This is a genomic window from Microbispora bryophytorum (assembly GCF_006874465.1).
Taxonomy (GTDB): domain Bacteria; phylum Actinomycetota; class Actinomycetes; order Streptosporangiales; family Streptosporangiaceae; genus Microbispora; species Microbispora bryophytorum.
Window position 1 is genome coordinate 1 of sequence record NZ_VIRL01000007.1, and the last position, 113,993, is coordinate 113,993.

The 113,993-nt window shown below is 71.2% G+C and carries 104 protein-coding genes, 1 tRNA gene, 4 pseudogenes and 2 riboswitches (1 of these 111 running past the window's edge); of the genes and pseudogenes, 46 read left to right on the forward strand and 63 right to left on the reverse strand.

Going from position 1 to position 113,993, the window contains the following annotated elements:
* From FLX07_RS15220 to FLX07_RS15270, 11 genes are all read right to left on the reverse strand, one after another.
* On the reverse strand, positions 1-376 hold a 376-nt coding region (locus FLX07_RS15220; protein ID WP_396801406.1), incomplete at its 3' end, for a DUF742 domain-containing protein.
* A 118-nt stretch (positions 377-494) separates the two neighbouring features.
* The gene (locus FLX07_RS15225; protein ID WP_138462164.1) at positions 495-917 is read right to left on the reverse strand and encodes a roadblock/LC7 domain-containing protein; all 423 of its coding nucleotides are present in this window, start codon (positions 915-917) and stop codon (positions 495-497) included.
* Positions 917-4,174 carry a sensor histidine kinase gene (locus FLX07_RS15230; protein ID WP_142571449.1) on the reverse strand — a complete coding sequence of 1,086 codons (3,258 nt, stop codon included), beginning with the start codon at positions 4,172-4,174 and terminating at the stop codon, positions 917-919. Before FLX07_RS15230 ends, FLX07_RS15225 begins: the two co-directional genes overlap by 1 nt.
* A 367-nt stretch (positions 4,175-4,541) precedes the next feature.
* Positions 4,542-5,078 (reverse strand): GTP-binding protein, encoded by a 537-nt coding sequence (locus FLX07_RS15235; protein WP_229689775.1) that lies wholly within the window; start codon positions 5,076-5,078, stop codon positions 4,542-4,544.
* 28 nt (positions 5,079-5,106) lie between these two features.
* The gene (locus FLX07_RS15240; RefSeq protein ID WP_142571451.1) at positions 5,107-5,466 is read right to left on the reverse strand and encodes a DUF742 domain-containing protein; all 360 of its coding nucleotides are present in this window, start codon (positions 5,464-5,466) and stop codon (positions 5,107-5,109) included.
* 15 nt (positions 5,467-5,481) lie between these two features.
* Entirely contained in the window at positions 5,482-5,901 is a 420-nt protein-coding gene (locus FLX07_RS15245) for a roadblock/LC7 domain-containing protein (RefSeq protein ID WP_142571452.1), read from the reverse strand.
* Positions 5,898-9,203, reverse strand: coding sequence for a nitrate- and nitrite sensing domain-containing protein (locus FLX07_RS15250; protein ID WP_167748249.1), 3,306 nt, complete (start codon positions 9,201-9,203; stop codon positions 5,898-5,900). Before FLX07_RS15250 ends, FLX07_RS15245 begins: the two co-directional genes overlap by 4 nt.
* A 228-nt stretch (positions 9,204-9,431) precedes the next feature.
* A complete protein-coding gene (locus FLX07_RS15255) occupies positions 9,432-11,783 on the reverse strand; it encodes a [protein-PII] uridylyltransferase (RefSeq protein ID WP_223853430.1) in 2,352 nt (783 codons plus the stop codon).
* 4 nt (positions 11,784-11,787) lie between these two features.
* Complete coding sequence (locus FLX07_RS15260) at positions 11,788-12,126, reverse strand: P-II family nitrogen regulator (protein WP_030510869.1); 339 nt, start codon at positions 12,124-12,126, stop codon at positions 11,788-11,790.
* Positions 12,123-13,439, reverse strand: a complete 1,317-nt coding sequence (locus FLX07_RS15265; protein ID WP_142571454.1) for an ammonium transporter — start codon at positions 13,437-13,439, stop codon at positions 12,123-12,125. Before FLX07_RS15265 ends, FLX07_RS15260 begins: the two co-directional genes overlap by 4 nt.
* 386 nt (positions 13,440-13,825) lie before the next feature.
* The gene (locus tag FLX07_RS15270) at positions 13,826-14,245 is read right to left on the reverse strand and encodes a MarR family winged helix-turn-helix transcriptional regulator (RefSeq protein ID WP_142571657.1); all 420 of its coding nucleotides are present in this window, start codon (positions 14,243-14,245) and stop codon (positions 13,826-13,828) included.
* A 97-nt stretch (positions 14,246-14,342) separates the two neighbouring features.
* On the opposite strand from FLX07_RS15270, the gene FLX07_RS15275 reads away from it, so the two are divergent.
* Positions 14,343-15,209, forward strand: coding sequence for an SDR family oxidoreductase (locus tag FLX07_RS15275; RefSeq protein WP_142571455.1), 867 nt, complete (start codon positions 14,343-14,345; stop codon positions 15,207-15,209).
* Positions 15,210-15,303: 94 nt separating this feature from the next.
* On the opposite strand, the gene FLX07_RS15280 is transcribed toward FLX07_RS15275, so the two are convergent.
* From FLX07_RS15280 to FLX07_RS15300, 5 genes and pseudogenes are all read right to left on the reverse strand, one after another.
* Positions 15,304-16,236: a sigma-70 family RNA polymerase sigma factor gene (locus FLX07_RS15280; RefSeq protein ID WP_142571456.1), complete on the reverse strand. Its 933-nt coding sequence runs from the start codon at positions 16,234-16,236 to the stop codon at positions 15,304-15,306.
* A gap of 224 nt (positions 16,237-16,460) precedes the next feature.
* Positions 16,461-17,609, reverse strand: coding sequence for an imidazolonepropionase (hutI, locus tag FLX07_RS15285; protein WP_142571457.1), 1,149 nt, complete (start codon positions 17,607-17,609; stop codon positions 16,461-16,463).
* 53 nt (positions 17,610-17,662) lie between these two features.
* A complete protein-coding gene (locus FLX07_RS15290) occupies positions 17,663-19,006 on the reverse strand; it encodes a formimidoylglutamate deiminase (RefSeq protein ID WP_142571458.1) in 1,344 nt (447 codons plus the stop codon).
* Positions 19,007-19,080: 74 nt separating this feature from the next.
* Positions 19,081-19,767: an SDR family oxidoreductase gene (locus FLX07_RS15295; RefSeq protein WP_142571459.1), complete on the reverse strand. Its 687-nt coding sequence runs from the start codon at positions 19,765-19,767 to the stop codon at positions 19,081-19,083.
* A 77-nt stretch (positions 19,768-19,844) separates the two neighbouring features.
* Positions 19,845-20,995: pseudogene (locus FLX07_RS15300) on the reverse strand (RNA-guided endonuclease InsQ/TnpB family protein).
* 23 nt (positions 20,996-21,018) lie between these two features.
* On the opposite strand from FLX07_RS15300, the pseudogene tnpA reads away from it, so the two are divergent.
* Positions 21,019-21,446, forward strand: a pseudogene (tnpA, locus tag FLX07_RS15305) (IS200/IS605 family transposase).
* 290 nt (positions 21,447-21,736) lie between these two features.
* On the opposite strand, the gene FLX07_RS38410 reads toward tnpA, so the two are convergent.
* Both FLX07_RS38410 and FLX07_RS15315 read right to left on the reverse strand, forming a co-directional pair.
* Positions 21,737-23,893, reverse strand: coding sequence for a vWA domain-containing protein (locus tag FLX07_RS38410; RefSeq protein ID WP_263407638.1), 2,157 nt, complete (start codon positions 23,891-23,893; stop codon positions 21,737-21,739).
* A gap of 556 nt (positions 23,894-24,449) precedes the next feature.
* The gene (locus FLX07_RS15315; RefSeq protein WP_142571461.1) at positions 24,450-24,797 is read right to left on the reverse strand and encodes a hypothetical protein; all 348 of its coding nucleotides are present in this window, start codon (positions 24,795-24,797) and stop codon (positions 24,450-24,452) included.
* Positions 24,798-24,836: 39 nt separating this feature from the next.
* Between FLX07_RS15315 and FLX07_RS15320 the strand changes: the two genes are divergently transcribed.
* A complete protein-coding gene (locus FLX07_RS15320) occupies positions 24,837-25,379 on the forward strand; it encodes a PadR family transcriptional regulator (RefSeq protein WP_142571462.1) in 543 nt (180 codons plus the stop codon).
* A 311-nt stretch (positions 25,380-25,690) separates the two neighbouring features.
* On the opposite strand, the gene FLX07_RS15325 is transcribed toward FLX07_RS15320, so the two are convergent.
* The 5 genes from FLX07_RS15325 to FLX07_RS15345 all read right to left on the reverse strand — a co-directional run bounded on the left by FLX07_RS15325 (position 25,691) and on the right by FLX07_RS15345 (position 30,894).
* Entirely contained in the window at positions 25,691-26,509 is an 819-nt protein-coding gene (locus FLX07_RS15325; RefSeq protein ID WP_142571463.1) for an alpha/beta fold hydrolase, read from the reverse strand.
* Positions 26,510-26,804: 295 nt separating this feature from the next.
* On the reverse strand, positions 26,805-28,586 hold the full coding sequence (locus tag FLX07_RS15330) for an ABC transporter ATP-binding protein (RefSeq protein ID WP_142571658.1): 1,782 nt from the start codon (positions 28,584-28,586) through the stop codon (positions 26,805-26,807).
* A 299-nt stretch (positions 28,587-28,885) separates the two neighbouring features.
* Positions 28,886-29,080 carry a hypothetical protein gene (locus tag FLX07_RS15335; RefSeq protein WP_142571464.1) on the reverse strand — a complete coding sequence of 65 codons (195 nt, stop codon included), beginning with the start codon at positions 29,078-29,080 and terminating at the stop codon, positions 28,886-28,888.
* A gap of 106 nt (positions 29,081-29,186) precedes the next feature.
* A complete protein-coding gene (locus tag FLX07_RS15340) occupies positions 29,187-30,047 on the reverse strand; it encodes a hypothetical protein (RefSeq protein ID WP_223853431.1) in 861 nt (286 codons plus the stop codon).
* 43 nt (positions 30,048-30,090) lie between these two features.
* Positions 30,091-30,894 (reverse strand): FadR/GntR family transcriptional regulator, encoded by an 804-nt coding sequence (locus FLX07_RS15345; RefSeq protein ID WP_223853432.1) that lies wholly within the window; start codon positions 30,892-30,894, stop codon positions 30,091-30,093.
* A gap of 146 nt (positions 30,895-31,040) precedes the next feature.
* Here FLX07_RS15345 and FLX07_RS15350 point away from each other — a divergent pair, with 146 nt between their 5' ends.
* The 9 genes from FLX07_RS15350 to FLX07_RS15390 all read left to right on the forward strand — a co-directional run bounded on the left by FLX07_RS15350 (position 31,041) and on the right by FLX07_RS15390 (position 41,329).
* On the forward strand, positions 31,041-32,378 hold the full coding sequence (locus FLX07_RS15350; protein ID WP_280116555.1) for a glutamine synthetase family protein: 1,338 nt from the start codon (positions 31,041-31,043) through the stop codon (positions 32,376-32,378).
* Positions 32,345-33,730, forward strand: coding sequence for an aldehyde dehydrogenase family protein (locus FLX07_RS15355; protein ID WP_223853446.1), 1,386 nt, complete (start codon positions 32,345-32,347; stop codon positions 33,728-33,730). Before FLX07_RS15350 ends, FLX07_RS15355 begins: the two co-directional genes overlap by 34 nt.
* 4 nt (positions 33,731-33,734) lie before the next feature.
* A complete protein-coding gene (locus FLX07_RS15360; protein WP_142571466.1) occupies positions 33,735-34,499 on the forward strand; it encodes a 3-oxoacyl-ACP reductase in 765 nt (254 codons plus the stop codon).
* An 11-nt stretch (positions 34,500-34,510) separates the two neighbouring features.
* Positions 34,511-35,218: a gamma-glutamyl-gamma-aminobutyrate hydrolase family protein gene (locus FLX07_RS15365; RefSeq protein WP_142571467.1), complete on the forward strand. Its 708-nt coding sequence runs from the start codon at positions 34,511-34,513 to the stop codon at positions 35,216-35,218.
* Between the two features lie 353 nt (positions 35,219-35,571).
* The gene (locus FLX07_RS15370; RefSeq protein ID WP_167748250.1) at positions 35,572-36,444 is read left to right on the forward strand and encodes an AfsR/SARP family transcriptional regulator; all 873 of its coding nucleotides are present in this window, start codon (positions 35,572-35,574) and stop codon (positions 36,442-36,444) included.
* Positions 36,445-36,543: 99 nt separating this feature from the next.
* Positions 36,544-36,641, forward strand: a riboswitch (glycine riboswitch).
* Positions 36,642-36,737: riboswitch (glycine riboswitch) on the forward strand.
* Positions 36,738-36,778: 41 nt separating this feature from the next.
* Complete coding sequence (gene gcvT, locus FLX07_RS15375) at positions 36,779-37,870, forward strand: glycine cleavage system aminomethyltransferase GcvT (protein WP_142571469.1); 1,092 nt, start codon at positions 36,779-36,781, stop codon at positions 37,868-37,870.
* Positions 37,867-38,259 (forward strand): glycine cleavage system protein GcvH, encoded by a 393-nt coding sequence (gene gcvH / locus FLX07_RS15380; RefSeq protein WP_142571470.1) that lies wholly within the window; start codon positions 37,867-37,869, stop codon positions 38,257-38,259. The genes gcvT and gcvH overlap by 4 nt, the downstream gene beginning before the upstream one ends.
* A gap of 33 nt (positions 38,260-38,292) precedes the next feature.
* On the forward strand, positions 38,293-39,666 hold the full coding sequence (locus FLX07_RS15385; protein WP_142571471.1) for an L-serine ammonia-lyase: 1,374 nt from the start codon (positions 38,293-38,295) through the stop codon (positions 39,664-39,666).
* A 199-nt stretch (positions 39,667-39,865) separates the two neighbouring features.
* Positions 39,866-41,329: a hypothetical protein gene (locus tag FLX07_RS15390; RefSeq protein ID WP_189104998.1), complete on the forward strand. Its 1,464-nt coding sequence runs from the start codon at positions 39,866-39,868 to the stop codon at positions 41,327-41,329.
* Here the strand turns inward: FLX07_RS15390 and FLX07_RS15395 are convergent.
* Together FLX07_RS15395 and FLX07_RS15400 are read right to left on the reverse strand one after the other, a co-directional pair.
* Positions 41,258-41,749 carry a hypothetical protein gene (locus FLX07_RS15395; RefSeq protein WP_142571472.1) on the reverse strand — a complete coding sequence of 164 codons (492 nt, stop codon included), beginning with the start codon at positions 41,747-41,749 and terminating at the stop codon, positions 41,258-41,260. The genes FLX07_RS15390 and FLX07_RS15395 overlap by 72 nt on opposite strands.
* Position 41,750: 1 nt before the next feature.
* The gene (locus FLX07_RS15400) at positions 41,751-42,467 is read right to left on the reverse strand and encodes a DUF6286 domain-containing protein (protein WP_142571473.1); all 717 of its coding nucleotides are present in this window, start codon (positions 42,465-42,467) and stop codon (positions 41,751-41,753) included.
* A 201-nt stretch (positions 42,468-42,668) separates the two neighbouring features.
* Here FLX07_RS15400 and FLX07_RS15405 point away from each other — a divergent pair, with 201 nt between their 5' ends.
* The gene (locus tag FLX07_RS15405; protein WP_142571474.1) at positions 42,669-43,844 is read left to right on the forward strand and encodes an amino acid deaminase/aldolase; all 1,176 of its coding nucleotides are present in this window, start codon (positions 42,669-42,671) and stop codon (positions 43,842-43,844) included.
* Positions 43,845-43,928: 84 nt separating this feature from the next.
* Here the strand turns inward: FLX07_RS15405 and FLX07_RS15410 are convergent, their stop codons facing one another.
* On the reverse strand, positions 43,929-44,264 hold the full coding sequence (locus FLX07_RS15410; RefSeq protein ID WP_142571475.1) for a DUF3618 domain-containing protein: 336 nt from the start codon (positions 44,262-44,264) through the stop codon (positions 43,929-43,931).
* A 135-nt stretch (positions 44,265-44,399) separates the two neighbouring features.
* On the opposite strand from FLX07_RS15410, the gene bcp reads away from it, so the two are divergent.
* From bcp to FLX07_RS38415, 4 genes and pseudogenes are all read left to right on the forward strand, one after another.
* Positions 44,400-44,867, forward strand: coding sequence for a thioredoxin-dependent thiol peroxidase (gene bcp, locus FLX07_RS15415; RefSeq protein WP_142571476.1), 468 nt, complete (start codon positions 44,400-44,402; stop codon positions 44,865-44,867).
* 57 nt (positions 44,868-44,924) lie between these two features.
* Positions 44,925-45,356: pseudogene (locus tag FLX07_RS38855) on the forward strand (HNH endonuclease signature motif containing protein); the annotation flags it as partial.
* 39 nt (positions 45,357-45,395) lie between these two features.
* Positions 45,396-45,469: transfer RNA gene (locus FLX07_RS15425), tRNA-Leu, on the forward strand.
* Between the two features lie 81 nt (positions 45,470-45,550).
* The gene (locus FLX07_RS38415; RefSeq protein ID WP_263407636.1) at positions 45,551-45,682 is read left to right on the forward strand and encodes a hypothetical protein; all 132 of its coding nucleotides are present in this window, start codon (positions 45,551-45,553) and stop codon (positions 45,680-45,682) included.
* Positions 45,683-45,765: 83 nt separating this feature from the next.
* Here the strand turns inward: FLX07_RS38415 and FLX07_RS15430 are convergent, their stop codons facing one another.
* Positions 45,766-46,164, reverse strand: coding sequence for a hypothetical protein (locus tag FLX07_RS15430; protein WP_142571477.1), 399 nt, complete (start codon positions 46,162-46,164; stop codon positions 45,766-45,768).
* Positions 46,165-46,228: 64 nt separating this feature from the next.
* On the opposite strand from FLX07_RS15430, the gene FLX07_RS38420 reads away from it, so the two are divergent.
* The 5 genes from FLX07_RS38420 to FLX07_RS15455 all read left to right on the forward strand — a co-directional run bounded on the left by FLX07_RS38420 (position 46,229) and on the right by FLX07_RS15455 (position 52,086).
* Positions 46,229-46,576 carry a hypothetical protein gene (locus FLX07_RS38420; RefSeq protein ID WP_142571478.1) on the forward strand — a complete coding sequence of 116 codons (348 nt, stop codon included), beginning with the start codon at positions 46,229-46,231 and terminating at the stop codon, positions 46,574-46,576.
* A gap of 174 nt (positions 46,577-46,750) precedes the next feature.
* Complete coding sequence (locus FLX07_RS15440) at positions 46,751-47,932, forward strand: sensor histidine kinase (RefSeq protein WP_229689777.1); 1,182 nt, start codon at positions 46,751-46,753, stop codon at positions 47,930-47,932.
* Positions 47,933-48,070: 138 nt separating this feature from the next.
* On the forward strand, positions 48,071-48,736 hold the full coding sequence (locus FLX07_RS15445; RefSeq protein WP_208762227.1) for a response regulator transcription factor: 666 nt from the start codon (positions 48,071-48,073) through the stop codon (positions 48,734-48,736).
* Positions 48,737-48,849: 113 nt separating this feature from the next.
* On the forward strand, positions 48,850-49,593 hold the full coding sequence (locus FLX07_RS15450) for an ABC transporter ATP-binding protein (protein ID WP_142571479.1): 744 nt from the start codon (positions 48,850-48,852) through the stop codon (positions 49,591-49,593).
* A 3-nt stretch (positions 49,594-49,596) separates the two neighbouring features.
* The gene (locus tag FLX07_RS15455) at positions 49,597-52,086 is read left to right on the forward strand and encodes an ABC transporter permease (protein ID WP_142571480.1); all 2,490 of its coding nucleotides are present in this window, start codon (positions 49,597-49,599) and stop codon (positions 52,084-52,086) included.
* A gap of 6 nt (positions 52,087-52,092) precedes the next feature.
* Here FLX07_RS15455 and FLX07_RS15460 read toward each other — a convergent pair whose 3' ends face one another.
* Positions 52,093-52,716, reverse strand: coding sequence for a TetR/AcrR family transcriptional regulator (locus FLX07_RS15460; protein WP_167748251.1), 624 nt, complete (start codon positions 52,714-52,716; stop codon positions 52,093-52,095).
* 41 nt (positions 52,717-52,757) lie between these two features.
* Here FLX07_RS15460 and FLX07_RS15465 point away from each other — a divergent pair, with 41 nt between their 5' ends.
* Positions 52,758-53,759: an alpha/beta fold hydrolase gene (locus FLX07_RS15465; protein ID WP_142571481.1), complete on the forward strand. Its 1,002-nt coding sequence runs from the start codon at positions 52,758-52,760 to the stop codon at positions 53,757-53,759.
* Between the two features lie 39 nt (positions 53,760-53,798).
* On the opposite strand, the gene FLX07_RS37740 is transcribed toward FLX07_RS15465, so the two are convergent.
* The 7 genes from FLX07_RS37740 to FLX07_RS15500 all read right to left on the reverse strand — a co-directional run bounded on the left by FLX07_RS37740 (position 53,799) and on the right by FLX07_RS15500 (position 61,448).
* Entirely contained in the window at positions 53,799-55,637 is a 1,839-nt protein-coding gene (locus tag FLX07_RS37740) for a toxin glutamine deamidase domain-containing protein (RefSeq protein ID WP_229689779.1), read from the reverse strand.
* Between the two features lie 120 nt (positions 55,638-55,757).
* Complete coding sequence (locus tag FLX07_RS15475; protein ID WP_308424419.1) at positions 55,758-57,500, reverse strand: molybdopterin-dependent oxidoreductase; 1,743 nt, start codon at positions 57,498-57,500, stop codon at positions 55,758-55,760.
* 46 nt (positions 57,501-57,546) lie between these two features.
* The gene (rdgB, locus tag FLX07_RS15480) at positions 57,547-58,149 is read right to left on the reverse strand and encodes an RdgB/HAM1 family non-canonical purine NTP pyrophosphatase (RefSeq protein WP_142571482.1); all 603 of its coding nucleotides are present in this window, start codon (positions 58,147-58,149) and stop codon (positions 57,547-57,549) included.
* A 19-nt stretch (positions 58,150-58,168) separates the two neighbouring features.
* On the reverse strand, positions 58,169-58,885 hold the full coding sequence (gene rph / locus FLX07_RS15485) for a ribonuclease PH (RefSeq protein ID WP_142571483.1): 717 nt from the start codon (positions 58,883-58,885) through the stop codon (positions 58,169-58,171).
* A 5-nt stretch (positions 58,886-58,890) separates the two neighbouring features.
* Complete coding sequence (locus tag FLX07_RS15490) at positions 58,891-59,643, reverse strand: MBL fold metallo-hydrolase (RefSeq protein WP_142571484.1); 753 nt, start codon at positions 59,641-59,643, stop codon at positions 58,891-58,893.
* The gene (gene murI / locus FLX07_RS15495) at positions 59,640-60,476 is read right to left on the reverse strand and encodes a glutamate racemase (protein ID WP_373292570.1); all 837 of its coding nucleotides are present in this window, start codon (positions 60,474-60,476) and stop codon (positions 59,640-59,642) included. The genes FLX07_RS15490 and murI overlap by 4 nt, the downstream gene beginning before the upstream one ends.
* 177 nt (positions 60,477-60,653) lie before the next feature.
* On the reverse strand, positions 60,654-61,448 hold the full coding sequence (locus FLX07_RS15500) for a thioesterase family protein (protein ID WP_142571486.1): 795 nt from the start codon (positions 61,446-61,448) through the stop codon (positions 60,654-60,656).
* A 217-nt stretch (positions 61,449-61,665) separates the two neighbouring features.
* On the opposite strand from FLX07_RS15500, the gene FLX07_RS15505 reads away from it, so the two are divergent.
* The gene (locus tag FLX07_RS15505; RefSeq protein ID WP_142571487.1) at positions 61,666-63,288 is read left to right on the forward strand and encodes a DUF3352 domain-containing protein; all 1,623 of its coding nucleotides are present in this window, start codon (positions 61,666-61,668) and stop codon (positions 63,286-63,288) included.
* A 288-nt stretch (positions 63,289-63,576) separates the two neighbouring features.
* Here the strand turns inward: FLX07_RS15505 and FLX07_RS15510 are convergent, their stop codons facing one another.
* From FLX07_RS15510 to clpS, 5 genes are all read right to left on the reverse strand, one after another.
* Positions 63,577-64,524: a PLP-dependent cysteine synthase family protein gene (locus FLX07_RS15510; RefSeq protein WP_142571488.1), complete on the reverse strand. Its 948-nt coding sequence runs from the start codon at positions 64,522-64,524 to the stop codon at positions 63,577-63,579.
* Entirely contained in the window at positions 64,525-64,803 is a 279-nt protein-coding gene (locus FLX07_RS15515) for a MoaD/ThiS family protein (protein WP_142571489.1), read from the reverse strand. It abuts the gene before it with no gap.
* Positions 64,804-65,062: 259 nt separating this feature from the next.
* Entirely contained in the window at positions 65,063-65,479 is a 417-nt protein-coding gene (locus FLX07_RS15520; RefSeq protein WP_142571490.1) for a M67 family metallopeptidase, read from the reverse strand.
* A 10-nt stretch (positions 65,480-65,489) separates the two neighbouring features.
* A complete protein-coding gene (locus FLX07_RS15525; protein ID WP_142571491.1) occupies positions 65,490-66,014 on the reverse strand; it encodes a DUF2017 domain-containing protein in 525 nt (174 codons plus the stop codon).
* On the reverse strand, positions 66,014-66,301 hold the full coding sequence (gene clpS / locus FLX07_RS15530) for an ATP-dependent Clp protease adapter ClpS (protein WP_142571492.1): 288 nt from the start codon (positions 66,299-66,301) through the stop codon (positions 66,014-66,016). Before clpS ends, FLX07_RS15525 begins: the two co-directional genes overlap by 1 nt.
* A gap of 45 nt (positions 66,302-66,346) precedes the next feature.
* Between clpS and FLX07_RS15535 the strand changes: the two genes are divergently transcribed.
* The 6 genes and pseudogenes from FLX07_RS15535 to FLX07_RS37745 all read left to right on the forward strand — a co-directional run bounded on the left by FLX07_RS15535 (position 66,347) and on the right by FLX07_RS37745 (position 72,542).
* The gene (locus tag FLX07_RS15535) at positions 66,347-67,624 is read left to right on the forward strand and encodes a nicotinate phosphoribosyltransferase (RefSeq protein ID WP_223853453.1); all 1,278 of its coding nucleotides are present in this window, start codon (positions 66,347-66,349) and stop codon (positions 67,622-67,624) included.
* Between the two features lie 79 nt (positions 67,625-67,703).
* On the forward strand, positions 67,704-68,276 hold the full coding sequence (locus FLX07_RS15540) for a nicotinamidase (RefSeq protein ID WP_142571494.1): 573 nt from the start codon (positions 67,704-67,706) through the stop codon (positions 68,274-68,276).
* A gap of 418 nt (positions 68,277-68,694) precedes the next feature.
* A pseudogene (locus FLX07_RS15545) lies at positions 68,695-70,026 on the forward strand (KedN5 family methylcobalamin-dependent radical SAM C-methyltransferase); the annotation flags it as partial.
* A gap of 109 nt (positions 70,027-70,135) precedes the next feature.
* A complete protein-coding gene (locus FLX07_RS38860; protein ID WP_142571495.1) occupies positions 70,136-70,699 on the forward strand; it encodes an MFS transporter in 564 nt (187 codons plus the stop codon).
* Between the two features lie 109 nt (positions 70,700-70,808).
* Entirely contained in the window at positions 70,809-71,477 is a 669-nt protein-coding gene (locus FLX07_RS15555) for a hypothetical protein (RefSeq protein WP_142571496.1), read from the forward strand.
* Positions 71,478-71,720: 243 nt separating this feature from the next.
* A complete protein-coding gene (locus FLX07_RS37745; protein ID WP_229689780.1) occupies positions 71,721-72,542 on the forward strand; it encodes a coiled-coil domain-containing protein in 822 nt (273 codons plus the stop codon).
* 46 nt (positions 72,543-72,588) lie between these two features.
* On the opposite strand, the gene FLX07_RS15565 is transcribed toward FLX07_RS37745, so the two are convergent.
* The 6 genes from FLX07_RS15565 to FLX07_RS15595 form a co-directional block, all read right to left on the reverse strand.
* Complete coding sequence (locus FLX07_RS15565; protein WP_142571497.1) at positions 72,589-74,346, reverse strand: DEAD/DEAH box helicase; 1,758 nt, start codon at positions 74,344-74,346, stop codon at positions 72,589-72,591.
* A 244-nt stretch (positions 74,347-74,590) separates the two neighbouring features.
* Positions 74,591-75,202, reverse strand: a complete 612-nt coding sequence (locus FLX07_RS15570; RefSeq protein WP_142571498.1) for a hypothetical protein — start codon at positions 75,200-75,202, stop codon at positions 74,591-74,593.
* 456 nt (positions 75,203-75,658) lie between these two features.
* The gene (locus FLX07_RS36455) at positions 75,659-76,585 is read right to left on the reverse strand and encodes a hypothetical protein (RefSeq protein WP_167748253.1); all 927 of its coding nucleotides are present in this window, start codon (positions 76,583-76,585) and stop codon (positions 75,659-75,661) included.
* A gap of 150 nt (positions 76,586-76,735) precedes the next feature.
* On the reverse strand, positions 76,736-78,181 hold the full coding sequence (locus tag FLX07_RS15585) for a zinc metalloprotease (RefSeq protein WP_223853433.1): 1,446 nt from the start codon (positions 78,179-78,181) through the stop codon (positions 76,736-76,738).
* Between the two features lie 71 nt (positions 78,182-78,252).
* Complete coding sequence (locus FLX07_RS15590) at positions 78,253-78,513, reverse strand: DUF3039 domain-containing protein (RefSeq protein ID WP_142571501.1); 261 nt, start codon at positions 78,511-78,513, stop codon at positions 78,253-78,255.
* A gap of 85 nt (positions 78,514-78,598) precedes the next feature.
* Positions 78,599-80,164: a DHA2 family efflux MFS transporter permease subunit gene (locus FLX07_RS15595; protein ID WP_142571502.1), complete on the reverse strand. Its 1,566-nt coding sequence runs from the start codon at positions 80,162-80,164 to the stop codon at positions 78,599-78,601.
* A gap of 135 nt (positions 80,165-80,299) precedes the next feature.
* On the opposite strand from FLX07_RS15595, the gene FLX07_RS15600 reads away from it, so the two are divergent.
* On the forward strand, positions 80,300-80,941 hold the full coding sequence (locus FLX07_RS15600; RefSeq protein ID WP_167748254.1) for a TetR family transcriptional regulator: 642 nt from the start codon (positions 80,300-80,302) through the stop codon (positions 80,939-80,941).
* Positions 80,942-80,956: 15 nt separating this feature from the next.
* Here the strand turns inward: FLX07_RS15600 and FLX07_RS15605 are convergent, their stop codons facing one another.
* Positions 80,957-81,994 (reverse strand): leucine-rich repeat domain-containing protein, encoded by a 1,038-nt coding sequence (locus FLX07_RS15605; protein WP_142571504.1) that lies wholly within the window; start codon positions 81,992-81,994, stop codon positions 80,957-80,959.
* A gap of 261 nt (positions 81,995-82,255) precedes the next feature.
* Between FLX07_RS15605 and FLX07_RS15610 the strand changes: the two genes are divergently transcribed.
* Positions 82,256-83,671: a cellulase family glycosylhydrolase gene (locus FLX07_RS15610; protein WP_142571505.1), complete on the forward strand. Its 1,416-nt coding sequence runs from the start codon at positions 82,256-82,258 to the stop codon at positions 83,669-83,671.
* A 124-nt stretch (positions 83,672-83,795) separates the two neighbouring features.
* Here FLX07_RS15610 and FLX07_RS15615 read toward each other — a convergent pair whose 3' ends face one another.
* The 3 genes from FLX07_RS15615 to FLX07_RS15625 form a co-directional block, all read right to left on the reverse strand.
* Positions 83,796-84,371, reverse strand: coding sequence for a YqgE/AlgH family protein (locus FLX07_RS15615; protein ID WP_142571506.1), 576 nt, complete (start codon positions 84,369-84,371; stop codon positions 83,796-83,798).
* A 100-nt stretch (positions 84,372-84,471) separates the two neighbouring features.
* On the reverse strand, positions 84,472-85,881 hold the full coding sequence (locus tag FLX07_RS15620; RefSeq protein ID WP_142571507.1) for an NAD-dependent malic enzyme: 1,410 nt from the start codon (positions 85,879-85,881) through the stop codon (positions 84,472-84,474).
* Positions 85,882-86,121: 240 nt separating this feature from the next.
* Entirely contained in the window at positions 86,122-87,036 is a 915-nt protein-coding gene (locus FLX07_RS15625; RefSeq protein ID WP_142571508.1) for a tetratricopeptide repeat protein, read from the reverse strand.
* 134 nt (positions 87,037-87,170) lie between these two features.
* On the opposite strand from FLX07_RS15625, the gene FLX07_RS15630 reads away from it, so the two are divergent.
* Positions 87,171-87,671 (forward strand): DinB family protein, encoded by a 501-nt coding sequence (locus tag FLX07_RS15630; RefSeq protein WP_142571668.1) that lies wholly within the window; start codon positions 87,171-87,173, stop codon positions 87,669-87,671.
* Positions 87,672-87,706: 35 nt separating this feature from the next.
* Here the strand turns inward: FLX07_RS15630 and FLX07_RS15635 are convergent, their stop codons facing one another.
* Positions 87,707-88,174 (reverse strand): Lrp/AsnC family transcriptional regulator, encoded by a 468-nt coding sequence (locus FLX07_RS15635; protein ID WP_208762228.1) that lies wholly within the window; start codon positions 88,172-88,174, stop codon positions 87,707-87,709.
* Between the two features lie 66 nt (positions 88,175-88,240).
* Between FLX07_RS15635 and FLX07_RS15640 the strand changes: the two genes are divergently transcribed.
* Complete coding sequence (locus FLX07_RS15640) at positions 88,241-89,632, forward strand: pyridoxal phosphate-dependent decarboxylase family protein (protein ID WP_142571509.1); 1,392 nt, start codon at positions 88,241-88,243, stop codon at positions 89,630-89,632.
* Here the strand turns inward: FLX07_RS15640 and icmA are convergent.
* Positions 89,629-91,311, reverse strand: a complete 1,683-nt coding sequence (icmA, locus tag FLX07_RS15645) for a coenzyme B12-dependent isobutyryl-CoA mutase large subunit (protein WP_142571510.1) — start codon at positions 91,309-91,311, stop codon at positions 89,629-89,631. The genes FLX07_RS15640 and icmA overlap by 4 nt on opposite strands.
* Positions 91,312-91,507: 196 nt before the next feature.
* On the opposite strand from icmA, the gene FLX07_RS15650 reads away from it, so the two are divergent.
* Positions 91,508-93,238, forward strand: a complete 1,731-nt coding sequence (locus FLX07_RS15650; RefSeq protein WP_229689781.1) for a S8 family serine peptidase — start codon at positions 91,508-91,510, stop codon at positions 93,236-93,238.
* A 159-nt stretch (positions 93,239-93,397) separates the two neighbouring features.
* Here the strand turns inward: FLX07_RS15650 and FLX07_RS15655 are convergent, their stop codons facing one another.
* On the reverse strand, positions 93,398-93,943 hold the full coding sequence (locus tag FLX07_RS15655) for a MarR family winged helix-turn-helix transcriptional regulator (RefSeq protein WP_142571512.1): 546 nt from the start codon (positions 93,941-93,943) through the stop codon (positions 93,398-93,400).
* A 377-nt stretch (positions 93,944-94,320) separates the two neighbouring features.
* Between FLX07_RS15655 and FLX07_RS15660 the strand changes: the two genes are divergently transcribed.
* Together FLX07_RS15660 and FLX07_RS15665 are read left to right on the forward strand one after the other, a co-directional pair.
* On the forward strand, positions 94,321-96,432 hold the full coding sequence (locus tag FLX07_RS15660) for a hypothetical protein (protein WP_142571513.1): 2,112 nt from the start codon (positions 94,321-94,323) through the stop codon (positions 96,430-96,432).
* Positions 96,433-96,636: 204 nt separating this feature from the next.
* Positions 96,637-97,356, forward strand: a complete 720-nt coding sequence (locus tag FLX07_RS15665; RefSeq protein WP_244311155.1) for a DUF4230 domain-containing protein — start codon at positions 96,637-96,639, stop codon at positions 97,354-97,356.
* A 161-nt stretch (positions 97,357-97,517) separates the two neighbouring features.
* Here FLX07_RS15665 and meaB read toward each other — a convergent pair whose 3' ends face one another.
* Complete coding sequence (gene meaB, locus FLX07_RS15670) at positions 97,518-98,576, reverse strand: methylmalonyl Co-A mutase-associated GTPase MeaB (protein ID WP_229689782.1); 1,059 nt, start codon at positions 98,574-98,576, stop codon at positions 97,518-97,520.
* Between the two features lie 12 nt (positions 98,577-98,588).
* Complete coding sequence (locus FLX07_RS15675) at positions 98,589-99,818, reverse strand: acetyl-CoA C-acetyltransferase (protein WP_142571514.1); 1,230 nt, start codon at positions 99,816-99,818, stop codon at positions 98,589-98,591.
* Between the two features lie 105 nt (positions 99,819-99,923).
* On the opposite strand from FLX07_RS15675, the gene mce reads away from it, so the two are divergent.
* Positions 99,924-100,346, forward strand: a complete 423-nt coding sequence (mce, locus tag FLX07_RS15680; RefSeq protein WP_142571515.1) for a methylmalonyl-CoA epimerase — start codon at positions 99,924-99,926, stop codon at positions 100,344-100,346.
* A gap of 181 nt (positions 100,347-100,527) precedes the next feature.
* Positions 100,528-101,829: a DivIVA domain-containing protein gene (locus FLX07_RS15685; protein ID WP_142571516.1), complete on the forward strand. Its 1,302-nt coding sequence runs from the start codon at positions 100,528-100,530 to the stop codon at positions 101,827-101,829.
* Between the two features lie 219 nt (positions 101,830-102,048).
* On the opposite strand, the gene FLX07_RS15690 is transcribed toward FLX07_RS15685, so the two are convergent.
* From FLX07_RS15690 to FLX07_RS15700, 3 genes are all read right to left on the reverse strand, one after another.
* Positions 102,049-102,828 carry an alpha/beta fold hydrolase gene (locus tag FLX07_RS15690; protein WP_142571517.1) on the reverse strand — a complete coding sequence of 260 codons (780 nt, stop codon included), beginning with the start codon at positions 102,826-102,828 and terminating at the stop codon, positions 102,049-102,051.
* Positions 102,829-102,906: 78 nt separating this feature from the next.
* Entirely contained in the window at positions 102,907-103,611 is a 705-nt protein-coding gene (locus FLX07_RS15695) for an alpha/beta hydrolase (RefSeq protein ID WP_142571518.1), read from the reverse strand.
* Between the two features lie 20 nt (positions 103,612-103,631).
* Positions 103,632-103,958, reverse strand: a complete 327-nt coding sequence (locus FLX07_RS15700) for an ATP/GTP-binding protein (RefSeq protein ID WP_223867987.1) — start codon at positions 103,956-103,958, stop codon at positions 103,632-103,634.
* 208 nt (positions 103,959-104,166) lie between these two features.
* Here FLX07_RS15700 and nucS point away from each other — a divergent pair, with 208 nt between their 5' ends.
* The 7 genes from nucS to FLX07_RS15735 all read left to right on the forward strand — a co-directional run bounded on the left by nucS (position 104,167) and on the right by FLX07_RS15735 (position 110,183).
* Positions 104,167-104,841: an endonuclease NucS gene (nucS, locus tag FLX07_RS15705; RefSeq protein WP_142571519.1), complete on the forward strand. Its 675-nt coding sequence runs from the start codon at positions 104,167-104,169 to the stop codon at positions 104,839-104,841.
* A gap of 149 nt (positions 104,842-104,990) precedes the next feature.
* Positions 104,991-105,872 carry an ABC transporter ATP-binding protein gene (locus tag FLX07_RS15710; protein WP_142571520.1) on the forward strand — a complete coding sequence of 294 codons (882 nt, stop codon included), beginning with the start codon at positions 104,991-104,993 and terminating at the stop codon, positions 105,870-105,872.
* On the forward strand, positions 105,869-106,711 hold the full coding sequence (locus FLX07_RS15715) for an ABC transporter permease (protein WP_142571521.1): 843 nt from the start codon (positions 105,869-105,871) through the stop codon (positions 106,709-106,711). Before FLX07_RS15710 ends, FLX07_RS15715 begins: the two co-directional genes overlap by 4 nt.
* Positions 106,708-107,991 (forward strand): sensor histidine kinase, encoded by a 1,284-nt coding sequence (locus FLX07_RS15720; protein ID WP_142571522.1) that lies wholly within the window; start codon positions 106,708-106,710, stop codon positions 107,989-107,991. Before FLX07_RS15715 ends, FLX07_RS15720 begins: the two co-directional genes overlap by 4 nt.
* Positions 107,992-108,067: 76 nt before the next feature.
* Complete coding sequence (locus tag FLX07_RS15725) at positions 108,068-108,685, forward strand: response regulator (RefSeq protein ID WP_142571673.1); 618 nt, start codon at positions 108,068-108,070, stop codon at positions 108,683-108,685.
* A 213-nt stretch (positions 108,686-108,898) separates the two neighbouring features.
* Positions 108,899-109,510, forward strand: coding sequence for a TetR/AcrR family transcriptional regulator (locus FLX07_RS15730; protein WP_142571523.1), 612 nt, complete (start codon positions 108,899-108,901; stop codon positions 109,508-109,510).
* Positions 109,511-109,565: 55 nt separating this feature from the next.
* The gene (locus FLX07_RS15735; RefSeq protein ID WP_142571524.1) at positions 109,566-110,183 is read left to right on the forward strand and encodes a cob(I)yrinic acid a,c-diamide adenosyltransferase; all 618 of its coding nucleotides are present in this window, start codon (positions 109,566-109,568) and stop codon (positions 110,181-110,183) included.
* A 175-nt stretch (positions 110,184-110,358) separates the two neighbouring features.
* Here FLX07_RS15735 and FLX07_RS15740 read toward each other — a convergent pair whose 3' ends face one another.
* The 5 genes from FLX07_RS15740 to atpA all read right to left on the reverse strand — a co-directional run.
* Positions 110,359-110,757 (reverse strand): DUF2550 domain-containing protein, encoded by a 399-nt coding sequence (locus FLX07_RS15740; protein ID WP_142571525.1) that lies wholly within the window; start codon positions 110,755-110,757, stop codon positions 110,359-110,361.
* Positions 110,758-110,779: 22 nt separating this feature from the next.
* Positions 110,780-111,181, reverse strand: coding sequence for a F0F1 ATP synthase subunit epsilon (locus FLX07_RS15745; RefSeq protein WP_142571526.1), 402 nt, complete (start codon positions 111,179-111,181; stop codon positions 110,780-110,782).
* A 71-nt stretch (positions 111,182-111,252) separates the two neighbouring features.
* A complete protein-coding gene (gene atpD, locus FLX07_RS15750) occupies positions 111,253-112,680 on the reverse strand; it encodes a F0F1 ATP synthase subunit beta (RefSeq protein ID WP_142571527.1) in 1,428 nt (475 codons plus the stop codon).
* A gap of 1 nt (position 112,681) precedes the next feature.
* A complete protein-coding gene (locus FLX07_RS15755) occupies positions 112,682-113,581 on the reverse strand; it encodes a F0F1 ATP synthase subunit gamma (protein ID WP_142571528.1) in 900 nt (299 codons plus the stop codon).
* Between the two features lie 3 nt (positions 113,582-113,584).
* A protein-coding gene (gene atpA, locus FLX07_RS15760) for a F0F1 ATP synthase subunit alpha (protein ID WP_142571529.1) crosses the window boundary here: on the reverse strand, positions 113,585-113,993 show its 3' end. 1,241 nt of this gene lie beyond the right edge of the window; the window shows 409 of its 1,650 coding nt (coding positions 1,242-1,650); its start codon lies beyond the right edge, outside the window; it ends in the stop codon at positions 113,585-113,587.

The window sequence follows — 113,993 nt, forward strand, 5'->3', positions numbered from 1 at the left end:
CCAACTGCGGCTGATGCACATGCACCAGCCCCTCCGCCGCCATGTCCGCGATCACCACGCGAACCACACCCAGCGGAATCCGCAGCAACGCCGACACCTCGGCCACCGACCGCACCTGACGGCACAGCGTGCTGATCGCCTGGCGTTCCGGGGTGAGCATGGAAAGGTCCTGGTGCATCACCGTGGCGGAGGACACGAGTGCCTCCATGGCGAGCTGGAGCCGCGGTGCCGTACGCCCGCCGGTGACGGCGTACGGCCGCACCAGGGAGCTCTGCTCCGTGGGCGCCGGCGTCGGCGGGGGGTTCATGCCGCCGTACTGCCGGTGGGAGTCGTCCACCGGCGGATAGGCCTCGTTGTTCCAGCCGCCGCCTGCCACAGCGTCCTCCTGACCTTTCCGCTCGCGCACCGGAAGCCGGCGGCCGTCCCGGCCGCCCGCTCAGGGCGTCTTCCCCGATCTGTCCTCCACCGCGTGCCTCACTTCGCGGGGGCTTCCGTCACCGCGGATGAGACGACTGGAGCTCGGCGCGGACCGCGGGGGTCAGCACCTGGCCCGCCCGCTCCACCAGCAACGTCATCTGATAGGCCACCAGACCCAGATCGGAATCCGCCGCCGCCAGCACCGCCAGACAGGACCCGTCACTGATCGACATGATCAGCAACAACCCCCGCTGCATCTCCACGACCGTCTGCGTCACCGGGCCACCCTCGAACACCCGCGAGGCACCCTGCGTCAGACTGATCAACCCGGCCGCAACCGCCGCCAGCTGATCCGCCCGGTCCTTGGGAAACCCGTCCGAGAACGCCAGAGGCAACCCGTCCGCCGACACCACCACGGTGTGCGCCACACCCGGCACGTTGTTCACGAAGTCCGTGATCAACCAGTTGATGCCGCGCGCGGCCTGGCTCATTTCCCTCATCAGTCCTCCTTCTCACTGTCCTGGGCATCGGGCGTGCCCAGGGCCGCCGCCCCGGGATATCCCTGGTCCTCTCCGGCCTCCCCGCGGGCGACCGCCCGGCCCTGCCGGATGCCCTGCTGGAAGCTGGAGAGCCTGTTGCGCACCCGCTCGGGCGAGAGCACGGGCGGGGGCGGCGGCGGGGTGGCCGCCGCTGCCGCGGCGGGTTCCGCGGAAGGGGTGGAAGCCGTCGCCGAGCCGGGCACCAGGTTGGCCTTGGGCACCCGCTTGGGCAGGCCGGACGAGGTGACCCCGCCCAGGGCCGGCTCACTGGCCGCCTTGGCCGCCTGCCAGCCGACGTCCGCCGGGGACGACCAGGTCCTGGTGTCCGCATCGACCTCGTCGTCCGAGTCGCTCTTCTCCGCCGGAACGTCGACCTTCTTGAACCAGTCCGACTCGACCGCGGCGAAGATCGGCAGGAACTCCTCCTCCGACTCCAGCGGCGAGGTCCGCACCACCGGCAGCGGGCCGGTGTTGTCGTCGCCTTCGAAGGCGCCGTGTCCGGTGCGTCCGGGCCAGCCGGCGCCGGTGTCCTGCGGAGTGCCGGGCCAGGAGCCGCCTCCCGGCGGGGGCAGGTGGCCGGGCCAGGGCGTGTCCACGGGAGCCTCGCCGACGTGACCCCGGCTGAAGGGGTTGGTGTCGAAGGGGCTGGACTCGAACGGTCCTGAGTCGAAGTTCGTGGTCTCGAACGGGTCTCGCTCCGACGAGGTCTGCTCGGACGGCGCCTTGTCGAACGGCGTCTTGTCGAAGGCCGCCCGGTCGAACGGTCCGGACTCGAACGGGCTGCGGGAGAACGGGTCGGGCTGCCCGCCCTGACCGAAGCCGCCGGTGTCGAAGGGGTTGCGGGCGAAGGGATCGGACTCGCCCGGCCGCCCCGCACCGCCCGTCTCGAACGGGTTGCGCGCGAACGGGTCGCCGTCGGCGCCACGGTCCTGCGGCGGCTCGAAGGGGTTGCGGGCGAACGGGTCGGGGTCGAAGCCGACGGTCTCCCGCGGGAAGGACTCGAAGGGCCCGCGCTCGAAGGGGTCCGCGCCGGGGGCGCCGACACCGGGCGCGTCCGCGCCGAACACCGGGGTGCGCGGCGGGTTCTCGAACGGCGTCGGGCTGGCGAGGGCGGGCGCGTTGCCGAACATGGCGGCGCCGAACTGCGGCCCGGTTCCGACCGCCTGCATGGGGCTGGTCAGCTCGGGCTGCGGCATCCCCGGCACGCCGGGGAATGCCGGGCCGGCGTTGGCCAGCAGCGCCTCGGGCAGCAGCACCATGGCCGTCAGGCCACCGGTGTCCTGCTGGCGCAGCTGCACGCGGATGCCGTGACGCAGCGCCAGGCGGCCGACCACGAACAGGCCCATGCGGCGGGACACCGAGACGTCCACGACCGGCGGGTTGGCGAGCCGGTAGTTGGTCTGGGCCAGCTCCTCGGGGGTCATGCCGATGCCCTGGTCGCTGACGGAGATGATCAGGCCGCCGCCGTCGATGCGGTTGCTCGACACCGTGACCTTGGTGTCGCGGGGCGAGAAGGAGATGGCGTTCTCCACCAGCTCGGCCACGAGGTGGACGACGTCGTTGACCGACTGACCGACGACCGACGCTCCGCCCTGCACCTGGAGGTCGACGCGCTCGTAGTTCTCGACCTCCGACAGCGAGGCGCGCACGACGTCGACGATGGCCACCGGCTGGCCCCAGCGGCGTGCGGGCTCCTGCCCGGCGAGAACCAGGAGGTTCTCACTGTTGCGGCGCATGCGGGTCGCCAGGTGGTCGAGCTTGAACAGGTTCCCGAGCCGCTGCTCGTCCTGCTCGCCCTGCTCCAGTCCGTCGATGAGGGACAGCTGGCGTTCCACCAGCGTCTGCGTGCGCCGCGACAGGTTCACGAACATCGCGTTGACGTTGCTGCGCAGCCGGGCCTCGTCACCCGCCAGCCGGATGGCCTCACGGTGGACCTCGTCGAAGGCCCGCGCGACTTCGCCGATCTCGTCGCGGCCGACCACCCGCATCGGGGTGATGGGCGGGACCTCGGCGGCGTCGCCGGCCTCCCGCAGCTTCTGGACCGTGTCGGGGAGGCGGCTGCCGGCGATCTCCAGCGCCTCGCTGCGCAGCCGCCGCAGCGGGCGTACGAGCGAGCGGGCGACACCGGTGGTGACGAGCAGAACCGCGATCAGCAGGAGGGCGACGGCGACGGCCACGATGATGGCCCGCTGCTGCTCGTTGTCCTTGAGCGACTGGCTGCGCGCCACGATGGAGGAGGTCAGCTTGGCCTCGACGGTGCGCATCCGGTTGATGGGCTGCGACATCGCGTCGTACCAGAGGCGGGTGTCGTCGCGCACCGACTGGTCAAAGCCCTTGAGCGGGAAGCCCGCGTTGGCACGGTCGAGCACCAGCGTGCGGATGAACTCCGCCTGGTCGACCTTGCCGCCGGTGACGGTGTTGTCGTAGTCGGCGCGCTCGCCGGCGGTGGCGCTCCTGCGGAAGGCGCGCAGCTCGCTCTCCTCGGCGGACACGGCACCGAGGAAGTTCTGCAGCTGGGCCTGCTCGAAGCGGGCGTTGGGCAGCACCGTGGTCAGCAGGCCGCGCTGCAGGGAGTCGTTCTCCTTCGCGCGGGCGAGCGCAGCCAGCGTGACGGACGAGGCGGCGAGCCGGTCGTCCTGGGTGCTCTTGGCCAGCTCGTCCTGCACGGCCATCAGCGTCTCGATGACGAGGGTGTACTGGTCGAGCACCGCGCTGGGTTGCAGGTTCCCCTGCATGGCCTGGCTCCGCAGGACCTCCACGCCGTCGAGCTTGCCGAGGATGTGGTCGATCTCGTCGGAGGCGCGGCTGCTCACCTTCGTCCTGACCTCGTTCGCCAGGTCCCGGACGGCGGTGGCCGCCTTGTTGGTGAGAAGGGTCTGCGCCTTGACCGCGGCGGTCGCCTTCGCCGGGTGGCCGAGCGTCGCGTTCCAGGCGGCGCGGTCGCGTTCCGACTGCAGCTCGTGGGTGAGGCCCGCGACCTTGTCCACGAGCCGCGCCAGGTCGCTGATCTGCTGGTACTCGGACGCCGTGTTGACCGAGGTGACGACACGCAGGCCGCCCAGCAGCAGCGCCGCCAGCGTCGGGATGAGGATCAGCGCCACAAGCCGGGAGCGCACGCGCCAGTTGCGCAGGAGAAATCGACTCCCCTCGTCGGGCTCCTGCTCAGCCGGAACCCCGGTCCCGGGGCTCTCGTCGGTCCGGGGGTCTTGTGTCCTCACAGGCTTTGCAACCTCTCGCCGTATGTGCGCACAGGGGGGAATGTCTCAGCACGGATGTGGCTGGCGTGACGTGGGAGACGTCCTGCAGGCGAGGGTAATTGCAGCACACCGACACCAGGGAGGCCAACCGAACACCCGTGCACAAATAGCCTAGACAGGCATGTACATGACGTTATTTCGTTAAATATCGGGTCAGCATCAATACCGAATTGTGCCCCGCCGGGTAGGCGGGGATCTCGGTGATCGGACCTTCGGAGGCGCGGATCGCCGTCGGCCGGACGCCGCGAGGGCGGCACCCTCCGGGGTGCCGCCCTCGCCGTCCCCGTCTGCGGGGCGCGGCCTGTCGGGAACACGACGTTTCCCAAGCTCAGTACTGTCTGCCGTACGCGGCCCGCACGGTCAGCACGTACTCGACCAGGCTGATGAGCGTGGACTTGACGGCCTCCCGCGAGCGCGCGTCCGTACGGACGACCGGGACGTGCGGAGCCAGCGACAGCGCCTCACGAACCTCCTCCTCCGAGTGGAGGAACTGCCCCTCCCAGCCGTTCATCGCGACCAGGAAGGGAAGCTGCGCCTCCTCGAAGTAGTCGATGGCCGGGAAGCAGTCGGCGAGCCTGCGGCTGTCGACGAGCACGACCGCGCCGATGGCACCGCGGACGAGGTCGTCCCACATGAACCAGAAGCGGTGCTGACCCGGCGTGCCGAACAGGTAGAGGATGAGGTCCTGGTCGAGCGAGAGCCGGCCGAAGTCCATGGCGACCGTCGTGGTCGTCTTGTTCGGTGTGAGCCCGAGGTCGTCGATGCCCGCACTGGCGTCGGTCATCACGGCCTCGGTCGTCAGCGGCAGGATCTCGGAGACGGCACCGACGAAGGTCGTCTTCCCGACGCCGAACCCACCCGCCACGACGATCTTCGTCGAGGTAAGACCACGGCTAGAGCCTGCGTAGTCCACTGAGCACCCTTTCGAGCAGGTTAAGGTCTGGCTGTCCCTGGTTCAGCTGCGGCATGTGCAGGCGGACCAGACCCTCGTCGGCCATGTCGGCGATCAGCACACGGGCCACGCCTAGCGGGACCCGGAGCAGTGCCGAGATCTCCGCGACCGATCGTACAGAACGACATAGCATCATGATCGATTCCTGCTCTGGACTGAGCAGGGCATAGTCATTGCTCTTCAAGGTCACCGATGATACGAGGGTTTCCATCGCCATGTGGTAACGCGGCTCGGATCGGCCACCGGTGACGGCGTACGGACGGAACAGAGGCTCGTCCTCTGACCCGTCACGATCGCGCATCGCCCTCTCCTCTGATCATCGCCGCGACGTCTGCAACTCGGCACGCAGCGCCGGAGTGAGCACCTGTCCCGCCCGCTCCACGAGCAGGGTCATCTGGTAGGCCACCAGGCCCATGTCGCAGTCAGGCGCGGCGAGCACGGCCAGGCAGGAGCCGTCGCTGATCGCCATCACGAGCAGCAGTCCCCGCTGCATCTCGACGACGGTCTGCGACACCGTGCCCCCCTCGAACACCCGCGCGGCGCCGGCGGTGAGGCTGAGCAGGCCTGCGGCGACCGCCGCGAGCTGGTCGGCGCGGTCGGGGGGAAAGCCGTCCGATTGGGCCAGCCGCAGGCCGTCCGACGACACCACCACCGCGTGCGCCACGCCAGGCGTGCTGCCGACGAACTCGGTGATCAGCCAGTCGAACCTGCGTGCATCCACGCTCAGCTCAGTCACGAGCCCTCCTCCTCTTGACCCGACCCTTCGGCGAAGCCTCCGGCCGTCTGGGCCCGGCCTCGCCTTACACCCTGCTGGAAGCTGGACAGGCGGTTGCGCACCGCCTCGGCCGAGACCGGGGGGCGCGGGGCGGCGGAGGCAGGGCCGTCCGCGCCCACCGAGCCGGGAACCAGATTGGCCTTCGGCGTGCGCTTCGGCAAGCCCGCCGCGGTCACGCCGCCCAGCAGGGGGTCCCGGGCGCTCGCCGCGGCATGGAAGCCGCCGTCGGCCCGGGATCGCCACCCGCCGGGACCTCCGCTCTGCGCCTGGGGGGCGGAGACGGGTCCGGAGGCGGTCGCGGAGGCGGTGGCGGAGGTGGCGGCGGAGCGCGGCACCCTCGCGATCTCTCCGGTGCTCTCGCCGGGCTTCTCGCCGGCCTTCCCCGCGTCCGGCTCCGCGCCGGTCCGCGTCGAGGGCGCGGACTGCGGCCCGGTGTCCGAGGGACGCCGGAACCACGCCGACTCGACCGAGGCGAAGATCGGCAGGAACTCCTCACCCTGCTCCAGCGGCGACTCCTCCACCGACGGCAGCGGCCCGGCCGACGACCCCGGCTCCCCGGCGGTTCCCGCGGGCGGCGTGGCGCCGGCGAAGGCGGCCGGCCCGGTGCCGGACAGAGACGGCATGAACGCCGTCGGCCCCGTGTCCGACGAGGAGCCGGTGCTCGGCGGGGAGAACGCGGTCGGCCCGGTGTTGGACGAGGAGCCGGTGTCCGACGGAGAGAACGCCGTCGGTGCGGTGTTGGACGGGGAGAACGCGGTCGGACCGGTGCTGGACGGAGATGCCGTGAACGCAGTCGGCCCGGTGTCCGACAAGGAGCCCGCGTCCGACAAGGAGCCCGTGTCCGACGAGGAGCCGGTGTCCCACGAGGAGCCCGTGTCCGACGGAGAGAACGCCGAGGGTCCCGGAGAGCCGCCCCGCTGCGGGAGTCCCGTCGGTCCGGTGGGCAGCGACGGCCACGACGGCTCGGACCGCTCACCGAACGCCGGCCGGCGGGGGTCGCCGTCCGGCGCCCTCCCGGGCAGGCCCGGCACCGAATGCGGCCCCGACTGCTCGGTGAACGCGCCTTCCCCGTACGGGTGATCCGCGGGCGTGGGCGGCGCATCCGCCGTCGGCGCGCCGAACGGGGCGAACCCGCCCGTGCCGGTGCCGCCCGTGCCGGTGCCGCCGAACCCGTTCCCGCCCGGAGCGTGTCCACTGGCCGCCGAGGACCTGCGGGCCCCGAGGCCGCCGCCCGCCGCGTCGTTGCCGGAGTTCCAGGGTTCGAACGAACCGCCTCCCGGCGTGGGAGCGAGCGGGTCCGGCTCGGCGAACGCCTGCCGGGCCGGCAGTCCGGCCGCCGTCTGCTCGGCCGGGACGGAGGGACGCGGCACCACGGGCTGGTCCGCGTTGGAGATGAGCTGGACGGGGAACAGCACCATCGCGATGACTCCCGCGCCGTCACCCCGGCGCAGCTGCACCCGGATGCCGTGACGCAACGCGAGGCGGCCGACCACGAACAGGCCCATCCGGCGCGACACCGAGACGTCGATCGTGGGCGGTTCCGCGAGGCGGCGGTTGATCTCCACGAGCTCCTCGGGCGACATGCCGATACCCGCGTCGGTGACGCCGAGCATCACGGCGCCGCCCTCGACGGGGCTGCTGGAGACGACGACCTTGGTGTTGCGCGGCGAGAAGGCGATGGCGTTCTCGACCAGCTCCGCCAGCAGGTGGACGACGTCGTTCGCGGCGTGCCCGGCGATCGCGATCGTCCGGGGAATCCGGACGACGACCCGCTCGTAGTCCTCGACCTCCGACAGCGAGGCGCGGACCACGTCGACCAGCCGGGCGGGCTGGCTCCGTTTCCGCGGCGGCTCGTGACCGGCGAGGACCAGGAGGTTCTCACTGTTGCGGCGCATGCGCGTGGCCAGGTGGTCCAGCTTGAACAGGTCGGCCAGGCGCCGGCCGTCCTCCTCGCCCCGCTCCAGGCCGTCGATCAGCGAGATCTGCCGCTCCACCAGCGTCTGCGTACGGCGGGAGAGGTTCACGAACATCGCGTTGACGTTGGTGCGCAGGCGGGACTCCTCCGCGGCCAGGCGCACGGCCTGGGTGTGGACCTCGTCGAAGGCCTGCGCCACCTCGCCGATCTCGTCGGTGCTGTCGACCGCGATCGGCTGCACCTGGGACTCGCGTCCGGTCTCCTCGGACTCGCGCATCTGCCGCACGATCTCCGGCAGCCTCCGGCCGGCGATGTCGAGCGCCTCCGCCCGCAGGCGGCGCAGCGGCCGGACCATCGACCGCGCGATGAGCACGGTCGTGACGAGCACGAGCACGAGGAGCGCGAGGATCAGGCCACCGGCGATGAGGGCGTTGCGCTGCTCGGCCGACTGAAGGTCGCGGGCGCGGCTCTGCACCAGACCGGACACGCGGCCCTCGACGGCCGCCATCTGCTCGATCGCTCTCGTGCTGTCCTGGAACCACTGCTGAGCCGTCCGGTCCCTGCCCTGGTAGCGGTTGAGGGACTGGTTGTGCAGGCCGAGCGTGAGCGCCCACGACTTGGTCAGCTCGCCGTTGACCACGTCCTTGTCGCCGAAGAGGGTGACCAGGCGGCTCGCCTCGGCCGCCGGGGCCTCGGTGTAGTACGTCGCCAGGTAGCTCTGCTGACGCGACTGGGAGGCCAGGAAGTCCTGCAGCTCGAACGTGGTGAAGGTCTGGTTGCGCTCCAGCAGCTCACGGGTGAGGGTGGCGCGCTGCAGCGCCGCCTCCTCCTTGGCGTGGGCGAGAGCGTTGAGAGCGCGGACGTTGCCCACGATCGCGGGGTTGTCATCGTTGTTGCCCAGTTCGTCCTGCAGGCGCAGAACGTTGGCGATCAGGGCGCTGTAGTCCTCCGGCGCGCCGTTCTCGCGGATGCCCTTGAGGCTCGAAAGGCGGCTCGAGAGCTGCTGCGCCTGTTCCACCGCACGCGTGCCGTAGTCGGTGTCGAGGTCGTTGAGGTCGGCCTTCACCTGCTGGATCAGCGGGTCGACCGCGGCGCGCTGCTGGGTGCGGGTGACCTCGGTCTCCCCGTCGACGTTGAACGCGCGCCTGCTGTTGCCGCCCCAGACGAACAGGTCGCGTTCGAGAGCCAGTTGCTCGGCCAGGTCCCGCAGGTGCACCGAGTATTCCGCCGCCGACCTGGTCCGCTGGTAGGCCGTCAGGCTGTCGATCGAACCCACGACACGGATGCCGCCGAGGAGGACGGCCACGATCGTCGGGGCGACGATCAGCGCGGTCAGACGTGTTGGCACTCGCCAGTTGCGCGGCGAGAGACGACTCCGCCGCCTGCGGTTATCGGTTTTCGACTGCTCCATGCTCACCGGCCCCGCCATCGTTCGGCCTGCCTTCACGCGTCTGGACAGCATGAAGTGACACAGCTGTATAAGCGGGGACAATTCGACCACAAGGTCACGATGGTGAGCGGCCCTACCCCTGCCCAAGCGTCCCAATTGTTACCAAGAGGTGAGGATCGTTACCCCTTATCTGAGGGCCGCGAGCACGTGCTCTCGCACCTGGATGCGCTGCTGCTCATCGAGGAGGGGGCGGCCCGTGCGATCCGCCACATAGAAGACGTCCACCGCTTCCGCGCCCAGCGTCTCCACCCGCGCGGCCCGTACGTCAAGGCCGCACTCGCCGAACGCGCGGCCGATCCGCCACAGCAGGCCGGGCCTGTCGTGCGCCCGCACCTCCACCACGCTCGCGGTGAGGGACGCGTCGTCCACCAGGGTGACCCGGGGCGGCGCCACCGGCACCCGGGACGGCCGCATCGACCTCGCCCGCCGTGCCAGGCGCTGCTCGATGTCGAGTCGTCCGGCCAGGACGAGGCGCAGGTCGGCCTCCAGCGTCGCGGGGTCGGGCGGCGTGCCGTACTCGGGGACGACCACGAACTCGATGACGGCCGTCGACCCTGCGGACGCGGCGGAGGCGGAGCGGACCGCCATGCGGTGCGCCGCGAGCACCCCGGCCGCCCGCCACAGCAGACCCGGCCGGTCGGGCGCGACCACGGTGACCGCGCTTCCGTTCACGCGCACCGCGCCGCCGCCGTGCCGGGCGAGCGCCGTCTGCTCGGGGGAAAGGGCCGGCGCGGGCGCCGGCGGCGCGCCGGACAGCACCGACCGCACCCGCCGGACCAGTTCGGAGACCAGGGACGCCTTCCAGGAGTTCCACGCGGCCGGGCCGGTGGCGTTGCCGTCGGCCACCGCCAGCGCGGACAGCAGTTCGAGCACCTCCCTGGACCCGACGGCCTCCGCGACCCTGGAGATGGTGACCGGGTCGTCCAGGTCCCGCCGGGTGGCGGTCTCCGGCAGCAGCAGATGGTGCCGCACCACGGTCGCGAGAATCTCCACGTCGGCCGGGGGCAGGCCCATGCGGGCGCCGATGTCCCTGGCGACGATCTCGCCCGTGGTGGAGTGGTCGCCCGGCCAGCCCTTGCCGACGTCGTGCAGGAGCGCCGAGATCAGCAGCAGGTCGGGGCGGGACACCTCCCGGGTGAAGGCCGCGGCCCCGGCCGCGGTCTCGATGAGGTGCCGGTCCACGGTGTAGCGGTGGACGGGGTTGCGCTGGGGGCGGTGCCGTACGCGCTCCCAGTCGGGGATGAGCTTCACGAGCACGCCGGCCTGGTCGAGCTCCTCCCAGACCGGTACGGCCGCGCGCCCCGCGCCGAGCAGCGCGACCAGCGCGCCGCGCGCCTCCGGGGGCCACGGCACGGGCAGCGGCGGCGACTGGGCGGCGAGCATGGAGACCGTCGCGGGCGCGAGCGGCAGCCCGGCCTCGGCGGCGGCCGCGGCCGCGCGCAGCACGAGCGTGGGGTCGGTGCGCGGGTTGGCGCCGCGGGCCAGCACGACCTCGCCGCCGTGCTCCACGACACCGTCGGCGAGCGGCCTGCGGCCCCGGGGCGCGGGACCGGTGAGCAGCCGGTCGACCGTCCGCCAGGTGGCGTCGAAGGCGTGGGAGACGGTCCGGCCCGCCTCGGCCAGGCGGCGCATCAACGCCTCGGCGTCCAGCAGGCCCAGCGTGCCGGCGACCGCGTCCTGCTCCTGGAGCACCAGGCGGTCGGTACCGCGCGCGGTGACGAGGTGCAGCCCGTGCCTGATGTCCAGCAGCAGTTCGTAGGCCTCGCGGACCCGCGGGCCGGGCGCCGAGGCGACCCATGCGGCGGCCACGGCCTGCATCGCCTGCACGTCGCGCAGGCCGCCTCTGGCGTCCTTGAGGTCGGGTTCGAGCAGGAAGGCCAGCTCGCCGCCGGACTCGGCGCGCTTGTCGGCCGACGCGCGCAGCTCGGCCAGCCTGCGCCGGGAGTCCGCCCGCCACTCGGCGAGCACGGCCTCCCGCACGGCCCTGGTCAGCTCGGGGTCCCCGACCACATGCCGCGCCTGGATCAGGCCCAGCACTGCCTTGAGGTCCTCCCTCGCGACCTTCACCGCCTCGTCCACCGTACGGACCGAGTGGTCCAGGCCGATCCCGGAGTCCCAGATGGGGTACCAGATGCGGTCGGCAATCCTCGCCACATCGTCGCGGCCGTTGTGCAGCAGGACCATGTCGAGGTCGCTGCCCGGGGCGAGCTCGCCCCGCCCCAGGCTGCCGACCGCGACCAAGGCGACCCCGCCGATCCCGTTGAGGCCGGCCCCGCCCTGCCCGATACCACTGGGGCCGGCCCCGGGGGAGGCGGCGGGGCCGCGCTCGTCGAGGAGGCCGCCCTTCCCTCCCGATCCCCCCTCCCGCGCGTACGGCCGTGTGGCCGCCGTGCGGAACAGATCGGTGAGCCATCTGTCGATGTCCGCGGCCCGGTCCTTGCGGACCGCGGCGAACGAGCGCGCCTCCCCTCTCATCATCCGGTTACAGCGCCTCCGGCCCGCGCTCCCCGGTGCGGACCCGGACGACCGTGTCCACGGGGACCGACCAGACCTTGCCGTCGCCGATCTTGCCGGTCTGGGCCGCCTTGACGATGACGTCGATGACGTCCTCGGCGTCGTCCTCCTCGGCGAGGACCTCGACCCGGACCTTGGGCACCAGGTCGACCTGGTACTCGGCGCCGCGGTAGACCTCGGTGTGGCCGCGCTGCCGGCCGTAGCCGCTGGCCTCCGAGACCGTCATGCCCTTGATGCCGAACTGCTCCAGGGCGGCCTTCACGTCGTCCAGTTTGAACGGCTTGATGACTGCGGTGATGAGTTTCATGCGTCGACCTTCTTCGCAGGCGCGGGCACGGGCCCGTTGACGGAGGCCACTCCAGAGGAGTGGACGGTGCCGAGGTCGTACCCGGTCTCGGCGTGCGTGGTGATGTCGATGCCGGTCACCTCGTCCTCCTGGTTGATCCGGAAGCCCATCGTCTTGTCGATGATCTTTCCGATGACATACGCCATGATGAAGGAGTAGAGGCCGACCGCGACAGGACCGAGGATCTGCACACCGAGCTGGGAGATCGGGCCGCCGTAGATGAGGCCCTCGTTCTGGCCGTCCGCGAAGGGGTAGCGGGCGATGATGCCGAGCGAGACCGCGCCGATCGCGCCGCCGACCAGGTGGACGCCGACCACGTCGAGCGAGTCGTCGAAGCCGAGGCGGTACTTCAGGCCCACCGCGTACGCGCAGACCGCGCCGGCGACGAGGCCGAGCAAGAGCGCCGCCCACGGGTCGACGAAGCCACAGGCGGGGGTGATGGCGACGAGGCCGGCGACGGCGCCGGAGGCGACGCCGAGGGTGGTGGAGTGGCCGTCGCGCAGCTTCTCCACGAGGATCCAGGCGCCGGCCGCGGCCGCCGTGGCGACCTGGGTGTTCATGAACGCGAGACCGGCGGTGCCGTCGACGGCGAGCTCGGAGCCCGCGTTGAAACCGAACCAGCCGAACCACAGCAGACCGACGCCGAGCAGCACCAGGGTCAGGTTGTGCGGGCGCATCGGGTCCTTGCGCCACCCGGTCCGCTTGCCCAGCACCAGCGCGAGCGCGAGTCCGGCGGCGCCCGCGTTCACGTGGACGACGGTGCCTCCGGCGAAGTCCTCGATGCCGAGGCCGGCCAGCCAGCCGCCGCCCCAGACCCAGTGGGCCACGGGGAAGTAGACGAGCGTCGCCCAGGCGAGGCCGAAGACGACCCACGCGCCGAATTTCGCCCGGTCGGCGATCGCGCCACTGATGAGGGCCACGGTGATGATGGCGAAGGTGAGCTGGAAGGCCGAGAACACCAGGCTCGGCATACCGGTGCCGTCGTCCTTGGTGGCCGTGTCGACCAGGCTCTGCAGACCCAGGGCGTCCCCGCCGCCGATGAGCTTGTTGACGACGTTGTCCCCGTCCCCGAAGGCGTCAAAGGCCAGCGAGTGGCCGTACAAGACCCAGGCGATGGTGACGGTGATGATGCTGACGAGCGACATCATCATCATGTTCAGGACGCTCTTCGCCCTGGTCATGCCCCCGTAGAAGAACGCGAGCCCAGGCGTCATCAGCAGCACCAGAGCGGTGGCTGTGATCATCCAGGCGGTGGTGCCGGTATCGATCTTCACCGACGCGGCCCTCCTTACAATTTGGCGTGTGGCCGGTTATCTCTCCCGCAGTGACTTCCTCCCGGGCGACCTTGGCCGGCTGGTGCACTGACGTTGGCGACAGCGTGTTCTTCCGCCGTTTCAGCCCACGACCATGCGTGTTTCACATGTGTGAAACTCGCCGCCACCGTGTTTCGGGCCGGTTTCGAACATGCCGGGAACGACAAAACGCGCACCCGAAACGGGTGCGCGTCGTCGGCCTTCCGCTCCGTTCGATGCGACCGGCCGCGAAGTGGCCGAGGGTGCGTTCTATCCGTGCCCGTCCACGTTCGACGCCGCGGCGGAGACCGATGAGACGCCGCCACCGGCCCCGGCCGGACCGCCGTCCCGGATTCCGAACGCCCTGATCACAGTAGGTCTCGGGCCGAATCGTAGATCTTGGCCAGCGCGGTCGTCAGCTGGCGGAGCTCGGTCTCGGTGAGACCGGCGGTGATCTTCTCTTCCAGGCTGCGGCGCTCGGCCTCGACCGGCCCCCGAAGCGCTCGGCCCGCGTCGGTCAGCCAGAGCCGCACGAGCCTGTTGTCATGTTCGTCGCGGCGGCGGACGAGCAGGCCGACGGCGCTCATCCGGGTGGCCATCTTGACGACGGTGGGCGTGGTGACGTGCAACGCGGCCGCGATCTCACCGGGTGTGCTGCCGTCGCGCTCCCACAGGGCCGCCAGCAGGTGATCCTGCCCCTGATGCAGGCCATGGCGGCGCATGGCCGTCTCGGCCAGCGCACGCAGCGCCTTCGTCGTTTTGCTGTGCAGGTCGAGGAACTCTGCCACCGCCACCTCCGGACGACAGATCGATTGACGGCTAATCATTTACCGGCTAACGTTCCGTCGCACAGTAATCGCTAGACGGCAAACGATTAGGAGTGCCATGTTACTGGTCACCGGAGCCACCGGCAGAATCGGGCGCGCGCTGGTCCGCGAGCTGGACGCGAGGAACGCGGAGTTTCGCATCCTCGTCCGCGACCCTGCCCGGGCGGCCGACTTGCCCGCAAGCGCCGAGCGCGTGCTCGGCGACCTGGACGAGCCCTCGACGCTCACCCCCGCCTTCCACGGCATCGACCGGCTCTTCCTGCTCACCCCGGGCATCGGCGTGGACCAGGCCGTGAACGCCGTCACCGCCGCACGCGACTCCGGAGTGCGTCACATCGTGCTGTTGTCGTCGATCTGGGTCTTCGGAGATCCGGTGCCCGCCATGGGCCGCTGGCACCACGAACGCGAGCAACTGCTGCGGGCATCCGGCATACCCGCCACGATCCTGCGTCCTGGCGGCTTCATGACCAATGCCCTGGAATGGGGACCGTCCATCAGGGAGGAGGGGGTCGTCCTCGATGCGATCGGGCCGGGCCGGGCCGCGCCGATCGATCCGGCCGACATCGCAGCCGTCGCCGCCCTCGTGCTTACCGAGAACGGCCATGAAGGCCAGACCTATACCCTCACCGGCGACGAGACGCTCACCATCGCCGAGCAGGTCCAGATCATCGCCGCCACCATCGGCCGCCGCATAGAGGTCCGTACGGCCGCCACCCCCGAGGAGATCGTCCGGTCCCGCTACCCCAACGGCGCGCCGAAGCCCCTTGCCGACGCGGTCCTCGAAGCCGCGGCGGTCATGCGCGCGGACACGACCGGAGTCCGCACCGACACCGTGCGCCACCTGCTTGGCCGCCGCCCCCGCACCTTCTCCGACTGGTGCGTCCGAAACGCTCACGCGCTACGGCTCGACGGCGAACCCGAGTAGCGGCGGCCCGGCGGACGGGGCGCCCCCTCGCTGCAACGCGCACGGACGACTGCGGACACCCGCCTTCGTCACTTGGCCGAGGGCGGGCCGCCGGCTACGCGGCGCTGGCCATCTTGCGCAGCCGCACCAATGCGTCGCGCTCGATGCGCCTGGCGCGGTCACGGCCGATGCCGTAGCGCTCCCCCACCTCGGTGAGGGTGTGCTCGCGACCGTCCACCAGGCCGTAACGCCAGCGCAGCATCTCCCGCATCTGGCCCTCCAGGCCGGTCAGCCACTGCTCCAGGCGCTCCTTCTCCAGCGTGGCCATGGCCTGCTGCTCGGGGTCCGCCCAGGTCTCGTCGGCGATCATGTCACCGAGCTCGGTCTCGTCCTCGTCGCCGACGCCGAGCTGGAGGGAGACCGGGTCGGAGGCCCAGCGGCGCAGCTCCTGCACCCGCTCGACGGGCAGGTCGAGCACCTCGGCGAGGTCGGCGTCGGTCGGCTCGGCGTCGGACTCCGCGAGCATGTCCCTGCGCACCCGCATGAGCCGCGTCATCTGCTCACCCGCGTGGGTGGGCAGCCGCACCGGCCGCGCCTGCTCGTGAATCGAGCGGCCCACCGACTGCCGGATCCACCAGGTGGCGTACGTCGAGAACTTGTACCCCCGCCGGTAGTCGAATTTCTCCACGGCGCGGACCAGCCCGAGATTTCCCTCCTGCACCAGGTCGATAAGCGGCATCCCCCGGCCGGAATACTTCCGCGCGACCGCCACCACGAGACGCAGGTTGGCCTGGATGAACTCGTCCTTCGCCCGCCGCCCCGAGATCGCGATGCGCTCCAGCTCCTCGTCGGCCGCGTCCGCGATCTTCGGCTCGCGCCGCCCGCTGTCGAGCAACTGCTCGGCGAACAGCCCCGCCTCGATGCGCTTGGCCAGCTCGACCTCCTGCTCCGCGGTCAGCAGCGGGACACGGCCGATCTCGGCCAGATACGTCCCCAGCAGATCCCGGTCAGAGACGTGCTGTTCCTGCGTCCGATTCCCCGTCGCCATCCGATGGCACCTCGTTCCGCCGCCGCGATATGCAATATGTGAGCCGACAAACCGGACGTGTCCGCCCCGCTCGGCACGGCCCCCGGTTTTCAGCTCCTGCCCCGCACAACGGCCGGTCCATGGCAAAGATTCCCCATGTGGATACGACCCGGGAATGGTTTCGTTTTCCTCCCCAAGGAGGATGCGAGGCCGGAAAAGAGTGCGATTACCCAGGTTATGAGGGTCTAAACGAGGCGGCGCCCCGTCCGCCACACCTGCGCCACCAGCGGCACTCCCGGCCGGTACGCGAGGTGGACGTACGACGGCGCCTCCAGGATGACGAGGTCCGCGCGCGAGCCGACGCCCAGGGTGCCGACGTCGGTGCGCCACAGCGCCCGCGCGCCGCCGCGAGTGGCCGCCCGTACGGCCTCCAGCGGCGTCATGCCCATCTCGCGCACGGCCAGGGCGACGCAGAACGGCATCGAAGTGGTGAACGAGGAGCCCGGGTTGCAGTCGGTCGCCAGGGCCACCGTGACGCCCGCGTCGAGCAGCCGCCGCGCGTCCGGATAGGGCGACCGGGTGGAGAACTCCGCGCCCGGCAGCAGGGTGGCGACCACCCCGGTCGCGGCGAGCGCGTCCACGTCGGCATCGGTGAGATGGGTGCAGTGGTCGGCCGAGGCCGCCCCCATCTCGCAGGCCAGCCGCACCCCCGGCCCCGGTCCGAGCTGGTTGGCGTGCACCCTGAGCCGCAACCCGGCCTTGCGGCCCGCCGCGAGCACCTCCCTGCTGTGCTCCTCGCCGAACGCGCCGCGCTCGCAGAACACGTCCACCCATTTGGCGTAGGGCGCGCACGCCTCCAGCATCGGGCCGGTCACGAGCCGGACGTAGTCGTCGGCGGTCGTCTCAGGCGGGACGACGTGCGCTCCGAGGAACGTGGTCTCCTCGGTGAACTGGCACGCGATCTCCAGGCTGCGGCGCTCGTCCTCCACGGTGAGGCCGTAGCCGCTCTTGATCTCGAACGTCGTCGCGCCCTGCATGACCATCTCCGAGACCAGCAGCGCGGTGGTGGACACGAGTTCGGGGATGGTGGCCCGGCGGGTGGCGGCGACGGTCGAGCGGATGCCGCCCGCGGTGTAGGGCCGTCCGGCCATCCGCGCGGCGAACTCCTCGGTGCGGTCGCCGGCGAAGACCAGGTGCGCGTGGCTGTCCACGAATCCCGGGATGACGGCGCGCCCCTCCACGTCGACCCGCTCGTCGGCGGGCGGGGCGTCGGCGGAACGGCCGATCCACCGGACCAGGCCGTCGTCCACGACCAGCGCGGCGTCCTCGATCTCCTCTCGCTCGGGGTCTGCCGTGTACAGCAGCCCGATCCCCGTGAAAACGACTGATGTCATGCCGCTCGGCCCCACGTCACCTGATCCTCGCCACCCCGCGAACGGCGCAAACCTCACCGGTGCAGCGGGGCGAGCGCGTCGCGCAGCAGCGCCCCGACGTCGCCGAGCACGTGCCGCCCGTCCTCCACGATCCGCCGCCCCCCGGCGACCACCGAGTGCACGTCGGCCGAGGTGCCGGCGAACACCACGGACTCCACCGCCGACGCCTTGGTCGCGCCGGCCGTACGGACCGAGTCGAGCCGGACGGAGACGAGGTCGGCCCAGGCCCCGGCCACCAGGCACCCGGCGTCGGGGAAGCCCAGCGACGCCTGCCCGGTGGCGGTCGCGGCGTGCAGGAGCTGCGCGGCGGGCCAGTGCCCGCGCTCGCCGGTGACCAGCCGCTCGTCCATCTCCACCGCCCTGGCCTCTTCGAACAGGTCGATGACCGCCTGGCTGTCGGTGCCCAGCGTGATGGGCGCTCCGGCCTCCAGGAGCCGGCGGGCGGGGCCGACGCCGTCGGCGAGGTCGCGTTCGGTGGTGGGACACATGCACACGTGGGTGGTGGAGCCGCCGAGCAGCGCCACGTCCACGTCGGACAGGTGGGTGGCGTGGACGGCGGTCGAGCGCGGGCCCAGCGCGCCGTGGTCGTGCAGCACCTGGACGGGCGTCGCCGAGTAGACCTCGACGCACGCCTCATTCTCGGCCTGCTGCTCCGACACGTGCGCGTGCAGCGGCCCGGTGTGCCGGTGGGCGAAGTCGACGACGACGTGCATCTGCTCGGGGGGCACCGCGCGCACCGAGTGGATGGCCGCGCCGATCTCCACGTCCTGCTCGCCCTCGTGCGCCTGGGCGAGATCGTCGGCCCTGGCCGCCCAGCGCTCGGCGTCCCCGTCGCCGAAACGCAGCTGGGTGCCGGTGAGGGCCTCGCCGATGCCGCCGGTCAGATAGCAGGTGTCGAGCAGGGTGATGCGCAGCCCGGCCGTCCTGGCCGCCTCGACCAGCGCGTGGCCCATCGCGTTCGGGTCCGCGTAGGGCCTGCCCCCGGCCCCGTGGTGCAGGTAGTGGAACTCGGCCACGGTGGTGATGCCGGCGAGTGCCATCTCGGCGTACGTCGCGGTGGCCAGGGCGAGGTAGCGGTCCGGGTCGAGCGCCTCGGCGACCGCGTACATCCGCTCGCGCCAGGTCCAGAAGCTGCCGCGGCCGGTCTGGGTGTGGCCGCGCAGGGCGCGGTGGAAGGCGTGCGAGTGACAGTTTGCCAGGCCGGGCAGCGTGAGCCCGGCCAGCCGTTCGGCTCCCGGGGGAGGCGCCACCTCGGGCCTGATCTCCACGATGCGGTGGCCCTCGACACCGACGACCACGCTCTCGACGACCTCGCCGGGCGGCAGCCACGCCATCTCGCACCAGTAAGTCACGTGCACCGGTCCTCCAGATGGGCGGCGTGGCGGTAGTGCCACTGTAATGAACTCCCGTCCCCCCGCGCCTCGTGCGGCCGTCAGCGGGTCGGTCCCCCGGACGGCCGTACGGTGATCTCGGTGACATGGGCGTCGGGCGTGGCCGTCAGCGCCACCAGCACGGCCCGCGCCACCGACTCCGGCTCCAGGTATTTTCCCGGCTCGTACGGCCCTGCCTCCTGGGCGCGGACGTCCCTTTGCATGTCCGTGTCCACCCGCCCGGGAAAGATCGTGGTGACCTGGACGCCGTTGGCCTGTTCCTCCTCGCGCAGCACGTCCGCGTACGCGCGCAGGGCGAACTTGCTCGCGGCGTAGGCGCCCCAGTTGGGGTTGGCCCGCTGCCCCGCGCCCGAATTGATCAGCACGACGTGCCCGTGGGCCGCGCGCAGCGCGGGCAGCAGCAGCCGGGTCAGCTCGGCGACCGCGATGACGTTGACGTCCATCGTCCGCCGCCAGACCTCGGCCGGGGTGTCGGCGAGGTGACCGAGCCTGGCGATGCCCGCGCTGTGGACCAGCAGGTCGATCCGGTCGATCCCCTCGACGTCGGCCGGGGTGAGCTCGGTGAGCTCCACCGCCCATGGGCGGGCCGCCGGCAGTTCCGCGCACAGCGCGTCGAGCGCCGTGCCGTCCCGCCCGCCCAGGAAGAGCTCGTAGTCGGGGGCGAGAGCACGGGCGATCGCCGCCCCCACGCCCCGCGAGGCGCCGGTGATCAGAGCCGTGGGTCGCATGCACCTCACCTTAGCGTCAGCTTCTCGGCCCTGAAGGGCCGAGCTTGCAGCTCCTCACCGTGCATGGGGTGCACGGGTCAGGCCGCGTCGTCGGCAGCGTGACTCACTGCCCAGCCCGCGACACCACGCACGGCGATGTTGCGGGCTGCGTTCACGTCAGCGTGCTCAGCGAAGCCGCACGACGTGCAGGCGAAGGTGGCCTGGTCGGGCCGGTTCTTCTTCGAGATGTGGCCGCACGCCGAGCACCCCTGGGAGGTGTAGGCCGGGTCCACGTACACCACCGGCACCCCGGCGCGGGCCGCTTTATAGGAGACGAACCGCCCGAGCTGGTGGAACGCCCACGAGTGGAGCGTGACCCGCTGGGGCTTGCGGAGCCGTACCCTCGCGCCGATGCCGCCCAGGTCTTCCAGGGCGACCCCGCGCGAGGTGCGTTCAGCCTCGGTCACGATCTGCTTGGCGATGCGGTGGTTGCTGTCGGCGGCGAAGCGTGCCTCGCGGCCGGAGAGTTTACCCAGAAGGCGTTTGGCGGACGTGGTGCCCTTGGACTGCAGGCGGGAGCGCAAGCGCCGGTTGCGGTGCCGTACCTGGTTCAACTGCCTGCCCGCGTAGCGGACGCCATCGGAGGTGGTGGCGATGTTCGCGATACCCAGGTCCACGCCGAGGAACCCGTCCGGGTCGAAGGTTTCGGGTTCGGGAACCTCGCAGGTGGCGTACAGGTACCAGGACCCGCCCCGGAATACCAGGTCGGACTCGCCCCGCCGATACCGGCGCAGCATGTCAAGCTGTGCCGGGGAGCAGGCGAACGGGAGCGCCCGGACCGGCCTCGCACGGTCCAGATGGACACCGTGAGGGCGTCGGGTTGCCAGGACAGGCACCGGTCGTCGAACGGCTGGGCGGCGTCCTTGCGGAACCGCACCGGGCTGTTTTCGACCTTGGCCCGCCGCTTGGAGCCCTGCGGGCCGTAGTTCCCGGCCTTCAGGTTGGCCTTCACTGTGGCGTAGGCCCCGGCGACCTTACGGGCGGCGTGAATGGCCGGCTGCGCGGACAAGCCCATCTCTTTCAGGTCGCCGTAGACGAGCCGCTGAAGCGAGGTCTTGCCCTTGATGTTGGTGTCGAACGCTCGCCGGGAGACGTAGTTCGCGGCCCGGTTGCACAGGTTCAGCGTCTCCCGCAGCGCCGCGTCGGTGGCGGCGTCGGGGAGGAGTTTTACCTGCACTACCAGTTTCACACCCACAGTTCAACGTCGTGTCTTTGTCACCACGATGGGAGCCGAATCCCGATGTCAGACGGGGTCGTAGCGTCGTCCACAACCTTCACGTACATCTTGTCTTCGTCACCAAATACCAGCGTGACGTGCTCGACAACGCGATGCTCGCCCGCTGTGAAGAGGTCATGCGGGACGTATGTGAGCAGCTCGGCGCATCCCTGCGAGAGTTCAACGGCGAAGACGATCACGTGCACCTACTCGTGCACTACCCGCCGAAACTGCCGATCTCGACCCTGGTCAACCGGCTCAAGGGCGTATCGGCTCACCACTGCACAAGGAGTTCACCGGCCGGATCGACCGGCACATCATGCACAGACACTTGTGGTCGCCGTCGTACTTCGCCGCCTCCTGTGGCGGCGCACCGCTGGAGATCCTCCGGGAGTACGTCGAGAACCAGAAACGCCCGGACTAGCGTCCGGGCGCAGGTAGGGAAGCCATTCCTCCCGGCCCTGAAGGGCCGGGATTCCTGGCTAGATCTTGGTGACGTTCACCCCTTCCCGTTCCGGTGCTCGGGTGACGCGCGTTTGGTGGTCCTGCCCACGCCGCGGTGGCGGGCGAGAGCCGGTTCTCCGGGCCCGCGGGCTCGCCTCCGCCACGGCCGCGGAGCATGGCGACCCCGGGGTGTCTGAAGCCAGGCCGAAGGCCGGACGGAACGACGGTGTTCCGCCCGGCCTTCGGGTTGATCGGTTCAGGTGGGCGGGGTTACGGGCAGTTGCCGATGTCGCTTTCGGCGGAGGCCAGGACGACGTTGGTCTTGGCCAGGCCGAGGGCGTTGACGGTGACGTGGACGGCGTTGACGGTCAGGCCCTTGTCGGGGGTGGTGAAGGAGGTCTGCTCGTTGAGGACCAGCTTGACGACGCCGACGTTGACCGTGGTGTTGGGCTGGATGTTGGTGGGTTCCGCGATGACCACCGTGTTGCCGACCTTGAGGGAGGCGATCGTGGTGGTTCCGGTCGATCCGGCGCAGGTGGTGGTGGAGCTGGATTTGATGGTCTTGACGGTGATCACCGGGATGCCGGTGATCCCGATGGTGGTGTCGTCGATGGAGGCGGTGGCCACGGATTTGCCGGGGAACTCGGTGGTGGCCACCTGGGCGCACAGGGCGTGCGCGCTGATCAGCCCGCTGAGGGTGGCGGTGCAGGGCACCGAGGTGGTGCCGGTCGAGGTGGTGGAGACGGGGCCGGTGTCGGGGGTGCGTGCGATGTTGACCAGTTGGATGCCGGCCAGGGAGGCGCCGGCGGTCAGGCCGTAGGCCCGCCCGGTCAGCCGCTGCGGCGTCACGGTGACCTGTTCCTCGCTGCACGGCGAGGTGACGGAGTTGTTGTCGGCGTCGCCGCCGTAGGTGGCGGTCCACCGGTAGGTTCCGCCCGCGCCGACGGTCACGTTGCCGGACGCGGCGGTGCCGCTGCCGGACAGGTCGCCGGTGCGGGTGGCGATCGGCGTCGTGCAGTCGGTGTCACCGGGGGCGTACAGCTTGAATGTGACTTGGCCGTCGGGGTGGAACCCGCCGGAGAGGTTGGCGGTGTCGGACACGGCGCCGCCGGCCGGCACGGACCCCGATGGGGTGGTGGCGATGCCCGGGGTGGCCTTGACGACCTCGACCTCTTCGTCGCCGCACGCGGAGGTGACCGGGTTGTTCGCGTCGTCGCCGCTGTAGGAGGCCACCCACCGGTAGGTGCCCACCCCGCCCGCGGCGATGTCCCCGGACGCGGCGGTGCCGCCCGACACCGTCCCGGAGCGGGTCGCGATGGGCGTCTCGCAGTCGGTGTCGCCGGGCCCGAACAGCTGGAACTCGACGGTGCCCGTCGGATGGAACCCACCGGACAGGGTCGCCGTGTCAGAGACGTTCCCGCCCGCGGGCACCTGGCCCGACGGCGTCGTGGCGATCGACGGAGTCACCTTGGGGACGTGTTCGGTGATCGTCTCGGTGAAGCCCGGCGACAGGACGTCGTTCAGCAGGAAGTCCACCTTGCAGGTGAGCGTGCTGCCCGGTTCGGCTCCGGCGCCGACGGAGACGGTCTCGGTGAAGGTGGTGTCATCGCCGCTGGTCACCGTCCGGCTGCCCGGGGTCAGGGACACCGACAGGTTCGGATCGCAGTCGCTCAACTGGTGGGTGACCGTGACCGGCAGGTTGTGCAGGGCCGCCAGGATGGTGTCGCTGACCTCCGAGGCGTCGAGGCCGGAGAACAGCTGACCGTCCGTGGCGTCGGTGATCGCGGTCGCCTGCCCGGTCGAGTCCAGCCCGGCCAGGTCGAACGCGAGCACCGTGATGTCGGCCGCCTGCAGGGCGCTGATCGCGTTGGCCAGCGTATGGCCGCTGCTGGGGTCGTGGCTGGGTGCGTCCCCGATCAGCAACACGATCCGGGAGCTGTTCGGACGGAAGCCGACCGCCCCGGACGCGACCTGGAACAGACCGTTGATGCCGTCCTCGGGGAAGTCGCCGCCACCCGTCGCGGCCAGCGAGTTGAGGCCGTTGGCGACATCGGTCTGGTTGGCGGTGAGGTTCTGCGCCACCCGGAACGGCGTCGTGTCCGCCGCGTCCTTGTACTCGGCGACCGCGAACTGCGCGTCCGGCTGCGCCGAGGCGATGGTGGTCAAGATGGTGTTCGCATTGGTCCGCACGTTCGAGATGACCCCGCCCATGCTTCCTGTCGTGTCGATCAGGAACGTGATATCCGGCTTGGGCGGGACCGCCGGAGTGGACACGGTCTTGGCGATCGTCGTCGATCCCCCCGGGTCCAGGTTCAGCGTCACGTCCGCCGGGGTGACCCCGGGCGCGGCGGACGCCGTCCCCACCCCGGCCACCAGCGTCACACCGGCCGCCACCACGCACACGGCGGCCCGTAATCTTCGCGTCATTCTCACGGTTGCATTCCTTCTGATGTGGCGTCATGCCCTGACGAATTCGAAATCGCTGGCCATTCAGAAATTGCCATGATTGCGCCAGCCGGGACGTCCTCCCCTCATGTGTTGGCGCGAGCGAATACGAAATCGCATCGCCTGACGACCTCGGTGACCTTTTCAGCGCCAGCCGCTGATCAACGAGGGGGTGTGGCCACGGTCATATGGTGACCGGTCGGCGAATAGATGTAAATAGGCCACTTACGGCAAGTTCCCGAGTGGCCACAGTCGGCCACTTCCAGCCGATGGGAGGCACCCGCGAGCAGCGGTTCCTACCGAGGTCTTCTTTGGGTACGCCCGGGGAAATGAGAGATTTTCAGTTTTTCCGCTTCGAAAAAGAACGGCCGTTTCCAGCCCTCCGGACCGCCTGAATCACGGTTATGCGCATCGCCGCAGAGCCGGCCGACAGTCCTCCACGCTCATTCAAAATCGACCGAATCCGACAAATACGACGACTTCCGGTCACGACTCGGCACCCCGGCGAAGCACAACCGCACGCAGCCGAAAACGCGCCTCACCGCTGCGGGCGCAGCGTCTCGGAAGTGGGGCGCTCCAGGGTCAGGGCGTAGCGGTGGTGCGGGTAGCGGTGGTCGGCCGGGCGCACCCGCACCTCGCCTGCGGCGGCCTCAAGGATCACGCAGCGGTACCACTCGCCGTCCTCCAGGAACTCCCACTGCCCGGCGAGCACGTCGAGCCCGGTACGGCGCACCTCCTCCTCGGCCCGCTCGTACGGCCCTGCCGCGCCGATGGGGTAGCCGAAGACGGTCAGCGGCTCCCATTCCTCGCCGATCCGCTGGACGTAGCCGAGCAGGGCGCCGTCGTCGTCCCTGCGGATCTCGTGCCTGTCTGTGTCGGGGTTCATGGTTGACCACCATACTCAAACTTGTATACAAATTTGAATATGACATCGACGCGTGTGATGATCCTGGGCGTGCTGCTGGACGGGCCGCTGCACGGATACGAGGTGCGCAAGACGCTCGAACTGTGGGGCACCCAGCACTGGGCCAACATCGCCTTCGGCTCGATCTACCACGCGCTGGGGAAGATGGCCCAGGAGGGCCTGCTGGAGGTGGCCGGCGACAGCGGACCCCCCGACGGGCGCGGGCGCACGGTCTACGCCATCACTCCCCAGGGACGGGCCGAGTTCGACCGGCGACTGCGCGAGCACTGGTCGGAGATCATGCCGATCGTCGACCCGTTCCAGGTCGCGCTGACGTTCATGGACCGGCTGCCGAAGGCCGACCTGCTGGCGGTCGTACGGGAGAGGACCGAGAGGCTGCGTGCGGGGTTCGCGAGCTTCGAGCGGGCCCGCAACGCCAAGCGCGCGGCGGACGCCCCGCGGCACGTGGACGAGTGCCTGGCGTTGAGCGCGGCCGAATATCGCGCCCAACTGGAGTGGCTGGAACAGGCCGTCGCTCGCATCGAACGCGACGACATCCCCTGACCGGCGAGGAGACGAAATGATCACCCGCGATCCGCATGCCGGCGACGCTGGTCACGCCCACCGCCGGCACCGCGACGGTGGCCGGGCACGACCTGCCGACCTCCCCCGGGCAGGTGCGGCGCCGCATCGGGTACGTCGGCCAGGCCGGCGGCGTGGACGAGAACGGCATGTCGCAGATCCTGCAGTTCTTCGCGCTGCCGCTGATCCTGTTCACCGGCATCCTGCTGCCGATGTCACTCGCCCCGAGTGGATGCGGACTGTGGCCCAGGTCAACCCGCTTCACCACGCGGTCGAGGCCGGGCGGGCGCCGGCTAACCGTTCTTGAGGAAGGCCAGCAGGTCGTCGTTCAGGGCGTCCTTGTGGGTCACGAACAGCCCATGCCCGCCGGTGGGGTACTCCTTGTAGACCGCCCCGGGAACGAGGGCGGCCGTACGGCGGCCGGTCGTCTCGACCCGCGCCGACATGTCCGCGGCGCCGTGCACGACGAGCGCGGGAACGGTGATCGCGCGCAGCCCGTCCCGGTGGTCGGCGTGGTAGATCGCCTCGAACAGCCGCGCGGTCGCCCACGGCGAGGTCGACAGGCACTGCGCGAGCGTCCAGTCGACGAGCGCCGGGGAGACGTCGTTGCCGAGGTGCGTGGCGAACCACACCTGCGCCTGCCGGGCGAACCACTTCGGCCGGTCGGTGGCGAACTGGGCGAGCGTGGCCCGCAGCCCCTCCTCGGGGGCGCCCTCCGGGTTGTCCGCGGTCCGCTTGAGGAACGGCAGGACGGCGGAGACGAACGCGACCCGGGCCACCCTGTCCTCACCGTGCCTGGCCAGGTAACGAGCGATCTCGGAGCCCCCTGCCGAGTGCCCGACCAGGGTCACGCGGCGCAGTCCGAGGTGCTCGATCAGCGCAGCCACGTCGTCAGCGAGGGTGTCCAGGTCGTAGCCCGTCGAGGGGCGGTCGGAGCGGCCGTGCCCGCGCCGGTCAAGCGTCACGCACCGGTAGCCGTGCTCGACGAAGAACGGAAGCTGGTACTCCCACATGTCGCTGTGCAGCACCCAGCTCGCCAGGAAAAGGATCGGCTCACCCTGCCCGTAGTCCTCGTAGGCCAGTCGCGTGCCGTCAGCGGTCTCGAAGAACATCCGCACTCCTCAGGTCTCGGTCGAACACGTCCGAGCCTGACGGGTCGCAGCGCGAAGATCGATTACGTGAGAGGTAAGCGGCGGGGCGCCCTGCCGAACCGGCCGGGCGCCCCGCCTCCGACCCGGGTCACCGGACGCGCCCGCACGCGCGATGGCACCGGCAACCGGGCGGTGGTGAAGGAGAGGTTACGCACCTGCGACGTTCCCGGTTCCCGGTCGAAAGAAGCTGTGGCCCGGTGTAAGGGCTGCTCACGGCTTCGCCATGGCGTGTGCGGACGGATCGCGGGCCGCCCGGTCAGGACGAGACGAGGAACTGCGTGGCGGCGAGCTCGCGGTAGAGCTCGTCGGCCGCGACCAGCTCGTCGTGGGTGCCCCAGGCCCGCACGCGACCGGCCTCCATCACCACGATCCGGTCGGCCCCGGTCACGGTGGACAGGCGGTGGGCGATCACCAGGACCGTCGTATCGCGCGCCACCTCCGCCACGACCTCCCGCAGCCGCATCTCGTTGACCGCGTCGAGCTGGGAGGTCGCCTCGTCGAGCAGCAGCAGCCTGGGCCTGCGCAGCAGTGCCCTGGCGATGGCGACCCGCTGCCGCTCGCCGCCCGACAGCAGGATGCCGCGATGCCCGACCGGCGTCCGCAGTCCCTCGGGCAGCCGCTCGACCAGGTCGTCCAGGCGCGTACGGGCGAGGGCGCGGGCCACCTCCTCGTCGGTCACGCCGGGCGCGCCGAAGGCGAGGTTCTCCCGCAACGTCCCCGCGAGCACGGGGGCGTCCTGCTCGACGTACCCGAGCATGGCCCGCAGCTCGCCGAGCGGCCAGTCGCGGATGTCGCGCCCGCCGACGGCGATCGTCCCCTCCTGCGGCTCGTAGAACCGCTCGATGAGGCCGAACACCGTCGACTTGCCCGCGCCGGAGGGGCCGACCAGCGCGGTCATGCCGCCGGCCGGCACTTCGAACGTCACGCCGTTGTGGACCACCGGCCGGTCCTCGCCGTACCGGAAGACGACCCCGGAGAAGGTCACCCCGACGGGCTCGCCGCCGGCCCGCGCCACGGGTGCGGCGGCGGGCTCGGTGCGCATCGCGGCGATCTCCTGGATGCGGGTCACCGCGGCCAGGCCGTTCTGGATCTGGGTGAGGCTCTGGATGATCTGGCCGATCGGGGAGACCAGGTAGAACAGGTACAGCAGGAAGGCGATCAGGGCGGAGATCTCCATCTCCCCCGACGCGACCCGCGCGCCGCCCACCCCCAGCACCGCGAGGAACGCGAGCTGGACCGACATCCAGGCGCCGATCCCGGCCAGCGAGGTCCACGCGGCGGCGGCCACGCCACGGTCGCGCGCCTCGACGGCCGCCGCGCCCACCACCGCGGTCTCCCGCGCCTCCGCGCCGCTGGCCTTGACCGTACGGAACGCCTGGAGGGCGCGGTCGAGCATCGAGCTCATCTCGCCGAGCGCCACCTGCGCCTGGAGCGAGGCCCGCCGGATGCGCGGCGCGATGGCCACGCCCATGACCGCGACCAGGCCGACGACGGCGAGCGTGACCCCGAGCAGCAGGCCGTCCATGATCGCCATCATCACGGCGGCGCCGAGGAACATGAAGACCGCCCCGACCAGGGACGCGAGCGCGTCCGTGCACACGGCCCGCAGCAGGGTGGTGTCGGAGCTGACCCGCGACAGCAGATCGCCGGGCTTGAGCCGGTCCACGTCGGAGACCGTGAGCCGCAGGATGCGGTCCACCAGGCCCCGTCGCGAGTCGAGCACGATCGTCTCGCCCATCCGCTCCAGCAGGAACCGCCCGGCCGCCGAGATCAGCGCGCCGACCAGGACCGCGGCCGACAGCCCGAGCACCGGACCCGCCAGCGCGCCGCCCGCGCCGAACGCGTCGATCACCCGCTTGGCCATGACCGGCATGGCGAGCCCGGCGAGGCTGCCCACGAGGCTGAGCAGGCCGCCCAGCAGGAGCACCCGCCGGTGGGGGCGCACCTGGCCGAGCAGCAGCCGCCAGGAGGCGCGTTCCCCCAGGGACGCCTTCGGCCGTGGCGCGGGCTGACCACCGTCAGGGCCGTCGCCCTCCATCCCCACTGGAGCCCCCTTCGCGCGAACCCGGCGTGCGATCTTCCGGAGACCCTAGTTCACCGGAAACGCCGGTGTGCGCGCGGGGATTTCGGGCCGATGTCGGCGGGACGGTCGCGCAGCGGCTCACGGAGCGGCTCACGGAGCGGCTCACTGAGCGGCTCACGGGGCAGGGCGACCTCGCACGACTGGCCGGACGGGCCGCGCGTCCTCGACGAGGCGCAGGTGGAACGGCGGCGCCGGTAAGGGGGAAGACGCGGTCACCGTCGCAGTATCGCCCGAGCATCCACCGTGACGGTCCGTCATCCGGGCACTCCGTAGAGCAGGCGGATCTCCCGGACGGTGTCCATGATCTCGTACCACGTGAGACACAGGTCGGCCTCGGCCTCCTCGCCACGCGCCTCGGCGGCCATCAACCGGTCCCCCGTGAGTAGCGCCGTCTCCCGTTTGAGCTGGGCCGCCATCCGTTGGAACACGAACCGCTCGCGAGACTCCATTACCGTCCTCCCGCCCCCCAACAGTTCTTACACAGGGTGAAATACCCACAGAACCGGCCGAAATACTCAGGGGGGATCCGCGCACGTCGCACGGGTTCCGGCGGGGTCAGCGGGGGCGAGGCCGGCCCGACCGCCAGGGGCGCCCGGGGTGGTCCGCCCCCGCCCGGGGTCGCGGGGAGACGACCCGCCGCCGGTGGTGCGGGGCGGGCAGCGCGGGCGCGGGCAGGTCGTGGCGGCCGCAGACGAACTCCTGCACCGCGATCTTCACCCGGATGACCGGGCGGCGCCAGCGCTCCTCCCGGTGGATCGCCTTGGCCATCAGGCGCGGCCGGGGCCGCCTCGCCCGCTCCGAGTAGCACCAGCGGGCCCAGGGCGAGCCGGGACGGGCCACCCGCACCGCCCCCACGTACAGCAGCGGCGGCACGAACAGTCCCAGCAGGCCGCTCCAGATCTTCCCCTTGAGCAGGGTGATCATGGCGAAGACGAGGTTGACGAAGAGGAACGCCGAAGCCGTCCAGCCGCCTCGGCCGTCCGTGCCGCTCCAGGCGAGCGGCCGCAGCCCGAGCAGCAGCAGGCCGGTGGCCGCGATCGCCACGAAGACCGCGTCCACGGAGGTGCGGCCCTCCTCCTGCCAGTAGACGTCGCGCAGGTGCAGGATCAGTGCGAACTCGTCGAGCACGAGGGCGGCGCCCACGCCGAACACGGCGGCGGAGAAGGCATACCAGCCGGTGGACACGTCCGACAGGACCAGCCCGGCCACCCCGCCGAGCAGCGAGAGCACCACGCCGAACACCACGTGGTGGATGTGCATCTCGCCCACGCTCACGTTGCCGAGCCACCGCACCCGCGCCCTGATCAGCCGTGCGTTCACCCGCGTGAAGACGAACGCCGTGATCAGCGCGACGAAGAAGCAGAACAGCGGCAGACGGTGCACCTCGACGATGCGTTCGTGAAACCAGTAGGCCATGAAGCGATCCCCCGGCCTCGATGCTACGTGGCGGGGGAAGCGGTCAGGCGAGAAAGCCGCGCAGCAGGGCCGCCGTGCCCTCCAGGTGCTCGGCCACCGCCCGTTCGGCGGCCTCGGGGTCGCCGTCCACGATCGCGGCGGCGATGGCGGCGTGCTGGACGGCCGCGTGCTCGATGTTGGGCCGCAGCACGGGGATCGCGTTGAGCAGATCGGTCACCCGCAGCCGGGCGTCGGCGCAGGCGGCGGCCAGCAGCGGCGAGCCGCTCAGCTCCGCGATCGCCAGGTGGAACGCGATGTCCATCCGGCGGTAGTCGTCCGGCGCCGCGTCGTTCACCCCGGACAGCCGGGCGGCCAGCGTCTCCCGCTGCCGCGGGGTCAGGTCGGCGGTCGCGAGCACCCGGGCCGCCCCGCACTCGACGGCCATCCGGAACGTCAGCGCGTCTTCGAGATCGTCCTCGCCCATGCGGGTGACGGCCCTGCGCAGGTCGCCCTTGCGCGGGCTCGGCGGCCGGTAGACGACGAAGGCCCCGCCGTACCGGCCGCGCCGCACGTCGAGGTAGCCGGCCTCCTGCAGCGCGCGGATCGCCTCGCGCAGCGTGACCCTGCTGATGCCGAGCCGGGTGGCCAGCTCGCGCTCCGGCGGCAGCTTCTCGCCGTGCGGGACGACGCCGAGCTTGATGGCCTGCAGCAGGCGCTCGACGGTCTCCTCGAACGCGTTGCCCGCCCGCACCGGCCGCAGCAGCGACACCACGCCGGTGATCCCCACGGTCGCGTCCCGCGACGCGGACGCGACCGGAGCCCGGGGGCCGGAGACGGACGCGTCCGCCGGGGTGCTCTCCATGCGCATCGTCCCTCCACCCGTCACCGCGGGTCCCCCGTCTCTGTGACCGAGGGTAAACCCCCCGGACATTGTTGACGACGAGGGGAACATGGTGCTTGCATGCCCTCAATGGTCTGATTCCAGACTTTTGGACGGGAGGCACCGTGCTCAGCGTGGAGCGACTCCGCGATGACGTCGAAGCGGGCCGCGTGGACACGGTCCTGCTCGCGGTCACCGACATGCAGGGGCGGCTGCAGGGCAAGCGGCTGTCGGCGCGGTACTTCCTGGAGGAGGTGCTGGACCACTCCGCGGAGGGCTGCAACTACCTGCTCGCCGTCGACGTCGACATGAACACCGTGGGCGGATACGCCATGTCGTCCTGGGAGCGCGGCTACGGCGACTTCGTCATGCGGCCGGACCTGTCGACGCTGCGCCGCGTGCCCTGGCACGAGGGCACCGTGCTGCTGCTGGCCGACCTCGTGTGGGAGGACGGCGCGGACGTCGTGCCCTCCCCCCGGCAGATCCTGCGCCGCCAGCTCGCCCGGCTCGCCGAACGCGGCTGGACCGCCTACGTCGGCACCGAGCTGGAGTTCGTCGTCTACGACGACAGCTACGAGCAGGCCTGGCAGCGGGGCTACCGCGACCTGACCCCGGCCAACCTCTACAACGTCGACTACTCGCTGCTCGGCACCTCCCGGATCGAGCCGCTGCTGCGCAGGATCAGGCTCGGCATGGAGGGCGCCGGGTTGTACGTCGAGTCCGCCAAGGGCGAGTGCAACCTCGGCCAGCACGAGATCGCCTTCCGGTACGCCGACGCGCTGTCCACCTGCGACAACCACGTGTTCTACAAGAACGGCGCCAAGGAGATCGCCGCCCAGGAGGGCAGGTCGATCACATTCATGGCCAAGCCGAACCAGCGCGAGGGCAACTCCTGCCACATCCACATCTCGCTGCGCGACGCCGGCGGCACGCCCGTGATGGCGGGCGGCGAGTCGTACGGGCTGTCGGAGACGGGCCGGCGCTTCGTCGCCGGGCAGCTCGCGGCGATGCGGGAGCTGACGCTGCTCTACGCGCCCAACGTCAACTCCTACAAGCGCTTCGTGCCCGGCAGCTTCGCTCCCACCGCCGTCAAGTGGGGCGTGGACAACCGCACCTGCTCGCTGCGGCTGGTCGGCCACGGCCCCTCCCTGCGGATCGAGAACCGGGTGCCGGGCGGCGACGTCAATCCCTACCTCGCGGTCGCGGCCATGATCGCGGCGGGGCTGCGCGGCATCGACGCCGGGCTGGAGCTGGACGAGCCGTTCGGCGGGAACGCCTACGACTCCGGGGCCGAGCGGGTGCCCGCCACGCTCCGCGACGCGCTGACGCTGTGGGAGGGCTCGCCGATCGCCGAGGAGGCGTTTGGCAAGGACGTGGTCGAGCACTACGCCAACAACGCGAGGGTCGAGCTGGCCGCCTTCGACGCGGCGGTCACCGACTGGGAGCTCTATCGGGGGTTCGAACGGCTGTGAAGATAGTCAATCCGGCGACCGAGGACGTGATCGCCGAAGTCGAGATGGCGGACGCCGCCGAGGTGGACCGCGCGGTCGAGCGGGCCGTCCGGGCCTTCCCGGCCTGGCGCGCGGTCGCCCCGGGCGAGCGGGCCCGGCTGCTGCGCCGCTTCGCGCAGGTCGTGGAGGACCACGCGGAGGAGCTGGCGCGGCTGGAGATCACCGGCGCCGGCCACACGGTGGGCAACGCCCGCTGGGAGGCGGGCAACGTCCGCGACGTGCTGAACTTCTACGCGGGCGCGCCCGAGCGCGACCACGGCAGGCAGATCCCGGTGCCCGGCGGGGTGGACGTCACGTTCGCCGAGCCGCTGGGCGTGGTCGGGATCATCGTGCCGTGGAACTTCCCGATGGTCGTCATGACCTGGGGAGCCGCCCCTGCCCTCGCCGCCGGAAACACGGTGATCGTGAAGCCGGCCGAGTGGACCCCGCTGACCGCGCTGCGGCTGGCCGAGCTCGCCCTGGAGGCCGGGCTGCCCGAGGGCGTGCTCCAGGTCGTCCCCGGCGAGGGTGAGGTCGCCGGGGCCCGTCTCGTCGAGCACCCCGACGTGCGGAAGATCGTGTTCACCGGCTCGACCGAGGTCGGGAGACTGATCGGCGCCAAGGCGGCCGAGCAGGTCAAGCGGGTGACGCTGGAGCTGGGCGGCAAGAGCGCCAACATCGTCTTCGCCGACGCCGACCTCGACAAGGCCGCGGCCTCGGCGCCCATGGCGGTCTTCGACAACTCCGGCCAGGACTGCTGCGCCCGCTCGCGCATCCTGGTGGAGCGCTCCGTCTACGACGGCTTCCTCGTGCGCCTGTCGCAGGCGGTGCGGGAGGTGAAGGTCGGCGACCCGAACGACCCGGCGAGCCAGATGGGCCCGCTGATCAGCGCCGAGCACCGGGAGCGCGTCGCGTCGTTCGTCGACCGGGCCGACGTGTACGCCGCCGGGTCCTGCCCGAGCGGACCCGGCTACTGGTTCCCGCCCACCCTGCTGGCCGGGTCGTCCTCGGAGTCCTTCCGCAGGGCGTTCACCGAGGAGATCTTCGGACCCGTGGTGACCGTCGTGCCGTTCGAGGACGAGGCCGACGCCGTACGGATCGCCAACGACACGGCGTACGGCCTGTCGGGGTCGATCTGGACCCGCGACGTTGGCCGGGCGCTGCGGGTGGCGCGGGCCGTCGAGGCGGGCAACCTGTCGGTCAACTCGCACTCCAGCGTCCGCTACTGGACCCCGTTCGGCGGCTTCAAGCAGTCGGGCCTCGGCCGGGAGCTCGGCCCCGACGCCCTGTCGGCCTTCACCGAGACCAAGAACGTCTTCATCTCCACGGAGTAGAACAATGCAGCGTTTGCAGGACCGCGTCGCCGTCATCACCGGGGCGGGCAGCGGCATCGGGCTGGCCACGGCCCACCGGTTCGCCCAAGAGGGCGCCAAGGTCGTGGTGGCCGACCTCGACGAGGAGGCCGGCGCGAAGGCCGCCGGTGAGGTCGGCGGCCTGTTCGTCAAGGCCGACGTGGCGAACGAGGACGACGTGGCCCGGATGTACCGGACCGCGTTCGAGGAGTTCGGCAGCGTCGACATCGCGTTCAACAACGCGGGCATCTCGCCGCCGGACGACGACTCCATCCTGGAGACCGGCATCGACGCCTGGCGCCGGGTGCAGGAGGTCAACCTCACCAGCGTCTACCTGTGCTGCAGGCACGCGATCCCGTACATGCAGCGGCAGGGCAAGGGCTCGATCATCAACACCGCGTCGTTCGTCGCGGTGATGGGCTCGGCCACCTCGCAGATCTCCTACACCGCCTCCAAGGGCGGCGTGCTCGCGATGAGCCGGGAGCTGGGCGTCCAGTTCGCCCGCGAGGGCATCCGGGTCAACGCGCTGTGCCCCGGACCGGTGGACACCCCGCTGCTGCGGGAGCTGTTCGCCAAGGACCCCGAGCGCGCCCAGCGCCGCCTGGTCCACGTGCCGATCGGCCGCTTCGCCCGGGCCGAGGAGATCGCCGCGGCGGTCGCGTTCCTCGCCTCCGACGACGCGTCGTTCATCACCGCCTCGGAGTTCCTGGTCGACGGCGGCATCTCCGGCGCGTACGTCACTCCGCTGTAAGGGGTAAGCCCATGGCTCGTCCCGTGATCGGCGTGACGTGCTACGTCGAGCCGGCGAGGTTCACCGTCTGGGAGATGACGGCGGCGCTGCTGCCGTACATGTACGTCGACCACATCGCGCGGGCGGGCGGCCAGCCGGTCATCCTGCCGCCCGCCGGGGAGCCGGCCGCGCTGGCCGGGCGGCTGGACGGGCTGATCATCGCGGGCGGGGGCGACATCGACCCCGCCCGCTACGGCGCGCCGCCCGCCGAACAGACCGGATATGTCCGGGAGTTCCGCGACGAGGCGGAGTTCGGGCTGATGGAGGCCGCCCTGCGCACCGGCCTGCCGTTCCTCGGCATCTGCCGGGGCCTGCAGGTGCTCAACGTGGCGCTGGGCGGCACCCTCCACCAGCACCTGCCCGACGTGGTCGGGCACACCGCCCACTCCCCCGCCCCCGGGACGTTCGGCCGCCTCCCTGTACGGCTCTCGCCGGGGTTGGCCGAGATCTACGGCGGCGAGGACCTCACCCCCGCCCACTATCACCACCAGGCGATCGACCGCCTGGCCGGCGGGCTGGAGGTCACCGCCCGCTCCGACGACGGCACGATCGAGGCCGTCGCGGTCACGGACGCGGCGTTCGCCTTGGCCGTCCAGTGGCACCCGGAGGCCGACGAGGACGGCCCGCTGTTCCACGCCCTGGTCACCGCCGCCGGCCGGCGCCGCCCCGGTCGCGCATAGGCGGTCCGGTCGCGCATAGGCGGTCCGGTCGCGCTTGAGCGGCCCGGCCACCCGCCCGGCGTACCGAGGCCGGGCCCCGCGTGCTCCCGCGGCCGGAGGCGGCGCCGCGACGACCCGATGAGCGCCGGAACCGATCATTGAACTTCGCGTAATCGGCGTCGCACTCTCACTCCGCCGGCATGGACAGTCGGCGAGAGCATGATCTGAAACCGATTTCATTTGGGTTATCGGGCGTATCGGCGCGCACGGGGCAGGGCATTGCGGCCGTGAGAGCGGAGTTTATGGGGTTCCGCAGCGGCCGACATAGAAACGGCGTATTTTTGACGAAAGCCGCCGGGGAGAGATATGGTCAAATGGCGATCAAAGCCGCATCGTCGGCGCGTTCACGCTGCTTTCAGGCGAGGGGAACCGTGTTTTACGCCGTGCTCGGACCGTTCCTGGCCATGAAACATTCAGGGGATGTCATCGCCGGGCTCGCTCCGAGGCACCGGCAACTCCTCGCATTGTTCCTGCTCAATCCCAATACCGCGGTTCACCGGGACCGGCTCATCGATCTGTTGTGGAATGGCCGCCCCACTAAATCAGCGCCGCGGAATCTTACCACCTACATCGCACAGGTGCGGCGACGCCTCTCGCCGCGCGACCCCGACCTTTCTCCGCTGCACACCCTGGACGGCGGCTACCTTCTTTCCGTCCCGTCGGGATCCGTGGATGCTGCAGTATTCAACCATTTCGCGGAACAGGCCAGAATCGCTCGCGAGAATGGCGATTACCACAATGCGGCGAGGATGTTCGAGAACGCGCTGAGCCTCTGGCGGGGCGACGCCCTGCCCGCGATGCGGCACGTGGACGAGCTGTCCGCCTGGGCCGAACGGCTCGACGAGGACCGGCGCGCGGTGACTGAAGACCTCTTCGACGTACGGCTGGCGCTCGGGCACCATCACGAGATCGTCGGCGGCCTGGCCCAGTGGGCGCGGCGCCACCCGCTGCGCGAACGGCCGCACCGGCAGCTCATGCTGGCGCTGCATCGCTCGGGCCGCACCCACGACGCCTCGGCGTCCTATCAGCGACTGCGCCGGACCCTGGTCGACCGCCTCGGCACCGAGCCGTCCCCCGACACCCAGGCCCTCCACCAGCGGATCCTCACCGGCGACGACCTTCCGTCCGCTCTGACGCGTCTGTGCGCGGCGCATCGGCCGTCACGCGAGTGCGATCGCAGGTCGTGACGAGAGCCCCGCGAGGACCGGATACCCCGATCGGGGAAATCGGGGCGAACCTGCCGGTTACGGGGATGGCGGCGAACCACTAGGCTTGCAGGACACCAGTGATCCCGCGCGGGAGAGCGTCCTGGCATCCGGTCAGGGCCCCTGAAGGAGCAAGCCCTCCCCGCGAACCTCTCAAGGCAAAGGACCGTGCGGGCCAGGTGACCTCTGGAAAGAAGGCCGGAAGGCCTCGCCGAAGGTGAAAGTCCGGTAAAGATCGGACGAAGCTCTCAGGCGCCGATGACAGAGGGGGAGGATGCCCGATGTCAAACGCAGCATCCGTCCTTCCGAGGTGCGCATGTCCCGATCCACCCCGCTGCGCGGGGTCCACGAAAGTCTGGGCGCGACCCTGACCGACTTCGCGGGCTGGCAGATGCCCCTGCGATACGGCAGTGAGTCGGCCGAGCACAACGCGGTGCGCACGGCCGCAGGGCTGTTCGACCTGTCCCACATGGGAGAGATCTTCGTCGTCGGCGCACAGGCGGGCGAGGCGCTCGACCGCGCCCTCGTGGGCCACCTCAGCGTCCTCGCGCCCGGCCGCGCCCGCTACACGATGATCGTGAACGAGACCGGCGGCATCCTCGACGATCTCATCGTCTACCGCCTCGACGAGGACCGGTACATGGTCGTCGCCAACGCCTCCAACTACGCCCTCGTCGCCCGTGAGCTCGCCGACCGCGTCCGCGGCCACAACGCGCGGGTGACCGACCGGTCGGACGAGTACGCGCTGGTCGCCGTGCAGGGCCCGCGCGCCGCCGGGATCCTGGCCGCGCTGACCGACGCCGACCTCGACGATCTGAAGTACTACGCCATCGTCCCCGGCGTCGTCGCGGGCGCGCCCGCCCTGATCGCGCGCACCGGATACACCGGCGAGGACGGCTTCGAGCTCTTCGTGGCGAACGAGCACGCCGTGCCGCTGTGGAACGCCCTCGCCGAGGCGGGCAAGGACGCCGGGCTGGTCCCCGCAGGGCTTTCGGCCCGCGACACGCTGCGCCTGGAAGCCGGCATGCCGCTCTACGGCAACGAGCTGAGCGCCGCGATCACGCCGTTCGACGCCGGCCTCGGCCGGGTCGTCCGCTTCGACAAACCCGGCGACTTCGTGGGCAAGGCCGCCCTCGAACGGGCAGCGGAGAACGGCACCAGGCGGCGCCTGGTCGGGCTCGCCGCGCTCGGCCGCCGCGTGCCCCGCCACGGCTACCCCGTCACCCGGGAGGGCGCCGTCGTCGGCGAGGTGACCAGCGGCGCTCCGTCGCAGTCCCTCGGCCGCCCGATCGCCATGGCGTACGTCGACGAGGGCGCCCTGGACAAGGGTGGCCTGGCCGTGGACATCCGGGGCAGCCAAGAACCGGTCGACGTCGTCGATCTGCCTTTCTACAGGAGGAGCAAGTGAGCACCATTCCGGACGACCTGAGCTACACCAAGGAACACGAGTGGGTGGCCGGGATCGAGGACGGCCTCACCGTGACGGTGGGCATCACCGCGTACGCCGCCGAGCAGCTCGGCGACGTGGTTTTCGTGGAGGTGCACGCGGAGGCCGGCTCGACGGTCGCGGCCGGCGACACGGTCGGCGAGGTGGAGTCCACCAAGTCCGTGAGCGACATCTTCGCGCCGGTCGGCGGTGAGGTCGTCGAGATCAACCCCGCCGTCGTGGACGACCCCTCGCTGGTCAACTCCGACCCGTACGGCGAGGGCTGGCTGTTCCGCGTGCGCGTGGAGCAGGAGCCGGACGACCTGCTGTCGGCCGCGGAGTACACCGCGCTGACCTCCGGCGAGTCCTGACGGCCACCGGAGACGTGTGAAAGGCGACGGTCAATGGCGATCAGCGTCTTCGACCTGTTCAAGGTGGGGATCGGGCCGTCCAGCTCGCACACGGGCGGCCCGATGGCGGCGGCGCACAGGTTCGCCCGCGGGCTGCACCGGGACGGGCTGCTGGAGAAGGTCACCCGGGTCGAGGCCGTCCTGTACGGCTCGCTCGGGCTGACCGGCAAGGGCCACGGCAGTGACAAGGCGGTCCTGCTGGGCCTATCCGGCGACAAGCCCGAACTGGTCGACGTCGACACCGTCGACGAACGGCTGGCGGCGATGCGGGCGAGCGGCACGGTCACCCTGTACGGCGTGCAGGAGATCCCGTTCGTGGTCGGCGAGCACCTCGTCTTCGAGCGCAGGCTGTCGCTCCCCCACCACCCGAACGGCATGCGGTTCACGGCGTACGCCGGCGACGCGGTGCTGCGCGAGAAGGTGTACTACTCGGTCGGCGGCGGCTTCGTGGTGGACGAGAACGCCACCGGCGCCGACCGGATCAAGCCCGACGACACGGCGCTGCCGTACGCCTTCACGACCGCGCACGAACTGCTCGCGCACTGCGCGGAGACCGGCCTGTCGATCTCCGGGCTGATGATGGAGAACGAGAAGGCCTTCGGCCGTACGGAGGCGGAGATCCGGGCCCGCCTGCTGCACCTGTGGGCGGTCATGGCCGAGTGCGTACGGCGCGGCACCAGCCGCGAGGGCGTCCTGCCGGGCGGCCTCAAGGTCCGCCGCCGGGCCCATCAGCTACACCGGCGGCTGCAGGGCGAAACCGACGGGACCGACCCGCTGCGGGCGATGGACTGGGTCACGCTGTTCGCGCTGGCCGTCAACGAGGAGAACGCCGCGGGCGGCCGGATCGTCACCGCGCCGACCAATGGCGCCGCCGGTATCGTCCCGGCCGTTCTGTCGTACTACATGCGTTTCCTCCCGGGTTCCGGCGAGGACGGCGTCGTCCGCTTCCTTCTCACCGCGGGCGCGATCGGCGTCCTGTTCAAGGAGAACGCCTCCATCTCCGGCGCGGAGGTGGGCTGCCAGGGCGAGGTCGGCTCGGCCTGCTCGATGGCGGCGGCGGGCCTCACCGAGGCGCTCGGCGGGACGCCGGAGCAGGTCGAGAACGCCGCCGAGATCGGCATCGAGCACAACCTCGGCCTGACCTGCGACCCGATCGGCGGGCTCGTCCAGATCCCGTGCATCGAGCGCAACGCCGTCGCCTCGATCAAGGCGATCGCCGCCGCCCGCATCGCGCTGCGCGGCGACGGCCGCCACTTCGTGTCGCTGGACAAGGCGATCAAGACGATGCGCGACACCGGCAGGGACATGCTCGACAAATACAAGGAGACCTCGCGCGGCGGCCTCGCCGTCAACGTCATCGAGTGCTGACCCCCCCCCCCCCGCCGTGATCTTGTAATTTGTCGCAGGCGATGCCCCTCACCTGCACCGGAGCCCTTCGTGATCATGCAGAAAATCGGCGAGCACCCTCCTGACCTGCCGTGGAACCGTTCGTGATCATGCACGCGGGCAGAACGTCGGCCGGAGCCAATAAGGTGGTGACTTCCCCGGCGAGGAGGAGGGCCGTCACGTGAGGTGGCGCGAGGCGCTGCGCCCGCATCGGGCGTTCCTGGTCGTGCTGGTGGCGGGCGTCGCACTGCGCGCGCTCGCCGTGCTCGGCTACCGGCCCGCGTTGTGGTTCTGGGCCGATTCCTTCGCCTACCTCAGCTCGGCCCTCGACCTGCGGCCGCTGCCCTCGCGGCCGTCCGGCTACTCGCTTTTCCTGGCGGCGCTGAGCCCGCTGGGAAGTATCACCGCCGTCGTGATCGTCCAGCACCTGCTCGGTCTCGGCATGGCCGTCTGCGTCTACGCGGTGCTGCGCCGGCGGACACGGCTGCCGGGCTGGGGAGCGGCGCTGGCGGCGGCGCCGGTGCTGCTCGACGTCCACCAGATCCAGCTCGAACACCTCATCATGGCGGACCTGCTGTTCACCGCACTGGTCGTGGCCGCCGTGACGATCCTGTTGTGGCGCCCTCGCCCGGGCGCGTGGTCCGTCGTCGCGGCGCTGCTGCTGCTCGGATGCGCCACGGTCACCCGCACCCTCGGGCTGCCCCTGATCGCGCTGGCGCTACTGCCGGTGCTGTTCGCCGGACGCTGGAGGACCGCCCTCGCCGGACTCGCCGCCGCGTCCGCCGTGCTCGGCGGGTACGCCGTCTGGTTCCACGACGCCCACGGGTCGTACGGGATGGGCGGCAGCAGCACGTGGTTGTGGTCGCGCACGATGACCTTCGCCGACTGCTCGGTGATGAAGCCGCCGAAGGAACTGGCGGTGCTGTGCCCGTCGGAGCCCAGGCTCGCCGCGCCCGCCTACATCTGGGCCGCCGACTCGCCCATCCAGCGGGTGAAGAAGGACAAGGACCGGCTGGCGAGCGAGTTCGCCTCGCTGGCGATCCGCAGCCAGCCCCTCGACTTCCTGGCGACCGGGCTGCACGACGCCATGTGGGCGTTCGAATGGGACCGGAAGGTCTACCCCGCCCCGGGCACGCAGAGCGCGTACGTGTTCCCCGCCTCGGTGAAGCCGTTCACCTCCAAGGTGGCCTCCGGCGGCCGTACGGCGGGCGCGCTGACCACCGCCTACCAGGGGAGCTCCGGGGACACGACCGTGGTCGAGCCGTTCGCGGGGTGGCTGCGCGCCTACCAGGAGCAGGGCTTCCTACGCGGGCCGCTGCTGGCGGCGATCCTGCTGGCCGGGCTCGCCGGGCTGGTGACCAGGCGGTGGTCGGCGCTGCTGCCCTGGGCCGCGGCGGCGGCCCTGCTTCTGCTGCCGCCCCTGATCGCCGCCTTCGACCACCGCTATGTGGTGCCCGTCGTGCCGCTCGCCTGCCTGGCCGCCGGGCTCGCCCTCGGCACGGGCGCGACCGCCGCGCCGTGGCGCGCGGAGGGCAGATCAGGGGACAAATCAGGGGGACGGTCAGCGAGGCGGTCAGCGGCGGCGGACATGCAGGCGAACGACCGCAAGCGCGTCGTCGCGGCCGACCGCGCGGCGAACGCGTGAGATCGCCGACTCGTCCAGCCGCCTGATCACCTGCCGCACGTCGGCCGACCGCCGCAGCGACACCGAAATCCGCACCCTGCCGTCGCGTACGAGCCTGACCGAGATGTGGCCGATCCCGTCGATCCCCTTCAGCGCCACGCCGAGCATGGCGATGCCGGCGCCGGTGCGGCTGCCGACCCGGCCCCAGCCGAGCGCCAGGAAGAGCCAGCGGGTCGCGACCAGCGCGAGCACCATGGCCGCCCCGGCCAGCAGGGGCAGCGCCCACGGCTTCCCGTCGGCCACCCTCCCGTCGACCACGCTCGCGTCGATCAGGGCCACGCCCGGCCGCCCGCGCACGGCGGTCAGCAGGCCGAGACCCCCCGCGACCAGCGCGAGGCCCACCAGCAGGAGCCCGACGCGGTTTCCCCAACGCGGACGCACCTCAGCCCCCTCTCCTGCGCAGCCGTACGACCACCTCCTGGCGGGACCGGACGCCGAGGCCCGACAGCCGGTCCCCGACCGCCGCGCCGACCTCGCGCAGCAGGGCGCCGGTCGTGTCCGCGTCGGCCACCACGGCGACCTCGATCCGCCTGCGGAGGATGTGGACGCCGGCCCGCCGGACGTGCTCGACCTCACGGGCCGAGGCGGCGAGCGTCCGGCGCAGACCGGCGCGGGTCAGTCCCATCGCGAGCAGCGGATCCCGGCATTCCAGGGGCATGAGCCGGGGACGGCCGGGAACGAGCGCGAGGGCCACCAGTCCCGCCCCGCACACGACCATGCCGATCGCGGCGGCGGGGACGACCGGGTCGCCCGTCGTGAGGTTCAGCAGCCGGGACGGCAGCCGCCAGGGCGGCAGCATGCCAAGCATGACGGCGACGACCACGGCGGTGAGCACCCAGCCGAGCAGGGCGATCACCACGGCGACCACGACGGCGGCCGGAGTCCGGGCCGGCCGCAGGACGCGCACCGCGCTCCGCCGACCCGTCGCAGCGCCCCTGCCGCCTGTGTCGCCTGTGTCGCTTCCGGCGCCCTCGACATCCGCGCCCCTGGCGCCCTTGCCGCCGCTGCCACCCTTGGTGCCCTTGGCGCCCGAGTCGCTTCCGGCGCCCTGCGCGCTCCTCGCCGACGAACCCGCCAGGATTCCCTGCACGACGCTCATCAGCCGTTCACCCTTCCCGCTCACCGTGCCGGGTCCGCTCGGTAGTCACCTCACCATGGGTACACGGAGCGGTGACGGGACGGGCGGGTCACCCGCCGCCTTGCGCGATCATGGCGGCGCCACGGCGGAGTTTTTGCCCAGGCCCGGTTAACGTGAACCGCGCTCATGTGTTTCCGGGCGGCGCCGTACTAGGCTGCGCCCATGGACGACCGACAGCGTCTCGACCAGGCGACGGCCCACCTTGAGCCGCCCTTCGCCGTCCTCGACATGGACGCGCTCCGGTCGAACGCGGCCACCATGGTGCGCCGGGCCCGGGGCAAGCCGATCCGGGTGGCCAGCAAGTCGATCCGCTGCCGGGCCGTGCTCGAACGGATCCTGGCCATGGACGGCGTCTCCGGCGTCATGGCCTTCACGCTGCCCGAGGCGCTGTGGCTGGTCTCCACCGGCCTGCGGGACGTGCTCGTGGCCTACCCCACCGCGGACAGGACCGCGCTGCGCGCCCTCGGATCGGACGAGGTGGCGGCACGGGAGATCACCGTCATGGTGGACTCGCCCGAGCACCTCGACCTCATCGAGAGCCTGCGACTCCCCCACCGGATCCGGGTCTGCCTGGACATCGACGCGGGGTTCGTGACCCTCGGCGGCGCGTTCCGGGCGGGCGCGCTGCGCTCGCCGATCCGCGAGCCCGAGCAGGCCGCCGAGATCGCCGCGCACATCGCCAAACGTCCCGGCGTGCGGCTGACCGGGCTCATGGCGTACGAGGCCCAGATCGCCGGGATGGGCGACGACGTTCCGGGACCGTACGGCCGAGCGGTGCGCTGGATGCAGGAGCGGTCGCGCCGCGAGCTGATCGTGCGGCGCGGCCGGATCGTGCAGGCCCTGCGCCAGGTCGCCGACCTGGAGTTCGTCAACGGCGGCGGAACGGGAAGCATCGAGAAGACCGTCGCCGAGCGGGCGATCACCGAGGTCGCGGCGGGCTCGGGATTCTTCCATCCCCGGCTGTTCGACTTCTACCGGGGCTTCACCGGCCGTCCGGCGGCGCTGTTCGCCCTGCCCGTCGTGCGCAAGCCGGCTCCCGACGTCGCGACCGTGCTCGGAGGGGGCTATCCCGCCTCCGGGGCCCCCGGGCCCACCCGGCTGCCCCAGCCGTACCTGCCGGCGGGGCTCAGATATCACTCGGACGAGGGGGCGGGCGAGGTGCAGACGCCGCTTCTGGGCGAGGCCGCGGCCGACCTACGCCTCGGCGACCGCGTCTGGTTCCGCCACGCGAAGGCCGGGGAGCTGTGCGAGCGCTTCGCCGCCTTGCACCTCGTGGAGGGCGACCGGGTGGCCGAGGAGGTCCCGACCTACCGCGGCGAGGGCAGGACCTTCCTGTGACCGCGGGCCCGGCCTCGTGATCGTTCCCGCGGGGACGCGAACGCCGCCGTGAACCGCGTCACGGCGGCGTCGTCGGGCGGCGGGTCAGCGGGAGCGGCGGGAGCGGCGGCGCAGCAGCACGACGGCCGCGCCCACGACGACGACCACGCCGATCCCGATCAGCACCGGGGCGATGCCGGGCGCCGGATACTCCGCGGGCTGCTCGCCCTCGCCGTCGGCCGGGGCGTACGTGCGCGGTCCCAGGACCATGTCCTCCACGGACGTGACGAAGTCACGCGCGTTGGCCTTCGCCTTCTCGACGCCGCGCTCCGCGACCCGCTTCGGGCTCACCCGGTCCGCGATGGCGTCGACCGTGCGAGCGAGCTCCGCCCGCGTGCGCTCGATCTTCCGTTCCAGCGCATCGGGATCGGTGTCCGCCATGCGATCCCCCTCCTGTGGTATTCGTGTGTGATCAGTCTGCCAGGTCCGGCGGTCGCCCCGCACAGGGGCTGAGCCGGTAGTTTGGTGGACGCTTGCCCGCCGATCGCCGCGGGTCACCTTTTTCCGGAGGACGAGATGAGCAAGCTCCAGCCCGGCGACGCCGCGCCGGACTTCACCCTGACCGACGCCGACGACAACGAGGTCTCGCTGGAGTCGTTCCGCGGCAGGCGGGTCATCCTGTACTTCTACCCGGCGGCGATGACCCCCGGGTGCACCAAGCAGGCCTGCGACTTCCGCGACAACCTCGGCGCGCTGACCGAGCAGGGCTTCGTGGTGCTGGGCGTTTCCAAGGACAAGCCCGCCAAGCTGCGGCAGTTCCGCGAGCGCGACGCGCTGACCTTCCCGCTGCTGTCCGACACCGGTCTGGACGTGCACAAGGCGTACGGCGCGTACGGCGAGAAGACGAACTACGGCAAGACCGTGATGGGCGTCATCCGCTCCACATTCGTCGTCGACCCCGACGGAAAGATCGAGAAGGCCCTCTACAACGTGAAGGCCACCGGTCACGTCGCCCGGCTCACGAAAGAGCTGGGGATTTCCTGAAATATCCCTTTCGTTGCCCTCCCGGAATTGTCGGCGGCGGCCGATAAATTCCGGGGCATGGCGAAGTACAAGTACACCCCTGAATTGCTCGCCGCCGCGGCCGCCGGCGCGAGCAGCATCGCCGACGTGCTGCGCCACCTCGGCATCCCGTGGTCGGGCGGCGCCCACGCGCACATCAGTCGCCGCCTCAAGCACTTCGGCATCGACACATCCCACTTCCTCGGCCAAGCCCACAGGCGAGGACAGACATCTCCCCGACGTAGCCTTCCGGCGGAAGTGCTGGTCCTGAACCCCCCGGGCGCCACCCGGGAGAAGCCCACCAAGCTCCGGCGGGTGCTGCGCGAAGTAGGAGTCCCCTACCGCTGCGCAGACTGTAAGATAGGCGGCACTTGGCAGGGCCGGCCGTTGACATTGCACATCGACCACATCAACGGCAACTGGCTGGACAACAGAAAAGAGAATCTGAGGTTCCTCTGCCCGAACTGCCATTCTCAGACAGAGAATCTCGCAGGAAAGGGAAGAGGAAAAGGGGTCGTAGTCCAACGGCAGGAGACCGCGGCTTTAGGTGCCGTACAGTGCGGGTTCGAATCCCGCCGACCCCACAATCAATCATTTGAGAATAACGGCGCATCGAATACCGTCAAAGAAATTAGTCTTTCAGACAAGAGAAGGCGTCTGCGAAGATGGCCGTGATGGTCACCGCGGACGACCTCGCCTTTCTCGAGCGTCTCATGGCGACGCAGGGTGCCCCGTCGCGGTCCTCCGTCATCCGGACGGCGATCGCGCTGCTCCGCGCTCAGAGCGAGCGGGAGTGACCGTCATGGGAGTCCGGCGGTACCCGTAGGTGCGCGCCGGCCCCTCCGCCGGCACGCACCTGTGGGATCTCCGGAAGGAAGTCTCAGCCGGGCGCCTGGCAGCGCACTCCGGCGTCGGTCTGCCTGCACCAGGGCGGCAGGCCGTCCTGGGACTGCGGCGCGTCCTGACCGTTGCCTGGAGGGAAGAAACGCTGCCGGTCGCCTCCGCCGTCCCAGCTCGTCCCCGCGCCCGCCCGGTCCCAGATCATGCTGGTGACGGCCACGACGCCACCGCCGAGGAGCGCTCCGATAATCGCGGACGCGACGCCGACGGCGACGAGTTGCCCGGCGTGTCCGCGGGGACGCCGGGCCGCCAGGCGCGCGGGGACGCCGGGCCGCGGGGCGGACGCGAACCGTGGCCGCAGGTCCTGCCAGCCCGGCGCGTTCCATCCCGCGCCACCGGGGCCGAAGGCATACCCGCTGCCGGGCGGGGGCGCGCCCACGGATCCCGATCCAGGCCTGCTACCGGGACCGGACCAGGGCGAGCCCGCCCCTGCGGCCCCGGGCATGTTCGACGGGCTGGTCCAGGGTGATGTGGGATTGTTTCGAGGTGGCAGTGGCGCGGTCGGCGCGGTCGGCGCGGTGGGCCCGTCTGGCGCGGTCGGTGCGGTCGGCCCATTCGGCCCGTTCGGCGACGTGGATCCGGTCGGCGCGGATGTGGCCGGCCCAGCACCGGCCGACCCGGTCGGTGCGCCCGGCGTAGCGGGCTCAGCCGATCCGCTGGTCGCGGCCGGCTCACTCGGCCCGGCCGACCCCATCTCCGGCTCCGTCTCCGGCTCCGTTTCCGACCGCGTTTCCGGCTCCGGGCGCGGGCCGCGCGACTCGTCCCCTGCGCCGCGCGGCGCCGCGTCCTGATCCGCCATCCAAATCTCCCTTTACCCGCTTCACAGAAGCGTTCCCGGAAGCAAGCATGCGCCGAGATCCGTAAGAACGGCGTAAACGCGGCGGGCGGCTGCGACCTGAGTCGTACCGCCGTATCCGCCGCAAGGGTGAGCCGTTCCTGAGCAGCCGATACGTATGGTTGGGTACGTGTTCGGCAGAATGCGCGCCTGGACCCGGCGCCACAGCAAGCTCGTGGACACGCTCACGGTCTCTCCACTGGCGTTGTTGAGCCTGATCAGCGTCGAGGTCTTCAGCCGGTCCAGCCCGTTCGGGGCACGGCAGGTCGGCGTGCCGGGGCTGCTGCTGCTGTCGGCCGCGCTCATCGTTCCGCTGGTGTGGCGCCGCGACCACCCTCGTGAGGTGTTCGCGGTGGTCGCCACCGTCAGCTTCGTCCAGTGGCTGCTCAACGTCGTCGTCCTGCCCGCCAACATCGCGGTCCTCGTCGCGCTGTACAACGTCGTCTCGCGCCGCACGCTCCGGTGGGCGCTGGCCGCCGGGGCGGTCGCGGAGCTCGGGCTGCTGCTGGCGATGATCCGCTGGACTCCCGAGGCCGGGCGGGCGTGGCTGTCGTCTTCGGCCTTCATCGTCGCCGTCTGGCTCGCCGGGATCTACGCCAACACCCGCCGCCGCTATGTGGAGGGCCTGGTCGAACGCGCCGAGCGGGCCGAGCGGGAGCGCGACCAGCAGGCGCGCATCGCCGCCTCGGCCGAGCGCGCCCGTATCGCCCGCGAGCTGCACGACGTGGTCGCGCACAACGTCAGCGTGATGGTCGTCCAGGCCGACGGCGCGGGATACGCCATCGACGGCGACCCCGAGCAGGCGCGGCGCGCGCTGCAGGCGATCTCGGCGACCGGGCGGCAGGCGCTGACCGAGATGCGCAGGCTGGTGGGCGTGCTGCGGCAGGACGCCGGCAGCCCGGCGGAGGAGTACGCTCCACAGCCCGGCGTCGCCCAGCTCGGCGACCTGATCGGGCAGGTCAGGGATTCGGGGCTGCCGACGGAGTTCACCGTGTCCGGCACCGCCCCCACCCTGCCGGAGGGTGAGCAGCTCGCCGTCTACAGGATCGTGCAGGAGGCGCTGACGAACGTGCTCAAGCACGGCGGTCCGGGCGCGCGGGCCTGGGTGGAGATGACGTACGGCGGGGGCGAGATCGAGCTGAGGATCAGCGACGACGGCAGGGGCGCCGCGGCGCCGCGACTGGTCGGCGGGCACGGGCTGATCGGCATGCGGGAGAGGGCGGCGATGTACGGCGGAAGCGTCCAGGCGGCTCCCCGGCCGGGCGGCGGGTTCCGGGTGGTCGTCCGGATTCCCGTCGGGGTGGCCGCGTGACCCGACGCCACCGTCCTCCGCCGCGGTGGCCGGTCCTCACCAGAGCGTGGGAACCGGCCTTCCCAGGAGCGTGGGGACCCGGCTGTCCCCCGGCCGCGTACGGTTACGGGGATCACGGTGACGACGAGCGGAGCGGCAGTGATACGCGTCATGCTGGTGGACGACCAGGAACTGGTGCGGACCGGGTTCCGGATGGTCCTCGGGGCGCAGCCGGACATCGAGGTCGTGGGCGAGGCGGCGAACGGGCTGGCGGCCGTCGAGGCGCTGCGCACGGTCGAGGCGGACGTGGTCCTCATGGACGTCCGCATGCCGCGGATGGACGGCGTGGAGGCGGCCCGCGTGATCTGCGCGGCGCCGGACGGCCCCAAGGTGCTGATCCTGACGACGTTCGACCTCGACGAGTACGCGTTCGCCGCGATCAAGGCGGGAGCGGCGGGGGTCCTGCTGAAGGACGTGCCGCCGGCCGAGCTGATCAACGCGATCCGGTCGGTCCACTCCGGGGACGCGGTGGTGGCGCCGAGCACGACCCGCCGCCTGCTCGACCGCTTCGCCGTGCTCCTGCCGGAGGGGGACGCGCGACGGCAGGACGCGGGGGTGCTGACGGCGCGGGAGCGGGAGGTGATGGTCCACGTGGCCCGCGGCCTGTCGAACTCCGAGATCGCGGCGCGCCTGCATCTCGCGGAGGCGACCGTGAAGACCCACCTCGGCCGCATCCTGGCCAAGCTGGGGCTGCGCGACCGGGCCCAGGTGGTCGTCTACGCGTACGAGACCGGCGCGGTCGCCCCCGATCATCCACGGGGCTGAGTCCGGCCTACCTCACAAGTCGCACACGTCCCGGCGGGGCCGTCCCGTGGCCGCACGCCGAGGACGTCCGCGAGGCGGAGGAAACGCCCTGATCACGGCCATAGCGTGGCGTCATGACCACAACAACCCAGGTTCGCGCCGCCGTCGTCGCGCGGGGACTGACGAAGGTGTACGGCGAGGGCGACGCGGCGGTGCACGCGCTGCGCGGCATCGATGTCGGCTTCGCCGCGGAGGCGTTCACCGCGATCATGGGGCCGTCCGGCTCCGGCAAGTCCACCCTGATGCACTGTCTGGCCGGATTGGACACCGTGACGGACGGACAGGTGATCATCGGCGACGTCGAGATCACCGGTCTGAACGACAAGCAGCTCACGCTCCTGCGACGCGAGCGCGTGGGTTTCATCTTTCAGGCGTTCAACCTGCTGCCGACGCTGACGGCCGAGCAGAACATCCTGCTCCCCTTGGAGATCGCGGGCCGCCAGGCCGACCAGGCGTTGTTCGACCGCGTGATCGAGACGGTCGGCCTGCGGGACCGGCTCAGGCACAAGCCGGGCGAGCTGTCGGGCGGCCAGCAGCAGCGCGTCGCCGTGGCGCGGGCGCTCATCAGCAAGCCCCAGGTGATCTTCGCCGACGAGCCGACCGGCAACCTCGACTCGCGCAGCGGCGCCGAGGTGCTGGCGTTCCTGCGCAGGTCCGTACGCGAGCTCGGGCAGACGATCGTGATGGTGACGCACGACCCCGTGGCGGCGTCGTACGCCGACCGGGTGGTCTTCCTGCGCGACGGGCTGCTGGTGAGCGAGGTCGAACGGCCGACGCCGCAGACCGTGCTCGACACGCTGATGGCGCTGGAGGCCTGAGCCGTGTTCAGGACCACCCTCACCGGGCTCCTGGCGCATCGCCTGCGCCTGGTGCTCACCTCCCTGGCGATCGTGCTCGGGGTCGGCTTCATCGCGGGCACGTTCGTGCTCACCGACACCATCGACGCCGGGTTCTCCCAGTCGTTCGCCGCGGACGCCGACAAGGTAGACGTGGTGGTGACGCCCAAGGACGGCGCCGAGCCCGACGGGAACCTGCCGGAGAGCGCGCTCGCCGCGGTCAAGGCGGTGCAGGGCGTCAAGGACGCCCAGCCGATGGTGTCCGGGGACGCGCCGCTGATCGGCAAGGACGGCAAGGTCGTGGGCGACTACCCCACCGCCGGTGTGTCCATTCCGGCGAGCCGCATCAAGATCACCTCTGGGAGGGCGCCCTCCGCCGCCGCAGAGGCGGTGCTCGACAGGAACACCGCCAAGGCCCAGGGGTTCGCGCCCGGAGCCACCGTCACGGTGCTCGACCAGGCCGGCAAGCGACAGGAGTTCCACCTCGTCGGGATCTTCGATGTGGGCCTCGACCAGGACCTCGCCTACCGGGGAGCGGTCGCCTTCACCCCCGGCACGGCGCGGCGCGTCACCGGCGCCAAGGGCTTCACCGAGATCGACGTCATCTCCTCGGGGCCCTCGCCGGAGCGCCTGCGTACGGCCGTCGCGGCGGCAGTCGGCGACGCGGAGGCCGTGACCGGGCGGGAACACGCCGACGAGGTGGCCAAGCGCAACCACGTGGACACGTCCTACATGCGGCTGGGTCTGCTGCTGTTCGGCGCGGTCGCGCTGCTCGTCGCCGCGCTCGTCATCTACAACACCTTCAACATCCTGGTCGCGCAGCGGATGCGCGAGATGGCGCTGCTGCGCTGCATCGGCGCGACCAAGCGGCAGGTCTTCGGCTCGATCGTGCTGGAGTCGGCCGTGGTCGGCCTGCTGTCGTCGGTGCTCGGCCTGCTGACGGGCCTCGGCCTCGGGGCCGGCGCGGTCGCCGTGCTGCGGGCCGTCGGGACGGACATCCCCACGGGCACCGTGAGCCTGTCCCCGCAGACGATCGCCGTCGGCATGTGCACCGGCGTCGTCGTGACGATGGCCGCCGCCCTGCTCCCGGCGCGGCAGGCCACCCGCGTGCCGCCCGTCGCGGCGCTGCGCACGCAGGTCGAGGAGCACGCGTTCCGCACCGGGGTCGTACGGGTGGTGTTCGCCGCCCTGTTCCTGCTGGCCGGGGCCGGCCTCACCGCGGTGGGCGTGCTGCAGAAGCCGGGCCAGGCGGCGCTGCTGGCGGTCATGGCGGGCGGCGTGCTCGTGTTCTTCGCGGTGCTCATCCTCGGCCCGGTGATCGTACGGCCGCTGAGCGGGCTGGCCGGCTGGGTGCCGGCGCGGCTGTTCGGCGTGCCGGGGCGGCTCGCCGTGAGCAACTCGCGGCGCAACCCCAAGCGGGCGGCGACCACGACGGTGGCCCTGACCGTCGGCGTGACGCTGATGACGTTCATGGCGGTCCTGACCTCCACGATGCGGACCACCGTGAGCGGCCAGCTCGACCAGCAGTTCCCCGCCGACTACATCCTGTCCTCGCAGACGGGCACGATCCCCCGCCAGGTCGCCGACACGCTGCGCGCGAGCCGCGACCTGGCGGCGGTGACCGAGTTCCGCGGGAAGAAGGCCAAGGTGAACGGCCGCGAGTTCGAGGTGGGCACGGTCACCCAGTCGGCCATCGGCACCGCCATCGAGCCGGAGGCGTCGTCCGGCACGATGGACGGCTTCGGCGGGAGCGAGGTCGCGGTGGCCGACTTCGTGGCCCAGGACCTCGGCGTCAAGGTGGGCGACACCGTGACCGTCGCGTCAGGCGGCCGGAAGACCCCCCTCAAGGTCGTGGCGGTGCTGAAGGCCGACGTGTCCCTGCTGCCGCCCTTCACCATGGCCGAGCAGGCGTTCGAGCAGCACTTCGGCACGGTGGGCGACGCGCGGATTCTGGTGGACGCCTCCGACGGCGTGGCGCCCGAGCGGGCGCGCAAGGTCGTGGACGACGCCACGGCGGCCTACCCGGCGGTCAAGGTCGGCAGCACCACCGAGATCCGCGGCCAGTTCGACGAGGCCATCGACTCGATCCTCATGATCGTCACCGGGCTGCTGGCCCTCGCGATCGTGATCTCACTGCTCGGCATCGCCAACACGCTGTCGCTGTCGGTGCACGAGCGCACCCGCGAGTCCGCGCTGCTGCGCGCCCTAGGCCTGACCAGGACGCAACTGCGGGGCATGCTTTCGGTCGAGGCGCTGGTCCTCGGCCTGGTGGGCGCGATCGTCGGCGTCGTGCTCGGCGTCGCGTACGGCTGGGCGGCCACGGCGACGCTCACGGAGAACGTCTCCTTCCGGCTTCCGATCGAGCAGATCCTGATCTTCATCGCCGCTTCGGGCCTGGCCGGAGTGCTCGCCGCGGTGCTGCCCGCCCGCCGCGCCGCCCGGGCCTCGGTCGTCGGGGCACTTGCCGACTCCTGACGATCGTCACTCGGAGACCGGCGGCGAGGAGGGGGTGCCGGGGCCGGCCGCCACCCCGGGCAGGATCCGGCGGAGGTGATGGTCGACGATCGCGGCCGCGTCGTCGACGCCGAACTCCCCGAGCAGCACCCCGTCCGCGAGGCCACGCGCGAGACCGAGCAGCGCGTGGGCCTCCGCGCCGGGATCGACGTCCGGTGCCGCGCCGGAGGCCGCCAGCAACGCGGTGATCTCGCGATGGACGGCGTCGCCGCCGGCACGATAGAGGGCGCGGATCTCCGGGTCGGCGACGGCCATGCTCAAGAACGCGTGCCCGGCGAGCAGCGGGACCACCGCGGTCACGCCCAGTTCGACGATCGCGAACAGCACGCGCCGCAGCGTGTCCGCCGGGCCTCGAGCGTCCCGGACGGCCTCGCGGACATGGCGCTCGATCTCTTCCCTCAGGATCTGGGCACTGGCGCGCAGCAGATCGGCTTTCCCGGCGAAGTAGTGCTGCACGAGCCCCTTGGAGACGCCGGCCTCCTGTGCCACCTGCCCGATGGTCACTCCGGCCAGGCCGTCTCGCGCGCACAGCCGCAGCGCCGCCTGGACGATCTCCTCCCGCCGAGCCGCGTGATCGACCTTTTTCGGCACGGCCCGCTCCTTTTTGACGATACGAACGTATTGTGATTTCGATGCAATACGATCGTATCGCCAAGTGTGAACGGGAGGAGCCGTACGTGACCGACCCCGTGCGGCCCAACATCGGAGCAGAGTTCCGTCGGCGGCGCCTCGGGCACTTCCGGGACGCGCCGGCCTACGCGCGCTACCGGCAGATCTACGACCGGGCCATGGCCGGCCTCCCGCCGTACGACGGATTCCAGGACGTACCGACCGGCTTCGGAACCGTCCGCGCCTACCGCTTCGGCGCGGACGGCGCCGATGCCGGGACGCCGCTCCTCCTGCTGCCGGGACGCACCGCATCCACCCCGATGTGGGCGCCGAACCTCGCCGGTCTCCGCGCCCGTGGCCGTGCCGTCTACGCGATCGACCTGCTCGGCGAGCCCGGCCTCTCGGTGCAGAGCAGGCCGTTCGCGAACGCGGCCGACCACGGCGTGTGGCTCGCGGAGCTCCTGACCGGGCTCGGCCTCGCCCGGACGCACCTACTGGGCGTGTCGATCGGCGGGTGGACCGCCTTCCGGCTCGCCATGCACGCTCCGGAGAAGGTCACCTCCCTGAGCCTGCTCGATCCCGCCTGCCTGTTCGGCCGGATCACCTGGAAGGCGGTCGCCGTCTCGCTGGGAACGGTCGGGCCGCTCCCGGAACCGTGGCGCATGCGACTGCTGAGCTGGATCTCCGGAGGAGCCGACGCCTCCGGAGACGAGCCGGTCGCCGCTCTGATCTCCGCCGGGATGCGGGACTTCGCCGCCTTCCTCCCCCCGCCGACGTACCCTTCGGACGACGAGGTCGCCGCGGTCGACGTACCGACCCTCGCCGTGATCGCCGGGCGCAGCATCATCCACCATCCAGGCAGGGCCGCGGAACGCGCCCGCCGGCTGCTCGCCCAAGGCGTCGTCGAGCTGTGGCCGGATGCCTCCCACGCCCTCAACGGCGAGTTCCCCGAGCGGGTCGCCGCCCGGGTCCTCGACTTCGTCGACCGGCTCGACGCGGACGACGCTCTCCACGGCCGTCACTGACCGTCGTCGCCGCCGGGCCCGTGCCCGCCGCCAGGGCCGTCACAGGCGGCGGCCCTGGCGGTCGATCACCACCGCGAAGACCCCCGTGACATCCTCGTACGGCGGTTCCACGGCCATGTGACCCCGCTGGGCGTCGATCCACAGGACCTCGCCCCGGCAGTTGACGGCGTTCCACGCGTGGCTGCCTCCTCCTGCCCAGCGGGTGATGAGGACGGCGGCGGCACCGTGACCGCCGAAGATCAGCCGCTGCGCGATCGCCACATATGCCCGGCGGCCGTGGCCCACGTATTCGAAGCGGTGCCCGAGCCACTCCTCGGCCCGGGCGACGCCTCCCGTCTCCCCGGTCAGCAGCGGGCGCCCCGACCCGTCGTACTCCGGCTGCCTGCGAGCCGCCACGACGGCCTCGCCATGCCAGGTGGACATCACCGACAGCGCGCAGTCGACGGCGTTGTTGGACCTGAACGCGTCCTCCGTCGGGCCTTCGGCGTTGATCAGGCGGATCCACGTGCCGCGCGGGTCCGGGAAGCGCCCTCTCACCGCCTGCACGAGGCTCACCTGACCGTCCGGATCCGCCTCGGCCAGGCCACCGGGTTTGCCGTACGAGCGGGTCTCCTCCAGCCGTCGCGGGCGACCCGGGCCGTCCAGCCAGTCGCGTTCGGTCTCGTCGTGCAGCACGGCCGACCAGAAGTCGTCGGCGTCCGCGAAGTCGCCCGTCGCGGGACCGTCGTCCACGGCCCCGCCGGGCGTCTCCGCGAGCCACAGGCCCTGGCCCGTCTGAGCACCGGCGTCAGGTCCCGTCCCGGGCGGCGGCTCGCCCGGCCGATCGCCCTCGAACGCCACGGCCGTCGAGGTCTCGCCCGACTCCGCATCGTCGTGCGTCCCGGCGACGGCGATCTCCAGGTGATCTCCGGGCACGGCCGGGTCCTCGACGTCGTCCTCGTGCTCGACCCCGGCTTCGACGTCGGCTTCGACGTCGTCCGCCTCAGTTCCGGCGGTCCGGCGCTGCTCCACATGCGCGAAATCGCCCCAGTCGTGCGAGCCGGACTCCCCGAGGCCGGGCTCTTCCGCGTCCGCCTCTCCCGAGCCCAGCCCTTCCGAACCCGACCCTTCCGAACCAGCCTCTTCCGCGCCCGACCCTTCCGAGCCCGGCCCTTCCGGGCCCGGCCCTTCTGTGGGCGATGGCGAGCCGTCGAGTGCGGCGTCGGCGGCGGTCCCCGCGGTGGCCTCCCCGGCGGTCTCCCCCGTGGCCTCCTCGGTGGCCTCCCCGTCTGTCGCCTCGGCCGCCGCCTCTCCCGCCGCTTCCGGAGCCTCCCCCGGGTCCTCGAACCCCTCGAGGTCTTCGGCGTCCGCTAATCCTTCGAAGCCCTCGGAATCCTCGGAATCCTCGGCGTCATCCGACTCTCCAATGCCTCTCCGGTCCCGGATGTCGCCGGCATCTCTCCCGTCTCCGGCGTCGCCGGTGTCCTCGGTGTTCCCGGTGTTCCCGGTGTTCCCGGTGTTCCCGGCGTCTGTGGGCGTCGCGGCGGGGAAGTCGTCCCCGCTGTCAGACGACCTTGGTTCCCAAGGGTCCGGCGACCCTGTTTCCCTGACGTCTGGCGACCCCGCACGCCGTCCGGTCGGCGACCCCAGGCCATGTCCCCCGCGTCCCCCGATCTCGCCGTTCCTTGCGGCCGGCACCACTGGCATGGTCACGGTGTCCGCGCCCAGCGGCAGCGCCGCGAGCCGAACTTCCAGGCGGCGGTCCTCCAGCGAAGGCGCAGGCGCCTCGGCGGCCTGCTCGTAGTCCCGCCATCGCCGGCCGTCGGCCGACACGACCGGGTTGTACACACCGGACGGCAGCCGCCACCTCGCATGCCGGCGCGTCCTTTCCTGGCTCACGCGCTTGGCCCCCCTCCTCGCGCACATCAGGGTGCCGATGGTAGGGGCGGGCCGTCCGAAGCACGGCGGGTTTTCCCAACTCCAGACCCGGCTCTGCACCGGGAGACGTGCGGGGGACGGTCAGCGGGCCGTCACGGTGATCGTGTGGTAGCCGGTGGCGCCGTCGGGGGCGGGTGGGAGCTCGTCCGCTGTCTGGGTGTAGCCGGTCGCGTCGGTGGCCCGCACGGAGATCGTGTGGCGGCCCGGCGTCAGGTCCAGGTCGAGCGACCACTGCCTCCAGGTGTCGAGACCCGGGACGTCGGCGAGCCTCGCCTGCCGCCACGCGCCGCCGTCCACCCCCACCTCGACCGCGTCGACGCCGCGGTGCTGCGCCCAGGCGACGCCCGCCACGGTCGTACGGCCCGTCGTGACCTTGTCCCCGTCATGGGGCAGGTCGATCCTGGACTGGGTCTTGATCGGGCCTCGTGGGGCCCAGCCGCGCGGCGTCCAGTAGCCCTCCTCCTGGTCGAAGCGGGTAGCCCTGATCTCGGTGACCCACTTCGTCGCCGACACGTACCCGTACAGTCCGGGCACGACCTGACGGACCGGGAAGCCGTGGGCCTCCGGGAGCACCTCGCCGTTCATGGCGACGGCGAGCAGCGCGTCGCGGCCGTCCATGACCACGTCGACCGGTGTGCCGCAGGTCCAGCCGTCGTCGGAGACGCTGAGCAGCATGTCGGCCTCGCGGCGGACCCCGGCCTCGCGCAGCACGTCGGCGAGCCGGGCGCCGAGCCAGCGGGCGTTGCCGGCGTACGGCCCGCCGACCTCGTTGGACACGCAGGTCAGCGTGACGTCCGCCTCGGTCAGGGGGCGTTTGAGCAGGTCGGCGAAGGTCAGCTCGACCGGCCTGTCCACCAGTCCATGGATCTTCAGGGTCCAGCGGGCCGGGTCCACCGACGGCACGACGAGCGCGGTGTCGACACGGTAGAACTCCGCGTTGGGCGTGACGAACGGCGTGAGGCCGGGAATCCGCAGGTCCGCCCCGGCGGGGATCGGCGCGGCCGGGCGCGCCGCGCGCGGCAGCATCTTGGCCACGCCACGCCGGGCCAGTTCGGCGTCCTTGGAGCCCGACAGCAGCCGTCCGCCGAGACCGGCGACGCCCGCCACCGCGACCCCCGCGGCCGCCCCGGTCAGAAGCCTGCGCCGGTCGAAGGTGTACAGCGCGGAGCCCGATCCCGTGCCCGGGCCACCTCCTGCCCGCATGACGGGCGGCAGGGCGGGGCGCTCCTCCCCCACGGTCGCGGCTCTCGTGCGCTCACCCGACGACGGTCCTGCCGGCGCGTGCGCCGCCAGGACCGTGGCGCCCGTCGCCTGGTCTGCGGCCCGGCCGGTGGCCCGGCTGGCGGCCCGGCTGGCGGCGACGTACTCCTCCTCGTCGCCGCCCATGGCGCGGCGCATCAGGCGCGACAGGGTCCAGGCCGCGGCCGCGGCGCCCGCGATCGAGGGCAGGACGTGCACCACCCCCGCGTCCGGCCGCGACAGCGCCGCGGCGGCGCCGACGAGGCCGAACAGGGCCAGCCCCAGCGTGCCGTACGCCGTGCGGCGGCGGGCGAGCAGACCGAGACCGGCGGCGATAAGCGCGAGCACGACGACGATGCCGCCGAGCAGGACCGGCTTGTCGTTGGATCCGAAGGTGCGGATCGCCCATTCCTTGAGGCCGGCGGGCGTGGCGTCGACCATCGCACCGCCCACGGCGACGACCGGCGCGGCGCCGGGATCGATCAGGCCGGCGACGATCTGGGCCACCCCGAGCGCCACCGCGCCGGCGACGAGGCCGGACAGCGCGGCCGCCCAGGCGGGCATGCGGATGCCTGCTGCGTTCACGTTCCGAACGGTACGCCTACCGGCTCGCCGGGGTCTTACGACGGTATTACGAGACGACCTCGGCGATCACCGGGACGATCGCCCGGAACGCCTTGCCCCGGTGGCTGATCGCGTCCTTCTCCTCGGCCGACATCTCGGACGTCGTGCGGGTGTCGCCGTCCGGCACGAAGATCGGGTCGTAGCCGAAGCCGCCCGTGCCGCGCCGTTCGCGGATGAGGTGGCCGTGCACGGCCCCCTCCACCACGTGCTCCTCCCCCGTCGGCAGCGCGAGCGCGGCCGTGCAGGCGAAGTGGGCCCGGCGGCGGCCGTCCGGCACGTCGGCGATCTGCGCGAGCAGCAGGTCGAGGTTGGCGTCGTCGTCGCCGTGGCGGCCCGACCAGCGGGCGGAGAAGATGCCCGGCATGCCGTTCAGCGCCTCGACGCACAGGCCGGAGTCGTCGGAGATGGCGGGCAGCCCGCTCTGCGCGGCGACCGCGTGCGCCTTGAGCAGCGCGTTCTCCGCGAACGTGAGGCCGGTCTCCGCCACGTCGCCGATGTGCGGGAACGCCTCCAGGCCGACGAGTTCGACCGGCACACCGGCGTCGGCGAGGATCCGCCGCAGTTCGACGATCTTCCCGGCGTTCCGGGTGGCCAGAACCACCTTGTTCATGCTGTCGTTCTCCCGTTGATCAGGCGAGGGCCTCGGCCTGCAGGCGGGTGAGATCCGCGCAGCCGGCCGCGGCGAGGTCGAGCAGTCCGTTGAGCGCCGTCCGGTCGAACGGCGTGCCCTCGGCGGTGCCCTGCACCTCGACGTAGTCGCCCCTGCCGGTCATCACCACGTTCATGTCGGTCTCGGCCTTGACGTCCTCGCTGTAGTCGAGGTCGAGCATCGGCTCGGTGCCGACGACGCCGACCGAGACGGCGGCGACCGAGTTCACCAGGGGGTCGCCGGGGCACATCCGGCGCTGCCGCATCCAGGCGATCGCGTCGGCGAGGGCGACGTACGCGCCCGTGATGGCGGCGGTGCGGGTGCCGCCGTCGGCCTGCAGCACGTCGCAGTCGAGCAGGACGGAGTTCTCCCCCAGTGCCTTGTAGTCGACACAGGCCCGCAGGGATCTGCCGATCAGCCGGGAGATCTCGTGGGTGCGTCCGCCGATCTTGCCGCGGACCGACTCGCGGTCGTTGCGCGTGTTGGTCGACCGGGGCAGCATGGCGTACTCGGCCGTCACCCAGCCGAGACCACTGCCCTTGCGCCAGCGGGGCACGCCGCTTTCCACCGTCGCGGCGCACAACACCCTGGTGCCCCCGAACTCCACCAGGACGGAGCCCTCCGCGTGGGCGAGCCAGTTCCGGGTGATGGTCACGGGGCGAAGCTGGTCGGAACGACGACCGTGTGAACGAGCCATACGGGTCACCCTAGGTCATACACGGCCCCGCTCCGCGCCAACTCCATCGGGCCGGCGAAGCCGCCGCGCGAGGCGTCCTCCAGGATGCGGGACTTGTCGTACCAGGGGACGAGATGGGTGAGGACGAGCGCGCCGGCCTCGGCGCGGGCGGCGTGCTCGGCCGCCTGCCTGCCGCTCAGGTGGAGGCCGGGGGTCAGGCCCGGTTCGTCGAGGAAGGACGCCTCGCACAGCAGCACGTCGGCCTCGTGGGCCAGCTTGACCAGTTCGGCCGACTCACCGGTGTCCGCCGAGTAGGCGACGGAACGGCCCTGGTGGGTGACCCGGAAGCCGTAGGTCTCCACCGGGTGGTTCATCGGGGCGGCCGTCACCTCGAACGGCCCGACGTGCCGGATGCCGGGCGACAGCCGGACGAAGTCGAAGGAGTTCTCCAGCACGGGCTCGTCCGGCATCGCGTACGCCGCGTTGAGCCGCTTGGAGGCGTCGGCGGGGGCGTGGACGGGCACCTTCGGCAGCGGGCCGTCCGGGGTGTACGTGCGCACGACGTGGTAGGCGCACAGGTCGAGGCAGTGGTCGGCGTGCAGGTGGGACAGGAGGATGGCGTCGACGTCGTAGAGCCCGGCGTGCCGCTGCAGCGCGCCCAGCGATCCGTTGCCGAAGTCGAGCAGTAGCCGGAAGCCCTCGGCCTCCAGCAGATAGCAGGAGGACGGGCTGTCGGGGCCGGGGAAGCTGCCCGAGCACCCGATGATCGTCAACTTCATCGCGAACTCCCTACGCCGCTGACGTCGCCGATGCCGGAGACGGTCCGCTCCACCGACTGGAGCTCTGGACCGAGGAAGCGCTGCCCGAGCCGTTCGAACAGCTCGGTGTCGCCGGTCGCCCGGAAGCGGTGCCCCGGCTCGCCCGCCCCGTTGGACAGCCCGCGGTCGTGCAGGATGCGGTAGACGTCCTTGGCCGTCTCCTCGGCGCTGGACACCAGCGTGACCCCGTCCCCGGCGACGTACGACAGGGCGCCGGTGAGCAGCGGGTAGTGCGTGCAGCCGAGGATGAGCGTGTCGCAGCCCGCGTCCTGGATCGGCTTGAGGTAGCCCCTGACCACCTCGATGAGCTCCTCGCTCATCGTCTCGCCCCGTTCGACGAACTCCACGAGCAGGGGCGCGGCCACCGCGACCAGCTCCACGTCGGGGGCGGCGGCGAAGGCGTCGTGGTAGGCCATCGAATCCACGGTGGCCCGCGTGGCGATCACCCCGACCCTGCCGTTCCTCGTGGCCCGCACGGCCCGCCGGGTGGCGGGCTGGATCACCTCGACGACCGGGACGTCATAGCGCTCCCTGGCGTCCCTGAGCACGGCCGAACTCGCGCTGTTGCACGCGATGACCAGCATCTTCACGTCGTGCTCGACAAGGTGGTCCATGACCTCCAACGCGTATGCGCGGAGCTCGGCGATGCTCTTGGGCCCGTACGGCTGGTGGGCCGTGTCGGCCACGTAGAAGATCGATTCGTGGGGCAGCTGGTCGATGATCGCCCGGGCGACGGTCAGGCCGCCCACTCCGCTGTCAAAGATCCCGATCGCCCTGGTGTTGTCCTCCGGCACGCTTCCCAAGGTTAGGGGACTGATCCCCGCCGCCGACGGTAAGAATGCTCACACCGCGCGCCGGGCGGCGGGGAGGCGCGGCACGCGGACAGCGCATACCGGAGGTACGGCAGGCGGACAGCGCGTGCCGGAGACGCGTGCCGGAGACGCGGCAGGTGACGCGGCAGGTGACGCGGCTCAGCCACGGCCCAGACGCGCGATCTGGCGAGACTGGGCGACCAGCCGGCCCGCCGAGTCCCACACCTCGACCTCCTCGTCGAACCAGCCGTCGCTGATCAGCCGTCCGCCGCCGATCAGCGTCAGCCATCCCGGCGCGGGCAGGGCACGCAGGTGCCACGTCAGCTCCACGGTCGGGGCCCATCCCCGCGCCCCCGCCGAGAACACGACCGGCGGCAGCGCGTCCACCGCCAGCGCCAGCACGTACGGGTCGGGGTCCTGCGGCTCGGCCAGCCGGAAGTACGCCCGCGACTCGGGCCGTCCGGTCGGCGCGCCGGTGAGCCAGCCGATCGTGGGCGGGTCGAACGCGAGCTCCATCTGGGCGCTGAAGTTCATGTTCGACTCGGGCTTGGGGTCGGGCAGGCGTACGCAGTCCGCCAGGTCCGGCATGACGGCCGAAGGGCCGTCCGCCCAGTCGGGGGCCGCCTCCCCGTCCAAAGTCGCGGTCGTGACGAGCATCTCGATGAACGGCGCGTCGTCCTGGACGAGCCGCGCCCTGGTCATCGCCGCCGTACGGCCCGTCTTGAGCGGTTCGAGCAGCACCCGGGCCGGGCCCGGCCGGGCCACCCGCAGGAACTGGGCGCTCGTGGAGACCGGGTGCGCGTGCGGCGAGGCGTCCACCACGGCGTGCAGCATCGCGGCCATGAGGTAGCCGCCGTTCAGCGGCCCCCCGATGGAGTATCCGTCGTCGAGACACACGTCATAGGTGGTGTCGTCGACCCGGATGGCCTGCGTCGCCTCGTCGAACTTGGTCATGCGCCCCTCGCCGCTCTACCGAATATTATTCTGCTCATTACTCTAGCGTGGCGCTCCCGCGAAGCGCGCGGTGGGCTCACGGGGCCCGCACAGGACGGCATCGGGACGGCATCGGGGCGGGCACCCGGTTCGCGGTCAAGTGGGCTGCAAGCGCGGCGCTACCGGCCGGGCCTAGCGTCGCGGCATACCCCGACGACGACGCAGGTGAGTGAGCCCCATGTCCCCCGACACCTCCCCGAACGCCCCGAGCCCCTGGCGGCCGGGTGACGAACCCGACCTCGACCGCACCATCGCCTATCGCGTTCCCCGCACCGCCGCGAACGAGGCGCACACCGTGCGGCTGCCGTCCTGGACGGAGCCGGAGGAGATCGGCTCCGCCACCGTATCCGGGCCGGCGGCGCCTCCTGCGGGCCGGGGCCGCCGGGGGCGTGGCTGGATCCTCGCGCTGGTGGCCGCCGTGCTCGTCGGGGTGGTCGGCGGCGGCGGCGTATGGGCCGCCTCGAAGCTCAGCGGCGGCGGCGCGCAGCCGCAGGACGTGCTGCCCGCGAACGCGATCGCCTACGTCCGGATCGACCTCGACCCGTCGGCCGGGCAGAAGCTCGCGTTGTTCGGCATCGCCCGCAAGTTCTCGGCCACCCGCGACGCCTTCGGCGGGGACGACCCGCGCGAGGCCCTGGTCAGCGCGCTGCAGAAGGGCGAGCCGGGTCTCTCCGAGGCCGACTACGCCAGGGACGTCGAACCCTGGCTCGGTGACCGCGTCGGCCTCGCCGTGCTCCCCGCCGACGGCGGCGGCGACCCCGTCGGAGCACTCGCCGTACAGGTGAAGGACGAGGCGGCGGCCCGGACGGGCATCGCCAAGATGGGCCTCGACGGCGGCAAGGGCGGCCTGGCGTTCCGCGAGGGGTACGCGATCATCGCCATGAGCCAGAAGCTGGCCGACGAGTACGTCAAGGCGGCGCCGCTGTCCGGCGAGCCGCGCTTCGCCGCCGACCTCGACGCGCTGGGCGAGCCGGGCGTGCTGTCGTTCTGGATGGACGCGGAGAAGGTCGCCGACGCCGGCTGGAGCGAGGTCGCGGTGACGCCCGTGCTGCGGCAGATCAGGGGCATGCGGTTCGCCGGCGCCCTCCGGTTCTCCGGCGACTACGCCGAGCTGGCCGGGGTCACCCGCGGCGGCACGGCCGCACCGGGACGGCCCGAGCCGGTGAAGATCGGCGAGCTGCCCGCCTCCACGGTCGCGGCTGCCTCGATCTCCGGCCTGGGCGACCTGCTGCGCGAGCAGTGGCCGTCCGTCGAGCAGAGTGCGAGCGGCTCGGGCGGCGAGATGGTCCGGCAGGCCCTCGCCGAGGCGCGGACGCAGTACGGCCTGTCCCTGCCGGACGACCTCGCGACGCTGCTGGGCCGCTCCCTCACGCTCGCTTTGGACGAGCAGGACCTCGACGGCGCGCAGCCCCGGGTGGGCGCCGTGCTCACGACGGACACCGCCAAGGCGCGTGACGTGGTGGACCGGCTCAAGGGCCACCTGAACGGCATGGAGAGGTCCGCCGACATCGCCACCGCCGAGGGCGACGGGCGGTTCGTGATCGCGAGCACCCAGGAGTACGCCGACGCGCTGAACGGCGGCGGCACGCTCGGCGAGAGCGAGACGTTCCGCCTGGCCGTCCCGGACGCCGCGAACGCGACCTACGCCGTGTACGCCGACCTCGACCGGCTGGAGAAGCTGTATCTGGACGGCCTGAACGAGCAGGGGCGCGCCGACGCCGAGAAGCTGCGGGCGGTCGGCCTGAGCGGCACCCACGGCGAGGACGGCTCGACCTTCGCCCTCCGCCTGGTCTTCAACTAACCCCCACCTCACCCTCTCCCCCGCCGTGATCTTGTAGTTTGTCGCACCAACGGCGGGTGAGCTACGGGTATCAGCATCTTGATCTTGCAGCGATCGATGCCAGAGCCGCCTTACCAGGCAAAACACGATTCGTGATCTTGCACTTCTCGTCGAAATGCAAGATCACGAATCGTGTTTGCGCTGATCCCGCAACCGCAGGCCAATCCTGCGCAAGATCACGAAAGGTCCCTTCGCATGTCACAGGCGTGCGTGCGACTAACTACAAGATCACGTCGGCGGGTGGGGCGGTCAGGCCCAGAGCTGGCCTTCGAGGCGGTCCTCCGCCTCGTCGAGGGTTCCCTCGTAGGCGCCGGTGGACAGGTATTTCCAGCCGCCGTCGGCCACGATGAACACGATGTCGGCCCGCTCGCCCGCCTGGACCGCCTTGCGGGCCATGCCGAGGGCGGCGTGCAGGGCGCAGCCCGTCGAGATGCCCGCGAAGATGCCCTCCGCGGCCAGCAGCTCACGCGTCCGGCGCAGCGCGTCGGCCGAGGTCACCGAGTAGCGGGTGGTCAGCACGGACGCGTCGTACAGCTCGGGCACGAACCCCTCGTCCACGTTGCGCAGGCCGTAGACCAGCTCGCCGTACCGCGGCTCGGCGGCCACGATCTTCACGTCCGGCACCTGCTCGCGCAGGTATCGGCCGACGCCCATGAGGGTGCCCGTCGTGCCGAGCCCGGCGACGAAGTGGGTCACGGTCGGCAGGTCCGCGAGGATCTCCGGCCCGGTGGACTCGTAGTGGGAGCGCCAGTTGGCGGGGTTGCCGTACTGGTAGAGCATCACCCAGTCGGGATGCTCGGCCGCGAGGCCCTTGGCCACCCGGACGGCCTCGTTGGAGCCGCCCGCGGCCGGCGAGGAGATGATCTCGGCGCCCCACATGCGCAGCAGCTGGCGGCGCTCCTCGGAGGTGTTCTCCGGCATGACGCAGATCAGCTTGTAGCCCTTGAGCCGGGCCGACATCGCCAGCGAGATGCCGGTGTTGCCGGAGGTCGGCTCCAGGATCGTGCAGCCCGGCGTGAGCAGCCCGTCCTTCTCGGCCTGCTCGATCATCCACAGCGCCGGCCGGTCCTTGACCGACCCGGTCGGGTTGCGGTCCTCCAGCTTCGCCCAGACCCGTACGTCGGAGGACGGCGACAGCCGGGGCAGACCCACCAGCGGCGTACGCCCGACCGAGTCGATCAACGAGTCGAAGCGCATCTAGCGCGCTCCGCCCGCGACGGCCGGGAGCACGGTCACGGTGTCGCCGTCGGCGACGGGGGTGCCGAGCCCGCCGAGGAAGCGTACGTCCTCGTCGTTGAGGTAGACGTTGACGAATCGGCGCAGCCCGGCGTCGTCCACCAGCCGGTCCTTCAGGCCGGGGTGACGAGCCTCCAGGTCGCCGATCAGCTCTTCGAGGGTCGCTCCCTTGGCGTTGACCGCCTTGGCGCCATCGGTGTAGCTGCGGAGGATGGTAGGAATGCGGACCTCGATGGCCATGTCGGCTCAGTCTCCTTGATCAGTGGTCGTCGTTATGATGGGCGTCCACCTGCTCTGAACAGGGGCAGGCGGGCGGCGATTCCAGCGGTCTTCTTCCCCGGCGCCGAGTGGGCGGCCGGGTTCAGCGACAGTCGTAGACGACGACAGACGGCGTGTGCGCGAAGAGGAACGCCTGAACAGGAGATTCCGGGCGCACCCGGCGCGACAGGACAGCCGGTGACGACACGGGACGAGCGTCATCGTTAGCCATGGTTCAAGTTTAACCGTACGACTCTACGATCTTGACTTCCTCCTCGGTCACGACTCCGTCCACGATCCGGTAGGAACGGAAGGGCGTCTCCTCCTCGGAGGCGGTCGACACCAGCACATAGTGGGCGTCGGGCTCGGAGGCGTAGCTGATGTCCGTGCGGGAGGGGTACGCCTCGGTGGCGGTGTGGGAGTGGTAGATCACGACAGGCGCCTCGTCGCGGTCGTCCATGTCCCGCCACACGCGGAACTGCTCCATCGAGTCGAACCGGTAGAACGTCGGCGAGCGCTCGGCGTTCTCCATGGGGACGAACCGCTCGGGACGGTCCGACCCGGCGGGCCCGGCCACGACGCCGCACGCCTCGTCGGGATGGTCGGCCCGGGAATGGGCCACGATCTTGTCGACCAGCTCGCGTGAGATCGTCAGCATGCTGGGAAATTTACCAAAGCGCCCTGACAAGGGTGTCCTGCAGGTAGGTCAGCCAGTCGTAGGTCACGAACGCCGGATAGCGGGGGTCGTCCTCGGACATCGAGGAGATCTCCTCGTGGACCTCCTCGGTGATCTCCAGCCGCACGCCGAGCGCGAGGCGGACGTCGTTGATCGCCCGCAGCCACGCCTGCCCCTGCTCGGCCGTCAGCGCCAGCCTGCCCGGCGCCGCCGTCTCCAGCAGCGTGGTCGCGTCGGCGCGCTTGCCGTCGCGCAGCGTCGCCTCCGTGTAGCGCCGGAACTCCTGCGCCGCCTCCTCGTCCTCGGCGTACGCCGAGGGGAACAGCCGCGCCAGCACGGGGTCGGCCGGCGGGGACGCCGAGCCGATGCCCAGGGCGCGCTCCAGCGGGTCGTCGCCGGTGGTCCCCGGCTCGACCAGGCCGAGCACCTGCGACACCAGCGAGCGCAGGATCGACACCTCGCCCGCGTCGAGCTGGACGGTCACCCCGTCGCGCGTCGCCTGAAAGCCCGTGCTCATCATTTGTCCTGCTGGACGGTCGCCCACAGGCCGTAGGAGTGAAGGATCTGCACGTCCCGTTCCATCTCCTCCCGGGTACCGCTGGCGACGACGGCCCTGCCCTTGTGGTGGACGTCCATCATCAGCTTCTCGGCCCTCTGCCGGGGGTAGCCGAACACGGTCTGGAAGACGTACGTGACGTACGACATCAGGTTGACCGGGTCGTTCCACACGATCGTGAGCCACGGCAGATCGGGACGCACGTCCGACGACGGCCGCTCGACCTCGGCTGGAGCTGGGCTACCCACGTACCCATCCTGCACCACGACCGTCGTAGTCTTCGACACGTGCGCATGACCACGGGCACGGCCCTGCTCACCGACCGGTACGAACTGACGATGCTCCAGGCCGCACTCGCCGGCGGCGCGGCCGACCGGCGGGCGGTCTTCGAGGTGTTCGCCCGGCGGCTGCCCGGTGGGCGGCGCTACGGGGTGGTGGCCGGCACCGGGCGGTTCCTCGACGCGCTCGAGGACTTCCGCTTCGAGGAGCAGGACATCGAGTTCCTGTGCTCCTCCGGGATCGTGGACGAGCCCACCGGCGAGTTCCTCGCCGGCTACCGCTTCTCGGGCAACGTGTACGGCTACCGCGAGGGCGAGGCGTTCTTCCCCGGCTCACCGATCATGGTGGTGGAGGGGACGTTCGCCGAGGCCGTGCTGCTGGAGACCCTGGCCCTGTCGATACTGAACCACGACTGCGCGATCGCGGGGGCCGCCTCCCGGATGGCCCAGGCGGCCGGTGACCGGCCGCTCATCGAGATGGGGTCGCGCCGCACCCACGAGCACGCCGCGGTCGCCGCCGCCAGGGCCGCCTACCTGTGCGGCTTCGCCTCCACCTCCAACCTGATGGCCGGTCACCTGCACGGCGTGCCGACCGCGGGCACCGCCGCCCACGCGTTCACCCTGCTCCACGACTCGGAGGAGGACGCCTTCCGGGCCCAGATCGACTCCCTCGGGCTCGGCACCACCCTGCTCGTGGACACCTACGACGTGGCGAAGGCCGTACGGACCGCGGTGGAGCTGGCCGGGCCCGACCTCGGCGCGGTGCGGATCGACTCCGGCGACCTGGCGGTCGTGGCGGTGGAGGTGCGCCGCTTACTCGACGAGCTGGGCGCGAGCCACACCCGGATCGTCGTCACCGGCGACCTGGACGAGTTCGCGATCGCGGCGCTGGCCGCGGCGCCGGTGGACGCCTACGGCGTCGGCACCGCCCTGGCCACGGGTTCCGGCCATCCGACGGCCAGCCTCGTCTACAAACTCGTCGCGCGGGAGGACCGCACGGGACGGCTGCAGCCGGTCGCCAAGGCGTCCGTCGGCAAGCCGAGCATCGGCGGGCGCAAGTGGGCCTACCGCAGGACCGACGGCGGCACCGCGACCGCCGAGGTCGTCACCCGCGAGCCGGTGGAGACGGAAGGCCGCCCGCTGCTGGCCGAACTCGTGCGGGACGGCAAGGTCGTCGGCCGCGAACCCCTGGCGGCCGCGCGCGACCGCCACCGGGCGACTTTGGCCGAGTTGCCGCTGGAGGCGTGCAGCCTCTCCCCCGGAGACCCCACAGTCCCTACTATCTTCAAGTGATCGCGGAGGACCGGCGCATGAGGACGACGCCGGTCCTCCGTGATCGCCACGCTGAGGATCGCCGTTGCGAGGTGGCCCAATGAAGACCGCGCTCATCGTCGTGGACGTGCAGAACGACTTCTGCGAGGGCGGCAGCCTGCCGGTCGGCGGCGGCGCCGAGGTGGCCGCCGCGATCAGCCGCCATGTCCAGGAGCACGCGTACGACCACGTGGTCGCCACCCGCGACCACCACGTCGATCCCGGCGCCCATTTCGCGGCCGAGCCCGACTACGCGGACTCCTGGCCGCCGCACTGCGTCGTGGGCACTTCCGGTGCCGGCTTCCACCCCGCCTTCGACACCTCGAAGGTCGAGGAGGTCTTCAGCAAGGGCGCGCACCAGGCGGCCTACAGCGGATTCGAGGGCGCCACCGCCGACGGCGTGGGCCTGGCCGCGTGGCTGCGCGAGCGCGGCGTGGAGGCCGTCGACGTCGTCGGCATCGCCACCGACCACTGCGTCCGGGCCACCGCCGTGGACGCGGCGGCGAACGGCTTCGCCGTACGGGTCCTGCTGGACCTGACGGCCGGCGTGGCCAGGGAGACGACCGAGTCGGCGCTCGCCCGCCTCACCGAGGCCGGGGTGGAGCTCACTGGGGAGCCCGTCCTCCGCTCCTGACCCGCACGACGCCGCTCCCGGCCGTGCAACGGCACGCCCTGGGAAGACGCTCAGGACGGAGCCCCGGGGGAGGCACGGCGCGGCCGGCGTGTCGTCACAGCCGAGACGGCTTTAACAATTCGTGACGTACGAGGATGCGCCCGCAGGCGATAATCGGTGAGCCGATAACCCGGGCCCGCAGACGATTCGGCTGCGATGAATTCTTTAGTCGCAATCCATTTCTGCCGCATTCGCGCGCCCCAAACGTACGTCGAAAATTCCCCTCTGGATCTCCGTCACCGCACGTCATGTGGCCTTCGAGTGGCCGGAACACCTGGTCGCCGCGAACAATCACCTCCGAGCGCGACGACGCCGAATGGGCACCCACGTCTCATCCACGAAAACTCTTCTACCCAACTCGGAGCGATCTTGCTAGCGTATCTCGCGATACGCGAGCGACCCGGAGCTGTCCGCGCGCAGCCGGGTCGAGATCGTCAACTATCCCGGTGCGGCCGGCCAGTGGGAGATGGCGACACGACTCCTCGGCGGTGATGTGCCGGACGTCCTGGCCTTCTCGGTGCTGGGCTGGAACGTCCGCCAGTTCGGCGCACTGGCCGAGACCTTCAAGCAGGTGAATCCGAAAGGGACCGTGATCTTCGGCGGCAACCATGTGTCGAACCAGGCGGAACGCACCCTGCGCCAGTGGCCCGTGGTCGATGTGATCGTCAACGGCGAGGGCGAACTGACCTTCGTCGACCTGCTCTCCCACATCGCCGACGGCAGGACCGACCTCGCCGACGTCGCCGGCATCTCCTACCGGGACGCCGACGGTTCCGTCCGCACCACGGCCGAGCGGGCGCGGATCGAGGACCTGGACATCATCTCGTCGCCGATCCTGAACGGTGTGCTCCCGCTCCACAACGACACGGGCGCCTTCCGTTACGACGTCGCGCTTCTGGAGACCAACCGGGGCTGCCCCTACCACTGTTCCTTCTGCTACTGGGGCGGAGCCGTCGGTCAGCGTGTGCGGTCCTTCTCCCGCGGGCGCCTACGCGCCGAGCTGGAGGCCCTCGCCCGGTCCGGAGCCGAGACGGTGGTGCTGTGCGACGCGAACTTCGGGATCCTGCGCGCGGACCTGGAGTTCGTGGAGGACCTGGTCGAGGTGCGGCGCAGATACGGCTACCCCCGGGCCCTGGAGAGTTCCTGGGCCAAGAACAAGTCGAAGACCTTCTACGAGATCGTCGACATCATGCGCAGGGAGGGCATCCGCAGTTCCTTCACCCTCGCCCTGCAGACGCTCAGCGACGACGCCCTGGCCACGATGAACCGCACGAACATGAAGATCAACGCCTGGAAGGACCTGACGGAGCGCCTGTCGGCGGACGGGATGGACATCTATGCGGAGCTGATCTGGGGCGCTCCGGGAGAGACGCCGGAGTCCTTCCTCAAGGGATACGACGAACTCGCCCGGCATGTCTCCCGGATCGCGGCCTATCCCCTGATCCTCCTGCCGAACACCGACTACGTGGAGCGCAAGGATCTCTACGGCTTCGTCACCATCCGCGGCGACCGGGACGACTTCGAGTACGTGCTGGCGAACAAGGACATGACGCTGCGGCAGAACCTGAGCATGCAGCGGTTCCTCTTCTGGGCCCGGTTGCTCGCCGAGAACCTGGTCCTGCGCCACGTGTTCCCGGCCCTGCGCGCTGTCGGCGGCCGCCGCCAATCGGAGGTGATCCTCTCCATCGCCGACCACGTCGAAGGCCGGCAGGGCGCGGGCGCCCAGCTTCGGGCTGGCTGCTGCTCGCCGGTCAGACCGGCACGGCCCCCCTCCCCTCGGGAAGGGCGGCGCCCACCCGGCCGGCCGGCGTCCCACCACCATGGCCGGTTCGCGTGCCCTCGTCGCCGCCTTCGTGGGCATCGGCGCCTACCTCGGCTCGATCGAGATCCTTCTCGTCGCCCTCGCGGACGCCGACGGAGAGCCGTACTGGGCCGGTTACGCGCTGGCGGCCTGGGCCCTCGGGAGCGCGGCGGCGGCCCTGCTGGCCGGGCCCCACCTCGGCCGCCTGGCCCCCGAACGGGTCTTCGTGCCCGCCATGGCCTGGATGACCGGTTGCGGCCTGCTCCTGCCGCTGGCCGGTCCCAAGCTGCCGTTGGTGATCGCCTGCTTCCTCGCCGGGATCGGCGCGGCCCCCTCCCTCAGCTCCGGCTTCTCCCTCCTGGGCCGCCGGACCGCCGGAGCTTCGGAAGGGATGAGCTGGGCCTCGTCCGGGATGGGCGCGGGCACCACCATCGGAGCGTTCAGCGGGGGCTGGCTGGCGGACCGGACGGGCAGCGGAGCGGCCTTCTGGCTGTGCGTGGTCTTCGGCGCGGCGGCCCTGACCATCGCCTGGCGGGCCACGTCGGGAGGTGACGCCGGAACAGCCGCCCAGCCGTCGGCCTGACCAAGGTCTCCCGTTTCCCGGTGTGGCGCGCCCCCATGTCAACAGCTTCACCGCGTAGCGTCATTGATGTATTACCGAGAGTGACGACCCTTCGTGGATTGGGGGCCCGATGTTCGCGTTCTCGCTCGGCCTGTGCTGGCTCGTCCTCACCCCGGCCTGTGTCTGGCTGCTCTTCGGCCGCGGCCACCGGGGTGCGCTTCGCGCCGCTGGCGCGCTGACCCTGGCGGCGCTGCAGACGGCCACGATCGCCCTGGGGTTCGCCCAGCCCGGAGCCGAGCCTGCCCGGACGGTCGCCGTACGGGACACCCGCGCCGCCGCCCCCGGGGGCCGCGCCCCGGCCGCGCCCGGACAGGACGGGCAGGACGGACAGGACGCGCCAGGTGGCCCGGCAGGTACCGCCCCCTCGCCGGCGTCGTCCCCGTCCGTGGCGAGCGGCCGGCCCGCCTGCGACCAGCGGGTCACCACCCCCGACGCCGTACGACTGTCGTTCCACAAACGGGCCCTGCACGGCCTCACCGTCTACTGGCCCGCCACCATGCAACAGTGCGACACCGCGACGGTGGCGGTGCACCGGGCCGGGCATCGCCTGCGCATCTGGGTGCAGGAGGGCGCTGAGGGCGCGCGGCAGGAGGGGACGCACCGCGTTCCGATACGCGTGGAGGGGGGCGTTGCCTCCCTCAGCCTCCGGCTGAGCCCGGTCACCCGGCACCATCGCCGCTACGTCGCCATCGACGGCCACACCGGCGACCGCATCCCACTTCGGTCTCACATGTCATAGTGAATGGCGATTCGCTATTGTCGGTTTTCCAGTGCCGGTGGAAACAAACACACGTGTCACTCACGCTTGCGGTGACCATTCATCACACCGGTATGGGTAATCCTTATCCCACCTGGAACGCCTCCGCGAATTTCCCGGATTATCACCCTCCGATGAAGGTGCGGAGCTGATAGCAATGCCCTCCATGCACCCGCCTTCGCAGCGAGCCCCCGGCCACGCTGCCCTACAGTTGGAGGACGCCCTATGACCGTGTCCACCCTCGAACAACGCGTCGAGCGCTTGGAGAATGATTTCGTGGAGCTGAGTGTGCATTGCCGCAAGCAGGCGATAGAGCACGCGTATGACGCGATGCAGATCAATTGGGACAAGATCGACGCGATGAGCGACCGTCTGGTCCGGGTCGAGCAGGTCGCCGGGGAGACGAGAGCGGACGTCGGCGTCCTCAAGCGGCAGATGGGCGTCGTAACGATCCGGCTCGACCGCATTGACGGCGAGATCAGCCGGCTGGACCGCAACGTCGAGAGTCTCAACGAACGCTTCGACGGACTCACCCAACGAGTCGACGGGCTCAACGACCGAGTCGACGGCCTGACCGACCGGGTCGACGGGCTGACCCAACAAGTCGGCGACCTCACCAACCGCGTCGACGGCCTGACCCAACGCGTCGACGGGCTCAACGACCGGGTCGACGGCCTGACCCAACGCGTCGACGGGCTCACCGACCGAGTCGACGGGCTCACCCAACAAGTCGGCGACCTCACCAACCGCGTCGACGGCCTCAACGACCGAGTCGACGGCCTGACCCAACGCGTCGACGGGCTCACCGACCGAGTCGACGGGCTCACCCAACAAGTCGGCGACCTCACCAACCGCGTCGACGGGCTCAACGACCGAGTCGACGGACTCACCGAACGCGTCGAGGGTCTCAGTGGGCAGATGGACAGGATGGCGGCGTCCAACGCGACGATGTTCGAGGCCATCCTCGAGCGACTGGACGGCCTGTCTGCCCAGGTCCGCCTGAACCAGCACGCTTCGGTGCCTGGAACCGCGCCCGACGGAGACTGACGACGTCCCTCGCCGTCCTGTCAGGGGCGGCGAGGGACGAGCCGGATCACTTGCGCTGGGTGGCCCACTTGCGGATCATCGCGACTCGCTCGCGGATCTGCTCGGCGGTGGCCTGCGCGATGGCGGGGCCGCCACAGGCCCGGCGCAGCTCGGCGTGGATGACGCCGTGCGGCTGGCCGGTGCGGTGGTTCCACGCGCCGACGAGGCCGTTCAGCTCCTTGCGGAGCTCGGCGAGCTGCTCGTGCGGCGCGAGAGCGGGCGCGTCGTCCTCGCTCCCCTTCTTGGTCTTGCGCTTGGCCGCCTGCTGGTCGGCCTGACGCTTGCGCAGCAGTGAGGCCACCTGGTCGGGCTCCAGCAGGCCGGGAAGGCCGATGAAGTCCTCCTCCTCCGGCGAGCCCGGCGCGGCGGCGGTGCCGAACTCGCCGCCGTCGAACAGCACCCGGTCGAAGGTCGCGGACGCCTCCAGCGTCTGGAAGGGCAGCTCGTCGCCGAGGGCGTCGGGCTGCTTCTTGTCCTGCTGGGCCTGTTCGAGCAGCAGGTCGTCGAGGCCGTCCTCGTCGCGGCGGCGGCCCAGCACGTGGTCGCGCTCTTCCTCCATCTCGCCCGCCAGGCCCATCAGGACGGGCACCGAGGGCAGGAAGACCGACGCGGTCTCCCCCCGCTTGCGGGCGCGGACGAAACGCCCGACGGCCTGGGCGAAGAACAGCGGGGTCGAGGTGCTCGTGGCGTAGACGCCGACGCACAGCCGGGGGATGTCGACGCCCTCGGAGACCATCCGGACCGCGACCAGCCAGCGCCGGTCGGATGTGCCGAAGTCCTTGATCTTCTTGGACGCGCCCGGGTCGTCGGAGAGCACGACCTCGGCGCCCTCGCCGGTCACCGTGCGGATGTGCCGGGCGTAGGCGCGGGCCGACTCGTGGTCGGAGGCGATGACCAGCCCCGCCGCGTCGGGAACGCCCCGCCGCACCTCGGTGAGGCGCCGGTCGGCCGCGTGGATGACCTGGCGGATCCAGTCGCCCTTCGGGTCGAGGGCGGCCCGCCACGCCTGCGAGAGCTGGTCCTTGGTCAGCGGCGTGCCGAGGGTGGCGGCGATCTCGTCGCCCGCGCGCGTGCGCCACTTCATCTCTCCCGAGTACGCCAGGAAGATGACCGGACGCACGACGTTGTCGGCCAGCGCGGGGCCGTAGCCGTAGGAGTAGTCGGAGACGCTCCGCATCGCCCCCTCGCCGTCCTCGACGTAGGTGACGAACGGAATCGGGCTGTCGTCGGACCGGAACGGCGTGCCGGTCAGCCCGAGTCGTCTGGTCGCCGGCTCGAACGCCTCGCGGATGCCGTCGCCCCACGACTTCGCGTCGCCGGCGTGGTGGATCTCGTCGAAGATCACCAGTGTCTTGCGCGCCTCGGTGCGGGCCCGGTGTAGCGCCGGGTGCATCGCGATCTGCGCGTAGGTGACCGCCACTCCGACGTAGTCGCGTGAGGTGGCGCCCTGGCTGTTCTTGAACTCCGGGTCGATGCTGATCCCGACCCGGGCCGCGGCGTCGGCCCACTGCCGCTTGAGGTGCTCGGTGGGGGTGACGATCGTCAGTGCGCGCACGATCCCGCGGCTGAGCAGCTCGCTGGCGATCCGCAGCGCGTACGTCGTCTTGCCGGCGCCGGGGGTGGCGACGGTCAGGAAGTCGCGCGGCTCACGGCTGAAGTAGAGGTCGTATGCCTGCTGCTGCCATGCGCGCAGCTTCGGGGCGGTGCCCCAGGCGGCTCTGTCGGGGTAGGACGGGGAGAGGTGGGACGCGGCCGAAACGCTCAACGACGCCTCCCCGAACTCATCGGAACACTGGTGTCTCTATCGGTTCGCTCCCTCACAGTGGATTCAGACTAGCCCGCCGGACCGACAGGACGCGCCGAGCACACGCAGCCCGGTCGGAATTCGCCCGGTGTGGCGTCGAGCACATCGGAGTCGCCGGTGTCCTCACGCACGAGGGCGGACAGCCCTGGGAGCCGATCGCTCTCCCCGGCTGTCCGCCCTGGGTGCTACATGTGCGAACCCGCCGTCACAGCGTCTGCGGGGCAGTGCAGTTGGCCGTGGTGAGCGGCTGGAACGTGCCGATCGTCCCGGCGCCGCTCAGGGAGCTGACCGTGCAGTCGGAGCGGAGGATCGCGCCGTCCGCCCTGCGCACGGTGACCCTGACCTGGCCCGCGGCAGCGCCAGTGGCCGGGAACGCGACCCCGTTGGCCCCGGCCGGGACCGCCGTGCTGGGCGACCGGGCCAGGGAGATGTCGTAGTAGTAGCCGGTTCCGAAGACCGGCGTCAGGTTCGTCCAAGTGCTGCCGTCGTGGACGAACACGTTGCCCCTGCGCGCCGACCCGGTGAAAGTCCGCGTGGCGGTCGGGGCGATGGCCGTCGCGCCGGCGGCGAATGTGAAGTTGGTGACGATGTCCGTGCTGTCGAGACGCGGGAAGGGAATGAACTTCTGCTTCTCCCCTCCGCCCTGTGGAGTGGTCGCCGCATGCGCGGCGGGGGCGATCTTCGTCGTGGTGGCATTCGCCGCGATCGAGCCCGACAGTCCAACCGCCGCGCAGGTCACCGCCGCCGCGGCGGACCACATCAGCAGGCGACCGGCGCCACGCGAACCAGAGGCCGAACTGCTCCTACGAGAAATCAATTTGATTTCCCCCCATGGTGAGAATTGGTCTTTCCGGGTCACCGCGTTTTTCGTGCGATGCGACACCGAAGATACCTGTCCGGAGAAACGCGGGCAGCGAGCCACTTATCGGATGCTGGCAAACAGATGTTACGCCTATTCCAAAGGCATCCCGACATTAGCGCTATCTCTCCTGGTAACGGCACCAGCAGGCCATAACCGGAAAATCACCCATCTATGCCAGAATTCGCGCGCACTCCGGCGAGAAATGTCAGACGCCGACACCGGGCAAACGGGATGAAGAGCGGCCGGCGGCCGCGGAAATCGAAATTCCCGCGGGCCGTCGGCCGGTTGTCACGAGTTCGCGTTGCCCGCCGTCATGCGGAGGCCTCAGGCGTTCGAGCACCACGGCCACCGGGAGACCGCGTCACGCCGTCCCCCCAGCGGTTGCCGGGGAACGGCGGACCAAGCGCGTGATCAGCGGGCTCCCCACATCAGGCCCTCGATCTCGGCCCGCGACTGGGGACGGTCGGGATGGGCCAGCCCCAGCAGGACCGTGCTGCCGCCGTCCGGCCGGGTCAGCAGGGTCACCCGCATGAAGGCGGGCTCGTTCACCACGTCGGTGTACTCGGCGCGTACGGCCCGCGTGTGACCCGGCCGCCCGCCGACGGTCACCGCGCGGTCGTCCAGCACCTCGACCTTGTCCCCGTGCAGCAGCAGTTGCGCGTAGAGATCGCTCAGGTCGATGACGGCCGAGCGCAGGTTGGGCGGGTCCACCCGGTCGCCGGAGCGGGCCATGACCGTGGCGCTGTCCCCGCGCGCGGCGACGGAGGTGAAGCCGGTCACCGGCGCGACCACGCCCTCCCGCCACTCCGGCGGCAACGTGTAGGAGACCCCGGCGATCTGGTCGTGGATCACCGTGGGGGGCGCGCTCTCGGCACGGTGCAGCACCGTCACCACCACCGCGCCGATGACGGCGGCCGAGCAGACCAGCGCGAGACCTCCGACGAGAAGACGCCGCAACCAGCGCGGCATCGGGCGGGGAGGCGTCTCGGGTGCGCGGTAGCGGCTGGCCGACGGGGGCAGGTCGTCCTCGGGCTCCGGGGACTCCAGGCCCAGCGAGGGCCAGGCCGGGCGGTCGGCCTGCCGCCGCTCGGCGACCGGCGCGCCGTACAGGCCGGTGAGGCTCTCCTCTGCGGAGTTCCGGTCCGGTTCACGGCCGGCGTACGGCCGTGTGGGCCACTGGGGAGACGCGGACGGCGCGGACGGCGCGGACGGCGTGGACGGCGTGGACGACCGCGGCGGCCCGCCCGGGGCGCCGTACGGGCGGGTGGGGCCCTCCTTGGACGGCGGGGTCTCCTCCCCTGCTGGGGGCCAGACCCGGCGCATCCACTGGTCATCCACAAAGCCTCCCCGGGCGGCCTGGCCGGGCGCGTGGGACGGAACCGGCGAGCGACTCGGCGCTCAGGGCCGGGCGCGAGACTTCGTGACCATGAACGCTGCTGTGGAGTTACTCACACCCGCGCCGCGACGTCAACGGCTCCGGCCGATTCGTCATCGCCCTGTTCCTCCTGACGATTGCGCATCGCCCTCCATGTCGTCGGCCGGGCCCTCGGGCCCCTGTGCGGCGAGGTTCGGCACCGGGTCGTCCGCGGCGCCGTTCGTAACACCCTCCGTGGCGCCGCTCGTGGCACCCTCCGCGCGGTCCGCGGTGCCGTTCGTAACACCCTCCGTGGCACCGCTCGTGGCGCCCTCCGCGCGGTCCGCGGCGCCGCTGGTAGCACCGGCGGCGGCCTCATAAAGCCCCGCGTCGGCTCCCTGCGGCTCGGGGCGGCGATAGGCGTCCCACATCTGGTGGACGCGTACGCCCTGGCCCGCGGTGAACTCGCGCATGCAGCGGTCCTGGGCGTAGTCCATGAAGTTGTGCATCGGGTCGCCGCCCGCGGCCGGGCAGGTGTCCTTCTTGGAGGGGCAGCCGTTCGTCGGGTACGCCTCGGCGGGAGTGTCGTCCACCGAGTCGCCCGGGGCCTTGCAGCCGTTCTCGAAGGTGTGCAGCAGGCCCAGCCAGTGGCCGATCTCGTGCACCGCCGTGAAGCCTCTGGCGAAGTCGCGCAGCGGGCCTCCGGGGACGCTCCGCCAGTCGATCACCACGCCGTCCAGCACGGGCTCGTCGTCGTACCAGTACGGATAGGTGGAGTAGCCGAGCACGAGCCGGCTCAGCTGCGCGATGTACAGGTTGAGCGTCTCGGGACCCCCGATACGCAGCTTCTTCTTCATCGGTTCCTCGTAGCCGAGGGGGTCGCGGAACCAGCTCCGGTTGTCGGTGTGGGTGGTGCCCTTGAGCTCGAAGCGCACGCCGGTGTCGGCCCCGCCGTACCCGCCGGAGTAGGCGCTGTTCAGCACGGCGATCTGCCGGGACACGGCGGCGTCGGGCAGGCCCAGCGCGTGGTCCCTGATGATGTGCACCCACACCGGGACGGTGATCCGCTCGACGGTCTTGGCACCGCTTCGCCGGGCGTTCGCACCGCTCCCCGGCCGCGCCGTGACCCCCGGAGCCGCCGTGCGACCCGTGCCCGACGTGCGAACCGGGCCTGACGTGCCACCCGGAGCCGCCGTGCCACCCGGTGGCGCTGTGGCTCCGGACTGCGCGGCGTCTACCTGCCGCGCGGGCTGTCTCGGCCGCGCGGGTTGACTCGGCCGCGCGGGCTGTCTCGGCTGCGCCGTCCCAAGCCTGCGGGCCAGGTCGGCCGCCATCCGGGCGACCTCGTCCGGCCCTGGCTCACGCGGCTCCAGGCCGTGCGTGAGCGCGCCCACGCCGTGCCGGCTGTGCGGAACGGGGTGACGGGCGAGGCAGGCGTCCGGCCGGGAGGGCGGCGATCCGCGCAGTCCGGCGCCGGCGAGACCACCGGTCGGCCCGGAGGCGGCGGACGCCTGGGCGGCGCACGCGCCGCCCAGCGCGTAAAGGCATGCAAGGACGACGGCGATGGGTCGCCGAACCATTCGTTCCCCCGATACGGCTGGTCAGAAGGCAGACCCTAGCCGCCGGGGAGACGATGATCCCGTATCGACACTCACTCGCCGGAGGGCTCGCCCTTGGGCAACCCCTCGTAGATCTCCTTGCACTCCGGGCAGACCGGATACTTCTTCGGGTCGCGGCTGGGCACCCAGACCTTGCCGCACAGGGCCCGCACCGGTGCGCCGGTCACGTAGCTCTCAGTGATCTTGTTCTTGTCGGCGAAGTGCGAGAAGCGCTCGTGGTCACCGTCGCCGTGCGAGAGCCGGGGTGTTACGTCGCTCTCGGGAAGAATCTTCGTGCCGCTCACGGATAGCAAGTCTACTGAGCGAGCGGGCGCCCGCGCCCCGGACGCGCGTACGGCCCCCGCCGGGTGGCGGGGGCCGTACGGAACGGACCTGGCGTCAGCCCATGTGGACCGGGGCGCCCTCGGTCTTGCGGCCGGCCTTGACGAACAGGGCCAGCGCCGCCGCGACCAGGGCGACCGCCGTGCTCACGACGAAGCCGAGGTGCAGACCGTCCATGAAGGACAGGTGCGCCGCGTCGGAGAACGTCTTGGCCACCTGGGCCGGCAGCCCCGGCGGGGCCTGGCCCACCGAGGCGAGGGCCTTCAGCCCCGCCATCTCCTCAGGCTTGACGCCCTGCGCCACCGGGCCGAGGTAGCCGGGCAGCACGTCGGCGACCTTCGCGGACACGACCGCGCCCAGGATGGCGGTGCCGAGGGCGCCGCCGACCTGCATCGCGGAGTTCTGCACGCCGCCCGCGACGCCGCTCAGCTCCACCGGCGCGTTGCCCACGATGATCTCGGTGGCGCCGACGAACACCGGCGACAGGCCGAACGCGAGCAGCACGAACGGAATCGCGCTGTCGGCGAAGGCGGCCTCGACGCTGAGCCGCGACATGAGGAACATCGCGAAGGCGGTGATCACCATGCCGCCCGCGATGGTGATCCTCGGACCGAGCTTGCCGATGAGGACGCCCGCGATGGGCGAGGCGACGATCATGCCGGCGCTCATCGGCAGCATCCGCAGACCCGAGTCGAGCGGCGTGAGCCCGTGCACGCCCTGGAAGAAGAACGTGAGGAAGAACATCGCGCCGAACATCGCGAACGACATGAGGATCATAAGGACGGTCCCGATCGAGACCGAGGCGTTGCGGAACAGGCTCAGCGGCAGCAGCGGCTCGCTCGCCTTCGACTGCCAGAACAGGAACACGGCCCCGATCACCACGGTGGCGGCGAGGAAGCCGAGCGTCTTGGCGTCGCCCCAGCCCCATTCGGGGGCCTTGATGATGGCCCACACGAGCGAGAACATCGCGCCGGACAGCAGCACGACGCCGAGCCAGTCGACCCGGGACAGCATCGAGGCCCTGTTCTCCCGCAGCGCCCACAGCCCGAACACCAAAGCCACCACGCCGACCGGCACGTTGATGAAGAAGACCGACTGCCAGCTCACGTTCTCCACCAGGAGCCCGCCGACGATCGGGCCCGCCGCGCTCGACAGACCGATGATCGCGCCCCACGCGCCCATGGCCATGTTGAGCTTCTCACCGGGGAACGCCGACCTGAGCAACGCGAGTGCGGCGGGCTGGAGCAGCGCGCCGAACAGTCCCTGCAGCACCCGCAGCGCGATCAGCACGCCGATCGAGGACGACAGTCCGATGGCGAGCGAGGTCAGCGCGAAGCCGGCGACGCCGATCAGGAAGACGCGCTTGTGCCCGAACAGGTCGCCGAGCTTGCCCGCGGTGATCAGGAAGACCGCCAGCGCGAGCAGGTAACCGCTGGTCACCCACTGCAGGTCCGCCAGCGTCGCCTTGAGTTCGACCTGGATGACCGGGTTCGCGATCGCCACGACCGTGCCGTCGAGCATGACCATGATCACGCCGAGCGAGACGGCGAGCAGCGTGAGCCATGGATGCCCCTGGCCTCGTTCCGGAGGCGCGTCGGCGTCCACCGATACGGCTTGAGTCATGAAGAGTCCCCCTTAGAACCTCTGAGTCAACCGCCAGCAATTTATGTCAGTCGATGACAGATGACAAATCCTTTTATCCGACATACGGTGACATCTGAAAGTTTGTGAACTGGCAGTTTCGAGGAGGTGGCCGCCGTGGGTCTACGCGAACGCAAGAAGCAGCGGACGCGGGACGCTCTGATCGACGCGGCCCTCGATCTCTTCCTCACCAAGGGCTACGAGGCGACGACCGTCGACCAGATCGCCGCCGAGGTGGAGGTCTCGCCCCGGACGTTCTTCCGGTACTTCGCCTCCAAGGAGGACGTGGCGCTCTCGCTGACCGCCGACGAGCAGCGGCTGCTCCTCGCGGAGCTGGCCGCACGCCCCGAGTCGGAGTCGCCGTTCACGGCACTGTGTCAGGCGATGCGCTCGTTACTGCGGATACTACGAGAGGCGGATGACGCGGAGGCAGGCAGGTACCTGCGTTGCCAGAAGGTGGTGCACTCCACGCCCGCCCTGCTCGCCGGGACCATGCGCCTGATCAAGGAGAACGAGCGCAGGATGGTCGCCGAGGTGGCCCGCAGGCTGGGAGCCGAGCCGTGCGACCTTCAGCCGCAGTTCGTCGTGGCCGTCTTCGTCAGCGTCGCCCTCGCCTGCTTCGACGAGCGCACGCAGGACCCCGCCGTGCTGGCACGCCGGCTGGAGGACCTGCTCGCGCTGGCCGAGCGTTCCCTGTGTCCCGGCTGGGACCAGCCCGTACGCTCCGGGGCGGCCGAGCCCGTCGCCGCCCCGGGCTGACCGCCGGGCGCGTCCTCACAGCAGGACGACGCACCCGCGCTCACGCAGCGGGCGGACACAGGCGGGGACCTCGTCGAACTTGATCCAGCGCAGGTCGAGCTTCTCCAGCCGCGGCAGCTCCGCGAGCCCGCCGGGCAGCGTGGACAGGCGGGTCGCCCGCAGGTCGAGGTGGGTCAGTTCGGTCAGGCCCGCGACGGAGTCGGGGAGCCGTTCCAGGGGGTTGCCGCGCAGATCGAGGTGACGCAGCGCACGCAGCCCTCCGATCGCCTCGGGCAGCGCGGCGAGGCGGTTGTTCCTGAGGTGCAGCTCGCGCAGCCCGGTCAGGCGGCCGATCGTCTCCGGCAGCGTGGTCAGGCGGTTGTCGTGGGCACGCAGCTCGTGCAGGCCGGTCATGCCGCCGATCGTCTCCGGCAGCGCGGCCAGCCGGTTGTCCGCCAGGTTGAGATAGCCGAGCCGGTCGAGCCGTCCCAGCGAGGCGGGCACCGACGTGAACCCGTTGTCGCTCAGATAGAGGTAGTCCGTGAGGCGGGGCAGGTCGCCGATCTCCGCGGGCACCTCGCGCAACCGGTTGTGCCCCAGGTCGAGCATGCGCAGCTCGCGAAGGCGGCCGAGGCCGGGAGGAAGGTCGGCGATCTCGTTCTCCGCCAGGTTGAGCGACCGCAGCCGGCTGAGCCGCCACAGGGCGTCCGGCACCGCGGTCAGCGCGTTGCGCCCGGCGCTGAGGTGTTCGAGCGAGGTGAGACGGCCCAGTCCCGGCGGAAGGGCCGCGATCCGGTTGCCGTAGAGCAGCAGGACCCGCAGCCGCTCCAGGCTCCCGATCCAGCCGGGCAGCGTCGTGAGCGCGTTCCCGTCGAGGTCGATGTGGCGCAGCGCGGCCAAGTCGCCCACGGCCGCGGGCAGCGACGCCAGCCCCGCACCGGGCGCCACCAGGGCGACCGGCACACCGCCGGCGAACCGCACGCCCCCCGCTGGCGCCCACTGCGGTTCTGACCCGCCGGGACGGGGCACGCCGGGACGGGGCACGCCGGGACGGGGCACACCGAGATCGGGCATGGCAGCCGACTTTACAGACGACCTCCGCAGCCTCGCACGCAGCGGCCGGCCGGTGAACGTTTCATCGGGATGACGCGGCCCGGGTGAGGCCCGCGGCGGGAGATCGCGCTGGTCCGATGGCACGTGCCGCAGAACCGGTTCAGTAGCGCCAGGCCCGTCGACGATCGCACGGGAGCCCACTCCTGTACGGCCCCGGTTCCCCCTGCCTATCGTGCGTGAGGCGCCCCCCAAGGCGCCGTTCCCCCCACCCGAGGTGCAGAAATGAGAAGACGTTTCATCGCCGTGGGCGCGGCCGTCCTCGCCCTCCTGACGTCGGTGATCGCGATGACCCAGAGCGCGCAGGCCGCGACCGGGCTCCACGTCAGCGGCACGAAGGTACTCGAAGCCAACGGGAACCAGTTCATCATGCGGGGCACCAGCCACGCCCACACCTGGTACGCGAGCCAGACGAGCTCGTTCGCGAACATCAAGTCGCTGGGCGCGAACACCGTCCGCGTCGTGCTGAGCGGCGGCCGCTGGACGGCCAACACGGCGAGCGACGTCGCCAACGTCATCGCGCTGTGCAAGCAGAACCGGTTAATCTGCGTGCTGGAGAACCACGACACCACCGGCTACGGCGAGCAGAGCGGTGCGTACACGCTCGACCAGGCGGTCGACTACTGGGTCGGCCTCAAGAGCGTGCTGACCGGCCAGGAGAACTACGTCGTCATCAACATCGGCAACGAGCCGTACGGCAACAACAACCCGTCCGCCTGGACCAGCGCGACCAAGAGCGCGATCAGCAGAATGCGGACGGCCGGATTCCAGCACCTGCTGATGGTCGACGCGCCGAACTGGGGCCAGGACTGGCAGTTCGTCATGCGCGACAACGCCGCCTCGGTCCTCGCCGCCGACCCCCAGAAGAACACCGTCTTCTCGATCCACATGTACGGCGTCTTCGACACGGCGGCCGAGGTCACCGGTTATCTCCAGGCGTTCCAGACCGCCGGCCTGCCGCTGGTGATCGGCGAGTTCGGCAACATGCACTCGGACGGCGACCCCGACGAGGACACGATCATGTCGCAGGCCCAGTCGCGGGGCGTCGGCTACCTAGGCTGGTCGTGGAGCGGCAACGGCGGCGGCGTCGAATACCTGGACCAGGTGACGAACTTCAACGTAAGCCAGCTCACCTCGTGGGGCCAGCGGCTCTTCAACGGCGCAAACGGCGTCAGGTCGACCGCCAAGGAGGCGACGATCTACAGCGGCCAGCCGCCGGTGAGCCCGTCGCCCAGCCCGTCCACCTCCCCCAGCGCCTCCCCCAGTGCCTCGCCCAGTGCCTCGCCCAGTGCCTCGCCGAGCGCGTCCCCGAGCCCCAGCCCGTCCCCGAGCGGTGGCGCCAAGGGTTGCTCGGCGACGTACAAGGTCTCCAACCAGTGGGGCGGCGGCTTCCAGGGCGAGGTGACCGTCACGGCCGGCTCCGGCGCGGTCTCCGGCTGGACCGTGACCTGGACGTACGCCAACGGCCAGGCGATCACCCAGGCGTGGAACGCCACGGTGACGTCGAGCGGATCGTCGATCACCGCCAAGAACGTGAGCTACAACGGCGGCCTCGGCGCCGGAGCGTCCACCTCGTTCGGGTTCCTCGGCTCCTGGAACGGCGCCAACGCGGTGCCGGCGGTGAGCTGCACCGCGAGCTGAGACACGGCGCGTCACCCACGGCCGGGCGTGCTCCCCGCGCCCGGCCCCGGCGTGTCACCGAGTGTCACCGCGTGTCATCACCGCGCGACCCAGGCGGGGCGTGCCGGGGATCAGTTGAGCAGGCTCAGTTGAGCAGAGGGTCGTCGGGGAAGGTGGCGACCAGTGCGAGGTCCCCCTTCTGCCTGCGCAGCACGGTGCGCCACAGCGTGTCCGGGTTCGGGTGGAAGGTGTCGCCCGGATCAGAGTCCACGACGTACCAGGCGCCTTCCTGAAGCTCGTTGTCGAGCTGTCCCGCGGTCCAGCCCGCGTAGCCCGCGAATATCCGCATCTGGGAGATCTCCCCCGCCAGGATCTCCGGCGGCGCGTCGAGATCCACCGTGCCGAGGCGCGAGACCGCCGCCCTGCCCTGCAGCCGGCGCCAGCCGAGCGGCTCCTCGCCGCTGAGCACGACGGCGAGCGCGAGCGCGCTGTCCGTCTGCACCGGGCCCCCCTCGAACAGCACCGGAGGGCCCGTGACCAGGGCGTCCCAGGACGGTAAGACCTGGGTCACGGAGACCTCGCTGGGCCGGTTGAGCACCACACCCAACGTCCCGCCGTCCTCGTCGTGCTCCAGGACGAGCACCACGCTACGCCGGAAGTTGGGGTCGTCGAGCAGTGGCGTCGCTACAAGCAACCCGCCGACGTAGATCGCCTCCGCCATACATCCCATCATGAAGGAGGATTGCGGATTCGTGCACGCCGACCCCGATTTGCCGTGTCATATTACTCAGCGTGACACTCTGTCACCAATCGGGAGTCGATCAGGCCTCGGTGAAACCGCGCGCCCTGCCGCCGGCCGACTCTCGTACGGCCGCCGCCACCGCGTTGGCCACGTCGGGGTGGAAGACGCTGGGGATGATGTAGTTGGGGCCGAGCTCCTCGCTCGTCACGACCGCGGCCAGCGCGCGGGCCGCCGCGAGGAGCATCTCCTGTGTGACGCCGTCCGCCTGAGCGTCGAGCAGGCCGCGGAACACGCCCGGGAACGCCAGCACGTTGTTGATCTGGTTGGGGTAGTCCGACCGGCCCGTGGCCACGACCGCCGCGTGCTCGCGGGCGTCGTCCGGGGAGACCTCCGGCTCGGGGTTGGCCAGCGCGAACACCACCGCGTCCTTCGCCATGGTGGCGACGTCGTCCCCGGTCAGGATCCCCGGCGCGGAGACGCCGATGAAGACGTCGGCGCCCTTGACCGCGCCGCGCAGGTCGCCGCCGTACCCGTCGCCGTTGGTGTGCTCGGCGATCCACCGCAGCGACTCGTCGAGGTCGTCGCGGCCGAGGTGCACGGCCCCGAGATAGTCGCAGACGACGACGTTCCTCGCCCCGGCCGCCAGCAGCAGGCGCAGGACGGCGGTGCCGGCCGCGCCTGCGCCGGCCATCGCGATCCGCACCTCGGAGATCTCCTTGCCGACGACCTTCAGCGCGTTCGTCAGCGCGGCGAGCACGCAGATGGCGGTGCCGTGCTGGTCGTCGTGGAAGACCGGGATGTCGAGCAGCTCACGCAGCCGCCGCTCCACCTCGAAGCAGCGCGGCGCCGAGATGTCCTCCAGGTTGATGCCGCCGAAGCCCGGCGCGATGGCCCGTACGGTGGCGACGATCTCGTCCACGTCCTGCGTGTCGAGGCAGATGGGCCAGGCGTCGATGCCGGCGAACCGCTTGAACAGGGCGGCCTTGCCCTCCATCACCGGCAGTGCGGCGGCGGGGCCGATGTTGCCGAGGCCGAGGACGGCCGAGCCGTCGGTGACGACGGCGACCGAGTTCCGCTTGATCGTGAGGCGGCGGGCGTCCTCGGGGTTGCGCGCGATCGCCAGGCTGACCCGCGCCACCCCCGGCGTGTACGCCATCGACAGCTCGTCGCGGTTGCGCAGCGGGACCTTCGACTGCATCTCGATCTTGCCGCCGAGGTGCATGAGGAAGGTCCGGTCGGAGACCTTGTGGATCGCGACGCCCTCGACCGCGCCGAGGCTGTCCACGATCGCCTGCACGTGGTCGGCGTCCTTGGCCGCGCACGTCACGTCGATGCGGAGCTTCTCGTGACCGGCGTTGGTCACGTCAAGGGCGGTCACGACGCCGCCCGCGTTCTCCACCGCGTGGGTGAGCAGGCTGACCGCCTTGCCCCCTGCGGGCACCTCGAGGCGCACGGTGATCGAGTAGGACACGCTGGGCACGGTGGCCACGTCTATCCGCTCCTTTGCGGGTGATGCCTGGCCGTGCTCTCCCGGCTGCTCCAGTGGGGCGTGGCCTCCGCATGGCGGCCACGCTCGCGCATCCGGCCGGACGGCTCATGGGTGCTATCCATCGTGCCATCCCCGGCGGGATGTTTCAGCCCGTGTCCGGCTGCCCCACCACGCGCCATGCCCGTCCCGCACCCCGCCGTGCCGCCGGCCCGGGCGGGCGGGCGGGCGGGCGGGAACCGATCAGAAGAGCGCGTTGGCCAGCGCCCTGCGCGCCCGCGACACGGACGGGTCGTCGGCGGGCAGCGCGTCGAACAGCCCCAGCAGGTGGACGCGCGCCTTGTCCCTGTCGGCGCCCCGGGTGCGCCGCACGACCGCGACGAGCCGGTCGAACGCCTCGTCCACCTGGCCGTTCACCATCTCCAGGTCGGCGGCCTGGGTCTGCGCGTCCACGTCGTCGGCGTTCCCGGCGACCCGGCGCTGCACGTCGGCCGGATCGAGGTCCTGCGTGCGCTGCAGCAGCCCGACCCCGGCGAGGCCGATCTTCGCGCCCTCGTCCGACGGCGACCTCGCCAGCAGGCGCTCGTACGCCACGGCCGCGGCGTCCAGGTCGCCCTTCTCCACGGCCTCCTCGGCCGCCAGGAGCTCGGGGTCGACCGGCGGCTCGGCGGGCTCGTCCTCGGCGGGCGCGGCCGGCTCCATGCCGAGCTGCTCGAACACCTGCGACAACGCCTGCCGGAGCTGCGCCTCCGGCAACGGGCCCTCGAACAGGGGCATGAGCTGCCCCTGGAAGGCCAGATAGACGGTGGGCACCGCGCGCATCCGCAGCGCCTGGGCGAGCTGCGGGTCGGCCTCCACGTCGACCCTCGCCAGCACCCACGCGCCCGCCGCCTCCGCGGCCAGCTTCTCCATGACGCCGCTGAACTGCCGGACCTGCTCGGCCCTGCTCACCGTCGCCTCGACGATCACGGGAACGCTCAGGGAGCGCTCCACCACCTCGGCGTTGAAGGTGGCCGAGGTCACCTCGATGACGTCCGCCGAAGCGGCTCCGGACGGCCCGGCGGCCTCACGCCGCGCCTGGGCCTCAAGTGTCTGCTTGCGTGCGCCGAGGTCCACGGCGCCGTAGAGCGATCCAGGTCGAGAGAAGTCCGCTGCCATACCCCCAATCCTGCCGTACCCGTCCGTGTGATCCGTGCCATCCGCGCCGCCTTCCTCCGCGATCTGGGCGAGCCGGTGCCCGCCGTAAGGTGAACGACGCACGAAACACCGTATAAAGGGAGCAGGACGTGACAATGGAACGCATCGCCCCGCCGACCGTCGCCGACGAGCGCGAGATGCTGCGGGCGTTCCTCGACTACCACCGGGCCACGCTCGCGCTGAAGTGCGACGGCCTGTCGGACGACGAGCTGCGCCGCAGGTCGATGCCGCCTTCGACGCTCACGCTGCTCGGCCTGGTGAGGCATATGGCCGAGGTCGAGCGCGCGTGGTTCCGCCGGGTGATCGGCAAGGAGGACGTGCCGCTCGTCTGGTCGGAGGAGGGCGACTACCAGGCGGCGTACGACCCGAGCGGGTCCACCGGCGCGGAGGCGGTCGCCGCCTGGCAGGCGGAGGTCGAGCACTCCCGCAGGATCGAGCGCGCGGCCGAGTCGCTCGACGTCATCGCCTACGCGCCCCGGTGGGACGAGGACGTCTCGCTGCGGCTGGTGATGCTGCACATGATCCACGAGTACGCCCGGCACAACGGCCACGCCGACTTCCTGCGCGAGGGCGTCGACGGGACCGTGGGCGTCTGAGACGACCCGTCCCCGCCCTTCAGCCGACCGTTTCGTCAGCTCACCGGGCCCTGGACGGTCCTGCGCTCGGTACGGAAGATCAGCGTCGTCTCCAGATGGACGATCTCCTGGCGGACCAGGATGCGCTCGAGGATCAGGCGGTGCAGGTGATCGGCGTCGGGCACCGCGACGTGCACCAGGAAGTCCTGCGGGCCGGCCACGTGGAACAGCGCGATCGTCTCGGGGAGCCCGAGCACGAACGCCCGCAGCGGCTCCACCAGCTGGCTCGTGTGGGGCCGCACGCGCATTGCCAGCAGGGCCTCCAGCGGCCGTCCGAGCGCCTGGGTGTCGACCTCCGCGCGGAAGGCCGTGATCAGGCCTCGCCGGCGCAGCGACCGCACGCGTTCAAGAGCGGTGGAGGGGGCGACGCCGACCCGCTCGGCGAGATCCTTGTTGGGCAGCCGCGCGTCCTTCTGCAGCAGCTCCAGGATCTTCCTGTCGGTCGAATCCAGTTCGGCTGTCACGCCTTCATCCCTTCGTCGATTCGGCGATTGTGGCGAAAGGGCATCCACTGCGGCCATCATCGTGTCATGACCCCGAATCATGTCTGGGACATCGACGACTTCGTCCACGCCGCCGAGGTGACCGTGCAGGGCCTCGCCGCGTACGTCCGCGAGAGCCAGGACGGGGCGGCGCCGGTCATCCGCCGCAAGCCGCCAGGGGAGCTGGCCGGACGGCTCGGGCTCGCCCGCTGGATCCGCGAGGGCGGCATGGCCACGGAGAGCTACCGGGAGTGGCTCGACGCCTATCTCGCGGAGAGCACGCGGATGCATCATCCGGCCTACCTGGCCCACCAGACGGCCGCGCCCGACTTCCCCGCGGCACTGGCCGACTTCGTCCACGGCGCGATCAACAACCCGATGGCGATCTACGAGATGGGCGCCGCGACGGCGACCGTCGAGTTCGAGGTGCTGCGCTGGATGCTCGGCAAGATCGGCTTCCCCGAGGGCGGAGGCGTGCTCACCCACGGCGGATCGCTGGCCAACCTGACCGCGCTGCTCGCCGCGCGGGCCGCCGCCGCCCCTGATGCCTGGACCGAGGGCGTGCCCGGCGATCTCGCCCTCCTCGCGCCGCCGTCGGCGCACTACTCGATCACCCGCGCGGCGGCGATCCTCGGCCTCGGCGAGCGCGCGGTCGTGCCGCTCGACGTGGACGAACTGGGCCGGATCGACGTGGCCCGGCTGGGCGAGGGGCTCGACCGGGCGCGGCGAGCCGGCCGCCGGCCGATGGCCCTGGTCGCGGCCGCCTGCGCCACCGGCACCGGCCTGTACGACGACCTGCGTCCCATCGGCGAGTTCTGCGCCGAGCACGGACTGTGGTTCCACGTGGACGGCGCGCACGGCGCGTCGGCGCTGCTCACCGAGGAGCACCGCCACCTGCTCGACGGCGTCGAACTGGCCGATTCGGTCATCTGGGACGCGCACAAGATGCTGCGCACCTCAGGCCTCGCGGCGGCCGTGCTCGTCCGCCGCGAGGGCGACCTGGACGCCGCGTTCCGGCAGCAGGCCAGCTACCTGTTCTACGGCGACCAGGGGTTCGACCTGATCGGAAGGACGGTGGAGTGCACCAAGGGCGCGCTCGGGCTGAAGGTCTTCCTCAACCTCGCCTGGCGGGGCGAGCGGGGCCTCGGTGAGCACGTGGCAGGGCGGTACGCCACCGCGCACCGTTTCTGGGAACTGGCCCGCGAACGGCCCGGCTTCCACTGCCCGTACGAGCCGGAGAGCAACATCGTCTGCTTCCGGTACGGCGACGGGGACCAGGCCGCCATTCGCGAGACCCTGCTGGAGGAGGGCTCCTTCCACCTGACCTCGGCCGAGGTCGGGGGCGTCCGCCACCTGCGGGTGACGGTCATCGCCCCGGCCACCGACGACAAGACCCTGGAGTCCCTCCTCGACCGCATCGCCTCGCTCGGGGACGCCTAGAAGGCGGCGGGCTCTGAGTAGGTGCCCCACTCCTCGCGCAGGACGTCGCAGATCTCGCCCAGCGTGGCCTCGGCCCGCACGGCCTCCAGCATGGGCGGGATCATGTTGTCGTCGCCCCTGGACGCGGCCCGCAGGGCGGTCAGCGCCGCGTCGACGACCTCCTGGTCCCGCGCGACGCGCCGCTCGGCCAGCGCCCTGCGCTGCTCGACCTCGACCTCGTGGCTGATCCGCAGGATCTCCAGCGGCTGCTCCACGGTCGAGGTGTGGCAGTTCACGCCGACGATCCGCTTGTCGCCCTTCTCCAACTTGCGCTGGTAGTCGAAGGCCGACTCGGCGATCTCCGACATGAACCAGCCGTCCTCGATGCCCCGCAGGATGCCGGCGGTCATCGTGCCGTCGCCGCCCATCTCCCGGATCCTCGCGAAGGTCTTCTCCGCCTCGGCCTCCAGCCGGTCGGTCAGCGCCTCGACGTACCAGGAGCCGCCCAGCGGGTCGACGACGTTGACGACCTCCGTCTCCTCCATGATCACCTGCTGGGTGCGCAGCGCGATCTCGGCGGCCTTCTCCGACGGCAGCGCGAGCACCTCGTCCAGCGCGTTGGTGTGCAGCGAGTTGGTGCCGCCGAGCACGGCCGCCAGCGCCTCGATCGCGGTGCGGACGACGTTGTTGTCCGGCTGCTGCGCGGTCAGCGACACGCCCGCCGTCTGGGTGTGGAAGCGCAGCCACTGCGCCTTGTCGGTGCGCGCGCCGTACACGTCGCGCATCCAGCGGGCCCAGATGCGCCGCGCGGCGCGGAACTTCGCGATCTCCTCGAAGAAGTCGATGTGCGCGTCGAAGAAGAACGACAGGCCCGGCGCGAACACGTCCACGTCGAGCCCGCGCGACAGGCCCAGCTCGACGTAGCCGAAGCCGTCGGCGAGCGTGAAGGCCAGCTCCTGCGCGGCCGTGGCCCCCGCCTCCCGGATGTGGTAGCCCGAGACCGACAGCGGCTTGTACGCGGGGATCTCGGCGGCGCAGAACTCCATGAGGTCGCCGATCAGCCGCAGGTGCGGCTCGGGGGCGAACAGCCACTCCTTCTGCGCGATGTACTCCTTGAAGATGTCCGTCTGGAGTGTGCCGTTGAGCTTGCCCACCGGCACGCCCTGCCGTTCGGCCGCGACCACGTACATGCAGAAGATCGGCACGGCGGGCCCGCTGATGGTCATCGACGTGGTGACGTCGCCGAGCGGGATGCCGTCGAACAGCAGATCCATGTCGAGGGCCGAGTCGATCGCCACGCCGCAGTGGCCCACCTCGCCGAGCGAGCGGGGGTCGTCGGAGTCGCGGCCCATCAGCGTCGGCATGTCGAACGCCACCGACAGGCCGCCGCCCCCGGCGCCGAGGATCATCTTGTAGCGCTCGTTGGTCTGCGTGGCGTTGCCGAACCCGGCGAACTGCCGGATGGTCCAGGGACGGCCGCGGTATCCGGTGGCGTACAGGCCGCGGGTGAAGGGGAACTCGCCCGGCCAGCCGATGCGCTCGAACCTCGGGTCCTCCCCGGGCGGCCCGTAGACGGGGTCCACCTCCAGCCCCGACAGGGTGCGGAACTCGTGGTCCCGTTTGAAGGCGGCGTCGTATCGCGCCTGCCAGCGGGCCCTGCCCGCCTCGACCGACTCGGCGCCCGTCGCGTCCGGCTCCATGCGTCCCTCCCCGTGTCTCACTCTCCGAGAAGATACTAGGACGTCCTACTAAATCCGGCCACCACCGGTCCCCTGTTGACTCCCCGTCTCCATGGCTGTCATGTCACACGTTGGTCGCGAATTGTCACGGAGCTTTGACAGAGCCGGGAAATCTCCAAACATGGTCAGCGCCCTTGAAGTCCACACGGAGGTGGATGTGAAGCGCTTGACAGTCGTCGCCGCGACCGCGGCGATGGTGGCGGCAACCCTCGCCACGCCCGCGCAGGCCGAGCCGGCTGCCGCCGGGTCTGCGGCCCCGGCCGAATACGTGGTCCTGTACAGGGAAGGCGCGGCCGCCGCGGACGCCCAGAAGGCGATCGAAGCGGCGGGCGGCAGCGTGATCAAGGTGAACACCGAGGTCGGACTGGCCACGGTCAGCACCACCAACGCCGGCTTCGCCGGTGCCCTGCAGAGCTCGGCCGCCGTCGAAGCGGTCGCCCGCAACCAGTCGATCGGCAGCGCGCCCGACGACGCCAAGGCGTCCGCCGCCGCGAGGAAGGCCGTGGCGCGGGCCGCCAAGAACCACACCGTGGAGAAGGAGGGCCGGGGCGGCCCCGCCCGCACGTGGGGACGCAACGTCAAGGACGAGCCGCTGGCCGACCTGCAGTGGGACATGAAGCAGATCCACGCGGACCAGGCCCACAGGTTCGAGCAGGGGGACAAGGGCGTCCTCGTCGGCATCCTCGACACCGGTGTCGACGGCTCCCACCCCGACATCGCGCCGAACTTCGACCGGAGGCTGAGCCGGAACTTCACCGTCGACCTGCCGGCGGACGCCGACGGCACCGAGATCGACGGCCCCTGCGAGAGCGACCCCGACGGCTCCTGCACCGACCCGAACGACGTGGACGAGAACGGCCACGGCACCCATGTCGCCTCGTCGATCGCCGCGCCCATCAACAAGCTCGGCATCTCGGGCGTCGCGCCGAAGGTGACGATCGTGAACCTGCGGGCCGGCCAGGACTCGGGCTACTTCTTCCTCCAGCCCACGGTCGACGCCCTCACCTACGCGGGGAACATCGGCGTCGACGTGGTCAACATGAGCTACTACGTCGACCCGTGGCTGTTCAACTGCGCGGACAACCCGGCCGACAGCCCCGAGGAGCAGGCCCAGCAGCGGCTCTACGTCGCCGCCACCCAGCGGGCGATCGACTACGCGCACGCGCACGGCGTGACGGTCGTCAGCGCGGCCGGCAACGAGGCGATCGACTACACCAAGACGAACGTCGACACCGCCAGTCCCGACTTCGCCGGTTTCCCCGGCCAGGCGGCCAGGTCCCGGACCGTCCCCCCGTCCTGCGTCTCACTGCCGAGTGAGTCCGAGTACGTGATCTCGGTGTCCTCGACCGGTGTCAGCAGGCGGAAGGCGTACTACTCCAGCTTCGGCAACGGCTACGTCGACGTGGCCTCGCCCGGTGGCGACGTCTACGACACCCCCGGCAACACCAGGGACATCACCAAGGCCACGCTCTCGGCCTACCCCAAGGCGCTCGCCGTCGCCAACGGCGAGATCGACGAGAACGGCGACCCGACCGTCGACTACGTCGTGAAGGACTGCAAGGGCGCCGCCTGCGGCTACTACCAGTACCTGCAGGGCACCTCCATGGCCTCGCCCCGGGCGGCCGGCGTCGCGGCGCTCATCGTCAGCCGGTACGGCAAGCGCGACCGCGCCCACGGCGGCCTGACGCTGAACCCGGACACGGTGGAGGCGATCCTCAAGGGCACGGCCACCGGAACGGCCTGCCCGAACCCGCCCACGTTCACCTACACCCGCATCCTGCCGACCGGCTCCACCGTGACCGCCACGCACACCTGTGAGGGCGGCCGATCGGACAACGGCTTCTATGGCAAGGGAATCGTCGACGCCCTGCGCGCCGTCGGCCACTGAGCTGAGCTGAGCTAGCCGACCCGGGCCGGGCTGAGCCGAGCCGACTGGGCCGACCGGCGGCGCACCCGTGCGCCTGCCTCGGGCCGGTGACGCACCCCGCGTGGCGGTGCGTCACCGGCCCACCCGGGTCTTCCACCGCGAGGCCGGCGCGGGGCCGCGTCAGGAGCTGAAGTCGCCCGCGGCGACGCGCAAGGTCCTGAGCAGCCCGAACATCTCCCCCAGCTCGGCCTCGTCGTACATGCCCATGCAGAAACCCGCGTTCATCAGGTCGGCTGTGGCCCGCCGCACGATGGTCCGGCCCTCGTCGGTGATCTCCGCGAGCACGCCACGACCGTCCCGCGGGTTGCGCATGCGGCGGACCAGGCCGGCCCGTTCGAGGCGGTCCACCGTGTTGGTCACGCTCGTCGGGTGTACCATCAGCCGCTCGCCGATCTTCGACAGCGGCAGCGACCCGGCCCGGCTGAACGTGAGCAGCACGAGCGCCTCATATCTGGCGAAGGTCAGGTCGTACGGCTTGAGCAGCGTGTCCAGTTGCGCCAGCAGGATCTGATGGGCTCTCATGATCGAAGTGACGGCGGCCATGGCGGACGACGGCCCGAACGTCGAACGCCAGGTGTCGGCAGCCCTTTCGATCGGGTCGAACGGGAGCTTGAGCGGCCGGGGGCCACCCGTGGGCGGTGGCTCGGAGCTGGGCGGAACGGACACAGCGATATACGGTAGCGCGGCGCCCGCCACGATCGACCGGCGCACCGAGCGTAACCGGATTGATTCCTTGACCCCAGAACTCCCCCCGTACGGGTCACGCTCCGTTATGGTTGCGACGTCGAAAGGTGAGGCGGCGGCAAACCCGGCGGCACGGGGAACCCCGTCTGCTAGAGGACGTCTCGCGGACGGGGGTCCGCGGGGGACGCGTCCGATGGCGGGCGAGGCGAGGCCGGCCGGTGAATCAGCGCCACGGGGAACGGCGTCGGTTCGCGCACCGCTCACACAGACACGGGGGAGATTTTCAATGGACAGCATCGCTGTCCCGGCGCCGCATGCGCGCCGGACGTCGGTGGCGTGGCCGGGGGCCGCGCCCTGCTGTGGGTGAGCATAGGGGCGGTTCACGCGGTGAGCTGAGACACGGCGCGCTGGTCGCGGCGACCGTGCTGTTCGTGCTCGCGCTCGTCGCCGCGTGGAGCGTCCTCATTCCCGGTTTCATGGACTGGGACGACATAGTGGCGGCCGTCATCGGCTCGCTGCGCCTGACGGGACCGCTCGGAGCCGCGTTCGCGGCCTGGGTCGCGTTCCGCAGGCGCCGCGCGGACAAGGGCCGTGTCCTGACGCCGTGGCGGGCCGCCAGGGCGCCGCTGTCGATCATCGCGGTCGTCACCGGCTCCTTCGGGGCGACCGTGCTGCTGCTCGGGCTGCGTGCCGCGCTGACCGGGCAGGGCGGGCCGCTGCTGCCCGGCGGTCTCGCGATGTCCGTCGCCGGGCTGGGGCTGTATGTCGTGATCGGCTGGATCCTCGGCTGGCTCGTGCCGGTCGTCGTCGTCCCGCTGATCGCGGGAGCCGGCACGTTCGGGCTGTTCACCTGGCTGGCCACCGGGCCCAACTGGGCCGACCGGCTCGCGCCCGGCACCGGGGAGCCGTACGACCTGCTCTCCGGCGTCAGCGAGACCGCCTACGCGGACCAGACGCTGTGGCTGCTCGGCCTCAGCACCGCGCTGCTGCTCGGGTGGGTGGCCCTGGTGACCCGGCGGACGCTGGCACTGGCCGCCGCGGTGATCACCGTGCTGGCCGCCGGGACCGGCGCGGCCCGGCTCGTCACCGGGCCGCGGACGATAACGGTGAGCGAGCGTCTCGTCTGCCAGGAATGGCCCATCAGCGTCTGCGTGCATCCGGCGCTGCGCGGGGGCCTGGCCGAGCTCGCCACCGTGTTCACCAAGCTCGCCCTGCGCCTGAACGGCACGCCGGCCGCCTTCACGAGGGTCGAGCAACGGGCGTACGGCGAGGAGGGCTCGACGGGGCCGGGAGTGGTCGTCGTCCACATCGACGACCTCGGATCCGGATACGCCCAGCGGGCGGCCACCGAGTTCCTCGACCGCCTGGCCCGCCCGTGCCCGGGAGCCGGGGCCGCCGGCTACCGTGCCGTCGTCGTCGCCTGGCTGCGGGGTGTCGCGCTGCCCAGCGGACCGCTGCGCGAGCACCACGAGGCGGCCATCTGGTTCTCCGAGCTGAGTGAGGGCCAGCGGCACGACTGGCTGCGCATGTTCTACTCCGACTTCGTCTCCTGCGGTCTGCAGGCCAAGCACTTCGGCGGCGGCACCCGGCCCGCCGACCCCGTCGCGTCGGGTTATCCGGTCAATCCCACCCCCGCGTACGCGCCGGACTATCCGGTCGAGCCGAGTCCGCCGGGAACGGTCGTCGCCACCGGCATGCCGACCGGCCTCGACCCCGGCTGGGAGCAGGGGACGGGCCCACGCGGCGAGACCGGTCCGGGATGGACCGGCCCGAGTCCGGCCGCATCGTTGTGGCCGTCTCCCGCCGCGAGCCCCGCCGGCCGGTATCCCACGGGCCGGTATCCGACGGGTGAAGGCCCCATGGGCCAGGGGCCTATGGGTCAGGGGCCTATGGGTCAGGGTCCGATGGGCCGCCCGGGTTACCCGGGTCCGTGGGACGCGCCGCACGGCGAAGGCGCCCGGAGAGGCGGCCCCTGGACCCCCGGCCCGGGACGGTCGCCGCACCCCTGGCGGCCCGGAAGGCCCGGCAGGGGCGGTGACGACGCCGCGTCCCCGGACCGCCCGGGTGCGCCCGGCACGCAGGAACGGCCCGGCGGCGTCGGCGCGAGCCCGTCACCCGCGCAGGACCGCCCCGGCCGCCCGCAACCCGGCGTGCAGGAACGGCCCGGCGGCGCGAGCACCTCCCCCGTCCAGGACCACCGGCCCCGCCGTCCGCGGTCCACCGGCGCGGTCCAAGGCCGGGACGGGCACGACGCCCGCCCCGGACACACCGCGCGACCCGGGGAACGCTCCGACGGTCCAGACAGTGGTCCAGGCAACAGTCCAGACGGTGGTCGTGACGCCGGTCGTGACGCCGGTCGCACGGACCCCGCCCGGCCTGCCACGGACGACACCGACGCCCGCGACGCGGGCCCCCGGGACGACCCTGGCGTGATGGGCGTCCCCGGCACGCTCCTGGCGCCCGCGGCGTAGTCCGCCCCGCGCCTGACAGAACCGGCCGCGGGGCAGAACCGACCGCGGGGCAGGACCGGCCGACTGGCCGAATCGGCCGCGGGGCGGGCCGGTCCGGCCATCGGTCCGGACGAAAGGCGGGTTGGGGAGGACCGAAGCACCGCCTATGGACAGAAATGATCTTCTCGAACGTGAGATCGCGGGAATAGGGGGAAGATTCCCCCCGTGGACCGTCAGACCCGTCCCTCGTTCACGCCGGCCGACTCCGGCGCCGCCACCGACGCCACGGCACGCGCCGGGGCCCCCGCACCCCGCTCCCGGCGCGGCTGGCGGGTGCTCGCCGGCCTGCTGTTCGTGGTCCTGCTGCTCGTGGTCGGCGCCCGGCTGACCTGGTCCTGGCTCAACCCGCTGGGCGAGCAGACCATCGACCGCAGCGGCCCCGCGCTGCTCCGGTCCGTGCAGAACCTGAGCCGCTTCGAGGCCGCGACCGGCGACTTCCAGGTCATCGTCGACCTGGAGAAGGACGCGAAGTTCGTGCCGGACGCGATCAAGGGCTCCCGCACGCTCTTCGTGGGCGCCGGCACCGTGGACGCATATGTGGACTTCACCACGCTGCCCAAGGATGCCTTCACCGTCTCCCCCGACCGCACGAGGGTGACGGTGCGGCTGCCGCACGCCGAGCTGGAAAAGCCCAACCTCGACAGCAAACGGTCGTACGTCTTCGCACAGGAGCGGGGCATCTTCGACCGGATCTCCGACTTCCTGTCGTCGTCGCCGCAGAACCAACAGGAGCTCTACATGCTGGCCGAACGCAAGATCGCCGATGCGGCCACCGCCAGTGACCTGCGCTCCCGTGCCGACCAGAACACCAAGGCCATGCTGGAGGGCGTGCTGAAGTCCCTCGGCTTCACGACGGTCACGGTCAGGTACGACGGCGAGCCCTGACCCGTCGGCCGCCGTGAGGCGAGAGCCGTACGGGCCGGGCCCGGACCGGCCCGGCCCTGCCCTGCCTCTCAGCGCAGCGCGGCGCCCCGGCCTAGCGCCGCAGCGCGGCGCCTCGGACCGGCGTCTCAGCGCAGCGCAGCGCGGCACCTCGGCCCGGCACCTCAGCGCAGCGCGGCGATGAGGTCGTCGGCGGCGGCGTAGGGATCGGTCTGCGCGCCGAGCAGCCGCTCGGCGAGAGCGTCGAGGCGGTCACCGTGGAGCACGGCGAAGCGCGACCGGAGCTGGGCCAGCGCGATCGCCTCGATCTCGTCGCGGGCCCTGGCCAGCCGCCGCCTACGGGCCTCACCCGACTCCTCCAGGTATGCCTGGTGCTTGTCCAGCTCGGCCATCAGGTCGTCCGCGCCCTCGCCCTTGGAGGCGACGGTGGTGACGATCGGCGGCCGCCACGGTGTCTCGACGAGGCCGGTCATGTTCCGCAGTTCCCGCACGGTCGCCTGGACGCCGTCGCGGTCGGCCTTGTTCACCACCAGGACGTCGGCGACCTCGAGGATGCCCGCCTTGGCGGCCTGCACGCCGTCGCCCATGCCCGGCGCGAGAATGACGACGGTCGTGTCGGCCAGACGGGCGATCTCCACCTCGGCCTGCCCCACGCCGACCGTCTCGACGAGGATCACGTCGCATCCGGCGGCCTCCAGCACGCGCAGCGCCTGCGGCGTGGCCCACGCGAGCCCGCCCAGGTGCCCCCGGCTCGACATGCTGCGGATGAAGACCCCCGGATCGGTCGCGTGGTCCTGCATGCGGACGCGGTCGCCGAGCAGGGCCCCGCCGGTGAACGGGCTGGAGGGGTCGACCGCGAGCACCCCCACCGTGCTGCCGCGTTTGCGGAACGCCCGGATGAGCATGCCGGTCGAGGTCGACTTGCCGACGCCGGGAGAGCCGGTCAGGCCGATGACCCGGGCGGGGTGTGCCCGCGCGGCGCCGGTGGCGAGCGCGGCCATCGCCTCGCGCAGCGCACGGCTCGCCGCCGCGGGCGCCGCCGGGTCTCCCCCCGCGGAACCGGCGGAACCAGCAGGACCGGCGGAACCGGCGGGCCGCGCGGCGTGCGCGGCCTTCGCGGCGTTCTCCGCGTTTTCGACGGCGTTCTCCACCAGCGAGATCAGCCGCGCCACCGCGCGCGGCCGTCCCTGTCGCGCCTGACCGACAAGCTCACGGACGTCCACCTGCGGCTCCGTTCAGGCGCCGGGCGCGGGAACCCGGATGATCAGCGCGTCGCCCTGGCCGCCGCCGCCGCACAGGCCGGCCGCGCCGAGGCCGCCGCCGCGCCTCTTCAGCTCGTGGGCCAGCGTCAGCACGATCCGGGCGCCGGACGCGCCGATCGGGTGGCCGAGCGCGATTCCGCCGCCGTTGACGTTGACCCTGTCGAGCGGAACGCCCAGTTCCTTCGCCGACTGCAGCACGACCTGGGCGAACGCCTCATTGATCTCCAGCAGGTCGAGGTCGCCGACGGTCAGCCCCTGCTTGGCCAGCGCCTGCGTGATGGCGTTGGCGGGCTGGGACTGCAGCGAGTTGTCCGGCCCGGCCACGTTGCCGTGCGCGCCGATCTCGGCCAGCCATTCCAGGCCCAGCTCCTCGGCCTTGGCCTTCGACATCACGACCACGGCGACGGCGCCGTCGGAGATCTGCGAGGCCGATCCGGCCGTGATGGTGCCGTCCTTGGTGAACGCCGGGCGCAGCTTCGCCAGGGTCTCGACCGTGGTGTCCTCGCGGATTCCCTCGTCGGCGGAGAACAGCACCGGGTCCCCCTGTGTCCCACCCCCATGGCTACGCCCCGCCGCCCCCTTTCGCCGGGGCAGCGGCACCGGGACGATCTCGTCGTCGAACAGGCCCTTCTCGGTGGCCTCGGCGGCGCGCTGGTGCGACCGCGCCGAGAACTCGTCCTGCTCCTCCCGGGTCAGGCCGAGCCGCGCGTTGTGGCGCTCGGTGGACTCCCCCATCGCGATCTGGTCGAACGCGTCGGTGAGGCCGTCGTGGGCCATCGCGTCCACGATCCCGGCGTTGCCGTACTTCACGCCCTTGCGCAGACCCGGCAGCAGGTGCGGCGCGTTGGTCATCGACTCCATGCCGCCCGCGACGACGATGTCGAACTCGCCCGCGCGGATGAGCTGGTCGGCCAGCGCGATCGCGTCGAGGCCCGACAGACAGACCTTGTTGATGGTGAGGGAGGGCACGGTCATGGGGATGCCGGCCTTCACCGCCGCCTGTCGCGAGGGGATCTGTCCCGCACCGGCCTGGAGCACCTGCCCCATGATCACGTACTGGACCTGGTCCGGAGAGACGCCCGCCCGCTCCAGCGCCGCTTTGATCGCGATCCCGCCCAGCTCGACGGCGGACAGGTCGGAGAGCGAGCCGAGGAGCCGTCCGATCGGTGTGCGTGCTCCGGCGACGATGACGGAACCAGACATTGAGACCCTCCACTACGAGATCGGGGCGACGGTGTCACCATACCCAGGAGTAGTGAGGCCGCCCGGGAACGGGCGGTGGGACGGGAACGGCGAGGGGAGACGGCGATGCTGCTGCGCATCGACCACGTGGGCGTGGCCTGCCACAACCTGGAAGAGAAGATCGAGTTCTACGAGTCCGTCTTCGGCCTGACCGTCGTCAGCCGCGAGGTGAACGAGGAGCAGGGCGTCCGCGAGGCCATGCTGCACGTGGCCGACGGCGACCAGGGCGCGTCGTATGTCCAGCTCCTCGAACCGCTACACCCCGACACCGCCGTGGGCAGGTTCCTCGCCAAGCGGGGCGAGGGCGTGCATCATATCGGGTACGGCGTGGCGGACGTCACCGAGGCCCTGAAGGAGATCGGGGCGAAGGGCGTGCGCCTGATCGACGAGCGGCCCAGACACGGGTCGATGGGGGCCTCGATCGCGTTCCTGCATCCAAAGGACGTGGGAGGGGTTCTCACCGAGCTCGTCGAGACGTCCAGGCGCTAGACAAACGCAAGAAACGTTCATACGTAACAAGTCGCGCAGAAAGTCGGAGGGGGCCTCCAAGGCGGCAGTACCGGAGTACGCTGGCGTACCACCGGACGTGGACGCCAAACCGGCTTCCCCGCCTCGGAACCGACCCCCCGTCCGGCCCCTGTAGCCGTCTCGACAACCAGGATCGAGCCTCATGCAGTCCGACATCGACGCCCAGCTCAACAACTTCTTCGAGGACGCCCCATCTCGCGAATTCGACGTGGTGCTCCGGGGTTATGACCGGCACCAGGTCCACGACCACCTGAAGACTCTCGACACCGAACTGCGTCAGGCCAAGGAACAGGTCGGCGCCCTCCAGCGGGAGCTGTCCGACTCTCAGCGCCAGCTGCAGGAGCAGGAGCGTCCGACGTACTCGGGTCTCGGCGCCCGCATCGAGCAGTTGCTCAGGCTCGCGGAGGAGCAGGCCACCGAGCTCGTCCAGGCGGCCCGGTCGGAGGCGAACGAGATCCGCGCCGCCGCCAAGGTGGACGCCGCCGACCTGCGGGCGGCAGCGGAGAACGAGGCGGCGGAGAAGCGGGCGTTGGCGACGCGCGAGGCCGAGGAGATGCGCAGCACCGCCGAGCGCGACGCGGAGGAGATCCGGTCGACGGCCCGGCGTGAGTCCGACGAGCTGACCGCCACCACCGAGCGCGAGGTCGCCAAGATCCGCGCCACCGCCGACCACGAGGTCGCGGAGAAGCGGGCGGACGCCGAGCGCGAGATCGCCAAGCTGCGCACCACGACCGAGCGCGAGGTGGCCCAGCTGCGGGCCTCGACCAAGCGCGAGCGCGACGAGGTGCTCACCACGGCCAAGCGTCAGGCGGACGAGATGCGGGCCCAGGCGCAGCGGATCCTGGAGGAGTCGGAGGCCAAGCGCGCTCAGGACGAGGCGGAGTTCGAGATCCAGCTCGCCGCCCGCCGCGAGGACGCCGAGCGGCAGGAGGCCGAGCGGCACGCCACCGCCCAGGCCAACACCCAGAAGCTGGTCGCCGAGGCCGAGCAGCGCGCCGCCACCGCCGAGCAGCGGGCCGCCAAGGCCACGCAGCAGGCCGAGCAGACCCGCCGCGAGGCCGACACCCACGCCAAGCAGCTGCTGGCCAACGCTCGCAAGAACGCCGACCAGCTCGTGGCCGACGCCAAGACCAGCGCCGACACGATAGTGACCGAGGCCAAGAACGAGGCCGAGCGCACCCGTACGTCGATGCAGCGCCAGGTGGACGAGCTCACCCGTCAGCGCGACAGCATCACCAGCCACCTCGCCCAGCTCCGTCAGCTGCTCGGCGGCGCTCCGCTGCCGGGCATGGACTCGGAGCCTGCGCCCGTCACCGCGGCCCCGCCGAAGCCGGCCCTGTCGGCCCCGCCGGTCGTGGAGAAGCCGGCCGTGCCCGTCACGCCGGTGGTCGAGCCGATCAGCTCCGCCAAGACCGACGACGACGCGGAGTGGTGGCAGGAGTAGTCACTGGGACATTCGGGGAGTCTGACGGCTGAATGAACGGGGCCCGGCACCGCCGGGCCCCGTTCTCATGTCCGTGTTCATCGTGTCCGCGTTCATCTGCCCGCGTTCATCTGCCCGCGTTCATCGGGCCCGTATCGCTGTGTCCGCGTTGTCGAATCCGCGACGCCGTGCCCGTGCCGCGGTGCCGCGGTGCCCGTGTCGTCGTTCGCGCTTCCGGGCTCAGTCGAGCCGGTCGAGGGACTTGACGAACTCCGCGACGACGTGGTTGAACGCCTCGGGCTGCTCGACGGCGGACAAATGGCCCGCCTTCTCGATGACGGCGAGCCGGGCCTGCGGGATGGCCTCCACCATCGCCTCGGCGTCCGGGAGCGGCGACAGCTCGTCCTCGTCGCCGACGACGACCAGCGCCGGAACGGTCAGGGACCGCAACGTGCCGAACGCGTCGGGCCGGGCGGCCATCGCCCGCTGCGCCCACGCGACGGCCGTGGGCGGCGCCGCCTGGACGAGCCCGCGGACGCGCCCGAGCACCATCCCCCTGCGCGCCCTGGTGGTCTCGCCGAGCATCGGGGGCAGCGACTCGGTCACGAGGATGCCCGTGCCGCTCTCCAGGACCGCTGCGGCGATCCGCTCTCTGTTCGCCCGGGCCGGCTCGGCGTCGGCCTGGGCCTTGGTGTCGGCGAGGACAAGGCCGCGTACGCGGTCCGGGTGGCGGCGGCACAGCGCCATCGCCACATAGCCGCCCATGGACAGGCCGCCGACCACGGCACGGTCGACGCCTTCCTGGTCGAGCAGGTGCGCCACATCGTCGGCCATGAGGTCGATCGAAGGCTCGTCGTCACCGAGCATCGTTCCGCCGAAGCCGCGCAGGTCCGGGGTGATCACCCGGCAGACGGGCGCGAGGCCCTCGCGCTGGGCGAGCCACATCGCGGAGGACAGCGGGAACGCGTGGAGCAGGACGACTGGCAGGCCGCTCCCGGCGGAACGCGAGTAGAGCTGCATCAGGTCACGGTAACGCGCCGTGCGCCCGCCGCCGCCGTTCGTCACCGATTCGCGACCCCAGCGGCTCGCCCGCCACGCTCAGACGGTGGTCGGCAGCGGCGCGGCGGCCGGGTTCACGCGCTTGACGATCTCGTTCAGCACGATCCGCACGTACGGCTCGCCGACCCACAGGTGCTTGGCCCCCTCCACCCCGACGACCTCCGCCTGCGGCACCGCCGCGAACCGGCGCACGGCCTCCTCCGGCCGCAGGTAGTCGTCGTGCTCCGGCACCAGGGCCACCAGAGGGCGGCCGAACTCGCCCCAGGCGACGAGGTCCTTCTCGCCGGCCCGCTTCAGCGGCGGTGACAGCAGGATCGCGCCCCGCACGATCGGGTCGCGGCCCCACTTCAGCGCCAGCTCGGTGCCGAACGACCAGCCGACCAGCCAGGGGTTCGGCAGGTCGTGGAAGTCGGCGTACTCCAGGGCGGCGGCGACGTCCCACCGCTCTCCCTCACCGCCGTCGAAGGCCCCCTGGGAGGTGCCCCGGTCGGAGGCCGTGCCCCGGGTGTTGAAGCGCAGCACCGCGATGTCGGCGAGCGCGGGCAGCCGGTAGGACGCCTTGCGCAGCACGTGGCTGTCCATCATCCCGCCGTGGGTGGGCAGAGGATGCAGGCAGACCAGCGTCGCCACCGGCGGCTTGCTGTCCGGCACCGCGACCTCGCCGACGAGGGTCAGCCCGTCGGCCGTCTGCAGCTCGATGTCCTTGCGCCGGGCAGGCAGCACCGTGGACGCCCTGATGTCCATTCCCACTCCGAAAGCTCGTGTCAGTAACGGCTGCGGCCCGGACCGCGGTTGGCCCGGTTGCGCCAGCACGTGGTGTGCCAGTGCCGCCGCTCGTCCTCTCCCCCGGACCAGGCCGGCCAACTCACCACGTGCGGCAGCCCGGGCCCGATCTCCTGCTCGCACCCCGGGCACCGGTACGCCTTGCCCTGGGCGGCGCCGGAGACGTTGCGGACGACCCACTCGCCGTCGTGCGCGCTCTCCACGCGGTCCACCCCGGCCACCTGCGGGCCCACCGGCCGTACGGCACGGCCGTCCTGGCGTTCGAACGGGCCGCGGCGGCGGGCACGGCGGGGGCTCACGGCGGGCATCCTTCCCGGGGGTTCATGTCAGGCAGAACGGGAGATGACGGCCCATTCTTCCAGCACTTGCTCAACCGGCGTACGCACGGATACCCCGGCCGGGGGCCGTGACGAGCCCCGGGGCCCGGCGGCTCCGAGCGCCTGCGACGTCCGCGCCATGCCGGACAGTGTCCCAGAACGTCTCCTGACCTCCGTAACCCCGGTAGGGTTGGCGCACATGCGGCTGGTCATCGCGCGGTGCAGCGTGGATTACGTGGGACGGCTCACCGCCCATCTCCCCATGGCCCCTCGGCTCATCCTGATGAAGGCGGACGGAAGCGTGTCGATACACGCCGACGACCGCGCGTACAAACCCCTGAACTGGATGAACCCTCCCTGCAAGGTCCGCGAGGAGTCGATCGACGGGGTGGTCACCTGGTCGGTCGTGCACGGCAAGACCGGCGAGAAGCTCGTGCTGACGATCGAGGAGATCCTGCACGACTCCAGCCACGAGCTGGGCGTCGATCCGGGTCTGCGCAAGGACGGCGTCGAGGCGCACCTGCAGGAACTGCTCGCCGAGCACATCACCACGCTCGGGGACGGCTGGACGCTGGTGCGCAGGGAGTACATGACCGCCATCGGTCCCGTGGACATCCTGTGCCGCGACCACCTCGGCGGCGCCGTCGCCGTCGAGATCAAGCGGCGCGGCGACATCGACGGCGTGGAGCAGCTCACCCGCTACCTCGAACTGCTCAACCGCGACCCGCGCCTGGCCCCGGTCAAGGGGATCTTCGCGGCCCAGGAAATCAAGCCGCAGGCCCGCGTGCTCGCCGCCGACCGCGGCATCGAGTGTGTGACGCTCGACTACGACGCCCTGCGCGGCATCGAGCCGGAGAACCCCACGCTGTTCTGACCCCGGCCCACTGTCCACCGGGTCCACGTATCCACCGTGTCCGCCGGGGCCACCCGGTCCACGTGTCCACCGTGTCCACCGTTCGGAGGACACCGGCCATCATCCGATCGAGGGTGTTCCGTGATCCTCGCGCGGTGGATTCTTGGGGCATGAAACACGCCATACGCGTACGGGGCCTGACGAAACGATACGGCGAGGTGCAGGCCGTCGCGGGCCTGGACCTCGACATCGAGCACGGCGAGGTGTTCGCCGTCCTCGGTCCGAACGGCGCCGGCAAGTCGACGACGGTCGAGATCCTGGAGGGCTACCGCAAGCGCGACGCGGGGGAGGTCACCGTGCTGGGGCAGGACCCGGCCCGGCCGACGCGCGAGTGGCGGTCCCGCATCGGCATCGTGCTGCAGACCGCCGACGACCGGGCGGAGCTGACCGTGCGGGAGACCCTGCGGCACTTCGCCGCCTACTACGCCGATCCTCGCGATCCTGACGAGCTCATGGAGCAGGTCGGGCTCACCGAGAGCGCGGGCAAACGCATCCGCCAGCTCTCCGGCGGCCAGCGGCGGCGGGTGGACGTCGCCCTCGGCGTCATCGGCCGTCCCGAACTGCTGTTCCTGGACGAGCCGACGACGGGCTTCGACCCCGAGGCGCGGCGCCGGTTCTGGGAGCTCATCGAGGGGCTGGCGCACGACGGCACGACGATCGTGCTGACCACCCACTATCTGGAGGAGGCCGAGAGGCTGGCCGACCGGGTGGCGGTCGTGGCACGGGGACGCGTGGTGGCCGAGGGCGACCCCGCCACCCTGGGCGGCCGGGCGAGCGCGAAGGCCAGGGTGAGCTGGTCGGACGGCGAGCTCGAGACCGACAACCCCACGGCGGCGGTCCTGGAGCTGTCGCGCAGGTACGACGGGGAGATCCCCGCACTGTCCGTCGCCCGGCCCACGCTGGAGGACGTCTACCTCCGCCTCATCGACTCAGCCGATCCGCCTGCCGGCGGCGTCCCGGAGACCGCCGTCACGATTGGAAGTGCGTCATGACCGCCACCCCCGCGGCCGTCGTCCCGCGCGCGGCCGCACCCCTGCCGTCTCCGCTCAGGATCGCGCTGGCCCGCGCGGCCGTCGAGACGAAGGTGCTGTTCCGGGAGCGGGACGCCGTCGTCTTCACCTTCGCCTTACCGATCGTGTTCCTGGTGCTGTTCGCCTCGATCTTCTCCGACAGCGCCGAGGGGACCGGCGTCACCGTCGCCCAGCTCTACACCGCCGGCCTGATCGGCTCGGGCGTGATGGGCACGGGATTCCAGAACCTCGGCATCGGTATCGCCGGCGACCGGGAGGACGGCACGCTGAAGCGGCTCGTCGGGCTGCCGATGCCGCGCGCGGCGTACTTCATCGGGAAGATCGCCAGCGTGCTGGTCATGACGGTGCTCCAGGTGGCCATCCTGCTCGCCATCGCCGTGCTGTTCTACGGCCTGGAACTGCCGGCCGAGGTGTCGGCCTGGGCCACGTTCGCCTGGGTGTTCGTGCTCGGCGTGTCGGCGGCGTCCGTGCTCGGCATCGCCATCAGCGGCCTGCCCCGCTCCGGCAAGAGCGCGACCGCGGTGATCACCCTGCCCTTCGTGGTGCTTCAGTTCGTCTCCGGGGTCTTCATCCCGATCACGGCGCTGCCCGACTGGCTGGTCAACGTGGCCTCGATCTTCCCGCTGAAGTGGATGTGTCAGGGGTTCCGGTCCGTCTTCCAGGGCGACGCGGGGGCCGCCCTGGAGCTGACCGGGTCGTACGAGCTGGGCAAGATCGCCCTGGTCCTGGCCGCCTGGCTGGTCGGCGGTCTCGTGCTGTGCGCGACGACGTTCCGCTGGAAGGGGCGGCGCGACGGATGAGCCCGATCGCGGAGCGCGACGCCGGCAGGTTCCGGATCCGGCGGGGCCCCGGCCCTGGCGCCGCGTGCGAGAGGCCCGGAGGGGCCGCTACGGACGCGCACGCCTGGAAGACCTCGGCCGGGTGGGAGCTCCTGTTCGGCCTGACCCTGGCCGTCACCGTCGCGTTCGTCGCCGTTGCCGACGCGCCGCTGGCGGCCAGGGCCGCGGCCGTCGGCGGGCTCGCGGTGCTCACCGTGGCATACGTGCTGCTCGGGCGCCGGTCGATGATGCTGGACGGCGAGGAGGAGCGCCGGGCCCTGCTCTACTGGGCCCTGGTGGTGACGGTCTTCGTGCCGGCGACGATCCTGGTGTCGTCGGCGTCGTTCGTGCTGTTCGCCCTGTGCCCGCAGGCGTTCATGATGCTGCGGGTGCGGCGCGCCGTCGTGGTCGCGCTGATCCTCAACCTCGCCCCGATCTGCCGGTTCCTGGTGAACGCCCGGTGGGACCGGGACGAGGTGGTGATGTTCGCCGGCTCGATGGCGCTGATCCTGACGTTCACTCTGGTCTTCGGGCCGTGGATCACCCGGATCATCGAGCAGAGCGCGGAGCGCGCCCGGCTCATCACCGAACTGGAGTCGAGCCGGGCCGAGATCGCGCGCCTGTCGGCGGAGCGGGGCGCGCTCACCGAGCGGGAGCGGCTGGCCGGGGAGATCCACGACACTCTGGCCCAGGGGCTGACGAGCATCATCATGCTCGTCCAGGCGGCCCAGGCCCAGCCCGACCCCTCGCGCCATCTCGCCCTCGCCGTACGGACCGCACGGGAGAACCTGACCGAGGCCCGCGGCCTGATCGAGGCGCTCACACCGGCGCCGCTCGACGGCTCCACGCTGGAGGAGGCGCTACGGCGGGTCACCGCGAGGCTCGGGGAGGAGGCGGGCATCGGCGCCGTGTTCACGGTGGAGGGCGACTCGCGGCCGCTGCCCGCCGGCGTCGAGGTGGTGCTCCTGCGGGCCGCCCAGGAGGGCCTGGCCAATGTGCGCAGGCACGCCGAAGCGGCCTCGTCGGTCGCGGTGACCCTGCAGTACGGCCCCTGCCACGTCACGCTCCGGGTCGGCGACGACGGCGCGGGATTCCGCACGGGCGCCGAGCACGGATACGGTCTGCGGGCGATGCGGTCGCGGGTCGAGCAGGAGGGCGGCACGTTCGGCGTCGAGAGCGTCCCCGGCCGGGGCACCACCCTCAGCGTCACCTTGCGCCCCTCCCCGCCGCCCATCCCGGTGATCTCGCCGAATCCGACATGACAGTCCCGTGAGCCGCAGGGAGCACGCCATGGCCGCCACGCCCGTTCCGCCCGCCTCGTCCGCGTCCGCCGGCCCCGTGGTCCGCGTGCTGATCGTCGACGACCACCCCGTCGTACGCGAGGGGTTGCGCGGGATGCTGGAGTCCGATCCGGCGATCACGGTGGCCGGTGAGGCGGGATCCGGCGAGGAGGCCGTGGTCCGCTCCGCGGCGCTCGCACCCGACGTCGTCCTGATGGACCTGCGGATGCCCGGCGGGGACGGCGTGAGCGCGACGACGCGCATCCTCGCGGCCCGGCCCGAGATCCGGGTGATCGTGCTCACGACCTACGAGAACGACCAGGACATCGTCCGGGCCGTCGAAGCCGGGGCCGCCGGATATCTGCTGAAAGACACCTCCCGGGCGGATCTGCTGGCCGCGATCATCTCGGCGACGCGGGGCGAGACCGTGCTGTCGCCGTCCGTGGCGACCCGGCTGGTGACCCGGATGCGGGCGCCGGCGACCGAGACGCTGTCCCGGCGTGAGACGGAGGTGCTGTCCCTGGTCGGGCAGGGTCTGACCAACGCCGAGATCGGCAGGGCGCTGTTCATCAGTGAGACCACGGTGAAGACGCATCTGCTGCGGGTCTTCACCAAACTCGGCGTCTCCGACCGCACCGCCGCGGTGACCACCGCTCTGGCGCGTGGGCTGCTGTAATTGCCGATGCAATTGCAGCGTGATCTGCATGTCGTAATTGGTAAGACTGCTGACCTCTTGACGGTCTTGTCAAGCAAATGACCATCTTTGGCATAGCCCGTAAGTGCTTATTTGTCAGCACTTCCACAAAAAGGATCTTGCGTTCATAATGGGGACTTCTGGGGGGACCATGACAGGGTGAGGTGAAAAGTGGCGGGACGGGACTATCGGGGGATGTCGGCTGCCGAAAGGCTTGCAGACAGGAGGGAAAGGCTCATAACGGCCGCATACGCCCTGTTCGCCCAGCCCGGCTTCCACGCCACCACCATCGAGAGGCTGTGCGCGACCGCACGCATCTCCAATCGCGCCTTCTACGAATGCTTCTCCAGCCGCGAGGACCTGATGCGCGCGGTTTACGAGCGGTGCATCGAGGAGACCCTCGCGTCGGTCACCCAGGCCATCGACACGGCGCCCCCCACACTGGACGACCGAATCGTCGCCGGCATCGCCGAATACATCCGCTTCGTCACCAAGGACGTACGGCGCGCCCGTCTGATGCATCTGGAGGTACGGCGGGCGGGCAACGTGCTCAGCGGCGCCCGTCAGCAGGCGGTGGCGTCGTTCACCAAGGTCATAGAGTCCTCGGCGCGGGGCGCGGCGGCCGGCATGCCTCCCCTCGACCTCCACCTGCTGGCGCTCTGCGTCATCGGCGCCATCACCGAGTTACTCATCGAGTGGGTGATGACCGAACCGTCCCCGCCCACCGAGCAGCTGATCGAGACCGCCGTGTACATCTTCCGCCGCATCTTCTCCTCCGGGGGTCCCCTGGCGGCCTCCGCCCAGTGATTTCGGTGGCGGGCTGCGCCCGGTGGAGCGCGGCCCGGCGGCTACGCTGAGCGGCATGACCCGAGCCGACAACGACAACCCGGTCGTCCTGTCCAAGATCTATACGAAGACGGGCGACGACGGCACGACCGCACTGGGCGACATGAGCCGCACCCGCAAGACCGACCCCCGCCTGGCCGCCTACGCGGACGTGGAGGAGGCCAACGCCGCCATCGGCGTCGCTCTCGCCACAGGCGGCCTGTCCGAGGACGTCACGGCCGTCCTGAGCCGGGTGCAGAACGAGTTGTTCGACGTCGGCGCGGACCTGTGCACCCCGGTCGTCGAGGACGTGGGTCGTGGCGGAGCCGCGCACAGGGACTACGTCCCGCCGCTGCGGGTCGAGGAGTCGTACGTCGCCTGGCTGGAGGAGCAGTGCGACCTGTTCAACGCGGAGCTGAAGCCGCTGCGCAGCTTCATCCTGCCCGGCGGGGCTCCGGCCACCGCCTACCTCCACGTCGCGCGCACGGTCGTACGGCGGGCCGAGCGGTCGACGTGGGCGGCGCTGGAGGCGCACAACGACGTGAACCCCCGGACGGCCACGTATCTGAACCGCCTGTCCGACCTGATGTTCATCCTCTGCCGCGTGGCCTCCGCCGGGGACGAGATCCTCTGGAGGCCCGGCGCGACCCGCTGAGTCGTTCGGACACCGCCCGCGCGCGGATCCAGATGGATGCATCGCAAGGCGGAGGAGAAGATCGTAGCCGGAGGCCACGGGCGACGACCCCGGGCCCCGCGGAAATTCCGAGCCTGCGAGGAATTTTCGTGGGTGGGGCGACAACGCAGCGAGGCGCCATCTGGGCCGCGCGCGGTCAGGCGGCGTCGAGGTGGGCGCTGGGCGGGGCGGACTCCAGCCAGGCGAGGAAGCCGGTGAGGGCGTCCTCGCTCATCGCGAGGGACAGCGGGCCGCGCTCGACGGAGCAGACGACGGTCCAGTAGCCGGCGGGGCCCTCACCCGTGTCGAGCATCCTCCGGCTGGAAATGGTGAGGCCGCGCCTCGCGATCGCGTGGCGCGGCCTCAGCCCGAGTCCCAGGAACGGGATCCAGTGGAGCTCTCCCCCTACATAGCGGGCGACCCCGCTCTTCCAGCCCCCCTGGCCGTCCCGGACCCGGCAGACGATCGTGCCCCGGGCCCGTGCCAGGACGAAGCCCCGGATGACGAGGAGCGCGGCCACGGCGAAGACGCCCGTGAGTATCCCAAGCGCCGCCACTGGCCGCCCTCCTCCTGTCGTGTCAGACCTCTTCGCCGGCCGCCCGCAGCCGGGCGGCCGCACGCTTGGCCTGCAGTCGTGCGTCCGCGTCCTCCTGGTCGGCCTCGATCGAGGCCTGAGCACGCTGCAGCGCGTCCTTGGCCCGCGCGACGTCGACCTCGGAGCCGAGCTCGGCCGCCTCCGCCAGGATCGACACGTCGTTGTCGGCGACGGAGATGAATCCGCCGTGCACCGCGGCCACGAGGTCGCCTCCGTCGCCGCGCTTGACGCGCAGCACCCCGCCCTCGACGAGGACACCGAGAACGGGGGCGTGGTTCGGCATAATACCGATCTCGCCGTCCACGGTCTTGGCAATGACCATGTCGGCCTCGCCCGTCCAGATCTCACGTTCCGGCGACACGACGCCCACGCGAAGCTTTGCCACTTCTCAGCTCCCTTTCGACGGACGCCTGTACGGCGCGGCCACGGCCGTGCCGTACAGGCGTCGAAGGCGTCCTAGCGCTCGAGTTCCTTCGCCTTGGCGATGGCCTGCTCGATGCCGCCGACCATGAAGAAGGCCTGCTCGGGCAGGTGGTCGTACTCGCCGGCGCACAGGCCCTTGAACGAGGCGATGGTCTCGTCCAGCGGGACGAACTCGCCCGGCTGGCCGGTGAACGCCTCCGCGGCGTACATCGGGTGGGACAGGAACCGCTCGATGCGGCGCGCCCGCTGAACGGTGACCTTGTCTTCTTCCGAGAGCTCGTCGATGCCCAGGATGGCGATGATGTCCTGCAGTTCCTTGTACTTCTGCAGGATTCGCTTGGTCTCCTGGGCGACCGCGTAGTGCTCCTCACCGATGATCTGCGGGTCGAGGATCCGCGAGGAGGAGTCGAGCGGGTCCACCGCGGGGTAGATGCCCTTCTCCGAGATCGGCCGGGACAGCACGGTCTGCGCGTCGAGGTGCGCGAACGCGTTGTGCGGCGCCGGGTCGGTGATGTCGTCCGCGGGCACGTAGATCGCCTGCATGGAGGTGATCGAGTGACCGCGGGTCGAGGTGATGCGCTCCTGGAGCACACCCATCTCGTCGGCGAGGGTCGGCTGGTAACCCACGGCGGACGGCATGCGGCCGAGCAGCGTGGACACCTCCGAACCCGCCTGGGTGAAACGGAAGATGTTGTCGATGAACAGCAGCACGTCCTGCTTCTGCACGTCGCGGAAGTACTCCGCCATGGTCAGAGCCGACAGCGCCACCCGCAGACGGGTGCCCGGGGGCTCGTCCATCTGGCCGAAGACGAGCGCGGTGTCCTTGAGGACGTCCGCCTCCTCCATCTCCAGCCACAGGTCGTTGCCCTCACGGGTACGCTCGCCGACGCCCGCGAACACCGAGGTGCCCGAGAACTTCAGCGCGACGCGGCGGATCATCTCCTGGATCAGAACGGTCTTGCCGACGCCCGCGCCGCCGAACAGACCGATCTTGCCGCCCTTCACGTACGGCGTGAGCAGGTCGATGACCTTGATGCCGGTGGGCAGCATCTCCGTACGGGCCTCGAGCTGGTCGAACGCCGGCGCCTGACGGTGGATCGGCCAGCGCTCGCTGACCTGGATGGTGGCCTTGCCCGCGTCGAGCGGCTCGCCCAGCGCGTTCCACACGTGGCCCTTGACCACGTCGCCGACCGGCACCGAGATCGCGGCGCCGGAGTCGGTGACGGCGGCACCGCGGACCAGGCCGTCGGTGGGCTGCATGGAGATGGCCCGGACGATGTTGTCGCCGAGGTGCTGGGCGACCTCAAGGGTCAGGGTCTTGGTCTCGCCGCCGAGCGCGACGTCGACGGTGAGCGCGTTGTAGATCTCCGGCATGGCCTCGACGGGGAACTCCACGTCGACGACCGGACCGGTGACGCGGGCGACACGGCCCACGGTGGTCTCAACAGTCTGTGCGGTCATTTCACTCTTTCCCCGCTGCGGCGTCAGCCAGCGCGTTCGCGCCACCGACGATCTCGCTGATTTCCTGGGTGATCTCGGCCTGACGCGCCTGGTTCATCTGCTGGGTGAACACGCGGATGAGCTCGTTGGCGTTGTCGGTGGCCGACTTCATCGCGCGGCGCCGAGCGGCGTGCTCGGAGGCGGCCGACTGGAGCAGCGCGTTGTAGATGCGCGACTCGATGTAGCGCGGCAGCAGCGAGTCGAGCACGTCACCGGCCGTCGGCTCGAACTCGTAGTAGGGCGGGATGCCCTCCGGGGGCGTCTCCGCCTCCTCGACCTCGAGCGGCAGGATCCGCTTGACGATCACGTTCTGCGTCAGCATCGAGACGAACCCGGTGTAGACGATGTGGATCTCGTCGATCCCGTCCTCCGCCTTGAACGCCGTGATGAGCGCGCCGGCGATCTCCTTGGCGTTGCCGTACGACGGGTTGTCGGAGAAGCCGTCCCACTCGCCGAACATCTCCCGGCCGCGGAAGCGGTGCCAGGTGAGGCCCTTGCGGCCCACGACGTACGGCTTCACGGTCAGGCCGCGACCCACCAGGTGGCCCTTCAGCGCCTCGGCCTCACGGAGGATGTTGGCGTTGTAGCCGCCGGCGAAACCGCGGTCGCTCGTGACGATGAGGACGCCGGCCGTGGCCGGCTGCTCCTTGGCCACCGTGAGCGGGTGGTCGACGTTGGTCGTGTTCGACAGGACCGCCGACACCGCGTGGGTGATCTCCCGCTCGTACGGCACGGCCGCCTGCATCCGCTGCTGCGCCTTGACGATGCGCGACGAGGCGATCAGCTCCTGCGCGCGGGTGATCTTCGCGGTGGACTTGACCGACTTGATCCGCCGCCGCAGCAGTCGAAGCTGGGCACCCATGGGTTACTTCGCCTCAACCTTGCGAACGTGCTTGACGACCTTCTCCTGGCCGACCTCGCTGGCGTCGAGCGCCTCCACCGGCTCGTCGTTGACGAGCAGCTCACCGCTGGAGGTGGTGAAGCCCTTCTTGAACTCCGTGATGGCGTCCTTGAGAGCGGTCACCGTGTCGTCCGTCAGCTCCCTGGTCTCGCGGATGCTGTCGAAGACACCCTTCTGGGCGGTGCCGAGGTAGTCGAGGAACTCCGCCTCGAAGCGGCGGATGTCCTCGACCGGCACGTCGTCCAGCTCGCCGGTGGTGCCGGCCCACACCGAGACGACCTGCTTCTCGACCGGGAACGGGCTGTACTGCGGCTGCTTGAGCAGCTCGACCAGGCGGGCGCCGCGCTCCAGCTGGGCGCGGGAGGCCGCGTCC

Coding starts and splice junctions, on each gene's coding strand:
- FLX07_RS15280 (WP_142571456.1), bottom strand. CDS start 16,236: ATGGCGACGGGGAATCGGACGCAGGAACAGCACGTCTCTGACCGGGAT.
- FLX07_RS15595 (WP_142571502.1), bottom strand. CDS start 80,164: ATGACTCAAGCCGTATCGGTGGACGCCGACGCGCCTCCGGAACGAGGC.
- FLX07_RS15405 (WP_142571474.1), top strand. CDS start 42,669: ATGGACGACCGACAGCGTCTCGACCAGGCGACGGCCCACCTTGAGCCG.
- FLX07_RS15675 (WP_142571514.1), bottom strand. CDS start 99,818: ATGTCTGGTTCCGTCATCGTCGCCGGAGCACGCACACCGATCGGACGG.
- FLX07_RS15715 (WP_142571521.1), top strand. CDS start 105,869: ATGACCGCCACCCCCGCGGCCGTCGTCCCGCGCGCGGCCGCACCCCTG.
- FLX07_RS15370 (WP_167748250.1), top strand. CDS start 35,572: ATGGCGATCAAAGCCGCATCGTCGGCGCGTTCACGCTGCTTTCAGGCG.
- FLX07_RS15515 (WP_142571489.1), bottom strand. CDS start 64,803: ATGGCCATCGAGGTCCGCATTCCTACCATCCTCCGCAGCTACACCGAT.
- FLX07_RS15365 (WP_142571467.1), top strand. CDS start 34,511: ATGGCTCGTCCCGTGATCGGCGTGACGTGCTACGTCGAGCCGGCGAGG.
- hutI (WP_142571457.1), bottom strand. CDS start 17,609: ATGACATCAGTCGTTTTCACGGGGATCGGGCTGCTGTACACGGCAGAC.
- FLX07_RS15505 (WP_142571487.1), top strand. CDS start 61,666: ATGTCCCCCGACACCTCCCCGAACGCCCCGAGCCCCTGGCGGCCGGGT.
- FLX07_RS15465 (WP_142571481.1), top strand. CDS start 52,758: ATGCAATACGATCGTATCGCCAAGTGTGAACGGGAGGAGCCGTACGTG.
- FLX07_RS15450 (WP_142571479.1), top strand. CDS start 48,850: ATGACCACAACAACCCAGGTTCGCGCCGCCGTCGTCGCGCGGGGACTG.
- FLX07_RS15710 (WP_142571520.1), top strand. CDS start 104,991: ATGAAACACGCCATACGCGTACGGGGCCTGACGAAACGATACGGCGAG.
- FLX07_RS15315 (WP_142571461.1), bottom strand. CDS start 24,797: ATGAACCCCGACACAGACAGGCACGAGATCCGCAGGGACGACGACGGC.
- FLX07_RS15320 (WP_142571462.1), top strand. CDS start 24,837: ATGACATCGACGCGTGTGATGATCCTGGGCGTGCTGCTGGACGGGCCG.
- FLX07_RS15630 (WP_142571668.1), top strand. CDS start 87,171: ATGGAACGCATCGCCCCGCCGACCGTCGCCGACGAGCGCGAGATGCTG.
- FLX07_RS15225 (WP_138462164.1), bottom strand. CDS start 917: ATGAGGGAAATGAGCCAGGCCGCGCGCGGCATCAACTGGTTGATCACG.
- FLX07_RS15685 (WP_142571516.1), top strand. CDS start 100,528: ATGCAGTCCGACATCGACGCCCAGCTCAACAACTTCTTCGAGGACGCC.
- FLX07_RS15520 (WP_142571490.1), bottom strand. CDS start 65,479: ATGCTGACGATCTCACGCGAGCTGGTCGACAAGATCGTGGCCCATTCC.
- nucS (WP_142571519.1), top strand. CDS start 104,167: ATGCGGCTGGTCATCGCGCGGTGCAGCGTGGATTACGTGGGACGGCTC.
- FLX07_RS15700 (WP_223867987.1), bottom strand. CDS start 103,958: ATGCCCGCCGTGAGCCCCCGCCGTGCCCGCCGCCGCGGCCCGTTCGAA.
- FLX07_RS15295 (WP_142571459.1), bottom strand. CDS start 19,767: ATGCGACCCACGGCTCTGATCACCGGCGCCTCGCGGGGCGTGGGGGCG.
- FLX07_RS15730 (WP_142571523.1), top strand. CDS start 108,899: ATGTCGGCTGCCGAAAGGCTTGCAGACAGGAGGGAAAGGCTCATAACG.
- FLX07_RS38420 (WP_142571478.1), top strand. CDS start 46,229: ATGTTCGACGGGCTGGTCCAGGGTGATGTGGGATTGTTTCGAGGTGGC.
- FLX07_RS38410 (WP_263407638.1), bottom strand. CDS start 23,893: ATGACGCGAAGATTACGGGCCGCCGTGTGCGTGGTGGCGGCCGGTGTG.
- FLX07_RS15255 (WP_223853430.1), bottom strand. CDS start 11,783: ATGATGAGAGGGGAGGCGCGCTCGTTCGCCGCGGTCCGCAAGGACCGG.
- FLX07_RS15720 (WP_142571522.1), top strand. CDS start 106,708: ATGAGCCCGATCGCGGAGCGCGACGCCGGCAGGTTCCGGATCCGGCGG.
- FLX07_RS15540 (WP_142571494.1), top strand. CDS start 67,704: ATGAAGACCGCGCTCATCGTCGTGGACGTGCAGAACGACTTCTGCGAG.
- rdgB (WP_142571482.1), bottom strand. CDS start 58,149: ATGAACAAGGTGGTTCTGGCCACCCGGAACGCCGGGAAGATCGTCGAA.
- FLX07_RS15260 (WP_030510869.1), bottom strand. CDS start 12,126: ATGAAACTCATCACCGCAGTCATCAAGCCGTTCAAACTGGACGACGTG.
- FLX07_RS38860 (WP_142571495.1), top strand. CDS start 70,136: ATGGCCGGTTCGCGTGCCCTCGTCGCCGCCTTCGTGGGCATCGGCGCC.
- FLX07_RS15735 (WP_142571524.1), top strand. CDS start 109,566: ATGACCCGAGCCGACAACGACAACCCGGTCGTCCTGTCCAAGATCTAT.
- FLX07_RS15325 (WP_142571463.1), bottom strand. CDS start 26,509: ATGTTCTTCGAGACCGCTGACGGCACGCGACTGGCCTACGAGGACTAC.
- atpD (WP_142571527.1), bottom strand. CDS start 112,680: ATGACCGCACAGACTGTTGAGACCACCGTGGGCCGTGTCGCCCGCGTC.
- FLX07_RS15335 (WP_142571464.1), bottom strand. CDS start 29,080: ATGGAGTCTCGCGAGCGGTTCGTGTTCCAACGGATGGCGGCCCAGCTC.
- FLX07_RS15510 (WP_142571488.1), bottom strand. CDS start 64,524: ATGCGCTTCGACTCGTTGATCGACTCGGTCGGGCGTACGCCGCTGGTG.
- FLX07_RS15360 (WP_142571466.1), top strand. CDS start 33,735: ATGCAGCGTTTGCAGGACCGCGTCGCCGTCATCACCGGGGCGGGCAGC.
- FLX07_RS15490 (WP_142571484.1), bottom strand. CDS start 59,643: ATGAAGTTGACGATCATCGGGTGCTCGGGCAGCTTCCCCGGCCCCGAC.
- FLX07_RS15640 (WP_142571509.1), top strand. CDS start 88,241: ATGACCCCGAATCATGTCTGGGACATCGACGACTTCGTCCACGCCGCC.
- FLX07_RS15385 (WP_142571471.1), top strand. CDS start 38,293: ATGGCGATCAGCGTCTTCGACCTGTTCAAGGTGGGGATCGGGCCGTCC.
- FLX07_RS15695 (WP_142571518.1), bottom strand. CDS start 103,611: ATGGACATCAGGGCGTCCACGGTGCTGCCTGCCCGGCGCAAGGACATC.
- gcvT (WP_142571469.1), top strand. CDS start 36,779: ATGTCCCGATCCACCCCGCTGCGCGGGGTCCACGAAAGTCTGGGCGCG.
- FLX07_RS15400 (WP_142571473.1), bottom strand. CDS start 42,467: ATGAGCGTCGTGCAGGGAATCCTGGCGGGTTCGTCGGCGAGGAGCGCG.
- FLX07_RS15555 (WP_142571496.1), top strand. CDS start 70,809: ATGTTCGCGTTCTCGCTCGGCCTGTGCTGGCTCGTCCTCACCCCGGCC.
- FLX07_RS15535 (WP_223853453.1), top strand. CDS start 66,347: ATGACCACGGGCACGGCCCTGCTCACCGACCGGTACGAACTGACGATG.
- FLX07_RS15330 (WP_142571658.1), bottom strand. CDS start 28,586: ATGGAGGGCGACGGCCCTGACGGTGGTCAGCCCGCGCCACGGCCGAAG.
- FLX07_RS15605 (WP_142571504.1), bottom strand. CDS start 81,994: ATGCCCGATCTCGGTGTGCCCCGTCCCGGCGTGCCCCGTCCCGGCGTG.
- FLX07_RS15690 (WP_142571517.1), bottom strand. CDS start 102,828: ATGCAGCTCTACTCGCGTTCCGCCGGGAGCGGCCTGCCAGTCGTCCTG.
- FLX07_RS15345 (WP_223853432.1), bottom strand. CDS start 30,894: ATGCGCATGGAGAGCACCCCGGCGGACGCGTCCGTCTCCGGCCCCCGG.
- FLX07_RS15500 (WP_142571486.1), bottom strand. CDS start 61,448: ATGACCAAGTTCGACGAGGCGACGCAGGCCATCCGGGTCGACGACACC.
- FLX07_RS15525 (WP_142571491.1), bottom strand. CDS start 66,014: ATGAGCACGGGCTTTCAGGCGACGCGCGACGGGGTGACCGTCCAGCTC.
- FLX07_RS15615 (WP_142571506.1), bottom strand. CDS start 84,371: ATGGCGGAGGCGATCTACGTCGGCGGGTTGCTTGTAGCGACGCCACTG.
- FLX07_RS15755 (WP_142571528.1), bottom strand. CDS start 113,581: ATGGGTGCCCAGCTTCGACTGCTGCGGCGGCGGATCAAGTCGGTCAAG.
- FLX07_RS15610 (WP_142571505.1), top strand. CDS start 82,256: ATGAGAAGACGTTTCATCGCCGTGGGCGCGGCCGTCCTCGCCCTCCTG.
- FLX07_RS15340 (WP_223853431.1), bottom strand. CDS start 30,047: ATGGCCTACTGGTTTCACGAACGCATCGTCGAGGTGCACCGTCTGCCG.
- rph (WP_142571483.1), bottom strand. CDS start 58,885: ATGGCTCGTTCACACGGTCGTCGTTCCGACCAGCTTCGCCCCGTGACC.
- bcp (WP_142571476.1), top strand. CDS start 44,400: ATGAGCAAGCTCCAGCCCGGCGACGCCGCGCCGGACTTCACCCTGACC.
- FLX07_RS15240 (WP_142571451.1), bottom strand. CDS start 5,466: ATGCGCGATCGTGACGGGTCAGAGGACGAGCCTCTGTTCCGTCCGTAC.
- FLX07_RS15585 (WP_223853433.1), bottom strand. CDS start 78,181: ATGGTTCGGCGACCCATCGCCGTCGTCCTTGCATGCCTTTACGCGCTG.
- FLX07_RS15625 (WP_142571508.1), bottom strand. CDS start 87,036: ATGGCAGCGGACTTCTCTCGACCTGGATCGCTCTACGGCGCCGTGGAC.
- FLX07_RS15410 (WP_142571475.1), bottom strand. CDS start 44,264: ATGGCGGACACCGATCCCGATGCGCTGGAACGGAAGATCGAGCGCACG.
- FLX07_RS37745 (WP_229689780.1), top strand. CDS start 71,721: ATGACCGTGTCCACCCTCGAACAACGCGTCGAGCGCTTGGAGAATGAT.
- FLX07_RS38415 (WP_263407636.1), top strand. CDS start 45,551: ATGGCCGTGATGGTCACCGCGGACGACCTCGCCTTTCTCGAGCGTCTC.
- icmA (WP_142571510.1), bottom strand. CDS start 91,311: ATGGAGCCGGACGCGACGGGCGCCGAGTCGGTCGAGGCGGGCAGGGCC.
- FLX07_RS15275 (WP_142571455.1), top strand. CDS start 14,343: ATGTTACTGGTCACCGGAGCCACCGGCAGAATCGGGCGCGCGCTGGTC.
- mce (WP_142571515.1), top strand. CDS start 99,924: ATGCTGCTGCGCATCGACCACGTGGGCGTGGCCTGCCACAACCTGGAA.